Annotated in this window: 90 protein-coding genes (1 of these 90 running past the window's edge); 42 read left to right on the top strand and 48 right to left on the bottom strand. The window is 67.3% G+C overall.

The window, feature by feature from the left end; all coding sequences use genetic code 11:
- Positions 1 to 1,222, top strand: a 1,222-nt coding sequence (locus G5C50_RS09000) for a tetratricopeptide repeat protein (RefSeq protein WP_165067957.1), incomplete at its 5' end; no start/stop codon positions are given.
- 38 nt (positions 1,223 to 1,260) lie between these two features.
- On the opposite strand, the gene G5C50_RS08995 is transcribed toward G5C50_RS09000, so the two are convergent.
- On the bottom strand, positions 1,261 to 2,115 hold the full coding sequence (locus G5C50_RS08995) for a cyclase family protein (RefSeq protein WP_165067955.1): 855 nt from the start codon (positions 2,113 to 2,115) through the stop codon (positions 1,261 to 1,263).
- Positions 2,116 to 2,233: 118 nt separating this feature from the next.
- On the opposite strand from G5C50_RS08995, the gene G5C50_RS08990 reads away from it, so the two are divergent.
- On the top strand, positions 2,234 to 3,658 hold the full coding sequence (locus G5C50_RS08990) for a DUF2079 domain-containing protein (RefSeq protein ID WP_165067952.1): 1,425 nt from the start codon (positions 2,234 to 2,236) through the stop codon (positions 3,656 to 3,658).
- Between the two features lie 42 nt (positions 3,659 to 3,700).
- Here the strand turns inward: G5C50_RS08990 and G5C50_RS08985 are convergent, their stop codons facing one another.
- The 4 genes from G5C50_RS08985 to G5C50_RS08970 all read right to left on the bottom strand — a co-directional run bounded on the left by G5C50_RS08985 (position 3,701) and on the right by G5C50_RS08970 (position 8,172).
- On the bottom strand, positions 3,701 to 4,750 hold the full coding sequence (locus G5C50_RS08985) for an aldo/keto reductase (RefSeq protein WP_206107623.1): 1,050 nt from the start codon (positions 4,748 to 4,750) through the stop codon (positions 3,701 to 3,703).
- A 115-nt stretch (positions 4,751 to 4,865) separates the two neighbouring features.
- Positions 4,866 to 5,378 carry a Dps family protein gene (locus G5C50_RS08980; protein WP_165067947.1) on the bottom strand — a complete coding sequence of 171 codons (513 nt, stop codon included), beginning with the start codon at positions 5,376 to 5,378 and terminating at the stop codon, positions 4,866 to 4,868.
- 62 nt (positions 5,379 to 5,440) lie between these two features.
- A complete protein-coding gene (locus G5C50_RS08975) occupies positions 5,441 to 7,123 on the bottom strand; it encodes an alpha-keto acid decarboxylase family protein (protein ID WP_165067945.1) in 1,683 nt (560 codons plus the stop codon).
- A gap of 77 nt (positions 7,124 to 7,200) precedes the next feature.
- Positions 7,201 to 8,172, bottom strand: coding sequence for an alpha/beta hydrolase (locus tag G5C50_RS08970; protein ID WP_165067943.1), 972 nt, complete (start codon positions 8,170 to 8,172; stop codon positions 7,201 to 7,203).
- Between the two features lie 193 nt (positions 8,173 to 8,365).
- Here G5C50_RS08970 and G5C50_RS08965 point away from each other — a divergent pair, with 193 nt between their 5' ends.
- Positions 8,366 to 9,073 carry an SMI1/KNR4 family protein gene (locus G5C50_RS08965; protein ID WP_165067941.1) on the top strand — a complete coding sequence of 236 codons (708 nt, stop codon included), beginning with the start codon at positions 8,366 to 8,368 and terminating at the stop codon, positions 9,071 to 9,073.
- Positions 9,074 to 9,168: 95 nt separating this feature from the next.
- Positions 9,169 to 10,659: a sulfatase family protein gene (locus tag G5C50_RS08960; RefSeq protein ID WP_165067939.1), complete on the top strand. Its 1,491-nt coding sequence runs from the start codon at positions 9,169 to 9,171 to the stop codon at positions 10,657 to 10,659.
- Positions 10,660 to 10,704: 45 nt separating this feature from the next.
- Here the strand turns inward: G5C50_RS08960 and G5C50_RS08955 are convergent, their stop codons facing one another.
- Positions 10,705 to 13,362: a DUF6259 domain-containing protein gene (locus G5C50_RS08955; protein WP_165067937.1), complete on the bottom strand. Its 2,658-nt coding sequence runs from the start codon at positions 13,360 to 13,362 to the stop codon at positions 10,705 to 10,707.
- A gap of 133 nt (positions 13,363 to 13,495) precedes the next feature.
- Positions 13,496 to 14,428 (bottom strand): alpha/beta hydrolase, encoded by a 933-nt coding sequence (locus G5C50_RS08950; protein WP_165067935.1) that lies wholly within the window; start codon positions 14,426 to 14,428, stop codon positions 13,496 to 13,498.
- 182 nt (positions 14,429 to 14,610) lie between these two features.
- On the opposite strand from G5C50_RS08950, the gene G5C50_RS08945 reads away from it, so the two are divergent.
- Positions 14,611 to 14,808 (top strand): hypothetical protein, encoded by a 198-nt coding sequence (locus G5C50_RS08945; protein WP_165067933.1) that lies wholly within the window; start codon positions 14,611 to 14,613, stop codon positions 14,806 to 14,808.
- Between the two features lie 96 nt (positions 14,809 to 14,904).
- Here the strand turns inward: G5C50_RS08945 and G5C50_RS08940 are convergent, their stop codons facing one another.
- From G5C50_RS08940 to rplU, 3 genes are all read right to left on the bottom strand, one after another.
- Positions 14,905 to 17,886, bottom strand: a complete 2,982-nt coding sequence (locus G5C50_RS08940; protein WP_407673508.1) for a vitamin B12-dependent ribonucleotide reductase — start codon at positions 17,884 to 17,886, stop codon at positions 14,905 to 14,907.
- 676 nt (positions 17,887 to 18,562) lie between these two features.
- Entirely contained in the window at positions 18,563 to 19,159 is a 597-nt protein-coding gene (locus G5C50_RS08935) for an REP-associated tyrosine transposase (protein WP_165067928.1), read from the bottom strand.
- 274 nt (positions 19,160 to 19,433) lie between these two features.
- Complete coding sequence (rplU, locus tag G5C50_RS08930; protein ID WP_165067925.1) at positions 19,434 to 19,751, bottom strand: 50S ribosomal protein L21; 318 nt, start codon at positions 19,749 to 19,751, stop codon at positions 19,434 to 19,436.
- 352 nt (positions 19,752 to 20,103) lie between these two features.
- Between rplU and G5C50_RS08925 the strand changes: the two genes are divergently transcribed.
- The 3 genes from G5C50_RS08925 (at position 20,104) to G5C50_RS08915 (ending at position 25,156) form a co-directional block, all read left to right on the top strand.
- Entirely contained in the window at positions 20,104 to 21,729 is a 1,626-nt protein-coding gene (locus tag G5C50_RS08925) for an RNA polymerase sigma factor (protein WP_165067923.1), read from the top strand.
- A 124-nt stretch (positions 21,730 to 21,853) separates the two neighbouring features.
- Positions 21,854 to 23,476, top strand: coding sequence for an RNA polymerase sigma factor (locus G5C50_RS08920; protein WP_165067921.1), 1,623 nt, complete (start codon positions 21,854 to 21,856; stop codon positions 23,474 to 23,476).
- Between the two features lie 609 nt (positions 23,477 to 24,085).
- On the top strand, positions 24,086 to 25,156 hold the full coding sequence (locus G5C50_RS08915; protein WP_165067919.1) for a hypothetical protein: 1,071 nt from the start codon (positions 24,086 to 24,088) through the stop codon (positions 25,154 to 25,156).
- Positions 25,157 to 25,162: 6 nt separating this feature from the next.
- On the opposite strand, the gene G5C50_RS08910 is transcribed toward G5C50_RS08915, so the two are convergent.
- Positions 25,163 to 26,083, bottom strand: coding sequence for a lactate/malate family dehydrogenase (locus tag G5C50_RS08910; protein WP_165067916.1), 921 nt, complete (start codon positions 26,081 to 26,083; stop codon positions 25,163 to 25,165).
- Positions 26,083 to 27,495: a TlpA disulfide reductase family protein gene (locus G5C50_RS08905; protein ID WP_165067915.1), complete on the bottom strand. Its 1,413-nt coding sequence runs from the start codon at positions 27,493 to 27,495 to the stop codon at positions 26,083 to 26,085. Before G5C50_RS08905 ends, G5C50_RS08910 begins: the two co-directional genes overlap by 1 nt.
- Before the next feature lie 233 nt (positions 27,496 to 27,728).
- Between G5C50_RS08905 and G5C50_RS08900 the strand changes: the two genes are divergently transcribed.
- On the top strand, positions 27,729 to 29,063 hold the full coding sequence (locus G5C50_RS08900) for a Gfo/Idh/MocA family protein (RefSeq protein WP_165067913.1): 1,335 nt from the start codon (positions 27,729 to 27,731) through the stop codon (positions 29,061 to 29,063).
- 73 nt (positions 29,064 to 29,136) lie between these two features.
- Here G5C50_RS08900 and G5C50_RS08895 read toward each other — a convergent pair whose 3' ends face one another.
- A complete protein-coding gene (locus G5C50_RS08895) occupies positions 29,137 to 29,469 on the bottom strand; it encodes a hypothetical protein (RefSeq protein ID WP_165067910.1) in 333 nt (110 codons plus the stop codon).
- A 292-nt stretch (positions 29,470 to 29,761) separates the two neighbouring features.
- Here G5C50_RS08895 and G5C50_RS08890 point away from each other — a divergent pair, with 292 nt between their 5' ends.
- Positions 29,762 to 31,555, top strand: coding sequence for a rhamnogalacturonan lyase (locus G5C50_RS08890; RefSeq protein ID WP_165067907.1), 1,794 nt, complete (start codon positions 29,762 to 29,764; stop codon positions 31,553 to 31,555).
- A gap of 4 nt (positions 31,556 to 31,559) precedes the next feature.
- On the opposite strand, the gene G5C50_RS08885 is transcribed toward G5C50_RS08890, so the two are convergent.
- Positions 31,560 to 33,740: a heavy metal translocating P-type ATPase gene (locus G5C50_RS08885; protein ID WP_165067905.1), complete on the bottom strand. Its 2,181-nt coding sequence runs from the start codon at positions 33,738 to 33,740 to the stop codon at positions 31,560 to 31,562.
- A 135-nt stretch (positions 33,741 to 33,875) separates the two neighbouring features.
- On the opposite strand from G5C50_RS08885, the gene G5C50_RS08880 reads away from it, so the two are divergent.
- Entirely contained in the window at positions 33,876 to 34,565 is a 690-nt protein-coding gene (locus G5C50_RS08880) for a PSP1 C-terminal domain-containing protein (protein ID WP_165067902.1), read from the top strand.
- Positions 34,566 to 34,572: 7 nt separating this feature from the next.
- Here G5C50_RS08880 and G5C50_RS08875 read toward each other — a convergent pair whose 3' ends face one another.
- Together G5C50_RS08875 and G5C50_RS08870 are read right to left on the bottom strand one after the other, a co-directional pair.
- The gene (locus G5C50_RS08875; RefSeq protein ID WP_165067899.1) at positions 34,573 to 37,698 is read right to left on the bottom strand and encodes a protein kinase domain-containing protein; all 3,126 of its coding nucleotides are present in this window, start codon (positions 37,696 to 37,698) and stop codon (positions 34,573 to 34,575) included.
- Positions 37,689 to 38,369: an RNA polymerase sigma factor gene (locus tag G5C50_RS08870; protein WP_240907022.1), complete on the bottom strand. Its 681-nt coding sequence runs from the start codon at positions 38,367 to 38,369 to the stop codon at positions 37,689 to 37,691. Before G5C50_RS08870 ends, G5C50_RS08875 begins: the two co-directional genes overlap by 10 nt.
- A gap of 628 nt (positions 38,370 to 38,997) precedes the next feature.
- Here G5C50_RS08870 and G5C50_RS08865 point away from each other — a divergent pair.
- Complete coding sequence (locus G5C50_RS08865) at positions 38,998 to 39,885, top strand: sigma-70 family RNA polymerase sigma factor (RefSeq protein WP_165067896.1); 888 nt, start codon at positions 38,998 to 39,000, stop codon at positions 39,883 to 39,885.
- A gap of 209 nt (positions 39,886 to 40,094) precedes the next feature.
- Complete coding sequence (locus G5C50_RS08860) at positions 40,095 to 41,081, top strand: HAD family hydrolase (RefSeq protein WP_165067893.1); 987 nt, start codon at positions 40,095 to 40,097, stop codon at positions 41,079 to 41,081.
- A gap of 7 nt (positions 41,082 to 41,088) precedes the next feature.
- On the opposite strand, the gene G5C50_RS08855 is transcribed toward G5C50_RS08860, so the two are convergent.
- The gene (locus G5C50_RS08855; RefSeq protein WP_240907021.1) at positions 41,089 to 42,375 is read right to left on the bottom strand and encodes a hypothetical protein; all 1,287 of its coding nucleotides are present in this window, start codon (positions 42,373 to 42,375) and stop codon (positions 41,089 to 41,091) included.
- 198 nt (positions 42,376 to 42,573) lie between these two features.
- On the opposite strand from G5C50_RS08855, the gene G5C50_RS08850 reads away from it, so the two are divergent.
- The 6 genes from G5C50_RS08850 to G5C50_RS08825 all read left to right on the top strand — a co-directional run bounded on the left by G5C50_RS08850 (position 42,574) and on the right by G5C50_RS08825 (position 50,071).
- Positions 42,574 to 44,106: a glycosyltransferase family protein gene (locus G5C50_RS08850; RefSeq protein ID WP_165067891.1), complete on the top strand. Its 1,533-nt coding sequence runs from the start codon at positions 42,574 to 42,576 to the stop codon at positions 44,104 to 44,106.
- Positions 44,107 to 44,203: 97 nt separating this feature from the next.
- Positions 44,204 to 45,049, top strand: a complete 846-nt coding sequence (locus G5C50_RS08845; RefSeq protein ID WP_165067889.1) for a hypothetical protein — start codon at positions 44,204 to 44,206, stop codon at positions 45,047 to 45,049.
- Between the two features lie 918 nt (positions 45,050 to 45,967).
- On the top strand, positions 45,968 to 47,626 hold the full coding sequence (locus G5C50_RS08840) for an RNA polymerase sigma factor (protein WP_165067887.1): 1,659 nt from the start codon (positions 45,968 to 45,970) through the stop codon (positions 47,624 to 47,626).
- A 150-nt stretch (positions 47,627 to 47,776) separates the two neighbouring features.
- Entirely contained in the window at positions 47,777 to 48,049 is a 273-nt protein-coding gene (locus tag G5C50_RS08835; RefSeq protein WP_165067885.1) for a ribbon-helix-helix domain-containing protein, read from the top strand.
- 70 nt (positions 48,050 to 48,119) lie between these two features.
- Positions 48,120 to 49,325, top strand: coding sequence for a hypothetical protein (locus tag G5C50_RS08830; protein ID WP_165067883.1), 1,206 nt, complete (start codon positions 48,120 to 48,122; stop codon positions 49,323 to 49,325).
- A 176-nt stretch (positions 49,326 to 49,501) separates the two neighbouring features.
- Positions 49,502 to 50,071, top strand: coding sequence for a DUF302 domain-containing protein (locus G5C50_RS08825; RefSeq protein ID WP_165067881.1), 570 nt, complete (start codon positions 49,502 to 49,504; stop codon positions 50,069 to 50,071).
- 13 nt (positions 50,072 to 50,084) lie between these two features.
- On the opposite strand, the gene G5C50_RS08820 is transcribed toward G5C50_RS08825, so the two are convergent.
- Entirely contained in the window at positions 50,085 to 51,101 is a 1,017-nt protein-coding gene (locus G5C50_RS08820) for an Ldh family oxidoreductase (RefSeq protein ID WP_206107622.1), read from the bottom strand.
- Between the two features lie 137 nt (positions 51,102 to 51,238).
- Between G5C50_RS08820 and G5C50_RS08815 the strand changes: the two genes are divergently transcribed.
- From G5C50_RS08815 to ribA, 3 genes are all read left to right on the top strand, one after another.
- A complete protein-coding gene (locus tag G5C50_RS08815) occupies positions 51,239 to 52,534 on the top strand; it encodes an exo-alpha-sialidase (RefSeq protein WP_165067879.1) in 1,296 nt (431 codons plus the stop codon).
- 60 nt (positions 52,535 to 52,594) lie between these two features.
- A complete protein-coding gene (locus G5C50_RS08810; protein ID WP_165067877.1) occupies positions 52,595 to 53,200 on the top strand; it encodes a hypothetical protein in 606 nt (201 codons plus the stop codon).
- 180 nt (positions 53,201 to 53,380) lie between these two features.
- The gene (gene ribA / locus G5C50_RS08805; protein ID WP_165068006.1) at positions 53,381 to 54,673 is read left to right on the top strand and encodes a GTP cyclohydrolase II; all 1,293 of its coding nucleotides are present in this window, start codon (positions 53,381 to 53,383) and stop codon (positions 54,671 to 54,673) included.
- A gap of 24 nt (positions 54,674 to 54,697) precedes the next feature.
- Here the strand turns inward: ribA and G5C50_RS08800 are convergent, their stop codons facing one another.
- Genes G5C50_RS08800 through G5C50_RS08785 form a run of 4 tightly spaced genes read right to left on the bottom strand, consistent with a single transcriptional unit; the run spans position 54,698 to position 59,791 of the window.
- Positions 54,698 to 56,533, bottom strand: coding sequence for an FAD-dependent oxidoreductase (locus G5C50_RS08800; RefSeq protein ID WP_206107621.1), 1,836 nt, complete (start codon positions 56,531 to 56,533; stop codon positions 54,698 to 54,700).
- Positions 56,534 to 56,587: 54 nt separating this feature from the next.
- Positions 56,588 to 57,910 carry a DUF5009 domain-containing protein gene (locus tag G5C50_RS08795; RefSeq protein ID WP_165067875.1) on the bottom strand — a complete coding sequence of 441 codons (1,323 nt, stop codon included), beginning with the start codon at positions 57,908 to 57,910 and terminating at the stop codon, positions 56,588 to 56,590.
- A 7-nt stretch (positions 57,911 to 57,917) separates the two neighbouring features.
- On the bottom strand, positions 57,918 to 58,529 hold the full coding sequence (locus G5C50_RS08790) for a hypothetical protein (protein ID WP_165067872.1): 612 nt from the start codon (positions 58,527 to 58,529) through the stop codon (positions 57,918 to 57,920).
- Positions 58,526 to 59,791 carry an ADP-ribosylglycohydrolase family protein gene (locus G5C50_RS08785; protein WP_165067869.1) on the bottom strand — a complete coding sequence of 422 codons (1,266 nt, stop codon included), beginning with the start codon at positions 59,789 to 59,791 and terminating at the stop codon, positions 58,526 to 58,528. Before G5C50_RS08785 ends, G5C50_RS08790 begins: the two co-directional genes overlap by 4 nt.
- Positions 59,792 to 60,258: 467 nt before the next feature.
- Here G5C50_RS08785 and G5C50_RS08780 point away from each other — a divergent pair, with 467 nt between their 5' ends.
- Positions 60,259 to 60,450, top strand: coding sequence for a hypothetical protein (locus G5C50_RS08780; protein WP_165067867.1), 192 nt, complete (start codon positions 60,259 to 60,261; stop codon positions 60,448 to 60,450).
- 104 nt (positions 60,451 to 60,554) lie between these two features.
- On the opposite strand, the gene G5C50_RS08775 is transcribed toward G5C50_RS08780, so the two are convergent.
- The 4 genes from G5C50_RS08775 to G5C50_RS08760 all read right to left on the bottom strand — a co-directional run bounded on the left by G5C50_RS08775 (position 60,555) and on the right by G5C50_RS08760 (position 65,784).
- Entirely contained in the window at positions 60,555 to 62,960 is a 2,406-nt protein-coding gene (locus G5C50_RS08775) for a sialate O-acetylesterase (RefSeq protein ID WP_165067865.1), read from the bottom strand.
- A gap of 308 nt (positions 62,961 to 63,268) precedes the next feature.
- Positions 63,269 to 64,150, bottom strand: a complete 882-nt coding sequence (locus G5C50_RS08770) for an SGNH/GDSL hydrolase family protein (RefSeq protein WP_165067863.1) — start codon at positions 64,148 to 64,150, stop codon at positions 63,269 to 63,271.
- A 22-nt stretch (positions 64,151 to 64,172) separates the two neighbouring features.
- Positions 64,173 to 65,231: an AI-2E family transporter gene (locus tag G5C50_RS08765; RefSeq protein WP_165067861.1), complete on the bottom strand. Its 1,059-nt coding sequence runs from the start codon at positions 65,229 to 65,231 to the stop codon at positions 64,173 to 64,175.
- A 115-nt stretch (positions 65,232 to 65,346) separates the two neighbouring features.
- Complete coding sequence (locus G5C50_RS08760) at positions 65,347 to 65,784, bottom strand: type II toxin-antitoxin system RatA family toxin (RefSeq protein WP_165067859.1); 438 nt, start codon at positions 65,782 to 65,784, stop codon at positions 65,347 to 65,349.
- 137 nt (positions 65,785 to 65,921) lie between these two features.
- Between G5C50_RS08760 and G5C50_RS08755 the strand changes: the two genes are divergently transcribed.
- Positions 65,922 to 67,559, top strand: coding sequence for a sigma-70 family RNA polymerase sigma factor (locus tag G5C50_RS08755; protein ID WP_165067857.1), 1,638 nt, complete (start codon positions 65,922 to 65,924; stop codon positions 67,557 to 67,559).
- 58 nt (positions 67,560 to 67,617) lie between these two features.
- Here the strand turns inward: G5C50_RS08755 and G5C50_RS08750 are convergent, their stop codons facing one another.
- Complete coding sequence (locus tag G5C50_RS08750; protein ID WP_165067855.1) at positions 67,618 to 68,406, bottom strand: DUF4058 family protein; 789 nt, start codon at positions 68,404 to 68,406, stop codon at positions 67,618 to 67,620.
- 177 nt (positions 68,407 to 68,583) lie between these two features.
- Between G5C50_RS08750 and G5C50_RS08745 the strand changes: the two genes are divergently transcribed.
- The 4 genes from G5C50_RS08745 to G5C50_RS08730 all read left to right on the top strand — a co-directional run bounded on the left by G5C50_RS08745 (position 68,584) and on the right by G5C50_RS08730 (position 73,895).
- Positions 68,584 to 69,594, top strand: a complete 1,011-nt coding sequence (locus G5C50_RS08745; protein ID WP_165067853.1) for a DUF1559 domain-containing protein — start codon at positions 68,584 to 68,586, stop codon at positions 69,592 to 69,594.
- 23 nt (positions 69,595 to 69,617) lie between these two features.
- Positions 69,618 to 70,766 (top strand): phytase, encoded by a 1,149-nt coding sequence (locus G5C50_RS08740; protein WP_165067851.1) that lies wholly within the window; start codon positions 69,618 to 69,620, stop codon positions 70,764 to 70,766.
- A 199-nt stretch (positions 70,767 to 70,965) separates the two neighbouring features.
- On the top strand, positions 70,966 to 72,066 hold the full coding sequence (locus tag G5C50_RS08735) for a DMT family transporter (protein WP_165067848.1): 1,101 nt from the start codon (positions 70,966 to 70,968) through the stop codon (positions 72,064 to 72,066).
- Positions 72,067 to 72,191: 125 nt separating this feature from the next.
- Positions 72,192 to 73,895 (top strand): ArnT family glycosyltransferase, encoded by a 1,704-nt coding sequence (locus G5C50_RS08730; RefSeq protein WP_165067846.1) that lies wholly within the window; start codon positions 72,192 to 72,194, stop codon positions 73,893 to 73,895.
- Between the two features lie 21 nt (positions 73,896 to 73,916).
- On the opposite strand, the gene G5C50_RS08725 is transcribed toward G5C50_RS08730, so the two are convergent.
- Positions 73,917 to 75,491 carry a glycoside hydrolase family 5 protein gene (locus G5C50_RS08725; protein WP_165067843.1) on the bottom strand — a complete coding sequence of 525 codons (1,575 nt, stop codon included), beginning with the start codon at positions 75,489 to 75,491 and terminating at the stop codon, positions 73,917 to 73,919.
- A gap of 85 nt (positions 75,492 to 75,576) precedes the next feature.
- Positions 75,577 to 76,758, bottom strand: a complete 1,182-nt coding sequence (locus G5C50_RS08720; RefSeq protein WP_165067841.1) for a S41 family peptidase — start codon at positions 76,756 to 76,758, stop codon at positions 75,577 to 75,579.
- Positions 76,759 to 76,938: 180 nt separating this feature from the next.
- Here G5C50_RS08720 and G5C50_RS08715 point away from each other — a divergent pair, with 180 nt between their 5' ends.
- The 5 genes from G5C50_RS08715 (at position 76,939) to G5C50_RS08695 (ending at position 81,424) form a co-directional block, all read left to right on the top strand.
- Positions 76,939 to 77,532, top strand: a complete 594-nt coding sequence (locus G5C50_RS08715) for a protoglobin family protein (protein WP_165067838.1) — start codon at positions 76,939 to 76,941, stop codon at positions 77,530 to 77,532.
- A gap of 86 nt (positions 77,533 to 77,618) precedes the next feature.
- Positions 77,619 to 78,104: a hypothetical protein gene (locus G5C50_RS08710; protein ID WP_165067836.1), complete on the top strand. Its 486-nt coding sequence runs from the start codon at positions 77,619 to 77,621 to the stop codon at positions 78,102 to 78,104.
- A gap of 202 nt (positions 78,105 to 78,306) precedes the next feature.
- Positions 78,307 to 79,620, top strand: coding sequence for a putative sugar nucleotidyl transferase (locus tag G5C50_RS08705; protein WP_165067834.1), 1,314 nt, complete (start codon positions 78,307 to 78,309; stop codon positions 79,618 to 79,620).
- 95 nt (positions 79,621 to 79,715) lie between these two features.
- Complete coding sequence (locus tag G5C50_RS08700; RefSeq protein ID WP_165067831.1) at positions 79,716 to 80,858, top strand: glycosyltransferase family protein; 1,143 nt, start codon at positions 79,716 to 79,718, stop codon at positions 80,856 to 80,858.
- A gap of 74 nt (positions 80,859 to 80,932) precedes the next feature.
- Positions 80,933 to 81,424, top strand: coding sequence for a hypothetical protein (locus G5C50_RS08695; protein ID WP_165067829.1), 492 nt, complete (start codon positions 80,933 to 80,935; stop codon positions 81,422 to 81,424).
- Positions 81,425 to 81,430: 6 nt separating this feature from the next.
- Here the strand turns inward: G5C50_RS08695 and G5C50_RS08690 are convergent, their stop codons facing one another.
- Positions 81,431 to 84,643 carry an Ig-like domain-containing protein gene (locus G5C50_RS08690; RefSeq protein ID WP_165067827.1) on the bottom strand — a complete coding sequence of 1,071 codons (3,213 nt, stop codon included), beginning with the start codon at positions 84,641 to 84,643 and terminating at the stop codon, positions 81,431 to 81,433.
- Between the two features lie 191 nt (positions 84,644 to 84,834).
- Here G5C50_RS08690 and G5C50_RS08685 point away from each other — a divergent pair, with 191 nt between their 5' ends.
- Positions 84,835 to 86,304, top strand: coding sequence for an MFS transporter (locus G5C50_RS08685; protein WP_165067826.1), 1,470 nt, complete (start codon positions 84,835 to 84,837; stop codon positions 86,302 to 86,304).
- 111 nt (positions 86,305 to 86,415) lie between these two features.
- On the opposite strand, the gene G5C50_RS08680 is transcribed toward G5C50_RS08685, so the two are convergent.
- Positions 86,416 to 87,984 carry a phytoene desaturase family protein gene (locus tag G5C50_RS08680; RefSeq protein ID WP_165067824.1) on the bottom strand — a complete coding sequence of 523 codons (1,569 nt, stop codon included), beginning with the start codon at positions 87,982 to 87,984 and terminating at the stop codon, positions 86,416 to 86,418.
- A 158-nt stretch (positions 87,985 to 88,142) separates the two neighbouring features.
- Here G5C50_RS08680 and G5C50_RS08675 point away from each other — a divergent pair, with 158 nt between their 5' ends.
- The 3 genes from G5C50_RS08675 to G5C50_RS08665 all read left to right on the top strand — a co-directional run bounded on the left by G5C50_RS08675 (position 88,143) and on the right by G5C50_RS08665 (position 91,836).
- Positions 88,143 to 89,225 (top strand): NHL domain-containing protein, encoded by a 1,083-nt coding sequence (locus tag G5C50_RS08675; protein WP_240907020.1) that lies wholly within the window; start codon positions 88,143 to 88,145, stop codon positions 89,223 to 89,225.
- Positions 89,226 to 90,110: 885 nt separating this feature from the next.
- On the top strand, positions 90,111 to 91,166 hold the full coding sequence (locus G5C50_RS08670; protein ID WP_165067822.1) for a DUF1559 domain-containing protein: 1,056 nt from the start codon (positions 90,111 to 90,113) through the stop codon (positions 91,164 to 91,166).
- Between the two features lie 10 nt (positions 91,167 to 91,176).
- Positions 91,177 to 91,836 (top strand): peroxiredoxin family protein, encoded by a 660-nt coding sequence (locus G5C50_RS08665; protein WP_165067820.1) that lies wholly within the window; start codon positions 91,177 to 91,179, stop codon positions 91,834 to 91,836.
- 34 nt (positions 91,837 to 91,870) lie between these two features.
- Here G5C50_RS08665 and G5C50_RS08660 read toward each other — a convergent pair whose 3' ends face one another.
- The 7 genes from G5C50_RS08660 to G5C50_RS08630 all read right to left on the bottom strand — a co-directional run bounded on the left by G5C50_RS08660 (position 91,871) and on the right by G5C50_RS08630 (position 97,180).
- Positions 91,871 to 92,080 carry a hypothetical protein gene (locus tag G5C50_RS08660; RefSeq protein WP_165067818.1) on the bottom strand — a complete coding sequence of 70 codons (210 nt, stop codon included), beginning with the start codon at positions 92,078 to 92,080 and terminating at the stop codon, positions 91,871 to 91,873.
- Between the two features lie 62 nt (positions 92,081 to 92,142).
- The gene (locus G5C50_RS08655; protein WP_165067816.1) at positions 92,143 to 93,198 is read right to left on the bottom strand and encodes a DUF1559 family PulG-like putative transporter; all 1,056 of its coding nucleotides are present in this window, start codon (positions 93,196 to 93,198) and stop codon (positions 92,143 to 92,145) included.
- Positions 93,199 to 93,248: 50 nt separating this feature from the next.
- Positions 93,249 to 93,725: a hypothetical protein gene (locus tag G5C50_RS08650; RefSeq protein ID WP_165067814.1), complete on the bottom strand. Its 477-nt coding sequence runs from the start codon at positions 93,723 to 93,725 to the stop codon at positions 93,249 to 93,251.
- A complete protein-coding gene (locus G5C50_RS08645) occupies positions 93,722 to 94,285 on the bottom strand; it encodes a sigma-70 family RNA polymerase sigma factor (protein ID WP_165067813.1) in 564 nt (187 codons plus the stop codon). The genes G5C50_RS08650 and G5C50_RS08645 overlap by 4 nt, the downstream gene beginning before the upstream one ends.
- Positions 94,286 to 94,996: 711 nt before the next feature.
- Positions 94,997 to 95,476 (bottom strand): ferritin, encoded by a 480-nt coding sequence (locus G5C50_RS08640; RefSeq protein ID WP_165067810.1) that lies wholly within the window; start codon positions 95,474 to 95,476, stop codon positions 94,997 to 94,999.
- A gap of 177 nt (positions 95,477 to 95,653) precedes the next feature.
- Complete coding sequence (locus tag G5C50_RS08635) at positions 95,654 to 96,598, bottom strand: hypothetical protein (RefSeq protein ID WP_165067807.1); 945 nt, start codon at positions 96,596 to 96,598, stop codon at positions 95,654 to 95,656.
- Positions 96,599 to 96,775: 177 nt separating this feature from the next.
- Positions 96,776 to 97,180, bottom strand: a complete 405-nt coding sequence (locus G5C50_RS08630) for a BlaI/MecI/CopY family transcriptional regulator (protein WP_165067804.1) — start codon at positions 97,178 to 97,180, stop codon at positions 96,776 to 96,778.
- 343 nt (positions 97,181 to 97,523) lie between these two features.
- Between G5C50_RS08630 and G5C50_RS08625 the strand changes: the two genes are divergently transcribed.
- Positions 97,524 to 97,988 carry a hypothetical protein gene (locus G5C50_RS08625; protein ID WP_165067801.1) on the top strand — a complete coding sequence of 155 codons (465 nt, stop codon included), beginning with the start codon at positions 97,524 to 97,526 and terminating at the stop codon, positions 97,986 to 97,988.
- A 269-nt stretch (positions 97,989 to 98,257) separates the two neighbouring features.
- On the top strand, positions 98,258 to 99,409 hold the full coding sequence (locus G5C50_RS08620) for a M48 family metallopeptidase (RefSeq protein ID WP_240907019.1): 1,152 nt from the start codon (positions 98,258 to 98,260) through the stop codon (positions 99,407 to 99,409).
- Between the two features lie 9 nt (positions 99,410 to 99,418).
- Here G5C50_RS08620 and G5C50_RS08615 read toward each other — a convergent pair whose 3' ends face one another.
- The 3 genes from G5C50_RS08615 to G5C50_RS08605 all read right to left on the bottom strand — a co-directional run bounded on the left by G5C50_RS08615 (position 99,419) and on the right by G5C50_RS08605 (position 102,460).
- On the bottom strand, positions 99,419 to 100,309 hold the full coding sequence (locus G5C50_RS08615; protein WP_165067796.1) for a DUF1559 family PulG-like putative transporter: 891 nt from the start codon (positions 100,307 to 100,309) through the stop codon (positions 99,419 to 99,421).
- Between the two features lie 14 nt (positions 100,310 to 100,323).
- The gene (locus G5C50_RS08610) at positions 100,324 to 101,214 is read right to left on the bottom strand and encodes a DUF1559 family PulG-like putative transporter (RefSeq protein WP_165067998.1); all 891 of its coding nucleotides are present in this window, start codon (positions 101,212 to 101,214) and stop codon (positions 100,324 to 100,326) included.
- Between the two features lie 238 nt (positions 101,215 to 101,452).
- Entirely contained in the window at positions 101,453 to 102,460 is a 1,008-nt protein-coding gene (locus G5C50_RS08605; protein WP_165067793.1) for a D-2-hydroxyacid dehydrogenase, read from the bottom strand.
- 68 nt (positions 102,461 to 102,528) lie between these two features.
- On the opposite strand from G5C50_RS08605, the gene G5C50_RS08600 reads away from it, so the two are divergent.
- The gene (locus tag G5C50_RS08600; RefSeq protein WP_165067790.1) at positions 102,529 to 103,905 is read left to right on the top strand and encodes a DUF2254 domain-containing protein; all 1,377 of its coding nucleotides are present in this window, start codon (positions 102,529 to 102,531) and stop codon (positions 103,903 to 103,905) included.
- Here G5C50_RS08600 and mgtE read toward each other — a convergent pair.
- From mgtE to G5C50_RS08585, 3 genes are all read right to left on the bottom strand, one after another.
- On the bottom strand, positions 103,880 to 105,253 hold the full coding sequence (gene mgtE, locus G5C50_RS08595) for a magnesium transporter (RefSeq protein WP_165067787.1): 1,374 nt from the start codon (positions 105,251 to 105,253) through the stop codon (positions 103,880 to 103,882). The genes G5C50_RS08600 and mgtE overlap by 26 nt on opposite strands.
- Before the next feature lie 237 nt (positions 105,254 to 105,490).
- Positions 105,491 to 106,777 carry a serine--tRNA ligase gene (gene serS, locus G5C50_RS08590; RefSeq protein WP_165067784.1) on the bottom strand — a complete coding sequence of 429 codons (1,287 nt, stop codon included), beginning with the start codon at positions 106,775 to 106,777 and terminating at the stop codon, positions 105,491 to 105,493.
- A 123-nt stretch (positions 106,778 to 106,900) separates the two neighbouring features.
- A complete protein-coding gene (locus G5C50_RS08585; protein ID WP_165067782.1) occupies positions 106,901 to 108,274 on the bottom strand; it encodes a dipeptidase in 1,374 nt (457 codons plus the stop codon).
- Positions 108,275 to 109,066: 792 nt separating this feature from the next.
- On the opposite strand from G5C50_RS08585, the gene G5C50_RS08580 reads away from it, so the two are divergent.
- A complete protein-coding gene (locus G5C50_RS08580; RefSeq protein ID WP_165067779.1) occupies positions 109,067 to 109,762 on the top strand; it encodes a hypothetical protein in 696 nt (231 codons plus the stop codon).
- A gap of 82 nt (positions 109,763 to 109,844) precedes the next feature.
- On the opposite strand, the gene G5C50_RS08575 is transcribed toward G5C50_RS08580, so the two are convergent.
- Positions 109,845 to 110,705: a pirin family protein gene (locus G5C50_RS08575; protein ID WP_407673507.1), complete on the bottom strand. Its 861-nt coding sequence runs from the start codon at positions 110,703 to 110,705 to the stop codon at positions 109,845 to 109,847.
- A 127-nt stretch (positions 110,706 to 110,832) separates the two neighbouring features.
- Between G5C50_RS08575 and G5C50_RS08570 the strand changes: the two genes are divergently transcribed.
- Positions 110,833 to 111,162 (top strand): winged helix-turn-helix transcriptional regulator, encoded by a 330-nt coding sequence (locus tag G5C50_RS08570; protein ID WP_165067776.1) that lies wholly within the window; start codon positions 110,833 to 110,835, stop codon positions 111,160 to 111,162.
- A 52-nt stretch (positions 111,163 to 111,214) separates the two neighbouring features.
- On the opposite strand, the gene G5C50_RS08565 is transcribed toward G5C50_RS08570, so the two are convergent.
- From G5C50_RS08565 to G5C50_RS08555, 3 genes are all read right to left on the bottom strand, one after another.
- Entirely contained in the window at positions 111,215 to 111,760 is a 546-nt protein-coding gene (locus G5C50_RS08565) for a hypothetical protein (RefSeq protein WP_165067774.1), read from the bottom strand.
- Between the two features lie 95 nt (positions 111,761 to 111,855).
- Positions 111,856 to 113,859, bottom strand: a complete 2,004-nt coding sequence (locus tag G5C50_RS08560) for a M56 family metallopeptidase (protein WP_165067771.1) — start codon at positions 113,857 to 113,859, stop codon at positions 111,856 to 111,858.
- 23 nt (positions 113,860 to 113,882) lie between these two features.
- Positions 113,883 to 114,003: the 3' end of a BlaI/MecI/CopY family transcriptional regulator gene (locus G5C50_RS08555; protein ID WP_165067768.1), read on the bottom strand. 284 nt of this gene lie beyond the right edge of the window; the window shows 121 of its 405 coding nt (coding positions 285–405); its start codon lies off the right edge, out of view; it ends in the stop codon at positions 113,883 to 113,885.

Below are 114,003 nucleotides of genomic sequence, written 5' to 3'. Positions count from 1 at the left end.
GTATCGCGGCGGCTGGGGCGGCAACGGTTTCTGGGGCGGCTTCGGCCTTGGAACGCTGACGGGCTGGGGCCTTGGCGCCATGACCACCAACTGGTTCCAACCGGCCGTCGTCGGCGTGCCGATGGTCCAGACGATGGGAGTTTACGACTACTTCCCCACCTGGAGCGTCGGCGCGTACGACGGTTGGGGGTTGGGGTCGGTGGCCAGCACCTCGATCCTGAGCGGCTACAGCAATCCGTATTACGCCTCGGTGGCTGCGGCCCAACCGGCCGTGGTCCAGCAGACGTCCGCGGTCTACGACTATTCGCGGCCCATCAACGTCGCCGCTCCCGCGCCCGAACCTGATGTGGCCGAAACGAACGAGCAGGTCTTCTCGGCGGCTCGCAACGCGTTCAAGTCGGGCGACTACAACCAGGCCCTGACGCTTGTGGATCAGGTGCTGAAGAAGACGCCGGACGTCCCCGTCATCCATGAGTTCCGCGCCCTGGTTCTCTTCGCCATGGGCAAATACGACGAAGCCGCGACGGTTCTCTACGCGGTTCTGTCGGCCGGGCCGGGGTGGAACTGGGAGACCCTCGTCGGTCTGTACCCGGACATCGCCACCTATACGAACCAGATCCGGGCCCTGGAGGCGGTGGTCAAGGGGGCTCCAACCGACCCTGCCTCCTACTTCCTGCTGGCCTACCATTACATGGTGCAGGGCCACAACGACGCGGCCGCCGCACAGTTCGAGGAGGTCGTCAAGCGCGCCCCCGAGGACAAGCTGTCGGCGTCGTTCGTCAAGGCGTTGAAGAAGTCCGACGAACTGGCGAAGGTCGCCGCGGCCAAGCCGGCGCAGCCTCCGGCCGCGCAGCCCGGCCAGCCTCCGGCGGCCGCTGCGAACGCCGCCACGCCGCCTCAGGGCGAAGCCAAGGAGGAGCCTGATTTTCAGCCGCCTCCGCCGCCCCCAGCCAGTTTGCATGGGAAGTGGACGGCCAAGCCGAACCCCGACCTGACCATCACCCTGACCCTGGACGACGACGCCGTTTTCACCTGGGAGGTCGACTCCAAGGGGCAGAAGCAGTCCATCACCGGCATGGCCGGCTACAAGGACGACACCCTCGGACTCTTCCAGCAAGAGGGCCCGCCCCTCTCCGGCAAGGTCTCGGCGATCGGTCCCAACTCGTTCACCTTCAGCGCGGCCGAAGGAGACAAGGGGCCTGCCTTGACGTTCACTCGATGATCATCGCGACGGGGGCGGGATGTTTCCGCCCGCCTCCGTCACGGCGCCACGGCGAAGACCCGCGCCGGGAAGCCCGAGCCCCCGCGGGGCCTGGGGAACGTGGCGACGACGATCGCGCCGGCTTCGGGGACGGCGTCGAGACTCGCGAGGGCTTCGATCTGGTAGCGGTCGCGACCCAGGACGTATGCTTCCAGACCGTAATCGCCGCGACTGGTCGCCGAGCCCGGGTCGGTGTCGAGCGTCTCATGACCGACGGCCGTCGCCTTGCGGTCTTCCAGCAGGTATCGCAACACCTCACGGCTCCACCCCGGGGTATGGGAGACGCCCTGAGCGTCGACATTCCGCATCGCCGCCGGGTCGGGCCAGCGCTTGCTCCAGTCGGTCCGGAGGGCGATGAACGCCCCCTCGGGAATAGGGCCGTGCCGGCGCTCCCAGGCGCGGACGTCGTCAAGGGTCGTCGTGTAGTCGGCGTTGGCGGCGACGGCCTCGTGGACGTCCAGCACGACCAGTGGCAGGAGCATCTCGCGGACGTCGATCTGATCCACGGTTCGGAGCCCTTTGATGAAATGCGCGGGCGGATCGACGTGCGTCCCCCACTGGCCGGCCAGGCTGTAGCGGTGGATGAGCAGGCCCTTGCCCATGGTTCCGCCGCCCGGTTCGAAGTCGTACAGCGTCTCCACCGTGGAGTCCGGTACGCCCCCCCAGTGCGGAATCCCCGGCGCGAACGTGTGCGTCAGGTCGATGAACCGCCCGCCGCGGAGCGTCGCCAGCAACTCCCAGAACGGCGGCTGTTCCACCTTCTCCGAGCGTCCTCGAACCGATGCCGTTGCGACGGCCGCCAGAGCCAGGCCCAGTGCCGCCAGGACTGTCGCACGAACTCGTCGTCCTTGCATGGAACGCCCCCCCATCGATTTCGCCGTCGCTCGGCCGCCGACGCGCATCATACCTACCGGACTGGCCTTATAATATCGACACTGAGGCGGGGCGAGTCGGAGGCGTTGAGGCGACGTGATGCGGATCGACGAACGGACGGGCTCCTGGTTGATCGTGGCGGCGCTGACGGCCGCGCTGACGGCGCTCACGACCACGCAGGCCCTGCAACGCTACGACGACCTGCGCACCGGCTGGTCGTGGGATCTGGCGTACTACAACCAGTGGTACTGGGCGCTGACCCAGGGAGACGGCTTGATCTCGGTCCGGCCGATCTCGTCATACGCCACCGAGGGGCCGCAGGTCTGGAAGTCGAACTACCTGTCGCCGGCGCGGTACATGATCGCCCCGATCTACATGGCGTTCCCCAGCCCTCGGACGCTGCTGGTCATCTGCAACGTCGTCTTCTGGTGGGTCATCCCGGCGGCTTACACGCTGTCGCGGTCGGAGTCCGGTTCGAGCCGCGTCGCGTTGGGGGCGGCGACGCTCGTGCCGTTGACGCCGCTGGCCTGGCCGATCGTCTGGAACGACTTTCGAGAACTGACAATGGCCACGCCCTTCGTGCTCTGGGCGTTCCAGGGGGTGCGTGCGAGACGCGTCGGACTGACGGCGGCCGGCGTGGCGGGGATGCTGGCCTGCCGGCAGGAATTCGCGATCGTCGTCGCCTGGTTGGCATTCCTGCCGCCTCGCGAGGACGAGGACGTCGGCCGCAAGGCGCTCTGGCGGCTGGTGCTGTTCGACGTCGGACTGGGATGGCTGGTCCTGGCGTTCTTCGGCTACCTCTACTTCTTCGTCGGCCGCTATGCTCCACAGGCGTATTTCAATCAGTTCATGGGACCGAAGCCAACCCTGGCGCAGACCTGGGAAACGCTCAGCGAGTTCCTCCGCGACGGCTTCGGCGCGTGGTCGATCTTGATGCTGGCGGTCCCCGGCGCGGCGTTGCTGGCCGGGTTCTGGGTTTGGAACCTGGCGGCCGGCCAGTGGGCGATGCGGTTCCTCACCGGGACTTCGTGGCACCACGTCCGCTACGCGACGCCCGCCGTGGCGACGACGATCGCGGCCGGGGTGGTCGGCTTCTCGCGAATGGCGGCCTGGCTGCGTGGCGTGCGCGGGGGGGCGGCGGCGATGGTCGTCCTCTGGCTGGCGTCGGCGGTGTTCTCGGCGGCCGGGACGTGGTCGACCGTCTCGCGGATGTCGGCGATCCCGCCGCCCGTCGCGGCGGCCGACGTCAAGCCTTACTGGGCCTGGGTCAGTCAGGTCGCCCCGGACGACGCCGTGCTCGCCTCTTATGAGTTCACGGCCCCGCTCTCCTCGCGCAAGAGCCTGTATAGCCACGTGATGAACGTCAACGAGCCGAAGGGATATCCGAACCTGCGCCCGGAGTTCCGCTGGGTCTTCTGGAAGACCCCCGAGTACGGCGGGGTCGACCGGTTCGTGAACCAGGGCTTCGTCGTCGTCCACCGGGGGCCGTCGTTGACGATCCTGCGGCGCTCGGGTACGCAATAGAGAGGGCCCACCCGGATCGATCCGAGTTCGGCGCAGTCATCCTCACGGCGGCGTGATCACTCCGTTCGGGTCCCAGAGATCCTCCCAACTCTGGCCCTCTTTCCAGAGGAAGACCTGGCCCTTGATGAGCCGGCAGCCGCGGTCGATTCCTGCAATGTCTCGCATGTCCTGATCGGTCAGCGAGTCCTCGCAGACGACCTTGAGGGCGGACAGAAACTGGGGGCGTTTGACCGAGAACGGGATGGGGATTTGCCCGCGTCGGACGGCCCAGAGTAGGCAGACGGTTCCGGGATGGACTCCCAGCCGTTCGGCGATCCGGACGATCACCCGATCCTCGACGTCGACCGTGTCGTCCTCGGTCCGGTCGCGCTCCGGGCGGTTGGGCGAGCCGATCGGGGAGTAGCCGATCGGGACGATCCCGGCGTCGACGACGAACTGGAAAAGCTCCGGTTGCTGGAAGTGCGGGTGCAGTTCCATCTCGTTGCAGGCCGGCTTGATTCGGGCGTCGCGGAGCAGGAGTTCCAGCTTCGGGATCGTCATGTTCGACGTGCCGATGTGCCGGACCAGACCGGCGTCGACGAGGGCCTCCATGCGCCGCCAGGTCTTCATGAAGGCTTCGTGGATGTATGGTTTGGCGTCGTTGCTGCGGGCGGTGACGTCGCAGCCGGGGGGATGGTAATTGGGGAACGGCCAGTGGACGAGGTAGAGGTCCAGATCGTCGAGCCCCAGATCCTGCAGCGACTGGCGACACGAAGGCTCGACGTCGTCCTCGCCGTGCTTGTCGTTCCACAGTTTTGAAGTGATCCACAGGTCCCTACGGGCGACCCCGCCGTCGAGGATCGCGCGGAAGGCCCCGCCGATGAGGTGCTCATTGCCGTACACCGAGGCGCAGTCGAAGTGGCGATAGCCGACCTCCGCCGCCTCCAGCACGGCGGCGGCGACCTGCTCGCCCGAGAACCGGTCGGAACCGAAGGTCCCCAGCCCGATGACCGGGATCGTCGCCCCGCTGGAGAGGGTCCGGTGCGGGACACGGCTCGGATCGACCCCGTCGGACGCGACCGAGAACGGTCGCAGCTTCGTTCCTTCGGCCACGTCCAGCCTCCTCGCGTAACGACCCAGGAGTTTGGTCCCGACCTGCATGCCGGCCTATGACTCGACATCCTAACGCGCGGCCAAACTCGGGGCAGGGGGCGTCTGGCTCGATGCTTCAACGCCGGCCGACGATCTCCGAGAGGAACCAGGTCCTTCGCTCGGTCTCGTCGATCCAGTTCTCGATGAGGCTGGCCGTGGCCACGTCGTTGTGCTCGTCGCAGACGGCGTGGGCGGCGCGGAGGGAACGCGTGAGCTGCTGGTTGTCGGTGGACAGTTCGGCCAGCATGTCGCGGGGCTCGACGAACTCTTCGTTGTTGTCCCGCAGCCGCTGATGCCGCGCGATGTCGCCGATCGAGTGCAGCGTCGTCGCGCCGATCTTGCGGGCGCGTTCGGCCAGGTCGTCGGTCATGGCGAAGATCTGGTCCGAGTGCTCGTCCAGCAGAAGGTGGTAGTCGCGGAAGTGCGGGCCGCTCATGTGCCAGTGGAAGTTCTTGGTCTTCACGTAGAGCGCGAAGACGTCGGCGAGCAGGCCGCGAAGCTCGTCGCCGATCGCGGCGACGCCTTCCGGCGCGAGGTCGGTCGGCGTGGCGAGGGCGGGATTCACGCGGACGGTCTGGGAGGCTGGCATGACTGGGTCCTTTCGTCGGAAACAAGGTTTGGGTCGAAGCGAGGACGGTACGCCCTCGCGGATTACCGTTTGTAGAGGCTCTGGGTCGCCGCATGCATCTGCATCGCCAGCGGCGGCGCCACGTACTTGTCTGTCACGACTTCAATGTAGGCGGCCGTGTCATGCGCCTGGGCCCGAGCCAGGGCCGCATCGAGTTCGCCGCAGGTGGTCGCGCGGGCGGTGTACCAGCCTTCACAGCCGAGCGCCTGGGGCAACAGGTGGTAGTTCCACGGCGCGAGGTCGTTGTAATAGACGTCCGGTTCCTCGCAGAGAAGACGCTCGATGAGGTAGCCGCTGTTGTTGAGCACGAAGATGATCGGCTTCGCGCCGAACCGATGGAACTGGCCGACCTCCTGCGCCGTCATCTGGTGCGAGCCCTCGCCGGTGATGAGGACCGTCCGACGATCCGGCGCCGCCAGCGAGGTCCCGAGTGCGGCCGGCGTCGCCCAGCCGATGGCTCCCCACAGGGTCTGATTGTGGAACGTCGCCCCCTCCGGCAACCGGGCCGCCGCCAGCCCCAGGACGTTCGTCCCCGATTCGGACACCACGACGTCGTCCGGCCGCAGGAAGCGCTCCCAGCGCGGGTAGAGAGCCTCCGCCGTGATCCGGTCTTCGCCCTGGCCTTGAGGCTCGCCCAGGTTGGTCGGCTTCGGCCTCGCGAGCGGGGTGCGCCTCGGCAGCCGATCGACGAGCGCGGCGAGGACGTCCCCCATCTCCACGTCCTCATACCAGTCGCGGCCGACGCGCGTTCGATGGTGCATCACGTTGATCGTCCGCGACGGATCCAGCTTCGCCGTGAAGGCCGCCGTGTTGAAGTCGCTCGCCATCGCGCCGACGCCCAGGACGCGGTCGGCGCCTTCGACCAGGTCGCGCACTTCCGGGTTCGACCAGCCACCGTCGTACATCCCGACGTAGTTCGGGTTCGATTCGTCGAGCACGGCCTTGTCCATCATCATGGTCGCGAACGGCAGGCCCGAGGCGTTGACGACCGCCGTCAGCGCCCCGCGGAGCCCCAGCCGCGCGACCAGGACGCCCGGCAGGATGCAGGCGGAGTTCGCCCGGCTCACCGCCTCGACGATCGCCTCCACGGCTCGCTCCAGCGAGGTCGGATCGCTGGACGGCTCCTCGGTCGGTCCGGCCGCTCCGATCACGGGGATATTCGCGACGTCGGTCGGGAGGGCCATGTAGACGGGCCGTCGGTGGTAGAGGAGGGCCGCGATCAGCCGCTCGGTTTCGGCGATGCAGTTCTCCGGGGTGATCACGGCGTGGGCGCAGACGGCCGGCGACGCCATCTGGTGGAAGTGGTCGAACTCCCCGTCGCCCAGGGTGTGATGGACGATGGCGCGGGAGCGTTTCGTCGCCCGGTTGGGCTGGCCGACGATGTGGAAGATCGGCACGTGTTCCGCGTAGGTGCCGGCGATTCCCGGCAGCGCTCCAAGCTCGCCCGGCCCGAACGTCGTGCTGATCGCCGCCACGCCCCGGATGCGGGCGTAGCCGTCGGCCGCGTAGGCCGCGTTCAGTTCGTTGCAGGTGCCGATGAAGCGGAGATTCTCATCCGCGCAGATCGCGTCGGTGATTGGAAAGGCGAAGTCTCCGGGCACGCCGAAGACGTCTCTCACGCCGAGCCGTCGCAGGCGAGACAGCACGTACTGGGTCGTCGTCAGGGTCGCGGGCTCAGTCTGGCCCAAGATCGATGTCGCGGACATGATGATTCTCTTTCGCGAATGGGCGGCGTGGGGGTGGGATGGGCCAAAACGTTAGCATGTGAAGTTGTATAATCTCCTTAGCGGAGTCGTCGCTTGAGTTCCTCGGCGACCTGGATGAGGGAGGCTCGCGTCGCGGGGACCTGGCTGATCGGGTTGAGCAATCCCCAGTCGTGGATCAGGCCGCTGTATCGCACGGCGATCACGTCGACGCCGGCGACGTCGAGCTTCCTGGCGTATTCCTCGCCCTCGTCGCGGAGCACGTCGTTGCCGGCGGTCAGGACGAGGGCCGGCGGCAGGCCGCGGAGCTGTTCGGTGGAGGCTCGCAACGGCGAGGCGTAGATCTCGCCCCGTTCGGCGGGGCTAGTGGTGTAGTTGTCCCAGAACCACTTCATCATGTTGCGGGTGAGGAACCGGCCTTCGGCGTAGTCGTGATACGACTCGGTCTCGAAGTAGGCGTCCGTGACCGGCCAGAGCAGGCCCTGGAAGCGGATCTGCGGTCCGCCGCGGTCCTTCGCCATCAGCGAGACCACGGCCGCCATGTTGCCGCCGACGCTGTTGCCGACTACCGCCAGCCGCCGGCCGTCGACGTCGATCTCATGGCCGTGCTCCGACACCCACTTCGTCGCCGCGTAGGCCTGGTTGATCGCGACCGGATACTGGGCTTCGGGCGAGGGCGTGTAGTTCACGAAGACGGCCGCCGCCCCGGAGTACGCCACCAGGTCGCGGACGAGCCGCTCGTGCGTCGGGTAGTCGCCGAGAACCCAGCCGCCGCCGTGGAAGAACATGAAGGCCGGGACCGTCTTCTCGGCGCCCGCCGGATGGACGACCGTCAATTCGAGACTCTGTCCGTCGTGCTCGATCGTCACGGTCTTCACCCGCGCCGGCGGCAGCTCGACGTTCGCGGACGCCTGGAGGTCGACGAGGACCTGGCGAGCGTCCTTCGGCGAAAGCTCTTCCAGGGGCTTCCCGCCGCCGGAGTTCAGCTTCTTCAGGAAGGCTCGGATATGATGTTCGATCGCTTCATCAACGCTGGGATCAACGGCTTTCATGGCACGATCCTCTCGAATTGGAGTTGGAGTTTCTCGCCACCGCTTGCTCCGCTCGGTTGTCGCTTTCAGGGAGTTCCGCGTGGAGACCTGTCGAAACCCTTCATCAAGTCAGGCCGCTGCCAGTGGACCGACGCCGGGAAGTTCGGCCTGAGTGAATTGTATGAGGAGGCCCGGCCTTACAGGGGGAGGACGTATGCCTGAACTCCGAACGCCGAATTTCACCGTGGGCTGTGGCGATTGGGTCCGTGAGATGAGGGCTTTTACCGACCCGTTCGACCCGCATTACTGGGACGATTTTCATCCCCACACGACCGACGAAATCGACGAGTGCGAGCGGATGGTCAATCGGAGGCTGCCCGCCGATTTTCGTGCGTTCCTTCTGCGTGTCGGGTCGGGGAATTTCAGTCGCGGGGGCGGCATCTACACGCCTGAAGAAATCGTTCTGGCCTGCCCGGGTCCCTTCTACAGCTTGCTTGGCAGTTCGGAGTGGGCGACGCCTGAGGAGCATCACCGCCTTTATGCATCGCGTGGAACGGAGAACCCTCGCCCCGATCGATTCACCGAGGAAGCTGTCTCATTCGGCGGCCTGAACCTATTCGACCTCCTTCAGGTTGGGTATGACGGGAATGGGGGCTACATCGTCCTCCATTTGGCACCCCCTGCGCCGCCGACGTCCTGGATCTCAAACCTGCGACGATTCCGCATTCGCTCGCTGACCCAGGCCCGCCTGCCGCGATCGTTCGGCTACGGCTTGCTCGTGCCCGAGGATGTCGAGGAACGGCTGCCCTCCTTCTCGGACGGCCTCAAGGCGTTCCTGGCTCGGGGCTGGCGTAGTGCAAACGGTCTGGATGAACCCACCGGCCTACGGCTTGATCTATCCGACCTGAAGTTCGACGAATAACGGCCGCTTGCGGCCAGGCGGAAGGGCCGCCGATCGATGGCGCTCCTGAGCCCGGCCAGTAGGCGGGGCGGGGGGGCGTCATTACAATAGGCCCCATGAACGCCATCGTCGTCGCCTGCAACAGCGTGCATCTGGGATTCCTCGGGGCTTACGGGAACGCCTGGATCGAGACCCCCAACCTCGACCGTCTGGCGACGGAAGGGGTCGTCTTCGACCATCACTTCCCCGAGAACCTGACCACGCTCCCGACGCGCCGGAGCTGGTGGACGGGACGGTACGGCTTCACCGACCCGGACCTCGGCTGGACCCCGCTCCGGCCGGACGAGACGATCCTCCCGGACCTGCTCAGCCCCCACGGCGTCCGCACGGCACTCATCTCGGACTCGCCGTTCCTCCGCGAGAAGGGAATGGGGTACGGGCGAAGCTTCGACGACGTGATCTGGATCCGGGGCCAGGGCTACGACCCCTACATCCCCGTCGACGACCCCCGCGCCCGGGGCGTCCGCCTGGAAGACGAGCCCGGCCTGCGGCTCCCTCCCGACGAGGACGAGGACCCTGAGGTCGCCGAGCGCTGGCGGACTCGCTGGGAGCAGCTCCTCCGCAATCGCAAGGCCCTGAAGGCCGACCGCGAGGAGAACACGGGCGTCGCCCGGACGGTCAAGGCGGCGGTCGGCTGGCTCGAACGGCGCAAGGACGACCCCGAGCCGTTCATGCTCTGGCTCGACCTCTTCAGCCCCCACGGCCCCTGGGACCTTCCCGAAGAGTATCGCGACCAGTACGCCACCATCGAGCCCGACGAGTTCGAGTCCGACGAGGAAGGCGACCTCGTTGAAGAGGATGACGACGAGCCGATCATCGACGTCGAGGACGTCTCCGTCCTGATCGACGTCCCCGCCGGCGCCGTGGGTGACGTCCTCAGCGAGGCCGAGCTTTACCGCCTTCGCCGGACGTACGCCGGGGCCGTCACGCTCGTCGACCGCTGGGTGGGCGAGCTGTTCAAGGCCCTCGAACGCCTGGGCCGCGACAAGGACACGCTGCTGATCTTCACGGCCGACCAGGGGGAGCCCCTGGGCGAGCACGGCTTCGTCCGTCGGTTCCGCCCCTGGCTGTACGAGGAGCTGGTCCACACGCCGCTCATCATCCGCATGCCCGGGGCGAAGCACGGTGGGATGCGGCACCAGGCGATCGTCCAGACCGTCGACCTGCTGCCGACGCTCCTGGGATTCTTCGGCGTTCGCCCCCCGGATGAGGCTCCGCTCATTCACGGCAGCGATCTGCTCCCCCTGATCCGGGGCGAGCAGACCAAGATCCGCGACTACGCCTGCATGGGCATGGACGTGGAGGAGTACGCCATCCGCACCCACGTCTGGCACATGATCCTCCCCCTCGTCGACGACCCCGAGGAACCCCGCCACCCCGAGCTATACCGCAAGCCCGAGGACCGCTGGGACCAGAACAACGTCATCGAACAGCACGGCGAGGCCGCCGAACACCTCGAACTGGCCCTCCGCCGCTTCGTCGAAGCCCTCCCGCGCGAGGGACTCGACGACCTCCCGCCGCTCCGAGACGTGGCGCGGCGGGGATAAGCCAGAAGCTCACCGGATTCTCAGCGTGGTCGCGCCTGTCCTGCTTCACTGCGACGGCGCGGCCACGGCCACATCGCGAGGGGCGAGGACGAAGTCGCGGCCCTCGAACGAGAAGCGGGCGGTTCGATAGGATGCGTTGAACAGGGTGTGCACGGTCTTCGGCCCCTTCCCGAAGCGGTTGATGAAGACCGCGGGATGGGGAGAATCCACGAGCGGTTCGGCGGGGCCGGCGAAGGCCTCGGCGTGCTCGTGCAAGAGCGAACCGGCCTTCTGGATCCAGGCGAGCAGCTTCTCGCCGTACCAGGTCTGAGCGTGCCCCTTCAACCACAGCCCGTTGCCGTGCCAGAGCGACAGGCGGAAGTCCTCGGCGGCGAATGCGCGAGGGTCGATGCCGAGCGAGACCATGTCCCAGAGCCGGATGTCCGGGAACGCGAACCGCGAGAGGTTCAACTTGAGCGGCGACTGTCGGACGTCGGTGAGCGGCAGCGCGTAGCAGAGAGCGGCGTCGAAGTAGGGGGCGGCGGCGTCGGGGGGTGTCTCCTCGATGTAAAGGATCGTCTCGCCGACGCCCGACGCTTCCAGCTCGCGGCGGACGGCGGCCGCGGTCTCGATCTCGCCGCGAAGCGTATCGACTCCCGGGGGATGGCCGTGGGTCGTGGCGAAGCACCGCTTGCCGCCGAAGCCGAACTCATCCAGGTAGACCCCCGCCGCGCCCACGTCCGCCGCGACCTGGGCGACCCGTCGCGACAGATAGCTTCGCCATTCCGGCATGTAGGGGCAGGCGTAGAATTCGGTGGCCTCGCCGCCGGCCCACCAGAGGCCTTTTCCGTTCTGGTCGATCAACTGCCAGCGGCCCTCCTGGGCTTTCCCGACCGCCGATCGCTTGTCGATCAGATATCCCTCGAAGTAGAGCCCCGTGGGGACGCCGCGATCGCGGGCTTCGCGAATGTTCCGGGCGAGGTCCGCGACCCCTCCCAGTTCAATGGGATAGTCGCCGACCCGTCCTACGGATTCGGACATCGCCCAGCCGGAGACGTCGATGAAGTCGATCCCTCCGAAGGCCCGGCCGTCCTCGATCAAGGCGTCGAACGTGTAGCGGCCCGCCTTCACGTCGAACAGCTTGCCCGTGCCGCCGACAGGGTAGTCCCGGCGGGTCCAGAACGCGGAGCGGAGCCAGGCGGGGCGGGGGCCGACGGGCCTGTACCACGTCGCCAGCCAATCGCGATACGCCGAGAAGCCTTCGCGCCAATCGCCGCTATGGAACGCGATCCGGACCTCGGGGGCCCGCCATGATTCGCCGGGCTCCAGGTGGACGCGATGGTCGACCTCCGCAGCGACCTTCGCGTCCGTCTTTTTGAGGCGGAAGGTCTTGTCGCGTCCCTCGACGTCGCACACGACGACCGCCGCGCCGCGATTCGCCTCCGGGGCGAAGACGTCGAGGAACTGGAGCGGGAAGGCGGCGTTGTACGGAGCCTCCAGCGTCCGCTCCTCAGTGGAGATCACGGTCCCTCGGCGGGGAAACAGGTAGGCGACGTCCCTGGGATCGTCCGAGACCTGGACGGTCGCCTGGGGAAACGTCACCGTGAGGTCCAGCGCCTTCGTTCCGCCGTTCTTCAACGCCAGCGTCGCGCGCCGGCCGCCGGCCACGGTCGACTCGACCAGGTCGGCCGCGACGGCGCCCTCGGGCGCCCCGGCGATTCGGTAACTCAGCGACGCCTCGGCCGGCGCGGCGGCCTCGTTCCGCTTTTGGGGAGCTTTCAGAACGGGGAGCGATTCCAGGGAGGTCGGCGGCGGGGCGTCCGAGACTCCTCCGGCGGCGACGAACAACTGGACGTGCGGGCTGCGGTCGTACAGTTCGACGGCCGCTAGCGGGCGTCCGCGGTCCAACTCCAACGCGTAGAGGGCGGGGGATCGGTTCGTCAGGACATGCCGACGCTCAGCGATCGAGAGCGGGTACTGTTCCTCCCAGCCGCCGTCCTTGTAAATCAGGCGGACCGTCACGTCGGCCGTCTCTCGACTCTCCTTCACGCGGATCTTATCGGCGGGGACGCCGGCCGCGAACTCCCGGACGTTGGCGAAGTGCGGCGCGATCGTTAGGTAGAACGCGCCGCCCGCGCGTGGGGCGCCGACGATTCGGATTGTCTCCTCGCCTCGCATCGTCGTCCCTCGCCAGGCGTCAGCCGCGACGGGAGCCTCAACGCCCCACGCGACCACGTCCGAAGGGAGCTTGGGCGGATCCGTGGGGAGGAGTTCCGGCCCGCCGACGAAGGTCAGTTCCTCCAGGTCGAGCCTGGCGCCTTCTGGGAGGGTGTATCTCAACTCGTGGATCTGGGGAGTCCGCATCTTGCCGCGGAGGTCGACTTCAAGCGTATGGCTCTCGCCGTCGGTCTTCAGGTCGCTCGACCGAACCGCCACGACCGGCTGGCCGGCGACGAACGGGTTCTCCGGGTTCGTCGCTCCCGGCGTCACCGGCCCGACGCTCCCCGGGGCGAGCGTCAGAACGGCGGCGTCTCCGCCAAGCGTCCCCGACGCACGGTATCTCAGTTTGAGCCTTGGATAGGCGTAGACCCAGACGGGTTCGACGGCCTCGCGCCGATCGCAGGGGCCGGTCATGCTGGCCGGCCCCCGTCGATATCCAACCAGAGACTCCCCGTCCGGCTCCCAGGCGGTCATCGCCAGGAGCAACATCAACCGATACGCCATGTCGCGGCCCCGATCCTCGTTCCACTTCGTCCTTCGTCCCGCGGGCCGAAGATACGACCCGCCTTTCGGCTCCTCAAGGAGCGCCTGCGAAGCCGAGCCTTGCGGCCGCGAGCATAACGCAGGCGATGAGGGCTTAGGATTTCGGCGTCAGCAACTTCATGGCCGTCATCCACTCCTCGCAGCGCTTCGGCCAGGTGGAGCAGGCGTTGGGGCTGGGGCGGAGACCGAAGCCGTGGCCGCCGGTCGCGTAGACGTGCAGCTCAGCAGGGACGCCGGCCTGTTTGAGGGCGGTGTACATCGAGACGCTGTTGAGCGGGCTGACCTTGTCGTCGCCGGCGTGGGCCAGGAACATCGGCGGCGTCTTTGAGGTGACGCGGAGCAGGGGGTTGTCGGCTTCGTTGCGGTCTTCCATACCGCCGGGGTAGATCAGGACGGCGAAGTCCGGGCGGGCGCTCTGCTTCTTGTCGACGTCGTCGGTCTGGGGGTAGACGGGCTCGTCGAAACGGGTCGAGGCCGCGGCCGAGAGATGGCCTCCGGCGGAGAAGCCCAGGACGCCGATCCGGTTCGGGTCGATCTTCCATTCAGCGGCCTTGCTCCGCACGAGCTTGACCGCGCGCTGGACGTCCATCAGGGGCTGGATCGGCTTCTTCTCCGGGGGCGTGCCTTCGCGGCGAGGGACGCGGTACTTCAGCACGATGCCGGTGACGCCGATCGAGTTCAGCCAGGCGGCGACCTCGTCCCCTTCCAGGTCCATGGCCAGGATGTAGTAGCCGCCGCCAGGGCAGATCACCACGGCCGCGCCGGTGTCCTTCTCCGGTGCCGGTCGGTAGACCGTCAGCGTGGGGTGCGAGACGTTCCCCAGGCGTTTGACGGGGGACGTCGGCGGGTCCATGAACTTCTCTTCCTCGATCTTCCCCACCTCGCCGGGCGCTGGGCCGGGCCAGACGTCGAGCACGGCCGCCGCCTTGAGCGGGGGTTCCTCGAAGGCCCGCGCCGAGGTCCACGGAAGGGCCGACCCGACCAGGGCGAGTAGCCCGATCCCGAGCGTCGCGGGGTGTAAAGTCATGGCTGAAAAACCTTTCAGGAAGGTGTTTTAAGGCGGGAGAGCCGTCAGACCGCCTTGCGGCGATCGTGGGTTTCGGTTGTAATCCCGGCCCACATCTTGAGCAAGCGGGACGCGGCGAATCCAAACAGCGCGCGCTTCCGCCCGCCTCCCTCGATCATCTCGTCATTCAAGGAGGATGCGGTATGACGCCTCTGTTCGCGTATTTCGGCCCGGAAACCGTGCTGCCGGCGACGTCCATCATAGCCACGATTCTGGGCGTGGTGCTGATGATGGGCAAGAACTCGATACGATGGTGCGTCGGCCTGGTCAAGTCGACCTTCGGCGCAGTGCTGGGCCGCAAGGCCGAGCCGAAGGCCGCCGAGGAACCCTCGGCCGGCTGATCTGATCGACGGGACGCCCTTCGAACGACGAAGGGCCGCCGCCTGTTGGAAAGGCGACGGCCCCGCGGGATTCGTCTCATCGACGATCGTTCGAGATCAGGAGCAGCCCATGCTGTTGCCGCAGTTGAAGCAGCGGTAGCAGGTTCCGCAGCGGACGGTCAGGGCGCCGCAGTTGTCGCAGGCCGGGGCGTCGCTCTGGAACGAGGCGAACTGCTGGTCCTGCACGTTCAGGCTGGCGTCCGCGGCGATCACATGGGGCTGACTCGCCGGTTGCTTGGCTGGCGCGGTCCCCAGAACGGCCTCGGCGTGCTCCAGGTCCGCCATCGTGGCTGAGCGGTGTCCGTTCACCTTCAGCACGGGAGCGGCCGAAGCCTCGACGGCGGCCGGCTTGGCCGCGGGCTCCTCGTAGCCTCCCCGGTTGGGGGAGTTGGCTTCGCGGTAGCCGTCGATGAACTCCATGCCGAGCCATCGGAAGATGTAGTCGGCGATGCTCTTGGCGATCGGGATGTCCTGGTTCTTGGTGAACCCGGCCGGCTCGAATCGGCTGTGAGCGAACTTGTTGACGAACACCTCAAGCGGCACGCCGTACTGCAGGCCGATCGAGATCGACGTCCCAAGGACGTCCATCAGGCCGCCGATGGTCGAGCCTTCCTTCGCCATCGTGATGAACAGTTCGCCGGGGCGGCCGTCGGGATAGAAGCCGACGTTGATGTAGCCCTCGTGCCCCTGGATGTCGAACTTGTGCGTGATGCTCCGCCGCGTGTGCGGCAGCCGCTCGCGCCGGGGCTTGGCCACGATGGTCGTCGTCACCGGAGCCGCGGCGGGCTTCAGGGATTCAACCGCGACCACGACCGGCGTGGGAGCCGGGGCGGGGGCGGCTTCGGCGGCCTTGGACGCCTCGGCCGACTTCTCCTCGCTCTTGGTGGAGACCGGCTGGCTCCCCTTGGAGCCGTCGCGGTAGATGGCCAGGGCCTTGAGGCCGAGCTTCCAGCCTTCCAGGTACGTCTCGCGGATGTCCTCGATCGTGGCCTCGTTGGGGAGGTTGCACGTCTTGGAGATCGCACCCGAGAGGAACGGCTGGACGGCCGCCATCATCCGGAGGTGGCCCAGGTAGTGGATGCTCCGGCCCCCTTGCGGCGGGGCGAAGGCGCAGTCGAAGATCGAGAGGTGCTCGTCCTTCAGGCCCGGAGCGCCCTCGATCGTGTCGTGGGCGTCGATGTAGTCGAGCACGCCTCGGATCTCGGGCTCGTCGTAGCCGAGCTTCCGCAGGGCCGAGGGGACGGTCCGGTTGACGATCTTGAGCATGCCGCCGCCAGCCAGCAGCTTGTACTTCACCAGGGCGATGTCGGGCTCGATGCCGGTGGTGTCGCAGTCCATCATGAACGCGATGGTGCCCGTCGGCGCCAGCACGGTCACCTGGCTGTTGCGGAACCCGTTGGCCCGGCCGACCTCCAGGCACTCGTCCCAGATCCGGTGAGCGGCGGTCCGGATGGCCTCCGGAGCCTTCTCGTCGATCTTGTAGGCGGCGTCGCGGTGCATCCCCATCACGTTGAGCATCGGCTCGCGGTTGATGGCGAAGCCGTCGAACGCGCCGACGCGCCCGGCGTGCTCAGCGCTGGTGAGGTACGCCTGGCCGTGCATGACGGCGGTGATCGCCGCGGCGACCGCCCGGCCTTCCTCGGAGTCGTACGGCAGGCCGGCCGACATCAGCATGCTGCCCAGGTTGGCGTAGCCCAGGCCCAGCGGCCGGAACTTGTGGCTGTTGGCGGCGATCTTCTGCGTCGGATAGCTGGCGTGGTCGACCAGAATTTCCTGCGCCGTGATGAAGACCCGCACGGCGGCGCGGAACCGCTCGACGTCGAAGGCGCCGTCGGCGTCCACGAACCGGACGAGGTTCAGCGAGGCCAGGTTGCACGCGCTGTCGTCGACGAACATGTACTCGGAGCAGGGGTTCGACGAGTTGATCGGCGCGGTGTTGGGGCAGGTGTGCCAGCGCTGGATGGTGTCTTCATACTGGACGCCGGGGTCGCCGCAGAGCCAGGTCCCCTCGGAGATCCGGTCGAGGAGCATCTTGGCGCTGTAGGTGTCCATCGGCCGACCGGAGAGGACGGCCTTGGTGGTCCACTCGCCGTCCTTCTCGGCCGCGTCGAGGAACGCGTCGGAGCAGCGGACGGAGAGGTTGGCGTTCTGGAAGAGGACCGAGCTATACGCCTCGCCGTTGAAGTTGGCCTCATAGCCCTGCTTGATGAGGGCCTGGGCCTTGGCCTCTTCCTTGATCTTGCACTCGATGAATTCGAGGACGTCCGGGTGCCAGATCTTGAGGGTCTGCATCTTGGCGGCGCGACGGGTCTTGCCGCCCGACTTCACCACGCTGGCGACAGCGTCGTACACCCGCATGAAGCTGACCGGACCCGACGGCTTGCCGCCGCCGGCGAGCTTCTCGCGGCTGGACCGCAGGGTGGAGAGGTCCGTCCCCGTCCCCGAGCCGAACTTGAACAGCATGGCCTCGCTGTGCGCGAGCCGCATGATGCCGTCCATGTCGTCGGAGACGCTCTGGATGAAGCAGGCGGACGACTGGGGCGTCTCGTACGCGTTGGCGGCGGCGACGATCGTGCGGGTCTCCTCGTCCCACCGCCAGTTGTTCGCCGGGCCGGCGATGCCGTACGAGTGGAACAACCCCACGTTGAACCAGACGGGCGAGTTGAACGACCCATACTGATTCAGGCAGAGGGCGGAAAGCTCGTCGTAGAACTTCGCCGCGTCGTCGTCGGAGGCGAAGTAGCCGTCCTCGCGACCCCAGTCGGCGATCGTCCGCGTGACGCGGTCGACCAACTGCCGGACGGAGTACTCGCGCTTGCCGTCGGCCGGGGAGCCGTTGCCGCCGGATATGTCGCCGTAGAAGTACTTGCTCACCACGACGTTGGTGGCGAGCTGGCTCCACGACCTGGGGATCTCGCAGTCGACCTGCTCGAAGATCGCCCGCCCCTTCTCATCTTTGATGGCCGCCGACCGGAAGTCCCACTCGACCTCGTCGAACGGGCTGACCCCCTCCGTGCTGAACACGCGCGGGACCACCATCCCGGAGCGACCCTTGGCCAGATCCTTAGCCTTAGCCACTCCCTCGGGCTGATGCTGTTCCACGGAGGTTGCCCCCTCCCGTCTTCCTGCGTTCGCCATCTTACACTCCCCAGGGACGATCGGACTTCGATCGGCGAGAGGAACGAGCCGACCGTCGGCCAGCGCGCCCCCTATACTATCGACCGTACGTCCACCAGTCCAGATGTTCATGCCCCGCTGACCTAGAAGTCGGCGTGCGTTTCGCGGAACTTGAGAGTCGGCGCGCCCAATTCTAGGACGCACCCTCGGGACGGCATCCGCCGGGCCCGAGATGTTCGCGACGAAGCGGGAGTAGGCTCCCCCAGATGGGAGACGACCTCGGCAGTTCCCTGGCGTTGGTTCTTCGCTCCACGACTCGGCAGCGAAATCATTGCGCGCAGGGATGTGAAGGGCGCGTAAAAAAGGACCCAAATCAGGGATGGGATCCAGGCGCGGACGGCAGAGGCGTTAAAGACGGTTGGTGGCCGATTCCATCCCTCACACTCAGGAAAAAAACCCTGGGTGCCATGGCCACGCTTGCGTGGCCATGCGATCGGCGACGGTTTTGCGGAGTCCCATGCCGGTTCATGGCCACGCAAGCGTGGCCATGGCACCCAAGGTCGAACCCATTTCCACAAGTCGTTTATAGGAAAGTCATTTAGCGACGGGGATCCTCGGGGAGCGACGAGAGGTCCAGGCGTAGTCGTGGCGATTCACTGCCCATATAGCCGCTCGCACTGGACCATTCCCAATCCTCGGGGCGATCGCACAGGCCCCGCCGAACGGGGTTGGCGTGGATATAGTCGATCATCTCCCAGACAGACCGGGGTTCCCAGGCGTTACGGTCGTAACCGCCGCCACGTTGCCAGAACCTATGCGACTCTTTGCCGTTGGGCTGACGATCAAGCATCCGAGGCAGAAAATCCGGCGCGTTCTGGCGAACGAAGAGGAGCGCCCGCTTCGCGACGGGTTGTTTAAGGCTGGTGAGCACCGCCCCAATCGAATACTCAGTGGTAATCGGGTAGATCAGCAGGTGGACGTGCTCGGGCATGAGCACGTAAGCCCAGAGATGGAACCGGTGAGAGTCGCGGGCGGCTTCGATGGCCTCGATCATCCAAAGCCGAGAGCGATCCGCAGCCAGGAATGGCTGTCTTCCAAAGCAGGAAAAAGTCAGGGCATGGGCATGCCCCGGCTCGTCGCAGCGGCGACAGCGTTTGCGACGAGGCCAAGTTGAGCCCGACGATTGGTCGCCCATCTCATAGATGAGCGTAGGTGATGGATTGGGCGTGATCCATCAATTAGGGACAGACGGCATCACAAGCTGATCGCTGACCCCAGGGGGCAACTCGTCAGGAAATCCGCAAATGAGTGCCATGGCCACGCTTGTGGCCATGAACAGGCTAGGAAGGTTCGCGAGACCATCGCCGATCGCATGCCCACGCAAGCGTGGACATGGCACCCAGGATTAGATCCAAGCGCGCAAAAAAGCCCGCGCGGGGCGCGGGCTAGTGATCGAGAATCCGATCCGATCAGGAGGCCTTCGCCACGCTGGTGATCTGGACCGTCGTGTAGTGCTGACGGTGTCCGCGGCGGCGACGCATGTTCTTGCGGCGGCGGAATTTCTGGATGATGATCTTCTTGGTGCGGAAGTGGTCGACGATCTTGGCCGTGACCTTGGCGCCGTCGATGACGGGCTCGCCGACGGTGGGCTCGCCGTCGCCGGCGATGAGCAGCACCTTGCCGAAGATCAGCTCGTCGCCGACCTGGCCCTGGCGGCGATCGACCCGGACGAAGTCGCCTTCCTGAACGCGATACTGGTGGGAACCGTCTTCAAAAACAGCGTACATGGTCTTTTCCGAAGCTCCTGGGCGGGACGGCCCGCACGCGACACATGCGACGAGACCGGGATGCTCGGGCTCGCCCGCCCCCGCTCGACTTCTCTGGACGTTGGTTCGTCATCAACGCGCGGAATCCCCTCCGCGCGAGAAGAAAATGCGAATATAGCCGATCGTTGGGGCCTCGATCAAGAGGCTTGCGCGCTTGAGTTTCGATCCTCCGCGTCTTTCTTACGGCGGGGAAAGGGGTTGCGTCGCAAGGACTCTCTCTTCTACCGTGATCCTGGAAAAAACCCAGGGCCGAACGTTCCGTCCCTCGCATGGCAGCAGCGACTTCGGAGATGGTAGGGACAAGGAGGGCGGCATGACGACGCCATCGACGACCGGCTTGCGGGCCCTCTTTACAGGCGGTTCCGCGACGGGTCTCACCGACGGCCAGCTTCTGGAACGCTTCCAACATCGCCACGAATCGGCCGAGGCCGCATTCGAGGCGCTGGTGGACCGACACGCGGCGATGGTCTGGGGCGTCTGCCGACGTTCCCTCGACCGCGCCGACGCCGAGGACGCCTTCCAGGCGACGTTCCTGGTCCTCGTTCGGAAGGCCGGAGCGATCCGACCCGACGACCGAGGCTCCGTCGGCCGCTGGCTTTACGGCGTCGCCCGCCGCGTCGCCGGCCGACTCCGCCAGGAAGCCGCGAGACGTCCTCCCTCCCTCGATCCAGTCCTGGCCGAGGACCCCGCATCCCTGGCCGAACGTCGCGACATCCGCGAGGCCGTCGCCGCCGAACTGGATCGACTCCCTTCCAAGTACCGACGTCCCATCGAGTTGTGCGACTTCGAGGGCCTCACCTACGAGCAGGCCGGCGTCTTCCTGGGTTGGCCGACCGCCACCTTGAAGAATCGCCTTGCGCAAGGTCGCTCACGGCTGCGAGATCGGCTGACCCGTCGGGGATTGGCCCCGGCGGCGGCCGTCGCGACGGCCGCGATCGCGCGGGAATGCCAGGCCGGCGTCCCGAGGGCCCTCATTCAATCCACCTGCCGGGCCGGAGCCATCGCTTCGGGGACCATCCCCGCGGCTGTCGCCCGGCTGACCGAAGGAGCGATTCGGACCATGTTCCTGGACAGGATGAAGACCATCGCCTTGATCGTATCGACGGGCTTCGGAGCTGTGGCCGTCGCCGGCGTGGCTTCGCCGCGAGGCGAGGAGACCGCCCCGCCGTCGACGGTCGTCGTGGTGCCGGACGCCGGCAAGGTCCCGCGCACCCCAGACCCGCGTTTCTCCAAGCGGATGCAAAATGGCGCGCTGGTCGAGATCGTAGCCGTCTCCTCCGCCCCCGCCACCGGACTCTGGTGGCGACCCGACGGCACCCCTTTGGCCGAGCCTCCTTGCGACTCCATGGGGCCTGACGAAGATGCCGAGGATGGACGATATCGGATCCTCTATCAGGTTACGGACGCTCCCGAGAACGACGATGTGAAGCCAAACTCCGGACCTGCATCGGACGTCATGGGTTACAACCGTCACGTCCGACTCAATGGCAAGGTCGTCCCCGGCCTGCGACGGTTCGGCTTGGGCTATCGCACGAAGCGAGATACAGCCTCGGTGCGCATCGGGGGCGCTTACGGTCCGTGGGAGACGATCGACGAAATGAGTCCGTCTCAGGGGGCGGGGCATGCCGACAACTGGCCGCGCGGCCATCGCCGGATTTTCTCCATCACGCCAGTCGGGGAAGGGTGGACCGTTGCAACGGTGGTCCACGAGATCGACCTCCGGGATAAAGTCTTCCGGCTCATCGCCGTTGATGAACAGGGGAAGGAGACGCGGGGCACCGTGCAAGATCTGGATACCGAAGTCTTCGCCATGTATCAGGCGACCTTCAACCTTTCGAAGGACAAGATTCAGGGATTCCGCTTCCAGATGCGACCCCGAGGATATGTCACGATCGACGGCATCGCCCTGAAACCCAACCGTCCCGCCGCTCCGCGTTGAAGCCTCTGCGTCCCCCTTGTTCGAGACGTCGCCGCCCGATCAGAATCCGGGAAACCCGGGTCCGATCGGGCGGCTCTCTGCATGGTAAGGGTGACGTCGAGACTTTGAGGGAGCGGGACGACCCATGACGAGATCCACCGGCGCACCGAAAGAACTGCGAACGCTCGTCGAGGTCGGCTGCACGGGGGATCTGACCGACGGCCAACTCCTGGAGCGCTTCCAACGTCGGTCCGCTTCGTCCGAGACTGCGTTCGAAGCTTTGGTGGACCGACACGCGGCGATGGTCTGGGGCGTCTGCCGACGCTCTCTCGACCGCGCCGACGCCGAAGACGCATTCCAGGCAACGTTCCTTGTCCTGGTTCGTCGGGCCGGAGCAATCCGGACGGACGACCGCGACTCGGCTGGGCGTTGGCTTTACGGCGTCGCCCGACGCGTCGCGAGTCGCCTCCGCCAGGAAGCGGCTCGGCGTCCCCCGGCTGCTGTCGATTCCGCGCCGGCCGAGGACCCCGCGTCCCTGGCCGAGCGCCGTGACGCGCGCGAAACGGTGATCGCGGAATTGGACCGCCTTCCCACCAAGTACCGACGTCCCATCGAGTTGTGCGATTTCGAGGGCCTCACCTACGAGCAGGCCGGCGTCTTCCTGGGCTGGCCCACGGCCACCCTGAAGAACCGGCTGGCCCAGGGGCGATCACGGCTGCGGGATCGGCTGATCCGAAGGGGATTGGCCCCGGCGGCGTTGATTGCGCTGGCTCGAGAATCTCAGGCGGCCGTCCCGAAGGCCCTCGTCCATTCCACCTGCCGCGCTGGAGCCATCACTTCGGGGACGATTCCCGTGGCGGTCGCTCGGCTGACCGAAGGAGCGATTCGGACCATGTTCCTGGACAGGATGAAGACCCTCGCCTTGATCGCGTCGATGGGTTTTGGGGCCGCGGCGGTCGCCGGGATGGCGGTGCCGGGAGGCGAGGAAACTGGGCCCCCTCCGGCGGCGTCGGATGCCGGCAAGACTTCGCAAACGCCCGACCCCCGGTTCTCGAAACGGATGCCGAGCGGGGCGCTCATTGAGATCGTGGCTGTCTCCTCCGCCCCCTTGACCAGGGTCTGGTGGAAGCCTGACGGCACCCCTCTGGCCGAGCCTCCGTGCGACTTGATGGACCCCGTGAGCAACCCCGGATACGACGATGAGGATGGTCGATATCGAATCCTCTTCCGGGTCACCGACGTCCACGAGTACGACGACAATCTGCCGGCGATGGGTCTGTGTGGACTGGGCTACACGCGCGAGGTGCGTCGCGACGGTGAGATCGTCCCTGGACTCAGGATTTTCATTCTCGGTCAGACCGAACGGCGCGATCCCGCCTACGTTGGATTCCAGGGAGCGTTCGGTCCGTGGAAGACGGTCCAGCACTGGAGTCCTGCCAGTAGCGGTCGCAGTAGCAACGATCATCGTGGTGAGCGTCGCATTTCCACGACCATGCGAGGGGATCAGGGCCGGGCAATCGCCACGATGGTCCATGAGATCGATCCGCGAGATTCCACCTTTCGGATCATCGCCGTGGATGAGCAAGATCGAGAAATCGAGCGGACGGATCTGAAGAGCATCGACAACGAGACTTTCTCCATGGTCCAGGCGACCTTCAACCAACCGCCGGAGAAGATCCACGAGTTCCGTTTCCAATCCCGTCGCCTCGGAAGCACCGTGATTGACGGGATCTCCCTGCATCCCAACAAGCCCGTCCCCCCGCGTTGACGTTGACCGTTTCGCCCCCCTCAGATACCAACCCGGCATCGGATTTTCGTATCGGATTTGCCCGTCGAAATGGCGCGACGGGGACCATTCTCTACATAAGAGGAAGTGGGCAGAGCGCGGGGTTTGGGTGAGAGGGGGGTGAGGGACGTGGGATTTCGGATGTGTGTTGGGTTTGCGATCATCCCGATTCGGGACCGTAACGGCCTTACCCCCTCGCGGGGGAAGGTGGCCGTGAAGCGGCCGGATGAGGGGGGATCGGCTCCGCGTTCAGGCTGAACGCGGGAAGCGAGTCCGACACCGGTCATCCCCCTCATCTGATCGCTTCGCGATCTGTCTTCCCCCGCGAGGGGGGAAGACTGTTCTCCACTTCGACCCGCTCGCTCCGAAGCGCGACGACCCTCACCCGGCCCTCCGGGCCACCCTCTCCCGGTGGGAGAGGGGACGTGGAGAGGCGGACGGTTTGATGGAGAAAGGGATCGAACGAAGCCAGCGTTTCGGCTCTGGAATCGAGGCTCAACACCTTGGTTTGAAACGGCTTGCGTTCGATGGGTTGGCTCGGCGGTCTGGAAGATCGAAGCCAAATCGAAGCCACTTGCGGGGGGCGTGGGGATGATCGTCGCACAACTCGTCGTCGCGGCGGCGGTTCTGGGGCAGTCGGGGTCGGTGGAGGCCAAGGTCGAGGCCGATCGGCTGGAGGTCTTCGACGCGGCCGAGGCCGATGGGTATGTCGTGACCACACTCCGACGCGGAGATATCGTCCGGGTGAAACCGGGGGAGGCTCTACGCCACGGTTGGCTGGCGATCGAGCCGCCGTCGGCCGCCTTCTGCTGGGTGGAAGAGTCGGCCCTGAAACCGGCCGGCGCGAACGACCCGCCGAACACGGCCAAGGTCAAAACGACGACCACGATCCGGTCGGGCAACCTGAAGGCGAAACTGCCAGGGCCGCCCCGGGGGTCGCTCAAGCCGGGCGACCGCGTCCGGCTGGTCGACCGCCCCGCGCTGGAGGTCGGCGACAAGGCCCCGAAACGATGGCGGGCCGTCACGCCCCCCCCCGGCCGCTCGTTCTTCGTCCCGGCCGACGGCGTCTCCTGGACGCCTCCGGCACCCTCGGCCGTGGAAGTGCGCGCCGTCTATGCGACGTCGTCCGAGGGCGACCCCGACCTGCGGAAGGTGGACGCCATGCTGCTGGCCGAGACCACCGGGCAGCCCGTCGAGAAGTGGCGGCTCGGCCCCATCCGCGAGGCTTACGAGGCCCTTGAAAAGGCCGACCCCGCCCGCAGCCGGGCCGTCGGCGAACGGCTGAAGCGGCTGGAGGGCCTGGAACGCGCCGCCAAGGCTGCCCAGGAGTTCGTCGAGGCCGCCATGAAGGCCCGCGACCTCGACGACGAGTTCGACAAGATCGAGGGAAAGCTGGCCGACGTGGAACGTACGCGGAGCCGGGCGTTCGACGTCGTCGGCTTCATTCAGCCGTCGGCGAAGATGCTCGAAGGCCGCAAGCTGTTCGCCCTGATCGGTCGCGAAGGGTCGGTCGTCGCCTACCTGGACGTCCCCCCCGGCCTCGACCCCGACGGCCTGACCGCCCACCGCGTCGGCGTCCGGGGCCGGCCCGGCTACAACGCCGAACTCAAAGCCCGCCTCGTCGACGTCCGCGACCTGGTCGACCTGGAGACGAAGCGCTGACCGGGCTTACCCCGAACCTGCGGCCTCCACGCGGTCGATGACCTCGCGGATGGCGGCGGCGCTCTTGTGGAGGAGGTCGGTTTCCTCGGGGTCGAGGTGGATGTCGAGCACCCGCGCGACGCCCCGGCGGCCGACGACGCAGGGGAGGCTCAGGCAGACGTCCCCCAGTCCCTTGAATCCGGCGACATGGGTGCTGACCGGCAAGACCGTGCGGGCGTCGTGGGCGACGGCCTCGCAGATGGAGGTCGCCGCCAGGGCGACGGCGAAGTTGGTGTAACCCTTGGAGCGGGCGACGTGATGGCCCCCCTCGCGAGCTTCCTCGGCAAAGGCGCGGACAGTCGAGTCCCGGGGCTCGAACCGCACTCCCCCCGCGCTGGCGACCGAGAGCGCAGGAAACTGGGTCTCGCCGTGCTCCCCCAGGATGTAGGCGCGGACGTCCTCCGGGTTGATGCCCGTCTGACGGCTGAGCAGCACGCGAAACCGCATCGTGTCGATGAGGGTTCCCGTCCCCATCACGCGACCCGCGGGCAGGCCGGAGGCCTTCAGCGTGACGTAGGTGCAGACGTCGACGGGGTTGGTCATGACCACGAAGACGGCCGAAGGGGAAGCCTCGGCCAGGGGCGGGACGATCTCGCGGAGGAGTCTGGCGTTGGCGTCGGCCAGGGCGGCCCGGCCCTTCGAGACGTCGTCGGCCCCCGCGCTGACGGCGAGGATGACGATGTGGCTGCAGGCCGTATCCTGGATGTCGCCGGCGGTGACCTTCATCGGCCGGACCAGGGCGGAGGCGTGGAGCAGGTCGTGGGCGTCGCCCTCGGCCCGCTCCCTCGTCCGTCCGACCAGGACCAGCTCATGGGGGAGGCCGCGCGTCACCAGCGCGAACGCCGTGGCCGCGCCGACCTTCCCCATGCCGACGACGCTGATCTTCATTACGGCTTCGGCTCGGGTTTGGCGGCGGCCTCTTGCGGCTTCTCAGGCTTCGCCAGCGACTTCCCGGCGAGGAGCGAGTCGATCTCGGCGGTGAGCCTTTCGCGGAGGCCGGGTCGCATGTCCGGGTCGAAGCCGACGTGCGCCGCCTGTACCACGCCCTTGCCATCCAGGATGACCAGCGTGGGAAGCCCCTCAACCTCGAACAGCCCGCCGATCGTGCCGCTGGGATCGAGGCCGATCGCGACGTTCGCACCGGTCAGCTCGATCTTCTTCTCGGTCAGGGTCTTCTCGATCAGCTTGCGGACCTCGATCGGGTCGGCGGGCTGGCTGTCCTGGCTGAGCGCGACGACCAGCACGTCCTTCTTATCCTTGGCGAGGTCGGCGACGAGCTTCTGGATCTCGGGGAGTTCGACCAGGCAGGGGGGGCACCACGTCGCCCAGAAGTCGATGACGACGACCTTGCCGGCGAGGTCGGCCTTGGAGACGACCTTGGTCTTGTCGGGCCCGTCGAAGAGGGTCAGCGCGAAGTCGGGGGCCGGCTTGCCGACCTTCGACTCGACGGCCATCTTGGGCTGCTCGCCGCCGGGCGCGCCGGGCTGCTGGAACGAGTCGACCTTGGTGAAGCCCTCGGGGGCCTTGAAGGCGAAGAGGCCGGCGTCGGCAGGCTCGATGGAGACGGGCCCGGAGGACCAGCCGAGCTTCTCGACCTTTACCACGTTCCCCTGCGCCGCGTTCTTCTCCAGGAGCTTGGGGTCGACCATCAGGTCGATGTCCGAGAAGAGCCTGGTCTTGGGGTCGACGGTCAGCTTCAGGTCGGGGCCGTCGGCCTGGTCGATGATCAGCGCGTTCTCGCCGTCGAGCTGGAGCGAGCCGCCGAGCTGGTCGACGGCCTTGACCGGGTCGGGGGTGGTAAGCATGTTCGCCAGGACGTACATCGGCACGCCCGAAGGCCCGCCGAAGAGGATCGCGCCGACGGGGCCTTCGCGGAAGACCTCCAGGTTGATCGCCTTGGGGGCGGGGACCGAAATGTACTTCTTCATCGGTTCGACGACGGTGGTCATCGTGGCGCCGTCGCTGACGAGCTTGACCGGGCCGGCGTCGAGGCTCAGCTTGTTCGGCTTGGAGAGCGCCAGCTTCAGCGGGGCCTCCTGCTTCTCGGATTTGCCGTTGACCGTCATCGAGACGACGAAGCGTCCCTGGTCGCTATACGAGGCGAGTCCCTGGTACGCCTTGGCGACCTCGCCCAGCAGCGCGAGGGCCTTGGGATCGTCGGGCTTGTCCGCCGGGCGGGCGGCGAGGGGCTTGGGATCCTGGGCGGTCGCGGCGACGGCCGAGGCCAGTATCAGCCCGAGCGCCCCGGCGAGCCCTCGAACCCGGAGACGCGTCCGGATCGGGGGGGAAATGGAATTCATGGGTCGTCCTAGTCAGGTGTCGGCCGCGGTGGAGGTTGGATCGGAACGAGGAGTTGGAGTCCATCCTAGCCGCGGGGCGTGGGGGCCGTCGAGGCTCGGCGGACGGGGCGGTGGACGGAAATCGCCGCGAGCCGAGACGAACGGTGGCGGCGGGCGTCGCGTCGGTCTACAATCGGGCGCGTCAGGACCCCCATGGACTTATGATCGGTGCATCTCCCCTGCGGAGGCCCCCCATGCGCGAGCGGAACCGGCGGCACTTCCTTCACGACACGGCGGCCCTGGCTGCGGCGATCGCCGCGCTTCCCGCCACCCGCGCCCTGGCCGAGCCGGCCGGCGACCCCGATCCCGAGCCGACCAAATCGAGCGCCAATGAGACGGTCCGCGTCGCCGTCGTCGGCGTGAGGGGTCGCGGCATGGATCACGTCGGCGGCTTCAGCAAGCAGCCGAACTGCAAGGTCACGGCCATCTGCGACATCGACCCGAACGTCACCGGGCCGGCCAAGAAGGCCCTGGAAAAGGTCGACGCCAAGAACCCGCCCAAGTACTACCAGGACATCCGCAAGCTCCTGGAAGACAAGGATATCGACGTCGTTTCGATCGCCACGCCCAACCACTGGCACGCGCTGGCGGCCATCTGGGCGATGCAGGCCGGCAAGGACGTGTACGTCGAGAAGCCGGTCAGCCACAACGTCACCGAGGGCCGGCGGATCGTCGACGCCGCCCGGCACTACAAGAAGATCTGCCAGACGGGCACCCAGTGCCGAAGCCACAAGGCCGTCCGCGACGCCATGGACTTCATCGGCACCGGCAAGCTCGGCAAGGTCTACATGGCCAAGGGCCTCTGCTACAAGCCCCGCGGCTCGATCGGCCACAAGCCCGACGGCCCGATCCCGGCCGGCGTCGACTTCAACGTCTGGCTCGGCCCCGCGCCCGAGCGGCCCTTCAACGAGAACCGGTTCCACTACAACTGGCACTGGTTCTGGGACACCGGCAACGGCGACCTGGGCAACCAGGGGATCCACCAGATGGACCTCGCCCGCTGGGGTCTGGGCTGGAAAGAGTTCCCCAAGACCGTCATGTCCTCCGGCGGCCGGTTCGGCTACGAGGACGACGGCGAGACCCCCAACACCCTCTCCACGTTCTTCGAGAACGGCGACACCGAACTCCAGTTCGAGGTCCGGGGCCTCATCACCAACCCCGAACTCGAAGTGAAGATCGGCAACGTCTTCTACGGGACCGAGGGCATCCTGGCCATCGACGGCTACAACACCTGGCGAACCTACTGGGGACCGAAGCTCGAGCCCGGCGACGGCGGCTCGGGCGGCGGCGACCACTACGCCAACTTCCTCACGGCTCTGCGCGCCCGCGACCACAAGCTGCTCAACGCGGACATCGAGGAAGGCCACCAGTCCAGCGCCTACTGCCACCTGGGGAACATCGCCTACCGCCTGGGGCGCAAGCTCCACATCAACCCCGCCTCCGAGTCGTTCGTCAACGACCACGAGGCTGACGCGATGCTCACCCGCCACTACCGGGCTCCGTTCGTCGTCCCGGCCAAGATCGGCTGAGCCCGACCTTCAGCCGCCGCCTCCGGCCCCGGAGGCGGCGGCCATCGAATTCCGATAAAGAAAGCAACATGATTCAATCGGCCTCCTCGTCCTTCGCATTGACGGGGGGGAGGTCGAGGACGCCGCCCGCGTTGGGCCGCGTCTCAAGCTGCGCCCCGGGCAGAGGCGTGGTCTCCGGGCGGACCGTGATATCGCGCGGCGACTCGTCGCGCTCCCAGAGCCGGCTGATACGGAGCCGCTCACGCCAGGTGGGCCGGCCGGTCTTCATCGTGGCCTGCGGCCGAGGCGAGTTGAACGACGCGGCGCATTCGGGATTGCAAGGCCGGTGCAGGCAATGGACGCCGGCGCACCCGCTGAACGTCATGACCGACAGCCCGACCACCAGAGTCCGAATCGTGGCGCGCATGGGATTCCCTCCTGGCTCGAACGAGACGAGCCTTATCGAGTAACCGCCGAGGACAGGACGGCGGCGGATCGTTCACGTCGCACGAAGGTCGAGGTGCAGGGCTCGAAGCGACGGGGTATGGGATATCGCAAGGCCCGCGCCGAAACCGACCCCCGCAGCGATGGCCGAAGTGGGGTCGAGGTGGCCTGGCGACGACTGGGCTGACCTGGGAGGATCGACTCGACGGCTGAGAGAGACTTTGACGGCGCTGTCGCCGTCTGCACAATGCGATTCCCGCGTCGAGGGCCTTGCCATGAGGACCGCCTGGTTCGCTAGCCTGTTCCTCCTTGTGTACGCTTCGCTTCACGCCGAGACCCCACGCCTTCCCGAAAAGCTGGGACGCGGCGTGATAGCGGTCCCCGCGCAGGGCGGCATGCTCGTGACCTGGCGATTGCTCGGGGACGACCCCGAAGGCGCGGCATTCCACGTCGAGCGGTCGAGGGACGGCGGACCTGCCGAGCGGCTGACGCGCGAGGCCGTCGCCGGGGCGACGTGCTTCCTGGACGCGACGGCGGATGTCTCGAAGCCGCTGGCTTACACGGTGCGGCCCATCGGGGCGGGGGCGGTCGGGTCGTATACGGTCCGTGCCGAGGACGTGGGGAAGCCCTATCGGTCGATCCCGCTTCAGACGCTGCCGGGGAACACGCCGAACGACGCGGCGGTCGGAGACCTCGACGGCGACGGCGAATATGAGATCGTGCTCAAGCAAGAGATGCGGCCCCGCGACAACTCCCAGCGCGGGGCGACGGGGACGACCAAGCTGGAGGCGTACACGCTGGCCGGGTCGTTCCTCTGGCGGATCGACCTGGGACCGAACGTCCGCGAGGGTGCCCATTACACGCCGTTTCTGGTCTACGACTTCGACGGCGACGGCTGCGCCGAGGTCGCCTGCCGCACGGCCGACGGCACGGTCGACGGCCGAGGCATGACGATTGGCGACGCCAAGGCCGACCACCGCAACGCCGACGGCTACGTCCTCGAAGGCCCCGAGTTCCTGACCGTCTTCGAGGGGACCACCGGCCGGGAGCTGGCGACCGTCGACTACCTGCCGGAGCGTGGTCGCGTCGCCTCATGGGGCGACCGTTACGGCAACCGCGTCGACCGCTTCCTGGCGGCCGTCGCCTACCTCGACGGCGAGCGGCCCAGCCTGGTCTTCTGTCGGGGATATTACACCCGCACGGTCCTCGCCGCATGGGACTGGCGGGACGGCAAGCTCTCGTCGCGCTGGGTCTTCGACAGCGACGCCGGCCCCGATTCCAACCGGGCCTATCGCGGCCAGGGGAATCACAACCTCGTCGTGGCTGACGTCGACGGCGACGGCCGCGACGAGATCACCTACGGCGCCTGCGCCATCGACGACGACGGCCGCGGGCTCTACTCGACGGGCCTCGGCCACGGCGACGCCCTGCACGTCTCCGACCTCGACCCGGAGCGGCCCGGGATGGAGGTCTTCGACATTCACGAGCACGTCTCTCACGACCACGGCGCCGAGTTTCGCGACGCCCGGACGGGGGCGTTGATCTGGAGCAAGAAGTCACCGGACGTCGGTCGAGGCGTGGCCTTCGACATCGACCCTCGCCATCCCGGCGCCGAGTGCTGGGCTGCCGGCGCGGGCCTCTCGGGCCTGTGGAACGCCCGCGGCGAGCTCATCTCAGCAAAGCGCCCACGGTCCTGCAACTTCGGCATCTGGTGGGACGGCGACCCGCTCCGCGAGCTGCTCGACGGCGTCCGGGTCTCCAAGTGGGATTGGAACCGCGAGGCCGAGGACGTATTGCTCGTCGCCGAAGGCTGCGCCTCCAACAACGGCACCAAATCCACGCCTGCTCTCTCGGCCGACATCCTCGGCGACTGGCGTGAAGAAGTGCTGTTGCGTTCGCTCGACGGTCGCGAACTGCGGCTCTATTCCACCCCGATCCCGACCGCGATCCGCCTCCCCACTCTGATGCACGACCGCCAGTACCGCCTGGCCGTCGCTTGCCAGAACGTCGGCTACAACCAGCCGCCCCATCCGAGCTTCTTCCTGGCGGGACGGGTTTCGGGGCGGTGACGCCTCAGGCGGTCGCCTTCGTCGGGTCGGCCGTGCGGAGGAGGCGGAGGGCGTTGGCGACGACGATCAGGGTGGTCCCCACGTCGGCGAGGACCGCCATCCACATGTTGGCGATCCCGAAGAGGGCCAGGATCAGGACCACGAGCTTGATGCCGATCGCCAGAGCGATGTTCTGGTGGATCATCCGCAGCGTGGCTCGCGAGTGGCGGACGAGCCAGGGGAGGGGGCGGAGGTCGTCGGCCATCAGGACGACGTCGGCCGTTTCCAACGCGGCGCCGCTGGAGACTCCCCCCAGCGCGATGCTCACGCGGGCGGCGGCCAGGGCGGGGGCGTCGTTGACGCCGTCGCCGACCATGCCGGTCGGGCCGTGCGCGGCCGTGTACTCGTCGATCGCCCGGACCTTGTCGGCCGGCAGCAGTTCGGATCGCTGATCGCCCACGCCCAACTCGGCTGCGACGGCCGCCGCGGCGCGGGGGTTGTCGCCGGTCAGCATGACGGTCCGCAGGCCCAGGTCGTGCAACTCGGCGACCACCGCGGCGGCTTCGGGGCGCGGGCGATCCGCCAGGCGAATCCAGCCCAGCGGGCCGGCCTCGCCCGTCACGGCGACTTCCGACCCGGCGTGCTCCTCGGCCCCGTCCAACTGGGCGTGGAAGTCGGGCTGGCAGAGGCCGGCCTCGTCGATGTAGCGGTGGCTCCCCAGGTGGTACTGGACGGCGTCGATGCGGCCCTGGGCCCCCTTGCCGGGGATCGCCGTGTAATCGTCGGCGTGGGGGACGTCGATCCGAAGGTCGCGGGCATGGCGGGCGATCGCCTTGCCCAGCACGTGCCCCCCCTTGTCGCCCAGGGCGGCGGCCACGCGCAGGACGTCTTCCTCGCCGGCGGGACCTGAGGCGACGACTTCGACGACGTCCGGCCGACCGAGCGTCAGCGTCCCGGTCTTGTCGAACGCGATGGCCTGCAGCCGGCCGACGGCCTCCAGGAACTCACCCCCCTTGATGAGCACTCCCCGACGAGCCGCCGAGGCCAGCCCGCTGACGACCGCGACGGGGGTCGCGATCACCAACGCGCAGGGGCACGAGATCACCAGGACGACGAGCGCTTTGGCGACCCATGCCAGGAACGTCGTCCACACGGGGTCGCCCGTCGCCCAGACGTAAACCGTCGGGATCATGACGGTGAGCAGGGCGATCACCACGACCATCGGCGTGTACCAGCGGGCGAACTGCGAGATCCGCCTCTCCACCGGCGCCCGGCCCGCCTGCGCCGCGCGGACCTGATCGGCGATCTTGGAGATCAGGGCTTCGCCGATCGACCCGGAAGCTTCGAGTTCGATCGTCCCCTCGCCGTTGATGGTGCCGGCGTAGACGGGGTCGCCGGGGCCGCGGTCGACGGGCGTGGACTCGCCGGTGATCGCCTTCTGGTCGACGCCCGTGCGTCCCTTGACGATCGCGCCGTCGATCGGGATCTGATCGCCGGCCCGGACGAGGACCCGGTCCCCCTTCACCAGGGCGTCGACGGGAACGGTCTCCGATCGGCCGTCGACGATCCGCTCGGCGGTCGGCGGGGCGATCTCCAGCAGCCGGCGGACGGCCCGGCGGGCGCGGGCGACGCTGAGTGCCTCCAGCGATTCGGAGACGCCGAAGAGGAAGGCGACCGTCGCGGCTTCGTCCCACTCGCCCAGGGCGGCGGCGCCGAGGATCGCCAGCGTCATCAGGACGTCGATGTCGAGCCGGCCGCTCCGGAGCGTCCGCCAGGCGCGGGGGAACAGCCAAAGGCCGCCGGCGGCGATCGCCAGGGCGCAGAAGAACCGCGACGCCGTGGCGGCCGTCGACTCGGGGAGGCCGAGCCGCGTTCCGAGGTAGTGGAGCAGCATCGCGACGCCCAGCGCGACGCCCGCCGCGACGGTCGCGGCCATGAGCCCGTGAGCGCTCCACCACGACTCGCGGGCCTCCGACTCGGGCTCGCCGACGACGGATGTCGCCAGCCCGCTGCGCTCGGTGAGCCGGGCGGCCAGCCGCTTGGGCTCGATCACTTCGTCGTCGTATTCGACGGTCATCAGGCCGTTGATCAGGTCGAAGCCCAGGCCCTCAATCCCCGGCGTCCCCTTGAGAGCGGCGTGGATCTGCTCGACCTCATGCTCGCAATCCAGACCTCGGACGTGGAACGTGCACCGCGATCGACTCATCGACCATTCCCCGTCCAAAGCCCCGGGACCGTCGCGTCCTGCCTCGATCCGATTGGAAGCGGCGACACGGCCCATGTTTAAAGGTATAATCCGCGAGCGTCCAGGGGAACAGTCGGGGTTGGGGAAGGGATGGCGATGGCGGCGAGCGAAGGAGTCGAATGCCTGGTTCGCTACGGCCTCTCCGGCCGCGTGGCCTGGTTCGCGGGCGAGGACGGCCCGGACGCTCCCTCGCGGGGTGACGCGGTGGTTGTCCGCACCGTTCGCGGGCTGGAACTGGGCGAGATGCTCGTCGTCGAGGCCCCTCGCGGTCGAGCGGGTGAGGACTCAGTCGGCCCCTTTCGAGTCCTCCGCCGAGCCGGAGACGACGACCTCACCCGCGCCCGCGAGGCCGACGCCCTGCGCGAGTCTCGGTTTGATCTCTGCCGGGGGATCGTCGAGCACGAGGGCTGGCCGCTGGAACTGGTGGACGTCGAGCCGCTGCTGGACTTCTCCACGGTGCTGATCGTCCTGCCGCTGGATGAACTGGACCCGGCTCCGATCCGGGCTCGGTTCCGCGTCTCGTGCGACTTCGACGTCCACGTCGAGCCCGTGGGGGACGAACCGGTCGTCGCCGAGCCGACCGCTTCCGCCTCCTCCGGACGCTGCGGCGACTGCGATTGCGGCTCCGGCGGCTGTTCGAAGGCCGCGGCGAAGACCAGGGCCGACGGCCCTGCAACCGCCTCCGGCTCAGGCTCCTGCGCGACGAAACCCCACGGCGCGGGGTGCTCCTCGTGCGGAGTCGCCGCCTGGAAATCGGCGGCCCGACGTCAGGATCCGCCTGCTTGAGAGCGGGTCACAGGCTGACGAACGGCGAGAAAATACGGGCCCGCACACCGCGGGACCGGGCGTCCCGCAGCGCCTGGATTTGAATGCGGGTCGTGTCGAAGAGCTGGTCTTGCTGGAACCAGTCTTCGAAGAGCGGATTGGCCTGGACGGCCTGATCGAGATGCTCGGCGGCCCTGGGGAACCACTTGCGGTTGTAAAACGCGGCGCGGGCCTCGACCAGCGACAGGTAGTAGAAGGCGCGGCCTTGATGATGAGACTGAACCGCGATGCTCAACTCCACGGTTTTGGCGGCCAATCGCAACGCCGAGCGGATCTCCTTGGCGTTGGCGAGCAAGACGCTGGAGTATTGCAGCGACACCAGCCCATCGCGTGAGGTGCGGGCGAATTCGGGCAGTCGAGGATCGTGCATGATCCACTCGGCCTCGGCCACGGCTTCCGGATAGCGTCGACGGAAGACATCCAGGCAGAGGGAATCGATATGGGCCTGGAGATTGGTGGGATCGAGCTCCAGGATCTTCTCGACCTCCCGGGCCGCCAACTCGACGCGCTCGGAATCGTGTTCGACCTCTTTGATCCTGGAATCCCCGCCCTTCGGCTGGCCGTACTCGCGGATCCAGGCTGCGAGGACGGAGCGGGATTTGATCTCGCCGTTGGGGACGCCGTCTGCCTCTTCCTTATCGACCGCCCGCCGCCGGGGCTTCGGCGCGAGCGGAAGGTTGTCGCCGACGCCTGCTTCCTGATGGAGTCGGGAGGGGACCGCGCCCAGCAGCGTCTCGTAGCGTGCGAGGTCGCGCTTCAGGGCGTCAAGGTCTGAGCCCGCAGTGCGTGCGAAGGCGCGGACCTGGACGAACTCGGCGCGATCGGGCGCCGCTTCGATGGCCTGGTCGGCCTGAGCGACGGCCTCGTCGTCGCGGTCGAAATTCATGAGGCAGGTGGCGAGCAGGCAACGGAGGACGGCGTTGTCTGGACGGCGGCGGAGACAGGCCTCGACATGGTCGGCGGCGTCCGCCCATCGGTCGACCACCGAGGCGACCACCGCCGCGCGGTGGTGCCCCCAGAACGAGTTGGGGCGGGATCTTAAGAGTTCGGCGTAGAAGTCGGCAGCCCGGCGCGCCCCCGAGTCGGTGCCGGGGCCCTGGTCTCCGTCCCCGATTTCGGCGGCGATCCCGCGGAGATAAGCGTCGACCCACGCCGGAGGGAGTTCGGTCGGCCCTGGCAGGGCGGCCGCCGCTGATCCGGCGTCGCCGAGCTGGCGGGTAAGCTTGTCGCGCAGGGTCGTCAACTCACGAGGCCAGGTCGTGCCGCAGGCGTGGTCGAGGATTTCGCGGGCGCGACGCCAGTCCTTGGGGGAGTCTGGACGTTGAGCCAGGACGCGGCCGTAGCGTAGGGCGTGCTCCAGCAGCAGCAGCTCCAGGTCCTCGCGATCGTCTTCGGCGAGAAGCCGGAAGTCGTCGCGCGACCGCCAGTCGGGGTCGGTCGGGATGCTGTACTCGCGAAGGATGCGGAGGGCGTTGGTGACCGTCTCGTTCGGATTGCGGCGGCGGAGATAGGTCTCGTCAGGTCGTTGAGTCGGCAGGACCGGAGAGGCCGGATCGTCGACGAACTCCGTGTACTTCTCGTAGGCGTGTCCGCCGAGCCGGGCTTCTGCCGTTCGGTCGGCTCTGGCGGCGATCCCCAGCGCCAGCGCGGCGACTCCCAGAGCCGCGGCCGCGGCCGCGAGCGGCCGTCGTCGCCGGCGGGCCCATCGCAGCGACGCGTGCAGTCCGGAGGGCTCCGGCGCGAAGGCCAGGGGGCGGTCGGTCCGCCAGCGGTCCAGGTCTTCGGCCAACTCCAAACCGCGCGTGTGCCGTTCCCGGGGATCAGCCTCGAGGCAGTGGACCAGGATGGAGCGAAGGCCGGCCGGCAGCGGCCGTGCGGCCTGCGCCTCGGCCGCGCGGACGAGTCGGTCGGACCGGGAGCGAGCCTCGGCGGCGGCGGCGAAGGCGGAGCGTCCGAGACGCCGATCGGCGTCCATCTCGCGAGCCGGCGACCATCCCGTCAGGGCCTCCAGCAGGACCATCCCCAGCGAATAGACGTCGGCTCGATGCGCTTGTTCGTCGTCCACGCGCGAAGGCGACGGCTCGGCGATGCCCGCCAGGGCGCGAAGCCGTTCCGGGGCCATGTAGGCCGCGGTGCCGCCGGCGTCGAGGGCGTCGTCGCGCGACCAGTCCTGCGCCAGGTTGAAGTCCAGCAACATCGGCGTGCCGTCGGCCGCGATCAGGATGTTCGACGGCTTGACGTCGCCGTGGGCCACCCCCTGACGGTGAGCGTGGTCGAGCGCTTCGGCCAGTCGGGCGGCGGTCCAGGCGAACGCCTCGGCGTCGCTCATTCCCCGCAGCAAGGCCCGCGAGGGGGACGCTGAGCCGGCCCGGCGATGCTCGGGCGCCGAGACGGCGTCGAGATCCGTGAGGAACCGCCGCGACGATTCGCGCCGGCCTTCCGCCGGCTGCGACCGCCGATGCTCCAGCAGCGTCGACAACGCCGCCCCTCCCAGGAACGGCATGGCGATGAGCTGAAGCTCGCCGTCGTCGACCTCGGCGTGGGTGAGGATCTCCACGATGTGCGGGTGCCGGGCGCGGGCCAGCAGCCAGGGCTCGCGGGTCGGCCGGGTCGTGATCTTGACGACGACCGGGCGGTCTTCCAGGTCGGCTTGGCGGGCGAGGAAGACCCGGGCGAAGCCCCCTCGACCCAACTCACGCTCCAGCACGTAAGGGCCGATGGCGTCGCCGGCGCGGGGCAGGGGATCGTCGCTGAGGTCGGTCGCGTCGAACCGCTCCAGCAGCGAGTCCGGGCATGCGTCGTCGACGTCCAGCAGCCGTTGCAACTCGCGACGGTGCTCGGGGAAGCGAGCCAGGTATTCCGACTTCGACGGCGCCAGGCCGGCCGACTTGGCCAGGCGGTACTCGCGATAGATCAACTCGACGGCGCGGTCGGCCGACCATCCCGCGCCGTGGTGAAGGTAGCTTTCGGCGGCCGCCGGTTCGCCTCGTCGCCAACGGTCGGCCAGGTCGGCCAGCGCCGACGAGAACGCGCGTGAGTCGTCTCCGCCCGACAGGTCGATCGTCGATGACGAGGGGAACGAGGTCACGCCCATCCGTGCGCCTCCATTCGTTCCCGCGCCGCCTCGATGGTCCGTCGCACGGTTCGCTCGTTGACGCCGAGCCTGGCGGCGATCTCGTCGATGGTGAGCCCTTCGTGGCGGAGGGTGAGCATCTCCACCTCGCGGGCCGGTCGGCCGGCGGTCAGGAAGGCGAGCCGATCGCTGGCCTGGGCGGCGGCGCTGGGGGAGGGGTCGGCGGCGGGCAGCTCGCGTTCCAGCTCGCGGTCGCCGCGGCGGACGTAGAGAGGTTCCTCGCGGGCCAGTTCGTACTTCGCCGTTCGGGTCAGGCGTCGATCCTGTTCGAACACCTTGTTCCGCGCCACGCCGGCCAGGAACTTCCGCAAGTGTCGCGAGTTCTCGAACTCCTCCGGATCTTCCTTCTTATCGACGAGAAAGGCTTTCCAGACCGCCTGGACGAAGTCCATCGAGTCGAACTGGTTGCGAAGCCTGCGCGGGAGCCGGCCGCGAACCATTTTCCGCACCTCGGGCTCATAGCGACCGACGAACGTCCGGACCGCTTCCGGATCTCCCGCTCGGGCGCGCGCGACCAGTTCAGGAACGTCGCGCGAGAGATTCTCGAGAACGTCGCTCGAGAGTTGCTCGTCGCCGACCTCGCTGTTTTCGACCGATCCGGGATTTGCTCCCGTTTCCATCGGGTCATTCATCGGTCCGCCCCCTGCCGTGGAATGCTCGGGCCGGGCGTCTGCGCCGGGCCCCGTCCAGGAACCGCCGTCGAACGGGAACCGAAGGGAGTCGGGCGACCTCGTGCGCCTTCTCCACGCGAGGGTCTCATCAACCGATCCGGTTGATGAGCGCATGGAGGCTTATCCATTTCACAATGGTTAATTAAACAACCTGATGCCGCCTTTTTCCAGTCGCTGCTTCAAAATGTTGGGCGGTTATGGCGGTCGCGGAGGTTGTGGGGGTCGCCCGGTGGGCTCGCTCTGGGTTTCAAGGTTCCCTTTCAAACGGTTTGTACGTTGGTTTCGCCCGGTTGGGACAGCAAATCTCAATGATTCATGGATGAGGAGGGCCGGCTTATATCGCCGAGCCGGCGTTGCTTTAAAAAAATCCTTCGAATCCATGTCCGCTTCCATCGTCCCTGTGCAACTGGCAGTTCGTTGCTCCTTCCAGGGTTGGAAGCGATGGACGCATGACGCGGCTGAGGGCGGCTGCCGAAGCCCTCCCTCATCACCATCCTCCTCTCCTCGGAGCGTCCGCCGGCGGCTCGAACGGATCTGCAACCCGACGACATTCCCCAATCGAAACGGCGACCAGGGCCGGGAGAAAGCCATGTCTCGCATCGAGGCGAAGGACTGCGGCGTTTCGCACGACTTGCAGACCTATTTTCACGACATCAACGAAGTCTCCCTCCTCACGGCCGACGACGAGCGGCGGTTGGCCGGGGCGATCGCTCTGGGCGACGAGGCGGCTCGGGCTCGGATGATTTCGGCCAACCTGCGGCTGGTGGTCCGGATCGCCCGCGACTACCAGGGCCGGGGCATGTCGCTCGACGACCTGATCGGCGAGGGGAATCTGGGTCTGATCCGCGCCGCCAAGGAGTTCGATCCTCGGTTCGGCACGCGGTTCAGCACCTACGCCGGCTACTGGATCAAGCAGGCCATCCGTCACTCCTTGATCAACACGGCGACGACGATCCGCCTCCCCGCCCACATGGTCGGGCTGCTGACGAAGTGGCGCCGCGCCGAGCGGGCCTTGACCCGCGACCTCGGCCGAGCCCCCGGGTTTGAGGAGATCGCCGACCACCTGGAGCTGTCGTCGATGCAGCGGTCGCTGGTCGCCAAGGCCCGGCGGGCCAACCAGGTGAAGCTGGAGAGCGCGGCGGCCGAAGAGGACGACTACTGGACCCCCGACCATTCCGTCGACCCCACCGACGAGCCGGGCTCCGAGATGGAACTTCACGACGACCGCGCTGATCTGGCTCGCCGGATGGAGGTCCTCGACGACCGCGAGCGGTTCGTCCTCCGCCACCGCTACGGCCTCGGCGGCGCTCCGATCCTGACTCTCAAGGAGATCGGCGAACGCCTGGGCATCACCCGCGAGTGGGTCCGGAAGCTGGAGCTGCGGGCCGTCCGCAAGCTCGACGGTTCTCAGCCCGCGCCGGCTCCCACCCGTCGATCCCGCCGGACTGCGGCGGTGGCCGTCGCCGCCGCATGCTGAGGCGATCCCCGATTGCAGCAGCCCTCGACGACGCATCAGCCCCGGTTTCGCCGGGGCCTTTTCTTGCGCGGGGCGGGGATTTTCGACTTTCGTTGCGAGAGACTGGGGCTTGGGTCGCCGATTGGGCATAATCGGTCGCGTCGACTCCCCCTACTCGGCGTCGCCGGAACATCCAAGACCTCTCACCTGCTGAAACAGGTTGTTCTCCCATGCGCAACACCCTTCAGCTCTTCGTCGCAGTCGCGACGTTCGCCGTCGCTTCACCGGTTCTTAGCGCCGAGCCGCTTCCCTCGTGGAACGAAGGTTCGGCGAAGCGGGCGATCTTGGAGTTCGTTGAGCGAGCGACCAAACAGGGAGGACCGGAGTTCATTCCGCCGGCCGATCGGATCGCCGTCTTCGACAACGACGGCACGCTTTGGTCTGAGAAGCCCGTCTACGTCCAGGCCGCCTTCGCCGTCGACCGCATCAAGGCCCTGGCGGCGAATCATCCCGAATGGAAGGAGACCCAGCCGTTCAAGGGGATTCTCGAAGGCGACCTCAAGGCGGCGCTGGCGGGCGGGGAGAAGGCGCTCGTCGACGTGGTGAACAAGAGCCATTCGGGACTCACGACCGAGGAGTTCCAGACCGTGGTCAAGGACTGGATCGCGGCGGCCAGGCATCCGACCCTCGGCCGCCCGTACAACGAATTGACCTACCAGCCGATGCGGGAGTTGCTCGCCTACCTGCGGGCGAACGGCTTCAAGACGTACATCGTTTCCGGCGGCGGCGTCGAGTTCATGCGGGTTTGGGCGGAGGAGGCTTACGGCATCCCTCCGGAGCAGGTGATCGGCAGTTCCGGCAAGACCGAGTTCGAGATTCGCGACGGCAAGCCCGTGCTCGTGAAGCTCCCGGCGATCGACTTCGTGGACGACGGTCCGGGAAAGCCCGTGAACATCAACAAGATCATCGGCCGCCGGCCGGTCGCGGCGTTCGGCAACTCGGACGGCGACCTCCAGATGCTCCAGTGGACCACGGCCGGCTCTGGCCTTCGCTTCGGCCTGATCGTCCACCACACCGACGCCGACCGCGAATTCGCCTACGATCGCGAGTCGCCCATCGGCCGGCTCGACAAGGCCCTGGACCTTGCGCCCGCCGCCGGCTGGGTCGTCGTCGACATGAAGGCCGACTGGAAGGTCGTTTTCCCGCAGCCCAAGTGACGCCAGCTCAGCGGCCGACCGGCAGCGTGAGGAACGGCGCTCCGGGCGGCTGTCTTCCGAAATCAAGGCGGCTCAGGGCCAGGACCAGCGCGAAGGTCGTCTTGCTCTCCTGGTCGCGGTCGTCGATGTAGTACCAATGGTCGCGATACTTCACCGAGATGAACGCGTTCGGGGGAGGCTTATGGCCGCGAGCCGAGTGGACTGTGAAGAGTCCCTCGGTGACGGCGCGGGTGTCGAACGGACTGCCGTCGGGGTTGGTTGGGGCCTTCGCCAGGCCGGCTTCCAGGTGCTCGCAAGGGACCTCGACTCCGTTGGACAGGTAGTAGTTCACCTGTGCTGTTGAGCGCAGATTCACCTGAAGGGCGTCTGAAGGAGGGATGGGCGCCTTCGCCGGGTCTGGGGCCATGCCGGTCGCGACGACGATCTCGTAGCGTCGAAGTCCCGGCCGGAGATTCAGCAGTCCAGCAAGCTCGTCCAGCAGAGGATGATCCAGCGCGACGGGGTTCACCTCCAGCACCAGGCGCTTTTCCTTGCGGACGAGCGACCAGGCGGTCTCGTCGCCGTTGGGGCGGAACTCCATCCCGTTCTTGGCGGCTTCGACGGGGGAATCCGCGGTAATGGCCGATGCCGGCAGCGGACCGCCGATCGGGACCATCTGTTCCACGGGAACAACGACCGCGAGGCCCAGGTCCTGGACCTGCTGCAGCAATTCGGTCGCCCGACGGAACCGGACGAAGTCGGGAGGAAAGTCCCGCTGCGGGCCGCTGGCCGTGGCCGCGTTGGGGACGCCGTTGACTCGCTCGACCCAGAGCCGCAGGACGGTGGCCGCCGGCCAACTCGTCTGCTCGAGAAGAATCAGGGTCTCGGGCGCGATCGGCGTGAGGTACTGCTTGACCGCCTCGCTGTTGTCCGCCGGAATGAGTGTGAGCGTCGGCCGATTGGCGCCGCTGAGGCTCAGGTCGGGGAGGATCGAGGTGAAGGTCCGGAAGATGACGTTGCTGTTGCTCGGGTTCGGCGAGATGAAGAACGGCTTGGCCTCGGCCGTGCCGCTCAACTCGTACTGGGCCGCGATCGACGAGACGTTGAGGTTGAGCGGGGTTTCGTTGTAGCGGATGTGGACGAGGTTGCGGAGCAACTGCTCCTCGTCGACGCGCCGGATTGCCTCGTTATAACGCCCGTGCGAGCGTTCCAGGGTCTGGGGGCCGAACGAGCATGCCCCACCGGTCAGCGCGCAGCAGAGTCCAGCGACGACGGTCATCAGACGCGGGATGGGTTTCGATCTCGGGTCGCCCACCTTCCGATCCTTCCATGGCTCGGTATGATCACGCCCGCGGCCGAGGAAGGCGCCCCGACGCGGCGGCATTGTGATGGAACGAGCCGGATGGTCAAGGCGAATCGACGGGATTCGCGAGCCTTGGTGACCTCTCTCCCTTGTCCGTTCGGCGTCCATCCTGCTCCAATCGGTGGGGGATTTGCCGGGGAGGGTCGGTTGATGGAGGGGCGATTGACGCGAAGGGGGATTGATGGGCTGCTGATCGCCCTGGCTGCGGGGGCCGCTGCGCTCGCGCAGGCCGACCTCGACGGCCCCCCGCGATACGACGGTGCGGGATACGCCGTGCTGGCGGAATCGCTGCTGGAAGGGGCGGGATACCGGGCGATCGATCATCCCGACGAGCCCCGGCACGCCCACTTTCCGCCAGGCTATCCGGTCTTCCTGGCCCTCCTCTGCAAGGCCGCCGGGCCGGCCGACCGCGTCGTGCATCTGGCGTCGATCGCTTGTACCGTCGGTGCGACCCTCGCGGCCTGGCGGTGGTTCCGAACGATGTACGCCCGGCCCGCCTCGTTCGCCCTGGGGCTGGCGTTGGCCGCCAACTGGGCCTGGGCCCGCGCGGGGTCGGGCTTCCAGTCCGAACCGTTGTATGCGCTGCTCGGCTGGACGGGCGTCTGGCTGGCCGCAGCGAAACCCGGTGCGAGAGAAGCACGCCGTGGTGTCTTGATCGGTTCGGCGCTGGGTGCGGCGACGCTGACGCGCCAGGTCGGCCTGGTCCTGGCGGCGGCGGTGTTTCTGGAGATGTACGCGCGGGGCCGTTGGCGGACTCTGATGGCGGCGAGTCTTGCATTGGCGGTCCTGTTCGTTCCCTGGGTCGTCTGGTCGGCGATGGTTGGTCTTGAGGGAGCCGGAAGGACGCAGGCGGGTCTCCTGTTCCGTGCGGGGCATGGGATTGCGGCGACGGTGCCGGATCAACTCCTCTTCTACATCGGGCGGATCCCCGACGCCCTGACGGCGCCGGTCGTGGAGGTCGTCACGGTCTTCGGCGGTACGCCGAGGCTCCGAGGCGCGGCGGTCGTCTGGTCGTTCGCGGCGACGGCCGTGGTGCTGGTCGGGTTGTTCGCCACGTTGAAAGACCCACGGCGGCGGTTGGCAGGACTGATCGGGCTGGGGACGCTGGCCCTGCTGATCGCCTGGCCTTACACCGAGGCCGGGCGGTTCCTGATTCCGTTGATCCCCGCGCTTCTGGTTGGGGCCGTTGAGGGTCTGTCGCGGGCGGGGCGATTGCTGGGGTTGAGGTCGCGATTCGGCCGAAGGTGGTCGTCGAGGCTTTTGCTGCTGGCCGCGTTGCCGTACTCGGCCTATGCGGCGGCGACGGCCGACCGACGGATCGAGGCGAGCCGCACGCCGGCGTTCAACGCGGCCTGCGACTGGCTCCTCGACCGCGCCGACCGGATCGGTCCGGTCCTGACCCGCCACCCCGGCGAGGTTTACCTGCTGACGAGTCGGAAGGCCGTGGAGGTGGAGACGTCCGAGCGGCCGGGCTCGACCGACGCTGCGCCGGACGCCGTCGCCGAGGCGATCCGTCGCTATGGGATCGTCTACTTGCTGGTCGATTCCGATCGCTACGCCCGCGCAGTCGCCTCGCCGCTGGAGCGGTACGTCCACGAGCGGCCGCAACGGGTTCGCGAGGTCTTCCACGCCGAACTCGGGGGGAGTCTCGTCCGGGTCTTTGAGGTCGTCGAGCCCGATTGAGCGGGCGTCGACGGGGGCCTCGCGGGCTGGCATGATGGAGCAGGGCGGATCGCGGCGAGCGGCCGGCGAGCCCCCGCGGACCGAGGGCGGTCGACCGATGGAGAGACGATCCGAGGCGAGGGCGGTCTGGAGTGCGGCGGGGCTGGTGGTGGGGGCGTGGGTCGTCTGCCTGGCGGCGGCGTTCGTGGCCTTCCGGCTCTCGGCGGCGCTCGACGAGGAGGGCGTCCCCGTCAACTGGACCGAGCGGCTGGGGCAATTCGGCGACACCTTCGGTCTGGTCAACGCCCTCTTCACGGGAGTGGCCCTGGTCGGGGTCGCCTACACGGTGCACCTCCAGCGCGAGGAGGCCGAGGAGAACCGCGAGTGGATCCGTCGCGAGGGACGCGAGCAGTTCCTCTCGGCCCGGCTGAACGCGGTCGTGGCCATGCTGGACGCTCACGGCCGGAAGATGGCCGCGTCGCGCGATGAGTCGGTGGGCGAGGACTATTACCTCCACGCCCTGAAGTCCGAGGACGACAAACTCCGCCAGCAGATCGCCTTCCTCCGCAGCGAGGTCCGCCTGGGCTTCGACGGCGAATGGACCCCCGAGGTCGGCCGCCGGGCCGTGGCCTTGCACCTGCTCCAGTTCGTCGAGACCGAGCTGCGCTGCTTCACCGGGGCCTGCGGCTGCTACGCCGACGAGGAGGCCGGCGGTACGGACCACCTTTCCGTCGAGCGTCGATTCAAGGAATACCTCCGCGACATGCGCGGCCACGTCCGCCGCGAGTTCTCCCTCCTCGCCTCTCAGCCCGAGCCCGAATGCTTCGACGTGTATGAACTGGTCAAGCCCGAACTCGACCAGTGGTCGGCCGCCGTCGATCGCGCCCTCGCCGCCCCCGACATCCACCCCGCCGAGGTCGAAGCCCGCTTCCGCAGCCTGACGGCCCACCTGGCCCGCATGTGAGCCGTCGGCTTCGATTCGGCTTCGTTCGTGCGATGCGGTGTCGACGCAAGTCTTGTGAAGACTGGGTGTTTGATCCGATCAGGCGTTGGCTTCGATCGCGCGCCTTTACGACGCTCCGCACACAATACCACACCACCGAAGGAAGCGGATCTGGGTGCCATGGCCACGCTTGCGTGGCCATGAACCGGCGTGGGCAACTGTGCGACCGTCGCCCACCTCATGGTCACGCAAGCGTGGCAATGGCACCCGACTTCAACCCTCGATCCCGAAACGGCACCCGGCGAGTGATGGTGTTGTTGAGCGAGGACACGTCCGGCAAGCCCGTCGTTTCGATCCCACCGAATTGTCAATGAGCCGCACGCCACACCGTCGACTACCCACCGCGACTCGACGCCCTCGGGTCCGAAATGGGTTCGATCGCCGGGGCGAGCGACGTCGTGGCGGCCGTGTAAATCGTTGTTTTCGTGATGGTTGCGTTGAGTCGGGCCGTGGCTTCGTTCGGCGATTTTCGTCGAGACGCTCGTCGCGTCCGTCCCCAACGTGATCGCCTACGGGAGCCTCACAAGATCCAGGCCTGGCGTCGCCGCCGGCCGTTCTTTGATCGCGTCCTCTATCGCGACTAGGGTTCCAAAACCACGATGGTGATCGAGAATCTCGACCCTCAGTCGCGTCGAGGCAGCTGAATTCGACGAGTCTGGTGATTGAAATGAATGGAGGGCCAAGGGTGAATGCCCAGCTTCCCGCGTCTGCGGTCGGCCTCCCTCGGTTCAACTCGAACGAAACGCCGAGGGACTCACGCTGCGGGGAGATCTGCTTCTCCGGTTCCGTCTCGGAAAAAAACGTATGAGATGCATCCCCATCGGGTAATCCTGGGTTGTGGTCGGGAGATCGAGCCACGTTTCAGGGATGGGTGAATCGGTGAAAGGGACCGTAGACGGACTTCGCACGCTGATCCAGGCGGGGGCGATCGGGTCGCTCCCGGACGATGTTCTGCTCGATCGGTTCGTCGCGACCAGCGAGCCGGCCGCCTTCGAGGTGCTCGTCGGGCGTCACGGGCCGATGGTCTGGCGCGTCTGCCGTCGGATCCTGCGCGACCACCACGACGCGGACGACGCCTTCCAGGCGACGTTCCTGGTCCTCGCCCGCCGGGCCGATGTCGTCCGCCCCGGCGACCGGCTCGTCGCCTGGCTTTACGGCGTCGCCTGCCGGACCGCCTTGAAGGCGCGGGCGATCCGAGCCCGTCGCAGGCTGCGCGAAGTGCAGGGGGACGCCCACGAGCCCTGGACGACGCCCACCGACCCGCGCGGCATGCTCGTCGAGACGCTCGACCGCGAACTGATCCGCCTGCCGGAGAAGTACCGCATGCCGATCGTCCTGTGCGACCTCGAAGGTTGCTCGCACCGCGAGGCGGCGGACCGGCTGGGCTGTCCGATCGGCACCCTCTCCGGCCGCCACTCTCGGGCCCGCAGCCTGCTGGCGGATCGCTTGCGGCGACGGGGCGTCACGCTCTCGACGGCCGCCTGGCTCGCCCTGGCGGCCGAGGAGGCGTCCGCCGTCGCCCCGATCCCGAAGGCCTTCGCCTGTGCCGGAGGCGCGACGGCCGTCCCCGCGGCCGTCGCTTTGTTGACCCGTGAAGTCCAAGGAGGCCTGTTGATGACCAAGATCAAGACGAGCGCCGCGGTCCTGTTGATGGTCGCCGCGGCGGGGGTGGGCGTGGCCGGTTTCGCCCAGGGCCAGCCCGGGCAGCCGACCGCGAAGCCCACGGCCCCGACTCCGATCGCGCCCAGGACCGGCGACGGGGATTACCTGCTCAGGACCTACTACGTCGGGGACATCCTCGGCGCCGACGGCAGCATCCCGGACGGCCGCGCGATCACGGACGCCGATTTCATCGCACTGGCCGGACTGATCACGCGGACGATCGCGCCAGAGACCTGGGAACAGGGCGGTCAAGCAGGCCCGCAAATCAAGCCGCTTCCCCTGAACCTCAGCATGCTCATCCGCCAGGACCGGTCGACGCACGACCGCATCGGTAGGCTCTTAACGGGGTTGAGGCGGCTCCAGGCGGCTCGCCTCGACGCCCCGCCGGCGTTGCTTCCGCCCGCACCGCCGACGCCGACCATGCCGAGCCCACCCGGATTCGTCTCGTCAGTCGATGGGGCTCCCCCGTCCCGCTTGGCTGCGAACCCCCAGCCTCCTGTGAGCCCGATCGTCCCCGCGACGGAACTCGTCAACCGAAGCTATGAGATCGGCGAGTTGCTCGGGATCGCTCCCGGTCCGGTCGAAGATCAAGATGCGATCCCGGACCCGGCCTGGCCTCTCCTGGAATTGATCGCTGCGAAGGTCGAGTCGCAGAGCTGGGTCACGCAAGGCGGACGTGGCACATTGCGCCCCTACTTCGCGCACGTCGTCAAGTCATCGCCGGAAGGCGGCCACGAGGTCGACCCGAACCGACCTCTCATGGTCACTGTGCGGCAGACGGCCGAGGTCCAGCGTCAGGTCAAGGAATTCCTCGACGGCCTACGTCGCGTCAATGAGGCGAGAAAAGCCGTACCCTCCCCGAGCGACCCACGCTAGGCGACGCTCCGCCGCCCTTGAAATTGGCGATATGGACGAGGGGTGGGCCGAGGACGAACCCCGGAGCCGATCGCGTCAGTCGCCGCCGACTGCCTAGGATTTTAACCCTTGCTACAATGAGGCGGTCCTATCCGGGGGGAAGTCCGACCCATGACGACGATGAATCTCTCGCTTCCCGACGAGATGATGGCCTTCATCGAGGCGCAGGCGGCGCTCGGAGGCCACGCGTCGGCCGCGGAGTATGTCCAGGCCCTCATTCGTGAAGCCCAGAAGCGCACGGCGAAGCAGGAGCTGGAAGCCAAGCTGCGCGAGGGGATGGAGAGCGGACCCGCGACGGAGATGACCCCGCGGACTGGGATGGGTTGGAACGCCAGGTCTGGGAACGTCGCCGGGTCGGTGACGCAGAGTCTCCACCGGCGGTAAACCCCACTTGAATTGCCGAAATCGAAGCTCAAGCGACGGCCTACCTGAGATCTGGAAGAATTCCCCAGCCGTGAAACTCTCGAATCTCATCCGACGTTTCAGGGCCAAGGTCGCCAGGGCGGGCGTCCCGCTGGCTGAATTGACGCCACGCGACGGCCTGCGGTTGCTGCTCCGGTTTATGGAAGATGACCCGGCGAGCGAGGACCTTTTCTTGAGTGCGTGTTGGGAAGACGTGAGCCGTTACGGCCCGTCGATGGAAGGCTTCGTGTTCTCGGTTGTCGAACGCAACCCCGACCTGATTGGAGGCGACTTCTCTCTCCTCTTCCAGGTAGGAGCGAAGAACGAGATCGAAGAATTCCCCGACCCGTATGGGATCAACCACCTCGAGCGTTGCTTCCATTATGGCGATCTCGGCGTCGAGTCCCAGGTCGCTCACGACGAGAACGAAGTGGAAAGCCCCCCGGTATTGTTCACTGCGGACGTTGACCCCGTGGCCTTCCTCGCTCGCTGCGAGGATTGGCCCGCTTTCCGAGCTTTGGGAGACACCCGCGCGGCCGGCGTCGTGATCGAAGAGACAACCGATTCGCGCTGGGCTTACTACGATTGCTGGGGCTATCGCGATCACAGGCGGCCGATCGTCCACATGACCGAGGACGAATGGCTGCGATCCGACGACGTCGGCCTGATGCTTCGCTGGTATCGCCAGGATTGGAAGGGCTCGCAGGACAACCTGAATCGGCTCATCCGGCGTTATCTGCTCGCCTGCTGTCGCCGTATCGAGCTTCTGCTTCCTTATTGGGAGAGCCTGATGACCCTTGAGGTCGGAGCCTGGGAACTGGAAGGAAACGCGGACGACATAAATCTCGGGAATGCCCAGTACATCGCCGAGGGAGCGGCCTTTCACATCGACTTCGGTAAGGAAACTGAAGAGGTCGCGCGTTGGTGCGAGAAGGTCTCACGACTCTCGCCCCAGGAACTCGGCGCGATGATCGCTTCGCCTCGCCCCGGCGACGACCTATCTCCTTACGGCCTGTTGCAGAAAGCGGCGTATTTCGTCGAGCAGTCCCTGTTCTATCCGGGCTGCCCTCCCGAAGGCGTCGAGCGTTACCGCATCTTCATGCCGGTTCCGTTGCTGCGTGAGGTCGTCGGTAATCCGTTCTCGGTAAACGGGCCGACGCGTGAACGTCATGTAACCGCCAGGCACATGACCGCCGAGGATTGGCAGGAACTGGAACGCCTCGCCCGCCGCAAGGCTGAGCGTTGGATGTCAGGATGACGTAGGGCGACAAAAGGCCTTCCCCGAGAGGGAAGGGACAGGCCATCGGTCCACACTCGCTTCTCGACCGGCCCCCCTTGATTTTCATTGCGTCACCCCTAAGTTGTATATGCGACTTGTGGTGAGATAAGCCGGAGCCTGGAGGCTCCGTTGTTCATCAAAAGGGGAGGATACCGATGCGTGTTGCGAGGGCTTTGGGAGCGGCGGTTTTGCTGTCGGCTGCCTGCTTGGCGGCGGGAGCGGGAGCAATGGGCGAGAAGGGGCGTTCACGGTTCACGGTGGAGCACATCCGCGAGACGTCGGCCCGGCCGTTTGCGGAGGCGACGGCGGCGTTCGAGGCGCGTCTGGGTCGGCATGACCCGGTGCCGGCCGCGACGTTGGCCCAGGGCGCGGCCCCGGCGGAGGTCCGGGCGGCGATCGAGAAGATGGCCGGGCCGAGCGGATTCATGATCTTCGCGAAGCAGGACCACGGCACGCTGCTGGGGCTTGTTGGCCCGAGGCGCAAGGTCGTGCAGTACGTCGTCGGCAATCCGCTGTTCGCCGTCGAGATGACCCGCCACGACGTCGGCGCAGCGCTGTATGCGCCCCTTCGCGTGCTGGTCTACGAGCCCGAAGGGGGAGGGACCTGCGTGGAATACGACCTGCCGTCGAGCCTCTTCGGCCGCCTCGGCGATCCCCAGGTCGATGCTGTCGCCGCCGACCTGGATCGCAAGCTGGCGGACCTCGTCGCCACATCGTTGCGGTGACCTCCCGCGACGCTCAAACCAACATCGCCCGGACCTCGTCCAGCAGTTTGCGGGGGATCAGGACGCCCTCGGCTTCGCTCTTTCGTCGGGCCTCGTAGCGGCGGAGCGAGGGGAGGCGGGCGCCCTGGGAGACGACGCCTTCGAAGATCGCCTCGGCGCGGGCGAGATGCTTCGGGGCACCGTCGCCGAGCATCCGGGAGGGGTCGATCGCCAGGAGCAGTTCGCCGCCGAGCGGGGCGCCTTTCGCGCCGGCGTCGTAGGCGATCGAGTCGACGCTGGTCAGGTCGCCGATGAGCGGGCCAGCGATCAATTCGACCATCAGGGAGAGGGCCGAGCCCTTGTGGCCGCCGAAGGGGAGCATGGCGCCTTCGAGGATCTCGGCGGCGTCGGTGGTGGGCGTTCCCGATGCGTCGACGCCCCATCCCGGCGGCGTCGGGCGGTCCTCGCGGCGGTGCAGTTCAAGCTCGCCGCGAGCCGAGGCGCTGGTGGCGAAGTCGAAGACGAAGGGGTCGCCGGCGGGCCTCGGCCAGCCGAAGGCGATCGGGTTCGTCCCCAGCAACGGCCGCGAGCCCCCCGCCGGCGCGACCCACGCGTGGCTGGGCGTGAACGCGAACCCGACGAGACCCTCGCGGGCGATCGCTTCGACCTCCGGGAAGAGCGCCGCGAAGTGGCAGCAGTCGTTGACGGCCATCGCCGCCAGGCCGACCTCGCGGGCCTTCTGGACGAGCGCCGGCAGCCCGCGACGGAAGGCCAGCGGCGCGAACGCGCCGCCGGCGTCGACGCGGACGATCCCTTGCGCGGCGTCTTCCACCACGGGTTCCGCGTCCAGCGAGACCTTCCCCGCCCGGATCGAGTTCATGCACATCAACAGTCGGAAGATCCCGTGCGACCCGCCGCCGTCGCGCTCGCCGGCCGTCATCACGTCGGCGCACGCCTCCACGTGGGCCGGCGCCAGGCCGTGTCGCGTCAGGACCGACGCGACCAGTTCGTGAACCTCGTCCAGTGTGAGCCGCTCGCGATCGTCCATCATCACTCCGATGCCTCCGGGTCGTCGAACCCGGGACATCGAGCATAGGGAATGCCTGCCGGCGGCGTCGAGCCCCGGTATACTCGGGCCGGCGCCTGAGGGTTCGCGTCGAGCAAAACGGGCCGGTTCGAGAGGAAGCCATGCGAGCGAACGGCGAGAGGTTGTCGGTCGGCCGGCGTGAGGTGATTGCGGGCCTGGCCGCGGCGGGGGCGGCGGTCGCGGGTCAGGCGAACGCCCAGGCGCCGCCTCCTCCCAACCCCAATCGATGGGTCCACCCGGGCGTCAAGCAGGTCGAATTGTGGCCCGGGCCGGGCGGCTATCCCTGGGCGGCCAGCGGCATCAAGCAGTGGACTCGCGAGGCAATCCTCCGCCGCGTCGCGCCGGGGCGATTGATCTGCACCTGGACGACCGGCGGCTTCTCCGAGCCAGTCGACGGCAACTTCACGATGATCGCCCGCAGCGACGACTCCGGCGCGACGTGGTCGGCCCCGGAGGTCCTTTTCCGCCACGCCCATCGCGGGTTGTTCACGACCGAGCTGTTCGTCCCCCGCGACGGCGAGGTCCACGCGTTCCTCCAGACCTATTCGCTGGGGACCTGGCTGACCCAGATCCAGAGCTTCCGCGCTGTCAGCCGCGACGCCGGCCGGACGTGGCAGGGGCCGCACTCGATCCCCGGCGGCATCCACAACGTCTGGGTCAATCAGGGGATCGTCCTGGCGAGCGGCCGCTGGGTGATCCCCGTGAGCTGGGCCGAACAGATCGGCGACGAGTGGTGTGAGCCCTCCGCCGGCCGTCCTCCCGACGAGCCCCGCGTCGGCTCGCGGACGCCGCCGCAGGTGGTCCTGCCGCACGGTTCGGACAGCCAGTTGATCTACAAGGCGGCGAACGCCTGGGCGACGCGCCAGCATCGCTACTGCGTCGGCGCGATGCTCTCGGACGACGGCGGCCAGAGCTTCCGACTCCGCGGCTACCTCCACAACGACGACCCTCGCCACTTCTACGAGCCCAAGGTCGTCCCCCTGTCGGACGGGTCCGTCGCCATGCTCGTCCGCGAGGGGAAGGACGGCTGGCTCTGGCGGAGCGACTCGGCGGACGGCGGCGAGTCGTGGTCGCCGATCCGAAGATCCGACATCCCCAACCCGTCCTCCAAGTGCCGCCCCCTCCGCGCCCGCGATGGCCGCATCTTCCTGCTCAACAACCCCGTCGGCACGGATGGCAAGGGGGGAGGCCGTCGCAGCCCGCTCTCCCTCTGGATCAGCCGCGACGATATGAAGACCTGGGAGACCAAGGTCGACCTCGTCGCCGATCCGTCGTCCAACCTCAACTACCCGGACGGCTACATCGACGAGGAAGCCGGCGAGATCCACTTCGCCTGGGAGGACGCCGTCCGCGTCTACCTGATGCGCGTGCCGATGGACGTCAAACCGGCCCGCTGAGCCGCACTCGAGGCGACGAGACTCACCACCCGCCGCGTCATCCGTTGGAGCCACTCGTAGATGAGGCCTGCCGATCCCGTCGAATTTCGGGCGAAAATGTGGATATGTCGTGTGGAGGCAGTCGTTGGTGGTTTATTGACTTTGAACTTCGTCGTGCTGATCGCATTGATGATCACACATCGTCCTAACAAGGGCGTGGACGTGAAGGACGGTTTAATCACCCTGGGCATGGGGGGAGTATGCGCCGTCCTCTTCGCCCACGGTGTTTACAGCCTACGGGTGAGACGCCGCCCGTTGCTTCGGATCTGTCGTGAGGGAATCGAGGCGCTGGTGATCGGCGAGTCCTGGCTCGACAAGATTCCCCTCATACCGGGCTTTCTTCGAATCGTCTGGCTCCTTTTGTCTGGGCAAGGATTCCGATCTCGCGTCGTCCGTATCCCCTGGATGCGCCTCGGCGATTCAACCCTCCACGGAACCTCCTCCGGCCGTGTCCTGGAGATTTCCGGGACGACGGATTATGGCGAACCTGAAACCATCTACTTCACCGAATTAAGTTTCCGGCTTCCCGTCACCAGAATCGCTGAGGCGATCTCGTCCTATCGCAACGGTTCCAAGATCCCGACCACGCTTCGAAGCTGGGACGATCAGGGCCTTTTCATTCGATGAGGGGGGGGCGGAAGGACGATCGCCTCACGCCGAAAGCGAGGCGCGAAGGGACGGGCTCGACCGGGTCGCTTGGGAGTCATCCTGATTTCCCCTGGCCTTCCGGCGTAGAATGGAGCGAGGTTCGGCGCGCTCGGGAGGTTCCCGACGATGGGCGGGCCGGGAAATGGATGGATGGGGACGATGGGGTACGAGTATTCCAAGGTCGAGGACGCGATCGAGGCGCTCAAGGCGGGGCGGGTGATCATCGTCGTGGACGACGAGGACCGCGAGGACGAGGGGGACTTCGTCGTCGCCGCCGAGCGGGCCACTCCCGAGGTGATCGAGTTCATGATCACCCACGGTCGCGGCCAGGTCTGCATGCCGATCATGCCCGAGGTCGCCGACCGGCTCCGGCTCGATCCGATGGTCAAAAACAACACGTCGACCCACGAGACGCCCTACACGGTCCCCGTCGACCACGTCTCCTGCCGCACCGGCATCAGCGCCAGCGAGCGGGCGTTGACGGTCGCGGCGATCCTCGACCCGGCGACCAAGCCCGGCGATCTCCTTCGCCCCGGCCACCTGTTTCCGCTCATCGCCAAGGAGGGGGGCGTGCTCCGTCGCGCCGGCCACACCGAGGCGGCCGTCGATCTGATGAAGCTCGCCGGGCTGACCCCCGCCGGCGTCATCTGCGAAATCACCGACGGCGTCGGCATGGCCCGTGGCGCCCGGCTGCAGGCCGTCGCCCGCGAGCACGACCTGCCGATCATCTCGATCGAGGCCCTGATCCGCTACCGCCGGACCCGCGAGAAGCTGGTCAACCGCATCGCCGAGGCGGACCTGCCCTCGAAGTACGGCCACGGCCGGATCCTCGGGTATCGCGTCCAGCACGAGCCGGGCAACGAACCGGTCGCCTTCGTCATGGGGGACCTGCAATCGGTCGAGGCCCCGCTCGTCCGGCTCCACTCGTCCTGCTTCACCGGCGACCTGCTCGATTCGCTCCGCTGCGATTGCGGCGACCAACTTCACATGGCCCTGGAGATGATCGCCGCCGAGGGCGTCGGCGCGCTCATCTACCTGCCGCAGGAAGGGCGGGGCATCGGCCTGATCGAGAAGATCCGGGCGTACAACCTCCAGGACAAGGGGATGGACACCGTCCAGGCCAACCTGGCGTTGGGCCACCGCGCGGACATGCGCGACTACGGCCCGGGCCTCCAGATCCTCAAGGATCTGGGCCTGACCAAGATCCGCCTGTTGACCAACAACCCCAAGAAGACCGACGCCTTCATCTACTACGGCTACGACCTGAAGGTCGTGGCGCAGGTCCCCATCATCGCGCCTCCCCATGAAGAGCGTCAGAGTTACATGGACGCCAAGCGCGACAAGATGGGCCATCTGCTGCCGCCGCGTCCCTGCTGCGCCGGCGAGGGAGGCTCGTGCACGACCGCCGAGAGCCCGGCCGCCCAGACCAGCAACGGCGTCGTCGGCGCCTGATTCACACTCACACGAACCGGAAGCTCATCGAGAGGGTCGAGCGGCGGCTCGCAGCCAGTCGCCGCGGGTGGTGCGGCCGTCGGCCTCCGGGAGGCCGTCGACCCGCAGGCCGAGCCCCTCGGCGAGCTTCCGCCAGCGCGCGGCCAGAGGGGCGTCGAGCGGGGCGTCCAGGCTCGCGGCGTGGTTCGGGAAGGCCTCCAGATACGGGCTGTCCTTCCGCTTCTTGTGGGGCCCCGGCGGCGAAGTCGGGGCGAGGCCGTGCAAGCCCCCGGCCGTGCCGATCGTCTGGACGATCTCGAAGTCGGGGCTTCCGGGAGGAACGTCGGAGACGTAGATCGTGGCCGAGCCCGCTCGATGGAGACTCTCCTGAAGCCGGACGATGGGCACGCTCTGGACGGGGCGTGCCTCGACGCGAGCGAGGTGCGCGGCGTGCCCCGCCGCCTGGCCCAGCGACATCCAGATCGGCTCCAGCCGAAGGGCGCAGAAGCCGACGTGCGATGAACTCGCCGCCCCCGGCGCGAGCAGGTTGTCCACCTGTTTCGGCGTGAGGACCCCGTAAGGGATCTGGTAGGGCTTCGGGACTTTGTAAAACTCGCCCGTGTGACGACCGCCGAACCGAGGGCCCTCGTGGTTCGTGCCGTGGCAATTGTTGCCGTAGTCGCCGACGGCGATCGAATCGGCGTGGAGCACGGCGCGGTTCTCGTCGGGGAGCGACTCGGCGTCCTTCTGCGTGAACGTGAAGGCCCCTTCCATCCTCCTCGCCTCGCGGACGTAGAGCTGCGGGGGAAGGCCGCCGGTCTCCTCGAATTCGTCTCGACACAGCCCCCACGAGGCGGCTTCCTCGCGATACTGCGCGGGGACCTCCTCGTCGTTTTGCAGGAAGTAGAGCAGGCCGAGGGTGTCGTTCATATGGTCGGCGGCGATCCGCTCGCGCTCGGCGGGACCTCCTTCGGGCCAGCCAAGGTTCCGTCCCGGCAGCGACAGCCGGATCAGCCCCTTCGAGACGTCGTTGATGTCGTACTTGGCGTTCGGCAGGGGGGGGACGTGGGCCTTGAAGATGCAACCGTCGGGATAGCCGAAGATCGATCGGAAGCGGCCCGCCTTGAGCATCTCCAGGACCGGCTGGTAATCCTCGCGACGGTAGCCGGCCGGTCGCGGCGGGGCGACGCGGATTCGCGGGTCGCGCGTCATGATCAGGCGGAAGTTGTACGCTTGAAGCTCCCCGTCGGGTTGTTCCGGCGCGAGCGACTCGCCGAACTCCGCGCGGCCTTCGCGACCGACCCGGTACGGAACCCCGGCCGCGGCCAGGAGGTCGCCCTCGTAGGTGGCGTCGATGAAGACGTCGGCCGCGACGGTCCACGCCGTCCCATCCGGTTTCACGAACGTCGCCGAGGTTACGTGGGGGCGGCCTTGAGCGGACGTCGTGGCGACGCTCGTCAGGCGCGCGCCGGTTGCGACGGTCGCCGTCTTCCTTTCGGCGAGCATCTCCCGGAAAACGGCCAGCGCGACGCTCGGCTCGGCGAAGACGCCGTGAAGGGAATCGCGGACCTGCGGCGAGTCGGCGCCGTACTTCGCGGCGTAGTATGCCTGAACTCGTCGCGAGTAATCGAGGAACGCGCCGGAGAGACCCTCGAACGTACGGAGGTCCGTGTGCGAGAGCCCCGAGGCGGCCAAGCCACCGATCCGCGCCGAGGGCTCGATCAGGAGGACGTTCTCGCCGTCATCGGCGGCCGCGAGCGCGGCGGCGATTCCGGCCGGTGTCGCGCCGTAGACGAGGACTCCGGATCGCGTCGGCCCTTGCTGGGCCTGCGCCAGTCCCACGGACGTCATCGCCAGGATCAGCAGGACGAGCCCTCTCATGGCGTCCTCCGGAAGCAAGTCACCTTGGGTCGTATGAAAACAGGCTGCTGGTTTTCAGAGCCGAACCCGCAGGCCCAGGCGAGCGATCGCCCCGGTCAGGCCGCAGACGAACAAGGCCATCGCCAGCGATCCTCCGACGACGATCCAGGCGTTCGGCGAGTTCTTGTAAGCGAGCACGGTCCCCCACAGGCCGGCGGCCGAGACGCCCTCGACGACGATCGGGTGCAGGAAGTACGCAATGAGCGGGTTGGCCCCGGCGGGGCGGACGAGGATCGTCCAGCCTCGCCAGCCGTGGACGTCGACGACGAAGTAAAGCGCCAGCCACAGCAGCGCCGCGAGAGCCGCCGTCCAGAGGCACCACGTCGGCGTCGCGGCGTTCTTGTTGATCCCCTCGAACGTGTCCGTGACCAGCCCCGCGACGAATAGTCCAACTGCGAAGACGCCGACCCACGAGGCCCGATCGCGGGGCGTCGATACATCCGATTCCCGGCGCAGGATCGTCCCCAGCAGGCAGCCGGCCATTGTGATCGCCGCCAAGGAACCCGTCGCTTCGCCGAGATTCACGTAGGAGCCGATCACCTCAACGATTTGCTGCAGCCAGGCGATCATCGGTCGGACGGGCTCCAGCCACGCCTTGCTCTCAACCCTTCCGAACAGCCCGCCGCGCTCCATCGCCAGGTGGAGCAAGATCAGGACCCCCATCGCCCCCATGAGCCACTCGCGACGCCGCCCGAGCGCCAGCGTCAGGAGGGCGACCGTCAGGTAGGCCCAGCCGATCAGCCCCAGGATGCCCCACCAGCTCGTTCGGAGCCATCGCCAGCCTTCAATCGTCCCGTAAAAGGGGAGCGACGTGTTCACGGGATCGCGACGATAGACCGCCAGCAGGCCGATCAAGGCGACGACCCCCAGCGCCTTCAGGATGAGGAACGTCGTCCGCTTCGTCCCCGGCTTCGTCGGGGGGGCCGACCAGGCGAGGATCATGGCGATGAACGCCGCGAGTTCCCAGGTCGGCGAGCCGAGCGTCTTGTCCCGGCCGGCGTTGTTGGCGATCACGCCCATGATGAGCAGGCCGGCCGTCCGCGCCAGGACGTGGCCGACCTCGCCGGCGACCGTCGCCCCGCGCGCGAAGGCCCGCTCGAACGCCAGCGGGATCGACACGCCGACGATGAACAGGAACCAGGGGAAGACCAGGTCGGCGACCGTCATCCCGTCGGCCGACGACGGCTCGATGTGGTGCAGCCACGAGGGGGCGGCTTTCCCCAGATCGTTGACGAAGACCATCAGCAGGATCGTCAATCCGCGGAGGACGTCGACCGACTCCACCCGGCCGGGCTCGGCGACGAGCGTCGGCTCGGCCGTGGTTTGCAACTCCGTCAACGGCCCCTCATTTCTTGTCCTTGTCGACGATCTCCAGGAACGTCGGCCCCAGGAAGATCCAGTTGCCGGGCGTGACGGAGATGGGGCCGTTGATGCCGAAGACGGCCAACGAGTAGGTCTTGCCCGGCGCAGGGTCGGCCAGCTCGACGCGGTTCGGATAGTTGAATCCCGATGCGACGTTCCCCCCCGCCTGACCGACCTTGTACGGAAGTTGGCCGTCCACCCAGACCTCGCCGTAGTCGTCGACGACGGTCTGGAAGAAGACGGATTTCCCCTCGACCCCGGGGGGGAGAGTGACCTTGATCCGGTACCAGCAGAAGCAGATCTGGCCCGTGGATCGACGGTCCTTGAGGGTCTCGGGGGCGATGACCTCCCATTTCGAGTCGTCGTAGTCCGCGGCCATCGCGCGGGGTTCGTAGTTGTAGGTCTTGTTGGGGGAGCCGTCCGGGTTCTTGCCCGTGACGGGGACGAGCGTCACGTCATGCCAGCGCCATTCGCCCTTGACCGATTCGACGCCGGCCTTCGTCCGCAGGTCGATTTTCTTCGGCTCCTCGCCGCGGGTGGGGGCGGCGAGAGCGACCAGGGCGGCGAGGACGGTGAGGCATGATCGAACCGTCATTTGTTCTTCTCCGTGATGAGCGACCGCTCCTCGGCGGTGAGCCGTGAGTCGGCTTTCGGGCCGGGCTCCCAGCACGATTCGAGCGGCCGGGGGCGGGGCGTCTCGACGGGGATGACGAAGGTCTCGGCGCCGTCGGCCGAGCGTTCGATTCGGCCGCCGGCCTTCGTCACGGCCTGCGTTGCGAGGGCGTCGCAGACGGCCAGGATGTCGGGGAAGGCGTAGTCGGTGGAGTTGAATTTCGTCTTCTGGTCGAGGGCGCTTGTGTACTTGGCGGGGAGCTTCGCGGCGCCGATGCTGGCGAACAGGACGCCGGCGGCGTTCGAGGGGTTGCAGTCGGAGTCCTGCCCGCAGCGGGTGGAGATCACGATGGTTTGTTCGGGGTCGCCCTTGCCGTAGAGCAGGCCCATCGCGATGTACGCGCCGTTGATCTTGGCGTCGATGTTGAACTTGTACGGCTCCTTCTCGTTCTTGCTGCACGAAAAGCGGCGGTAGGCGAGGTTCTTCTGGTACTTGTCCTCGATCTTCCGCCAGGCGGCCTGCCAGTCGTCGGGGGTCTCGTGATACCACTTGAGGACGTCGGAGATGCACTCGTGGTACTGGCTCTTCTCCGGCATGGCGGCGAGGCCGGCGCGGACGATCTTTTCAGGGTCGCTCTCGAAGAACGCCTCGGAGTACATCGCGCCGACGAAGTCGCCGCCGTAGAGGCCGTCGCCGTAGTTCATGAGCCGGCCGAACGTGTCGCCCAGGCGGATGACCGTGTTGGGGAGGCCAGGGGCGATGAGGCCGGAGAAGTCGGCCTCGATCTGGTAGTCGATGTCGTCGGCGTGATCGTTGAACGCGGGGTGGCCGCTGTCGGGCGGGGCGATCCCTTCGCGGAGTCGGTCGCGGGCGGCCTTGTTGGCGTGCCAGAGCGGATACTTGCTGTTGGCGAAGTCGATCCCCGCCTGGCGGGTCGTGGCGTCGAGCCCGTACTTCTGGAGCGTCCGCAGGAAGGTCATCTCCACGTAGATGTCGTCCTGGTCGAACTGGTTGATCGTCTCGGGCTTCCAGGCCGGCACCTTGTTCGCCGGCACCATCGCCCCCTGCCAGCGGAACTCGGTCGGCCCGCCGATCCCCACGCCGGCCATCTGGCCGATCCAGCCGCCCTTCATCTTGTCGCGGTATTCCTCTCGCGACAGCCGCCGCTCCCTGGGCGGTTCGCCGGCCGAGGACTGGGGAACAATCGCGAGTAGAGCGACGACGAGCGCCGATGAGGTCTTCATGGATCTGATCCTTCGATGCACGCCGTTGCGTGACTCTGTCCGCCTCGGCCGTACGGGCTGTCTATACCTCCGGATAGATTGACCCAGGGGAAGGGGGAATGCAACGAGGTCGCGCTGCGGCGAGCCCCCTCGCGCTCTTTGGATGCCTGGATACAGCGGTTTACTCTGGGATGGCATACAAAGGAACCGGCGACGGCGTCCCTTCTCCCCTGGTGGGAGAAGGTGCCGCGCAGCGGCGGATGAGGGGGGGCGCGACCGACGCCGGCCGTTGGGATCCCCCTCATCCGGCCCTTCGGGCCACCTTCTCCCACCAGGGGAGAAGGGAGGTCTGACCAACAATCGTCCGCAGTTCCGGAGAAAGCCGCTGTAATCTCCACACCCCACGTCCGCCCCTTCGAGAAACCTTGATAACCCCCCATGCGGGACCGAAGGCCGGCCCCGGACGATCGGCGTGAGGGGGGTGGGCCATGTCTCGCATCAAGGCTTTGATCGGCGTCGTGTTGCTCGTCGGCGTCTGCCTGCTGCTGGTCCTGCTGACGAGGCGGACCACGTTCACGGACGTGGACGTCGCGGCGATGGTAGCGGCCGCGATCGTCGGCCATGTCGGGGTGATCTGGGACGAGTTGCGGAAGGCAGGCGTGATTCGGTCCCTGGGCTGACGAGTCGGCGAGATGCGATGGCGGGAGGAATGGAAACGGCCGACGTCCACCGTGGGGAGGGCGTCGGCCGTGGGCTTTTCGAAGTCGGTGCTAAACCGTCGCGCTCACTCCGCCTTGCCGGTGGCCGCCCAGATGGTGCCGCGGCGGATCCAGGCGGGGACGTTGGAGTCGGTCAGGGCGTTGACGTCGTGGCCGAGCACGCACGAGAAGACGCGGCCCTTGCCGTATTCATTGACCCAGATCACGGCCTCGTCCTTGCCGGTTCCCTTGGGCTTGGCCGGGTCGGAGAAGGCGGTGGCCAGCACAACGGCGCCCTCGGGGAGCTTGGAGTTCTGGTAGAGCTCGTCGATGGCGTGGTCGAACTCGGCGGGGAGGCCGTCGGAGATCGGGTGCTTGGCGTCGGTCTTCTTCACGGTGAAGGCGTGCGCCGGGCCGTGGAAGCCCTGTTTCCGCCAGCCGCCGAGGGCCTTCTCGTATTCCTCCCAGTTGGGGTTGGTGAAGGCGCTCGAGGCGAAGTGATACGAGACCAGCCCCTTGCCGTCGTCGTGCACGGCCTTGAGGAAGGCCGCCTTGTTGGCGTCGGACCACTGGCTCTCCGGCGAGCCCTGCGGGGTGTTGCGGTAGTTCAGGACCAGCACGTCGTACTTCTTGAGGTTCTCGTCGGTCAGGTCCTTGCTCGGCGTCGTGGTCACGTCGACGTCGAGCTTGCCGCCTTCGGACAGTATCTTCTGCAGGGCCTCATGGGTCTTCTTCCAGTCGTGCGCGCCCACCTCGTCGCCGGTGATGATCAGGGCGCGGGGCTTCTTCGGGGCGGCGGCCTTGGGCTCCTCGGCCTTCTTCTCCTCGGGCTTCGGCGCGGCGGCGGCGACGGCCGGGGCCGGCAGGATCGGGTCGAGCGGGACGGGGCCGAAGACGGGGACGGCCATGTCGGCGGAGTCGGTCAGGTTGCAGTAAGGGTCGTAGCCGTAGCCGTACCAGAGGAACGAGCCCGGCGGGATCGCGCCGAAGGTCTTGAGCACGACCGAGTCGCGGCTGACGCCGACGCGGGCCTCGTAGATCAGCGGGATCGCGGACCCGTCGGCTTTGCGGACCGAGAAGCCGGCGATGTGCGTGGCGGGCTTGAGGCCGCCGGCGTCGGGAATGGCAAGCGAGCCGGGCCTGAGGCCGCCGACGGTCATGACCCCCAGCGTCCCCGGTACGTTGAAGCTGTTCGGCCCGCCGGCGTCGAGGCGGTTCACGCCCCGGAACTTCACCTCCAGCGTGTTGTTCGGGCCGAGGGCGACGCGATCGAAGGTCGGCGTCGACGCGCCGATCAGGCCGAACTGCTGACGCTGGGCGATCTTCGCCAGCCTCGCGCCGGCGCGCTTCAGGCCCTGGGCGCCGACGTGGATCGGGTCGTCCAGTTCCAGGTCGATCACCGAGACCACGGCCGTGTTCGAGAGGCGGTCCGGCAGCACCCGCTGGGCCTCTTGCACGCGATTCCAGCCGGTGGAATCGCCGTGGATGGTGAACCGGCCGATCTGGACGAAGTAGAACGGCAGGTCGGCCTGGCCGAGATCGGCGCGGACGGCTCCGATGAAGTCGGCGAAGGTGCGTTCGAAGATCAGCGAGGCCTCGGGGGTCTGGTCGCTCTCGCCCTGGTACCAGAGCACGCCCTTCACGCGGCCGCCGGCAAGTTGGATCTGCCGCATCATCGAGCCGTAAAGGCTCTTGCTCCCTTCATCCTTCTTGGCGGGGTTCCACTGGGCCATGCTCGTGCCGCCGTGGGCCGCCGTCACCAGGCCGACGGGGACGCCCGTGGCCTTCACCATCTCAACGGCGAAGGGGAGACCCAAACCGGCCCCCTTGGTACGCGTCTTGTGGTCCTTGGCCGAGCGTTCGGCGCGGGTGGCGGGGTCGCCGGAGTGGACCGGGTCGGGCGAATCGACCAGCCAGTGGAGCGGTTCGACGGCCTGAACCCACTTGCCGTCCATCCCCAGAGCGGCCACCCGCGAATCGGGGGGCGTGACGTCAAGCAGGTCGCCGACGCCTTCCATGTTCGACTGGCCGGCCAGGACCCACAGATCGCCGACGTAGATCGGCCCGAGGGGGATCATCGCGGCGGCGGGAGAGCCAGGTGGATTGTAAGTCACGTTGAGCGTATACGGCCCGCCCGTCGGCACGCCGACGAGCTTACCGTCGACATACGGCGGCGACAGTATTCCTGCGGCTCCTGTGAGCGCCACCCGGACGTTCTTGGCGTCCTTGAGTGAGTCGTCCAGGACGAGCGGGACGTCGGCCGTACCGTTCGCGTTGCGCTGGAAGACCTGAAACGGGGCCGGAGACTTGATGAGCCCGTCGGCCCGAGCCGAGGAGACGAGACCTCCGGCCGGGACTTCGCGAGCGGCCTGGACCGGCATCCCGCCGAACTGGGCGTGACCGTTCGTCGCGAACCCGATCGCCGCGGCCAGGCTGAGCAGGCCCGAAGCGAGGCGGCGAGATCGGGCCATGATGGAAGGAGAGGTCGGCATGTTGGTGTTCCTCCGAGGACCGGACGGCCCGGCGCACTCTGCGCCAGGCCGCGGAAAACCGCGGACGGTCACCGATTCAGAGGAGGCAGCCCACGGAACGGTCAGATGCGGGGGAGGACCGCCGTCGGACTCGCATCCGACGATCGTTCTGAACCCAACGCCGATCCCCCCTCATCCGGCCCTTCGGGCCACCTTCCCCCGCGAGGGGGGAAGGCCGTTCGGATGGCTTCCCCAAAATCCGTGACGGTCGGGAAAGCCACATCGTAGCCCTCCCCAAGGGCCTCCGAAAGGGAGTACGCCGGCGCCGATCAGTCGCTCGTGAACGCCGGACCTAGCATTCGCCAGACGGCGTCCGCCATGGCATTCGCGCCGGCTTCGGTCAGGTGGACCGAGTCGGACGTCGTCCCCTGGCGAAGCAGGACGCCAAGCAGGACCCGCTTTGGGATCAGATGGACCCCGTAACGCCGAGCCAGCCGGCGCTGCGATCGGCCGAAGGCGTTGAACGTCGGCGGCAGGGGGAGTTCCATCATGACGACCACTCTCCCCGGGCGGACGACTTCTGCAAGCAGTCTATCGAGGCCCTCTTCGAAACGCGCGACAGGCGTTCCGCCGAGCATGTCGTTGCCACCGATCTCAAGCAGGACGAGGTTTTCCGCCGGGGTAATCTCCCTCGCCAATCCGATCGCCTCGGCGACCCCCGCGCCCGCTCTGGCGTGGGTACGCACGTCGATGCCGTGCTCGCGGCCCAGGATTGTGGGCCAGCCGACGACGTGGGCGTCGCCCGTACCAGCCGTGAGCGAATCCCCCACAACGCCGAGCATCGGCCGATCGAGCCGGGGCAGGGCGGGGATAACGTGATACGTCGCTTCCAGCATCACCGCCGCGAGCCAAACCGCAGCGACCCCGAGCCTCAGCGCCCCCACGGTTCGCGCCGAGAGCTTGCCGACGTGCCACTCACCGACCGCCCAGGACGCCGTCCAAACGAAGAGGATGACGTATGTCCAGACCGGCAGAGGCGTCGCTGACGCGACAACCAGGATCGTTCCGGATCCTACCAGCGCGTTTCTCGTCGCTCGCAGCGGCGTTCTCTTCGCGCGCGTCGAAAGCCACGCCGCGGCGATCAGGCACGCCGCGCCTGTGAAGAACGCCTGGCCGCTGGCGACGTGATGAATGAGCCAGGCCGACGGCATCGCCCGGAACTCCAGACAGGGTTCAGGTCGTCTCGCCTTCTCGGTCGCCGAGGGCGTCCTTGATGTACAGCTCCTCGACGAGCGTCTTGATCGCAACCGCCAGCGGCGCGGCGACGATCAGGCCGACGACGCCGAAGAGGACGCCGGCCAGGGCGATCGCGAGGAGGGTCAGGACGGGCGGGAGTTCGGCGAGCTTTTGCTGGATCAGCGGCGTGACCACGTAGCCTTCCAGCGATTCGGCCACGGTGAAGACCAGGATCGCCCAGAGGGCGGTTGACGTCCCCTGCGTCAATGCGGCCAGCACGCCGACGACCGCTCCGACGATCGGCCCGATGTAAGGGATGGCCGTCAGCAGACCGGCCACAAGACCCAGGACCAGGAACTGCGGCACGCCGATCAACTTCAGGCCGATCCCTGAGATGACCCCGACCGTCGCCATCGCCACCATCTGGCCGAGCATCCAGCCTTTCAGCCGCTCGCCGACGGCGGTCAGGACTTCGCGGGCGCGGGGGCGTCCGGCGGGCGGGACGAGTTGCATCAGGCCGTCGACGTACGTCCGCGGCGAGCCGGCCAGATAGAGCGTCACGAAGATCAGAACCACCGCGTCGCCGGCCGCGCCGAACGAGGTGGCGAAGAACCGCGCGACCTGCGAGGCCGCCCCGCTCGGCTCGCCGGTCATTGCGTCCTGGGCGGCGGGCAGCCACCGGAGGATCTCGCGTCCCCAGGTCGACTGACGAAGAAACTCACGGACGCGGTCGATCGACTTCGGCAGTTCCTCGCTCAGCTTCGAAAGCTGGTCGGCGGCCGTGGAACCGACGAAGTAGACAGCCCCGGCGACTGCCAACGCCAGGACGACCAGCAGGATGGCGAACGCCCATTTCGGCCCCAGCCCGGTGCGACGCCCCAGCGCATCGGCGGCCGTCCGAAGCAGGATCGCGAGCAGGACCGCGGCGAAGGCCAGCAGGAAGACCGACGCCGCCTGCACGAAGACCATCGCGGCCGCCGCAACCCCGGCGACGACCACAGTCGCGATCAAAACCCGCTGCACGTACTCGGCGCGGGAGAGAGGATGCCCTTCCATGCGATGCCGTTCGTCGTGAGTTGGGAACGCGCAATCCTCGCGACGGCGAACGCCACCGTCCTGGGACGCGGCGCTCCCCTGACGAGGTCATCCTATGGGGAGCCGCTCGAACTGGTCAAGCAGCCCCGATTCGCTCAGCCGCCCGTTTGAGGGCCCGCAGCCGACGGCGCGACTCCACCCCAAAGACCGCCCGAAGCAGGCCGGACAGCAGCCGAGGCCGGCCGATCAGGCTGTAGGAAAAGTCGACGCGGGTCTTTCCCGGACCGAGGCTCGCGAATCGCCACGACCCGGCGAACGACTGGAAGAACCAGGGGCCTCGGGTCATCTCCACCGCGCAGGTCGACGGCGGATTGAACGAGACGTAGCGCGTCTCCATCCCCAGCCCGTTCCGCGCCACGCACCAGGCTCGCACGCCGACGGCGGGGCTCTCCGCGTCGCCCACCAATCGCGCTTCCCTGAGGAACGGATCCCACGAGAGCCGCCGCGTGTAATCCTGCGTCAGCGCGAAGAGAAGCTCGGGTTCGGCGGTGATTTCAATGGAATCGCGGAACATGCCTGGCGCTCCGTGCAGTGGACCGGACTTCCAAAGTTTATCGCAAATTCCTCGAACTCATGGATAGCTCGCGGTCCCTCGCGGCACTATGTGGAGAGTTCAAGGGCTTGTCTGGGCCAGGGAACCGGAGGGCGCGCATGGCGGAAGCGGCGAGGGAACTGTCGACGCTTTTCCAGTCGGGGACGGCGATCGGGTTGACGGACGGCGAGGTGCTCCGGCGCGTTGCGCGAGCGGCGGACGACGAGGCCGAGACGTTCTTCCGGATCATCGTGGAGCGGCATGGGCCGATGGTCCTGCGGGTTTGTCGGGGGGAGTTGGGGAACATCCACGACGCCGACGACGCCTTTCAGGCCACGTTCCTGGTCCTGGCCCATCGGCTCCGCGAGGCAACTCGCTTCGAATCGATCGGCGGCTGGCTGTACGGCGTGGCGCGACGCGTCTCGGCGCGGGCCCGCGCCGATGCAGCCCGACGCCGCAGTCGCGAGCGTTCCGCGGTTCGCCTCGCGGTGGTGGGCGAGGAGCTATCCGAGGTCGGCCACACCCTGGCGGTGCAAGAGGAGGTCGGGCGCCTGCCGGCTCGCTACCGCGAGATCATCGTCCTCTGCTTCTGGGAGGGGCTGACGCAGGAGCAAGCCGCGGCTCGCCTGGGATGCCCGATCGGCACGGTGCGGAGCCGGTCGGCCCGGGCCCGGGATCTCTTACGGCGAAGGCTCGCCCGCCGAGGACTTGCGCCTGAGGGGGTTGAGACCCCGTCGCCGTCTGTTCCCGCCTCGCTGGCTCTCGCCGCCGCCAGGGGAGCGGCCGAGACCGTCGCGGGAAGGTCGGCGGAGGGGGTCGTCGGAGCCTATGCAATGGAACTGGCCCATCGATTGATGAGGAGCATGCTGATGTCGAAGTTGGTTTCCACGAGCCTCGTCGCGATCCTGGCGATCGTCGCCTCGATCGGCCTGGTCAGGGCGGCCGCCACCCAGGAAGACCGCTCGTCCGTGAAGGCGAAGGCCAAGGACCTCGACGATCCGAAGCGGCCTCCCGCGTCGGTCCGAACGGATTACATCGTTGATCCGCCCGACCTGCTGCTCGTCGAGGTCCTCGACGCCCTGGAAGGCCGGCCGATTTCGGGGGAGCGACTGGTCCGTCCCGACGGTCGAATCAGCCTGGGGTTCTATGGAGAAGTCGAGGTCGCCGACCTGACCATCCCACAGGTGAAGGAGAAGATCGTCCTCCATCTGAAGAAATACCTAAACGACGAGATCCTGGGACTCGTCGCGATGAATCCCGAGACCGGCAAGCTCGACCCCATCGATCCGAAAGACAGCGACCGAGTTTTCGTCGACGTCACGGCCTACAACAGCAAGCCCTACTACGTCCTGGGCGAAGTCGCCCAGCCGGGCAAGTTTCCGTGGACGGGAGGGGACAAAATCCTCGACGCCGTCCTCTATGCCGGAGGTTTGAACTCCGAGGCCGACGGGCGTCGCGTACTTGTCGTTCACGACAAACCTCGGCCCGGCCAGGCTCAAACGGAGGTTGTGGACGTCGAGGGCCTGCTCAAGGGGGAAGAGAACGCCGTCAACGTCCCGATCCGCCACGGTGATCGCGTGATCGTCAACAAATTGAAGCCGGCGAATCCGAGTCGACCGGCCGGAGTCGTCGCGGCTCCATCCCCTCCTCAGCCGAAGCGGGAACAACCTCGTCGCGAGCCGACGGCCTTTGAAATCCAGGACCAACTCAACCGCATCGAGGAACGCCTGGACGCTCTGATGAAGAAGCTTGAATGACGCCCGCGCGTGGCGATCCCACGGAATCGACCGTGACCTGCCATGCCGCGTGACGATTTCACGGCTCCTCGGGCAGCAACGCCTCCGCCCAGGCGTGGAGTTCGGGAGCCAGCGGTGGGACGGGAGAGGCGTCCCGGTAACGAATTCGGCGGCGGTACGGGCCGACGTCGTAGGCGCGGTCGAAGATCGCTTGAAGGTCGATCGGCACGTCGGGATCGCCGGCGAGGAGGGGGAAGGCGACCTCCGGCAGAGAGTCACGGAGTTGGATGGGGTAGATGAAGAAGTCCTCGAATCGGTCCGATCGATGGACCGAGACGTGATAATCGCAACGGCCGACCGCCTGGTGAAGGCGCTTCGCATCGACGGCCGTCGTGTGCAGGCCGCCGTGGAGCAGGTCGATCTCGACGAGGTGGACGCGGCTGGCGAGCACCTCTTGCTGCTTGCGGAGGTAAAGGTCCCGCCCTCGCTCTCCCGCCGTCTTGTTGCTGGGGCTCAGGATCTCCACCGCAGTGATCAGCTGTTCGCCCGAGTCGCCCGTCGTTCGGATTTCCAGGAAGGGCTCCCGGCGTTCGTCATGAGGGACGGTGACGACGACCGGAACGCTCCGGGTCGGCAACGCGGCGACTCCGCCGCGTTCCTGCGACGGAGATTGGAGGATGCTCGCGTCCGGCTCGATGAACCGGCCCGAGACCTCGACCCAGACCCGCTCGCCGATCTCGGCGAAATACGGAGGCGGGAGCGCGGCCTGGAGAGCCTCGCCCAGCAGGGCGATCAGGCGGTTGTGCAGCCCCGGGAAAACCGAGGGATGCTCCAGGTAGGGGTCCATTCCCGGAAACGGCGACGGCATGGCTTGGCCCTCGTGTCGGCGATCGGTCCATTCTAGCGGATCGTTTCTCCAGGAGTCAGAGCGGCTTCCAATCCTGTCTCCTTGCGAACTTCATGAAGGCTTTGCCCGTGGTTCACGGCGGGGTCGTAGGATGTCGCTCCTTGTGCGTCGATCATCCTTCTACCCGAGCCTCCACCCATGGCGTCCTCCCGGTCCCGCGGATTTACGCTGATTGAACTGTTGGTGGTGATTGCGATCATCGCCGTGCTGATCGCCCTGCTGCTGCCGGCGGTGCAGGCCGCTCGTGAGGCCGCCCGGCGGATCCACTGCGTCAACAACCTGAAGCAGCTCGGCCTGGCGGTGATGAACTATGAGAGCGCCAACGGGGCGCTGCCTCCGCAGCAGACGATGGTCATCGTCGGCAACAACCAGCCGACGTCTTACACCTCATGGGGCGTCAGCGCCCGCCTGGCTCCGTTCATGGAAGCCGGTCCGATGTACGCCGCGATGAACTTCACCTTGAAGTACAGCGACGGGGCGAATACGACCGTGAGCTACTCGCAGGTCAAGTTCCTGCTCTGCCCCAGCGAGACGAACACGAATCCGCCCGATGCGACCAAGCCGTTCGGCGTCTCGAACTACGGCTGGTCGGTCGGCGATTGGTACGTTTTCGGCGGCGGCGGGGCGGTCGACAACCGGAGCGCCTTCAGCGTCAATCGGAGCCGGAACCTGTCCGCCTTCTCCGACGGCCTGAGCAACACCCTGCTGTCGGCCGAGGTGAAGGCGAATCAGCCGCTGTACAAGTCTTGCACCACGCCCTCGGGGATCAGCGCGACCAGCTATCCCTCGGTGGCCAACTCGCCCGCGTTCGTCGCCGCCAACTACACGAACGGCTGCAAGACGGACGTCGGCCATGTGAAATGGTCGATCGGCTCGGCCTGCTACGACGGCTTCACCACGGCGATGGCGCCCAACACTCGCGTGCTGGTCGGTACGCCGAGCGTCGACATCGACTACGACACGAACGACGAGAACAACGGCGGCCCGACCTACGCCGCGATCACGTCTCGCAGCTATCACTCAGGCGGCGTCAACGCCCTGTTCGGCGATGGTTCCGTCCGGTTCGCCAAGAGCACCATCAACGGCGACGTCTGGCGGGCTCTCGGGTCGATCGCCGGCGGCGAGGTGATCTCCTCGGACGCTTTCTGACGCCTTTCCCGAGGACTTCAACCATGACCGCCCGCCACCGCTCGGCCTCGACTCGGCGCTACGCGCTCGATCCGAGCCTGGCGATCATCCTGGCCATGGGGGCCGCCGCCTCGACTGCTGGCGACGGCTCCCAACCCGTTCTGACTCCCTCGGCCGCCGTCCAGTCCGAACCCGTCCCCCACGACGGCGACGCGGCCGACGATCCGGCGATCTGGATCCACCCCGATGACCCGGCGCGAAGCCTGGTGCTGGGGACCGACAAAAAAGGAGGGCTGAACGTCTTCGACCTGGATGGTCGACGGCTTCAGATCGTTTCCGACGGCTCCGAGCCGAACAATGTGGACGTCCTCTACGGCGTCCCGACACCGGACGGCCCGATCGACCTGGCCGTCGCGGGAACCCGGGCCGAGGGGCGTCGCGGCCTCTCGTTCTGGAGGATCAATCCCCAAACGCGCTCGCTGACCGAGTTCGGCGGCGTCCCCGCCTTCTCGGTCATCGACGGCGGCGAGCCCTACGGTTCGTGCGTTTACCGAAGCCCCCGAGACGGAGCGGCCTACGCCTTCGTCACCAGCAAGACGGGACGGGTGGAGCAGTATCGACTGGAAATCCACGGCGGTTCGGTCCATGGCTCTCTCGTCCGCTCCATCGAAGTCGGCTCGCAGGTGGAAGGGTGCGTCGCCGATTCCGACCTCGGCCGGCTGTACGTCGGCGAGGAGGACGTCGGAATCTGGCGGTACGGCGCCGAGCCCGACGCCGGCTCCGACCGCGTCTCCGTCGCCAGGGTCGGCGAGCACGGCCTGAAGGACGACGTTGAGGGGCTGACGATCTATTTTGCTTCCGGCTCGAAGGGATATCTGATCGCATCGAGCCAGGGGAGCGACACGTTCCCGGTCTTCGAGCGCGATGGCGACAACGCCTTCGTCGCGACGATCGACCCGGCCGCCGGAGGACTTCCCGACGTGGGGGAGACCGACGGCCTGGATGTGACTCACGCGCCGACCTCCTCGCGATTCCCCGCCGGCCTTCTGGTGATCCAGGACGGCAAACCGGCCGACGGCCGCACCAATTTCAAGTTCTACGACTGGCGCGAAGTCGCCGGCGACGTTCTTCGCGTCGACGCCAGTCGTCCCGCCCGCCCATCTCCCACTCCGCCCGTCCTGCCCGCCAGGTAAGCCGACGATCGGCCGACCCGATTCCGGCACTCCGTCGAACCTCGGACGGTCGCCCTGCGTCTGATCGGCATGGCGCGGTGAATGGTCTCGATGGGGCTTGCCGGAACGTCTACGATAGGGGAATACCGGTGAGGCCGTCGCGCTCGCGGCGGGCTCCGGTCGATGCACGGGTCGGGCGAATTCGAGAAGTCGAGGAGTGATGAGCACGCCAGCCTCGCGGGTGGAGCAGGGGATCAGCGGGACGGAGTCCCAGGTGGAACAACCCCCCACGGAGGACGACGAACGCCGCGAGGCTCCCGAAGCGACGATCCCACACGTCGCCAGAACGCCCGACCCTCGGGCCTATCTCCTGCTGGCGACCATGGTTGTGCTGGGCTCGACGACCTCGCCGCTCGCGCAGGTGGCGGTGCGGCAGCTTCCGATCGGGCTGGTGCCGCTCCTGCGGTTCGGATCGGCGACGCTCTGCCTGCTGCCGTTCGTCGGCGCCGGCTCGATCCGTCGGCTGATCCGCGAGGACTGGCGGCGGCTGGCGGTCGTCGCCGCCTGCTGCGTGCCGCTGAACCAGTTCTTCTTCCTCACCGCCGCCAAGCTGGGGACCAACGCGCACGTCGGCCTGTTTTACGCCACGGTGCCGCTGATCGTCTGGACGCTCGCCTGGATCCTGGGGCATGAGCCGCTCGACCTCAGCCGGCTGGGGGCGATCCTCATCAGCATCGCCGGCGTGCTGGTGATCGGCCTGGGGAACATCCTGGGCGCCGACGCCGCCACATCCCCAGCGCAGACGCGCAACGTGATGATCGCCGACATCCTGCTGGTCGGCGCGGTCCTCTCGTGGGGGGCCTACGTCGCCCTCAGCCGGCCGCTGGTCATGCGCCACGGGGCCCTGCCGACGCTCGCCGGGGCGTTTCTGGTCGGCTGCCTGTTGCAACTCCCGGTCGCCGCGCTGACGGCTCCGAGTTGGGCTCCGCAAGTTCGCGATGCGTCGATGTCCGCCTGGATCTGCCTGGCTGTCCTGGCTTTCGGAATCACACCCGTCAATCTGGCCCTCCAGAACCTCGCCCTGCGCCGGCTGGACGCCAGCCAGGTCGCCGCGTTCAGCAACGTCGCCCCCGTCCTGACGGTCGTCTGGGGCGTCTGGCTCTTCCATGAGGTGCTCTCGCCGGCACTCCTCGTCGGCGGGGCCCTGACGCTCGCGGGCGTCTTCTGGACCAGCCGTCCCGCCCCCCGCCGCACGCCGAAGCCCGCCCCGCAACCGGCCTGGACCCCCGATGCGCCCGCGACGGAAGTCGTGGGCGGTTAAGGATTTTTCATTGACATTTGTTCCCCTCTGGCGTTGCCGGAATTGGGGGATTCGGCTGTGATGTCAGCCGGACACGCCGGGCCGAGGGAACGGCCGCGGCGACGGCAGCTCATGGAGGATCGCCCGTGTCGTCCGTATCGCCCGCCATCGACGGCCCTCGCCGATCGGTCGTCCGGGAGGCTTTGCTGATCGGCCTGCTGGCGCTGACGCTCAACCTCGTCGGCAACGGCCGGACGAGCTTGTGGGACCGCGACGAGCCCCGATACGCCGGCGCGACTCGTGAGATGCGCGAGAGCGGCGACTGGATCCATCCCACGTTCAACGCTGAGCCTCGCTACCACAAGCCGATCCTGATCTACTGGCTCATGCTCGCAGGCACGGCGTTGGGGGGCGACGGCCCGTTCGGCGTGCGGCTGGTCTCGGCCGTGATGGGCGTGGGGACCGTCTTGCTGACGTGGGGATGGTCTCGTCGCGTGTTGGGGGAGCGGACGGGGAGGCTCGCCGGTCTCGTTCTGGCGACGATGCCGCTGATGATGGCCGAATCGAAGCTCAGCACCACCGACGCCACGCTCGCCTTCTTCTACATCGGCTGCCAGATCGCCCTCTGGGAGCTTTGGGCTCGACCCTCGCGCGGGGCGGCGGCGACGTTCTGGACCATGATGGGACTGGCGGTGCTGACCAAGTCGCCGGCCGCGCCGGTGTTGCTGGTTGCGTCGGTCGGCTTTGGCTGGCTCTGCGGCGGGCCGAGCCCGTTCCTGTACCATCGCCGGCTGCAATGGCGATGGGGGCTGCCGTTGTTCCTGGCGATCGTCGTCCCGTGGAACGTGGCGATCCTGATCCGGTCGGCGGGCGAATACTTCAACGTGGCCGTCGGCTACCACATCGTCCAGCGGGCCACGCAGGGGATCGAGGAGCACGGCGGGTTCCCGGGGTATTACGTCGTGGTCGGAATGGCCACGCTCCTCCCCTGGGCGGCCCTGATCCCGGCGGCGGTCGCCTCGGCCTGGTCGCGACGCCGGGAAACGGCGGCGGCCGGGTTCCTGATCGGCTGGGCGATCGGCCCCCTGATCCTGCTGGAGTGCGTCCGGACGAAGCTGATCCACTACTATCTGCCGGCCGTCCCGGCGCTGGCCGTGCTGGTCGCCTGGCTGCTCGTCCGGGTGCTCGAATCACCGACCGAGTTGCCGTTCGTCAAACTCTTCCGATTCGCCCGCCGGACGATCGCCGTCAGCGCGGCGGTGATCGCGATGGGCCTGGCGATCGGAGCCGTCATGGTGCTTCCCGGCCCGATGCGGGCGCCGGCACTGACCGCGGGCGTGTTGGCGGCGGCGGGGGGCTGGTTCGTGCTTCACGAGTCGGCCGCGGGTCGGCTTTCTCGTGCGATTCTGGGCACGGTCGCATTCACCGCCGCGATGGAGCTGGTGCTGGCCGGCTGGTGCCTGCCGGCGGCCGAACCGTTCCGGTCGTCGTCGGTGGTGGGGCGTCGCCTCGCCGCCCTGGAAGACGTCACCGGCGCGAAGCCGGCTCTGTGTACATTCCGACCTCCGGGCACCGTCTATGCGCTGGGCCACCCCGCGCCGATCATCCGGAGCCGAGGCGAGTTCCTCGACCACACCGGCCGTGCCGGCGCGTTGCTGATGCCTCTCACGGCCGGCGAGTTGGAGATGCTCCGCAAGGACTCAACCTTCGAGGTCGAGATCCACGAGACGGTCGAGGGGCTCAACATCGAGAAGCTCCGCAACGAGACGCTTCACCTCTCCACCGTCCGGTTGCTCGGCGAGCCGACTCCCGCGATCGCACGGCCCGAGTCGGGGGCCTTGATCCGCTGAGGTCCGATTCCGACTCGCGATTCATCGTGGCTTCCCCGTTGGGAACCGTTCACCGGCCAGAGCCCGCTTGACCAGGGCGCCCCAGAAGGGGGTTGGCGTGTAATTCCAGTCGAGGATCACGCGCGGGGTGGCGCCGGGGTGGAACGCCCAGGCGGTCCAGTGGAGGCGATGCCCCTGGATCGCGGCGAGCATGTCCGGGGCCCACGTCGCCGGGTCTTCCTGGGCGGCGACGGGAATGAACTCCATCTTCTTGACGTCGGCGCCGACCTCGCCGAGGAAGATGGGATGCTTCTCGGCCGCGTCGAGGAACTTCCGCTTCCAATCGCGCTTCCATGGGTAGACGTGGCTGGAGTACATGACGCCGTCGCCGGATGAGTCCTTCAGCGCGTAATTCTCCAGAACGCCGGAGAGGTCGTAACCCCAGTCCAGGCCGCCGGCGATCACGACGTTCCTCGCACCGGTTTCGCGGACGGCGTCGAGGAGACCCTGCATGCCGATCGACTGGAACGAGACCAGCTTGTCGGCGTTCTCGGCGGCGACGCCGTCCCCCTCTTTCTTGCGGTCGGTCACGGTCCCGCCATTCCGCCAGACGTCCCATGAGACGTCGTGGGGCTCGTTGAACAGGTCGAAGAGGACGGCGGGGTGGTTCTTGTACTTCGCGGCGACCTCGCGCCAGAAGGCGGCGTGCTTCGCTTCGGGCGCTCGGTAGTCGTGGAGGTCGATGACGATGTACGCACCGGCGCCCGCGCAGGAGTTGACGGCGTCGTCGATGAGCTGGCGATAGGCCTCGGGTCCGCCGGCCTGGCGGAAGTCGTTGCCGGCCCAGAAGGTCTCGCGGACGGGGAGCCGGATGCAGTTCGCCTTCCAGTCGCGGGTGGCAACGGCGATCGACTCCAGGATGTGCTCGCCGCCGGCCGACCACTCCAGGCTGGGGATCGCGACCCCCTGGAGCCATGCCTCGCGACCGTTGGCGTCGACCAGCCGCTTGCCCTCGACATGCAGAGCAGGGGGGAGCCTGTCCGGGGCCGGCGCGGCGATCCTCGCGGCGGGAGTCGGGGGAGGCGGCGTGTGCAGGTCTGAGGCGGGTACGGCGTCCAGCGTCACGTCGTCGAAATCGAGCCGGCCGGCCTTGGCCTGGAAGAGCGTGAACATAAGTTCGAGCGATTTCGCTCCTTTCGGAACCCGGAAGACCTGCGTGCGTTCGTCCCAGTGCTTGGAGGTTCCGACGAAGTTCGGGGGCGACGGCGAGGGCTCCAGCTTGCGGCCTGACGCGTCCTTGAAGTTCATCATGATCCGGCCGTCGAACCAGGCCTGCTTGCCACGCTCGATCTTCTCGAAGCGGACCTTGTAGCGGAGGCGAAGCGCCTCGACGTCCTCGGGGAGCGTCACGGTTCGATGGACGAGCACGGTATCGCCCGACTTGGGGACGTGCAGCCGGAGGAAGTGGTTGTGTCCTTCGGCCTCATAGGTCGCGCCTTTGGGGCGACCCCAGGATTCACGGCCTTCGAAATCGCCGCCAGGGAGCAGCGGCCGAGCCTCCTCGGCACGCGCGGCGAGTGCGACGATCAGGAATGCGGCAAGTGCGGTTCGTCGCATGGATCGTTCCTCCGGTCGATCGGCGCGGGAATCCTTCTTCAAGCTTGCTCCGTGCCGATCGCGGAAACCAGGGGGAGGTCCCGCCTCAACGCGTGGCGGTCGCCGCCTCGTCGAGGGCGGCGTCGAGTTGCGGGTCGGCGCCCTCGGCGTAGCGGAGGCGGTCGGCGACCTCGACGTCCACCGGCACCCCGACGCCTTCCAGTCGCTCGCCATCGACGAGGACGTCGCAGCCGGCGAGATAGAGGAGTCCGTCGCCCACGGGGAGGGCCTGGCCGGCCAGGACCGCGCCGGCCGTCCGCTCGCCGACGAGCGTCCCCAGGCGGTGTTTGCGGACGGCGAAAGCGACGATCTCCTTGCCGCTCCGCGAGCCGCCGTTGATGAGCAGAACCAGCGGTTTGCGCCAGTGGGGAGCGTACCGTGAGCGGACGCCGTTGCTCGCGACGGTCTCGAGTACCGGCGGCGATCGGTCGAAGAGCGAGACGAAGCCCGGGTCCGCACCGCCCCAGCCGCCGCGGAAATCCAGCACAAGGGCGTCGGCCTCGGCGAACTTCCCGAGAATCGCATCGCGGACCGCCGATTGCGGTTCCTCGCCGGCGGCGGAGAACATCGGCATGTAGGCGATCTTGCGGCCTTTCCGTTCGATCACCTTGGCCCCGTGCCGCTGGTCGGCGAGCCACTCGCGTTGCGGTTCGGTTCGGCCCGGAGTGACGACGACCCGCCTCGGCGGCTCGCCCTCGCGGCTGCGAACTTCCAGAACAACGCCGCGGCCCGCCTTGCCGCGGAATGAGACGACCGGCCTGAAAGGCTCGCCGTCGGCGGAGACGATCTCGTCCCCGCGTCGGAGTCCCGCGAATTCCGCGGGGCTCGCCGCGAAGACCTTGCGGACGAAGCCGCCCGGCGCGACGTCCACGCCGATCGAATCGATCATCGGCGGTTCGCCTTCTGGTTTGATCTGGAAGATGCACGCGAGGCCGTAATACTCCGGGTCGTCCTTCGTGAAGTAAGCCGTGTGCGAGGCCTGTAGATCCTTCAGGACGCGGCGGGTCGCCTCGGTGAAGGCGTCACGGTCGTGCAGTTGGTCGGCGTAATGTTCGTGGCGTGCGACCCAGGCGCGGGCCCGGTTCGCATCGTAGAAGTCGCGGCCGACCGCCGCCACGATTTGGCGACCGTGTTCGGACCAGTCGTCGGCGAGAACCGCGGCCGGCAACAGGGCTTCGGCAATCACGATCAGAGCAAGGTTTCGAACCGCCTTCCATCCGCGCGCCATGGGAAGTCGCCTTTCAAGATCTGGTGTCGATCGAGTCGGGCCTTGGGTTCGAGTTTGCTCGTGCGGCGACCGTCGGGCAAGTTCGGCGTGGACTTCTCGAATGCGCCGAAATCGACGGGCCTCGTCGGGGTCGAGTAAACTGGGGCGTTCCCTGGCTTCGATGTCGAGAGGTGGAAGGTCGTGCAGCACATCGACGAGCGACGTCTCGAAGAGGACGTCGAATACCGGTTCCGTTACGTCGCCGAGTACATCGGCTTCGGCGAGGAGGACGAACGCGCGATCCACGAGGCGTCGTCGCTAACGCTTCCGCTGGTCCCGAAGATCGTCGATGCGCTCTATGACGCTTTCCACCGCCATGACGCCACCTGGCGGCACTTCCTGCCGCGGCAGCAGGGGAAGGCGGATTTCGGGGCCTCGCTGGATCGTCGGCTCAATGAATTGACGCCCAATCACGCGATGGTCAAGACTCGCAAGCACTCGCTCGGCCGCTACTTCGTTCGGCTCATGACCCAGCCCTACGACGCTGCCATGATCCAGTACATGGACGCCATGGGCCGCATCCACAAGGCTGAAACCCACCGCGCCCGGCTCGACATCCCGCTCGTCCAGATGAACGCCTTCATGGGCCAACTGGCCGACGTGATGTTCACGCTGATCCACGGCCTGGAACTCGACCCCGCTCGCGAGCACGCCCTCATTCGGGCTTACTCCAGGGTGTTTTGGCTCCAGAACGACCTTGTTTCCCGGCATTACCTGAAGTTGGAACAGCGATGACGGACGACGCGTCCCTCCTGCCGGCTCCGAAGGTTCGCTCCCAGGGAGAGAAGACTGGGTCCACCGGCAGGAGGGCCCGTGGCAAGATGCGTTTCGCGGTCCGATCGGTGTTGTTGGCGTTCGCGGTCGTTGTGGGCGTGGCTTGCTATATCACGCTGACCGAACACGAGACTGGCGAGCATGTCGCGAGTGTGTCCTGGCTGCCTGAAGAGGCGACCGACGTCACGTATTCCAGGAGCTACGGACTCACCGAGGCCGAGTTCCGCATTCCGGAGCCGGCCTTCCTCGCCTGGGCCAGAAAGCGCGGCTGGGACCTCAAACCGATCGAGCACGCGATCACTGTCCCAACGGCGTTCGGGTTAACGTCGCACAACCCGGCCGTCGCTCTCGCGCGGGCTCCGGCCAATGTCCAGGATCAGCTCCAGGAGGCCTACCAGGACTGGCTAAGCAAGGCTGAGGTTCGTGTTCACGACGGCTGGCAGGCCGAGTACAGGCAGGACAACGGCGGGGGCTATCGTGTGGTCTATGCGCGGAAAACCGGTCGGGCCCACTACCGGACGAGTCCGCGATAGAAAGCGGCGAGGCTGGATTCTCGACGAGCGCCCCTAAAATACCGCAAGGAACAGCGCCGTATTCGACTCGGAACCTCGTCTGGCCCGATTTGGGACATCGAGCTAGAATCCGGCGCGAATCTCCGGGACCCGCCCTGCGCGTCTCGGAATCGCGATGGATCGAGCGAGCGCACGGAGACCGCAACGGATTGGGGGAGCCACGATGCGTCTTTGCCTGGTCGAGGATCTCGCGGCGGCTGGACTGGAGCCCCTTACGCTCACCCGGCCGGTTTACGACCTGTTGCTCGGGGCCTCGACGCTGGGCGAGAAGATCGCCCGGGCGTTCGGCGTCGGGAACGGCCCCCAGAGGCGTGGGGCCCTGATTCGCAACCACCTGGCGGAAGTCCAGCGGCGACGCGATCCGCACGTCGTGGTCAACGATCGCGACTGGCTGGCGCGCGGGCCGGTGGTGGTCGCCCGCGGCCGATGGGTTCCGCCCGAGGGCTTTGAGCCTCCCTCTGGCGGTCCGTGGGTCGGCCTTTGCGACGGCCGCCCGGCCTGCGCCTGGGTTGGGCCCGACGACGTCCTGGGCCTGGAATGGAACAACGTCGACGACTGGTTCGACGGCCTCCTGGCCCGGCACTCGGGCGACGAGATCGGCGGCGAGTGGATCGACCGGCCTTGGGACCTCGTCACGGCCAACGGCCGGCACCTCGAGCGCGATTTCGCCCGCGAGGGGAAGCCGGCCGTCAGCAACCGTCAACTGGCGACCCTGGCCCTGGTCGGCCCTTCGGACCGGCTTCGGCTGCATGAAACGGCCCGCATCGACCCTTACGTCGTCTTCGACGTCACCAACGGCCCGATCACCGTCGGAGCGGGGGCCTGGATCCAGCCGTTCACGAGGGTCGAAGGCCCCTGCGTCATCGGCGCGGAGAGCCAGCTTTTCCGAGCCAACGTCCGGGGGGCGGTGACGATCGGCCCCAACTGCCGGATCGGCGGCGAGGTCGAGGCGTCGATCGTTCACGGCTATTCGAACAAGTACCACGAGGGGTTCCTCGGCCACGCCTACGTCGGCGAGTGGGTCAACCTGGGGGCGATCACCTCCAACAGCGACCTCCGCAACGACTATGGCGAGGTCTTCGTCCCGCTTCAGGGCGACCCGATCGCCACCGGCCAGGCGAAGGTCGGCTGCTTCGTCGGCGACCATACCCGCACCGGCATGGGCTCCATGCTCAACACGGGCACTTCGGTCGGCGTGATGTGCAACGTCCTGCCGGCAGGGCTGTTGCTGCCCAAGCACGTCCCGTCGTTCACGGCCGTGTTGTACGGCCGCGTTGAGCCGGGCTTTGCTCTCGACCAGCTTTTCGCCACCGCGAGGATCGTCGCCGGCCGTCGCGGCAAGGTCTTCGACGAGGTCGACGAGCGGCTCTATCGGACCCTCTTTGAACAAACCCGCCTCGAGCGCGAACGCGCCTTTCAACGCTCCTCGCAGCCTCGCCGCGACGCCTGGCCGGTCCTTCAAGCCGCCCGGCGGTGATCGACGAGCCGACGCACCTCGGGGCGGTCCGCTTGCCCGGCCGTCGCGAGGTGCGGTAACGTAGCCCCTCCACGAGGACGAGGAGGAGGCCGACGATGGCGAAGCGGGCGGGAACGAGTGCGAAACCGGGCGTGCTGGTAGTCCACGTGACGAGCCACGGCTTCGGCCACATGAACCGAACCGTGGCCGTGCTCAACAAGGTGCCGGCCGAGATCCCCATCATCATCCGGTGCTCGCCCGACCTGTTCCCAAACTGGCGAGAGCGTCTGCTTCGCCCAGCCGATCTGGACGCCCACGTCTCCGACTCCGGCGCGGTCAACCCGATGGGCGGCAGCGGCTCGACCGACGCGGCGGCGACCCTCGAACGGGCGATCGCCGTTTATCGCGAGTCGCTTCCTCGGGTCGACGACGACGCCGAATACCTCCGTCGCGTCGACGCCGCCGCCGTGCTCTCCGACGCTCCGCCGCTGCCGCTGGTCTCGGCCCGTCGCGCGGGAGTTCCGGGCTGGCTGCTGGCCAATTTCACCTGGTACGACATCTACAAGCCTTACGCCCAGGACGCCAGCCCGGAGGCGAAACGCCTCGTCGCCGATCTGAAGGCGGCCTATCGCCAGGCCGCAGGGGTCTTCCGCGCGGAGCCCGCCCTCAAGATGGGGTGGCTCCCCAACCAGACGGACGTCGGCCTGGTCGCCAACCCGGGCCGCGATCGCACCAAGGAGCTGCGCGGCCTGCTGGGGCTTGGGAAAACGGAGAAACTTGTTTATTTCTACGTCGGTCGATACGGCCAGGACGACCTGGACTGGGGCCGACTGGCGTCGTTCGCGAGTCGCGGCGTCCACTTCGTCGGCTATCACGCCGCGCCGGCGGGAGCCCTGCCGAACCTGCACCTGGTCTCGGCCTCGGAGTGGTCGGGAGGCGACCTGATCGCCTCGACGGACGCGGTGGTCGCCAAGGCCGGTTATGGGACGATGAGCGAGGCCATGGCCCACGGTCGGCCGATCCTGTATCCGCCGCGCGTCGGCTTTGCCGAATACCGGGCCCTCGACCGCGCCGCGAGATCCTGGGGAGGCGGCGTCCCTGTCGCCTCGCGCGACTTCGCCGCCATGCGGATCGGCCCGGCCCTCGACTGCGCCTTCGCCCTGGGCCGCCTCAAGCCGCCGTACGCGCCGGATGGAGCTGCGCAAGTCGCCGCGCATCTGGCGAAGCTCTGCCGCCCAGCGAAGGGACGAGCGGGATGACGGAGGACGATTCCTCATCAACGGCAACACCGAACGCACCCAGTAGCCGTGGGGGCTTTCGGCTGAGTTCGTTGATGCTGGCCGTTGCAGCGGTCGCGGGCGTCCTGGCGATCACGCCGCCGCAGCATGTGTCGGTTGTGGCGTTCTTCTTCGGCGTGACGACGCCCATCGCGTTCGTCGTTCGGCGTGCGAAGGGCGCGGGTTGGCTGGCGTCTTACGGGTGGGTCGTCGTTCTCTATCCCCTCATCGCCCTCACGCTGGTGTATTTCTTGTGGTTCGTGATCTGGATCAGAGGGGGGATGCCGCCCGGCGTTCATCCCAGAAACGTCGGGGGGCCGATCGGGGCGGCCTACGCCGCCGCGCGCTTCGGGCTGCAAGGGTTGGGCGTCGCCGTATGCGCCGGTCCGTCAATGACGGTCATGTGCATCGGCGACTGGGTCATGAAACAGGACCAGGCGACGGGACGCGCCGCCGTCTTGATCCTCAGCGGGATCGCCGCCTGGATCCTCCTCGTGGGGATCTATATGAACGACGCGACGCGAACGTTCCAGTGGTTCCTCTCCTGACTCGGCTCACGCCTTTCGGATCGTCGACAGCCTGCTGCCGGCGAAGGTGAGGCGGGCGCGGAAGTCGGCGCCGGTGTTCGAGCCGCCGGAGGGGAACGTACCGGAGAACGAGCCGTCGAGCGGGTTGCCGGCGATGTCTTGGATGCCGAAGGTCCGTCCGGCCGACGAGAGGACCGTCAGCAGGTACGCGCCGTCGACGATCCGCGAGCCGAAGGTCAGGCTCACCGTTTGCACGCCGTTCGTCGAACCAGGGGAGACGATGATCGAGGCGATCGGCCGGGCGGCCCCGTTCGAGGTGGCGAAGGTGTAGGAGGCCGCGTCGCGGGCGCGGGCCAGATCCACGCCCGTGCCGGCGTCGGCCTGGCCGCCGAAGTCGCGGACGCCGATCGAGATCCGTGAGGAGAGCGGCGCGGCGGTGAGGGACCAGATCCGGGGGCCGACGGTGTCGATGACCAGCGGAGTGGTGAAGGTGTAAGACCCGTTGGCCCAGGTCGACGTGCTCGTGGAGACCGCCTGGATCGTGTACGTGCCGTCGGCCAGGGGGACCGTCGAGGTGATGGTCCATGCGCCGGCGGCGTCGGACGCGACCGAGCCCAGCCGGACGATCGTCCCGCCCGCGCCGGCGGTGATCGCGTAAACGTCGATCCAGGCGCCGGCGATGCCGCTGACGCCCTGGAAGGTCGGCAGGACGACGTTGGTAATCCCGTCGGAATCAGACACGCCCGAGTCGCTGGAAGCCGCCAGCCGGCCGTAGAGAGCCGGGGCCGTCGCGGTGGTTCCGGACGAGCCGTCGACCTGGAATGTGATCGGCACGCCGGCGATGGTGGTCTCAGTGGTGCCAGCCCCGCTCACGTAGATCTTCGGCGTGTAGACGCCCGCGTTGGTGTAGGTGTGCGTCCCCACGATCTCGTAGGCCGAGGGATTGCCCGAGATGGCCTGGATGGTCCCGTCGGAGTAAGTCCCGTCGCCCCAGACGATCGTCGCCGCCAGGCCCTCGGGCGAGAAGCCGTCGATCGTGGTGGTCAGGATCCCGGCGACGACGTTCACCAGGGGGGACCGGGCCGTGGTCGTGATCGTCTTCGGCTGGAGCGTGAAGGTCAGGGCCGAGGAGTTATAGACCTGCACGTCCTCGTAGTTCCGCACCGCGATGGTCGTCGAGAGTCCCGGGAGTGCGGGGATCTGGAAAGACCCGGTCCCCAGCGGAACGAAGTTCGACGCCGAGAGGTCCAGGCCGCCGGCGGCGATAAACAGCTTGTCCTCGTACGGCTCGCCGTCGTTGGGGTTTGAGCCGGAGCCTCCGTCGAGGCCGACCGAGATCGCATCGGCCGTTCCCGCGAGGTAGAGGACCATCGAGTCGGACGCGTCGTTCTGAACTCCGAAGACCGAGATGTCGATGGGCGTCGACTGGATCCGGATGACGTCGGCCGTCGGCAGCGAGGCCGGGGACGCGTCCTCGATCGACAGCTTCTGGAGGCCGTCCACCGGCAGCTTGTCCTGCGTCACCTTGTCGACGTTCGAGACGTAATTGAGGACCGTCGTCACCGAGCCCAGCGACCATCCCCGCAAGATCCGGACGGACGACTTCGCGGATACCAGGTAGCTCGCCAGATAAGCCGCGGCGTTTGCTTCGGACAGAGCCAACGCCTGGCCTTCTGTGATCGAGACGCCGGCGCTGATCGTCAGGGTGGAATCAACCTTCGCCGAGACGACCGTGCCGTCGGGGAGCGTCCGCTGACCGTCCACGGCTCCGGCCATGATGTCGTAGAACCAGCGGTACGAGGTCGCCGTCGTCGCGTCGTCGATCAGCGGAGCGGTGGCGGTCAACTGGTAGGCGATGTTCCGAAGGCCTCCCGACGCCTCGGTCAGCGCGATGGTCCCCCGGTACAACGGCAACGCCGTGACCGCCTCAGTCGAGAAGGCTCCCGAGGGGGGCGAGCCGACGAAGGCCAGCGCGTACTTCGAGCCTGGGTGGATGCCCGTCGCGCCGACGTAGGTCAGGCCGACGTTCGGCTCGCCGGCGGTTCCGGTCGCGGGCCCGTAGGGGAGCGGGTCGCCGGTGCTGTAATCGACCATCAGCGACGCGCCCTGATTTCCGGACGCGTTGATCCCCAGGCTGTGGACCGACCCCGGCTGGAAGAACAGCCCGCCGACGGCCGGGTTGTCCTGATCGCGCAGGGCCGCATATCCAGCGCCTGAGGCCCTCGTGAGGAACCAGTTCGGCGTCCCGCTGAGCGAGCTCGTGTGGTTCCAGAAGTTGGCGACCTTGATGTTGGCCGCCCCGGACGAACCCAACACCACGAAGTCGGAGTCGATGCCGTAGTTCGTCCCCCGGACGCTCTCCAGGTAGATCGTCGACGAGGCGCCCCCCTGATACGTCACGGGGGCGTCGATCGAGGCGACCGAGACGCTCGCGTCGCCGGCCGATTTGATCGCCAGCTTGCTCCCCGTCGCGGAGGCGGTGCCGATGATCGAGAAGTCCCGGTGCGCCGGGCCGACCGATCCGTCGATCGTCGTGACGACGCCTCCCGCCGTTCCCTTGATGAGGTAGAGGGGGCTCGGAGAGGTCGTGTCGGACGTCCCCTTGACGGTCAGGGTCGAGACGCCCGAATACGTGATTCCCTTGAAGTCGGCCGCGACCGTCGCGTTGGTCGACGTGATCGTCGTCGCCGACACGGCGTAGGTCGGTTTGACGCCCGCGGCATAGACGGCCGGCCCGTCGTCGACCAGCAGGCTGTTCAGCTCGGAGCCCGTCGCGGCCGAGACCGTGATCGGCCCCTGCAGCGCCCGGACCCCACCCGTGGCGGCCGACACGTCGTCGCCCAGGATCACCTTTTCCGAATCACCCGTGAGAACGATCTGGGTGGCGACCCCCGTGCTCTGCACACGGATCGTCTGGCTGTCGGATACGGCGTCGAATTGCAGACGCGCCGGGCCGGTCACCGTCACGGTGGTCGTGCCCGAGCCGGTCGTCGGCAGACTCGCGGCGTTGCTCGTCACGTCGATCGGGTTCTCGGCCGTCCCCACCGCGAAGGTGTAGACGTTCCCCGTGCGGGAGACCACCAGCGTCTGAGCGGCCGCCGGGTCGGTCTTGTAGACCAGCGAGCCGTCGGCCGCGATGTCGATCGACGCGTTCAGCAGCCTTCGAGCCTCCAGGTGCTCGAACGCCAGGCGCATCCCCGCCGATCTTCCACGCCGCCGTCCGCCGAATCCCCGCGCCATGCTGCCGCCTCCCCGATGCCTGCCTCGCGACGTCACTCTCGGATTGCCTTCCATTCTTTCCTATCCACCCTATTTTCGCAAGTCGGCCGGTCTCAGCCTGTCGCGGCAGGACCACATCGGCATGAGGCGTGCGAAGGCAGGGGGGGAACGGAAGGGCTTCCTTCTTCTAAGTACGTAAGAGGTTCGGCCGTATGACGACTGTCTCGCCGACCACGTCGGAATCATTTCGGACTCAGGTCCCCGCCCGGATGGACCGTCTCCCCTGGAGCCGTTGGCACTGGTTGGTGATCGCGGCGCTGGGGGTGACGTGGATCATCGACGGACTTGAGGTGACGTTGATCGGCTCCTTCGGCGCTGTGCTGGAGGATCCGGGGACGCTCCACTTCACGGGCTCGCAGATCGGCCTATTGGGGACGGCTTACCTGACGGGGGCGGTTTCCGGGGCTCTGGTCTTCGGCTGGCTGACCGATCGTCTGGGGCGGAAGAAACTGTTCACCGTGACGCTGGGCCTGTACCTGGCAGCGGCCTGTGCAACGGCCTTCTCATGGGATTTCTGGAGCTTCGCGATATTCCGGTTCCTGACCGGCGCGGCGATCGGCGGCGAGTATTCGGCGATCAACTCGGCCATCGACGAGTTGATCCCGGCGCGGGTGCGGGGATGGACGGACCTGGCGGTAAACGGAACGTTCTGGTTGGGCGCGGCAGCCGGCTCGCTGGCCAGCATCGTCCTGCTGGACCGTCGGCTTTTGGACGTCAACGTGGGCTGGCGGTTGGGTTTCGGCCTGGGGGCGGCACTCGGGTTGGTCGTGATCTTCCTCCGTCAGCATGTTCCGGAGAGCCCCCGGTGGTTGCTCACGCACGGCGAGCCCGAGGAAGCCGAACGCGTCGTCGACGAGTTGGAGAAGGAGATCGAGGCCGACCCGAAAGTCGGTCAGTTGCCAGAGGTCGACGAGGAGATGGCGATCAAGCCCCGGGGGCCGATCGGCTTCGGCGAGCTGGCGGGGGTGATGCTGAGGACCTACCCCGGTCGGACGGCGCTGGGCCTGGCGCTGATCGTCTCGCAGGCGTTCCTGTACAACGGCGTCTTCTTCACGATGCCGTTGGTGCTCGCCAATTTCTTCGGCGTGGAGCGTGACCGCGTGGGGCTTTACTTGCTCCCGTTCGCGTTCAGCAACTTCCTCGGGCCGGTGACCCTGGGCCGGTTCTTCGACACCGTGGGTCGCAAGCCCATGATCGCTGGGACGTATACGATCGCCGCCGTGCTGCTGGCTCTCACTGGATGGCTGTTCTGGATCGACGTTCTGACGCCGGGCACACAGACGGCGCTCTGGGCGCTGGTCTTCTTCTTCGCGTCTTCGGCCGCCAGTTCGGCCTATCTGACGGTAAGCGAGATCTTCCCCATCGAGCTGCGCGGCATGGTGATCGCCTTGTTCTTCGCCACCGGCACGCTCGTCGGGGGGACGCTGGCCCCCTGGCTGTTCGGCTCGCTGATCGACAGCCGGTCGCGGACGAACCTCTTCTACGGCGACCTTTTCGCGGCCGTCCTCCTGATCGCGACGGTGGGCGTCGTTCTCGTTTTCGGCGTGAAGGCCGAGGGGGCTTCGCTGGAATCGGTCGCCCGGCCGTTGTCGGCCGAGGAAGCCTCGACGAACAGCGCGTAGAAGTCCTACGACACGCCCGCCGTTCGGATCCGCGTCTCGCCTTCCGCCGCCGCGCCGTAGGCGTCCGTCCTCGTCGCCGTCGCCATGAAAACCGCCCTCGGTGCCGGTGGATCAGCCTCCGGTCGTCGTTCCCGCCATTGTGCCACCGAGCCTTCCCCGTTCCTGGCGTTCGTTCTGCAATCCTCGACGCATCGCGCGGCGGGAGTCCCAGCCTTTGCTTTGGAGCAATTGCTCCGCGACGATTTTCGCCCCGAGGCAGCATGCGACGGTCCCCAGGCCCGGCCAGACGCCGTCGCCGACGAGCCGGATTCCGGGAACGCCGACGTCGTGGGGGATCGCGTTCTGGTTGGCGATCGAGGGGGTCAGCTTTGATCCGCCCACGGCCCCTCGGGGACGACCCGTGAACCGTGCGTAGGTCCGGGGTGTGCCCACCTCGTAAACCACCGCTGACTGGCCCAGGTTCGGGAAGACCCGTCGGGCGAGGGTCAACAGTCGGTCGCCGGCCTCGCGCTTGCGGGCGGCGTAGTCCTCGGGTGAGAGCCCCTCCCACGGCGACAACTCGCAGTGCGTGGAGATCATCACGGCCCGGAAGCCGGCCGGGGCGCTCTCGACGTCGCCGGGACTTGATACCGACATGAACATGTTGTTACCATTCCCGAGCGGCTGGTCGTAGTCCTGCATGAGCTGGTGGTGGGTGAAGGTCTGGCCGTCGACCTCGCGCTCGGGCACGCCCAGGAAGACGACCATGGCGCCGCCCATCGCATCGGCGTTGCGGCGCAGGTGAGGCTTGAGCGCCTCGTTCAACTCGGGAGGTCCGATCTTCGCGGCGATCGGCGGCGGGACGGCCATCACCACGCGGGCCGCCGTCAGGTGGTCGCGACGCGTCTGGATGTGGAACGATCCCTCGCGGCCGTCGACCCGCTCCACCGCTCGGCCGACGCGAATCTCGCCCCCCAACTCGCGGTAGCGCGCCGTCAGCCGCCGCCAGAATCCCCGCATCCCACCCCGAGCTCGGCCAATGCCGGCCCCTCGCATCGTCACCCCGAGCGCCGCGTTGATCAGCGGGGCGTCCTCGAGCGTGCTGTGGACGGTGTCTTCGACGAGCATTCCGAGCATCCCCGCGAGTGGCTTGTCCTTCCGTAGACCGGCCGATCGGAGGGCGTCGGCCATCGTCCGGTTCAGATGGCGAGCCAGAAACAGATCCCTCAGGCCGATGGTTCGGACGGCCCGGAACACGTCGGCCGGGTTCTGGAACGGCAGTTTGACGCCGTTGCGGCTCGCCCGCCAGAAGACCTCGGCCAGCCGGTCGATCAGCCCCCAGAAGGCTCGATGCGCCGGGGTGTCGCCGAAGGCCCGCATCCGCTCCACGGCCCACGCCGAGGCGTCCCGATGCAACGTCACCCGACGATCCGGCAACCACGCGACATACCCCGGGAGCATCTCGATCTCGGGATCGACCCCCAAATCGGCCAGCAGTTCGCCGCCCAGGCCCCCCGGGCCGAAATCCACCAGAGTCGTCGCCCCGACGTCGAACGAGAACCCCGCACGCCGGTAGAACCCCGCACAGCCGCCCGGCTGGCCGTGGCCCTCCAGAACCACCGTCGAGAGCCCCCGCGCCTGGAGCCTCGCCGCCGTCGCCATTCCCGCCAGGCCCCCTCCAACCACGGCTACGTCGTACATGGCCGAGCCTCCGTCGATCGACCTGATTATCTGGTTTCGACGGACTGTATCATAATTTCAGAAATCGCGGAAATCATTTCTTGTGCGAAACGGATGGAATCCGCGATGAGGGCCGACGGTCGTGCTACCATGACCGGCAATTAGGAGGGATGCGACTCATGAGCTTCTTCGCGATGCTGGCGGCGGCCGTGGTGTTGGCGGGGCCGGGGGATGAAACGAAGTCCCGGATCGATGCGATCGTCGGCACGGGCGAGGCGGGGTTCTCGGGCGACGGCGGGCCGGCGGCGAAGGCCCGGCTGAACCAGCCGTTCGACGTGGTTTACGACCGGGACGGAAACCTCTATCTGTCGGACACGGGAAACCAGCGCATCCGGCGGGTGGACGCGAAGAGCGGCGTCATCACGACGGTTGTCGGCGACGGCTCGAAAGGATTCGCGGGAGACGGCGGGCCGGCGACGGCGGCGAAGCTGGACGAGCCCTACGGGATGGCGATCGACGGCGACGGGACCCTGTATTTCGCCGATCGGCTAAACCGTCGCGTGCGACGGGTCGACGGGCGAACGGGGGTCATCACGACGGTCGCGGGCAACGGCGACAAGACGACCTCGGGCGACGGCGGGCCGGCGACGGCGGCGGGGATCGTCGAGCCGAACGACGTGTCGCTCGACGGTCGCGGCCGGCTGTTCATCGCCGACGTTTCGGGCCATCGCGTGCGGGTGGTCGACCTGGCGACGGGGAAGATCGCGACGTTCGCCGGCGACGGCAAGGGGCGTCATGCAGGGGACGGCGGGCCGGTCGCTTCGGCCTCGTTCTTTGGGCCCCGCGCGATCGAGGCGCTCGACGACGGCGCGGTCCTGATTCTGGAACGCAACGGCCACTCCCTGCGCAAGGTCGCCCCGGACGGGACCGTCTCAACGCTCGCCGGCGGGACGAAGGGTTACAAGGGGGACGGCGGCCCAGCGCGTGACGCGGTCTTCGACGGTCCCAAGGAACTCGACGCCGGTCCCAACGGCGACCTCCTGATCGTCGACACCGAGAACCACACGATCCGACGCATCGACGGAAAGACCCACACGGTGACGACTGTCGCCGGCCACGGCAAGAAGGGTCCTGAAGGCGACGGCGGCCCGGCCGTCGCCGCCGGTCTGGCGCGCCCTCACGGCGTTGCTTTCACCCCCGACGGCCGCTCCTTCGTCATCGGCGATACGGAGAATCATCGCATCCGCCGCGTCGTTCCGTGAGACATTGTCCGCGCCGGTTGGCTGCAAGAGCCTTCTTGACATCCCCCGAGTCGGTGGCTGAGGATATGGCGTCCACCTGACCCCACGCCCTCCTCCCTCAGGTCCCATGACCAGGCGAGCGCTGCCAACCTGCCCGACCTTGCTCCGTCGGATCGTCGCGATCCTGGCGCTGGTCGCGGTCGGCCCTGCGGTCTCGTGGGGATCGGCTCCGGCCGTCAGCCTGAGCGGGGAAGCCGCCGACGAACATGCTCTGAACTGCCGTTGCGGCAATCATTGCCGAGGTGCATCCTGCTGCTGCGGTCCGAAGAAGGCGAAGCCGCCACTCTCTTCCGACGCCTCCACGCCAGTTCCGAAGGCCGCGGAGGAGGAGAGTTCCGGGCCCTGCATGGGCGACGTCCCCTGCGGCGATCCCGTCGCTCCAACGGCCATTCCGACGGGCCCGACGGCCAAGTCGGCGGCGCTCGTCGAGCGGATGGATCTGCGACGGCCTCACAGCGGCCGCCGACTCCTTCCTCCACCGGCTTCAACGCTCCCTTCACCTCTCGCCTCTCGCCTCGAAAGACCCCCGCGCGGGGATGCCTCGGCCTGAGCTCGGCTCGGGCCTCCATCGCGACGCTTCACCAGCCGTCGCTCCAGTCGGCCGTTCCGTCCGGCATGAGTTTGCCGCGATTCGACCCGGTAGGGCGAGCTCCTCTCCCTTCTCCGATCCGTGGAGAAACGAGGATCTCGGTTCTCGCCGAAGTCTTGTGCAACTTACGTTGAACGGGATCAGCCTGCGCGGAGCGATGGATCGAGCTACATCCGTGATATGAACGCGTAACGGTCGACGCCGACTCGGGCCGGCCTGCGCCTCAGGCATCCTCGAATTCGGAACATCTTATTCTCATGCGACGTCAACGAGCCTTCACGCTGATCGAGCTGCTGGTGGTCATTGCGATCATCGCGGTACTCATCGCCCTCTTGCTCCCCGCCGTCCAGGCCGCTCGCGAGGCGGCTCGGCGGATGCAGTGCACCAACAACCTGAAGCAAATCGGGATCTCGCTGCACAACTACCATTCGGCGGTCAACTGCTTCCCGGTGGGGTTCCTCTATCCGCAAAACAACCAGGTCTACCCCGGGGTGCCCGCCTTGCATTACCGCTGGTCGGTTCTCGCCCAGCTTTCGCCGTACCTGGAGCAGACGAGCGTCTACAACGCGCTCAACATGAACTGGCCTATCGCGGCCGGCCCGTCGACCGTCCTCGGCACCGCCCCCTGGACGCCGTTCCCGACGAATCTCACGGTCATGTCGGCGAAGGTGAGCTTCTTCCTCTGCCCGAGCGATCCCGCCACGCCCCCCTCGCCGCTGGCCGGCGGGCTGACCTCGGGGCCGAGCAATTACCACTTCTGCACGGGGGACGGATCGCCCGGCAGCGCGAATCCGGGCGACGCGGGATTAACCGTCGTTCCCAACGGCGCCTTCGTGCTGGGGCCGGCGCAGTCGGTGGCCTCGGTCGCCGACGGGTCGAGCAACACGGCCGCCGCGTCGGAGCAGTTGATCGGCCCGGCGGCCGGAGGCGCCTCGACCCAGACTGGGGCGACGCCCATGCCGTCGGACGTGCGCCGGGCCGCCGCGATCGGATCGACCCCGCTTTCGGACGCCGGTTGCTCCACCCCGAGCGGCTGGCGGCTCGACAAGGGCTTCGGCTGGTGGGACGGCGACTACCGGACCAGCCTTTACAACCACTACCTTACGCCGAACTCCAAGCTCTACGACTGCTGGCAGTCGAGCCCGCCGCACAACCCGGCGTGGAAGGCCGCCCGCAGCAACCACTCGGGCGGCGTAAACGTTCTGTTTTGCGACGGCCACTGCCAGTTCGCCAAGGACTCGATCAGCCTTCCGACGTGGCGCGGAATCGCGACCCGCAACGGCGGCGAGGTCGTCTCCTCCGACGCGTTCTGAGGAGGCCGAAATGAGTCGTCTTGCGACTGCGGCGCTCTGCGCCGCCGTCCTCTTCGTCGGCGGACTCTACGCCTGGGCGCGAATCCATCGCGACCCGGGCGGGCCGACGCCCGGCGAACTGGTCATCCTGGAAAGCACGCCCAAGCACCTGGTCACAAAGGAGATGGCCGACGCCAGCCGGGCGATGGTGAGTCGACCGGCTCCGCCGTTCGTCGCATCCGCGCTGAACGGCGATCGAGTCGAACTCGCCGAACGGCTCCGTCGCGGGCCCGTCGTCCTGACTTTCATCAAGGCCGGCTGCCCCTGCAGCGAGGCCGCCCAGCCGTTCTTCAACCAACTGGACAAGGCCTATCCCGGCGTCGAGTTCCTGGGCGTCGTGGACGTCGAAGGAGGGCCGGCGCAGAGGTGGGCGGAGCGTCTTCGCATCGCCTACCCCATGTTGACCGACCCCGATCTCAAGATCGTCCGCGACTACGGAGTTGAGAACTCAGCATACGTGGTCGTGATCGATCGGCAGGGGCGGATCGTCAAGCACTGGCCCGGCTACTCCACGGGCATGCTTCGCGAACTGGGCGCGACTCTCGCCGCACTCTCGGGGACGGCCGAGCAGCCGCTAGACGTCTCCCAGGCGCCCGACGAAGAGTATTCGGGCTGTCCGTTCGACCTCTGATCCGATCCGGTCCGCCGCAGCGACGCCGGCCTTCTCATTGCGGCCGAGCGCCGCCGCGAGGCTGGGCTCCGCGGCGGCTGTTCCTCGCCATGCTCTTACGATGCTCGGACATGGGGCCGGTCAGGTCTTCGGGCGGCCCTGGGGCCGGGGGCGCGTCGACCGGCATCCCCTCCACCAGGCCGTTGCCGCAGCCGGCCGCCGATGCGCAGAGCAGGACGATCAGAAAGCCGGTTCTCATGTTCATGTGTTCGATCTCGTTCCTTCCTGGGTGGTCTCGGCCGGCCCCGGCCCGTCGGCCGGGTGTCATCAATAGGCGTCGGACGAGATGACTTCGCCGCCGTCTCGCGAGCCGAGAGCCCACCAAGCCTGGAGGTTGACCGTATCCTTGACGAACCGCGCCGAGCCGTCGGCCATGGCCATGACGACCCCCCCCGGGTGGTTGCTGGTGGCCGAGGCCGCGCTGATCGGGCCGACGAGGACGAACGACGGCTCCAACGAGGCCGGGTTCTTGCACGACGGGCTGTTCGGCGGAGCGTAGTGGACGTAGCTGGAGAGGCCCAGGTGCGCCGGGTAGCCGGGGAAAGCCATCCGGCCCAGGAGTTGGCCGTTGGGCGCGACGGCCGTCCCGGTCATCGCCCGGCACTCAGCAACGAACGCCCGCGCGCCGGCCTCGCCGGTGTTCGCCAGGGCCCCGGTCGTAAGCTGGAAGATCCCGCGCCTGGCGTCGGCAGTCCCGGCCTGAAGCGTCGTCCCGTCCGGGGGCCCGAGCAGCCGCTCGCTGAACAGGCCGGTGTTGGACATCCCGTCGGTGAACGAGGCCGTGCGGACCGTCGGCACGCTCGCCAGGTAGCCCAGGCCGGTCTCGGTGATCAGGTTGACCGTCGGCAGGATCACCCCGGAATAGGCGCGGACGGCTGCCGGACCGCCGTAATTTCCCACATAGTTGGCGACCGAGTAGGCACCGTAGCGGCGGCTCGGATTGGATTCCGAGGGGCAGATCCAGGCCGACAGTTGGGTGTAGCCGGACGTGGTGTTGGCGGCGTCCCACGGGCTGATGGAGAAATTCACCGAGCTGAAAAGCGCCTGCTGCTCAAGTTGCGGCAGGAGGGCCGTGTACCAGTTGAAGCCCCAGTCGTCCAGGGCCGTCGTTCGGTAGGGCATGCACTGGGACGGGGTCGCCTCGTTAGCGGATATGTAGTTGTGGACCGCTAAGCCGAGCTGCTTAAGGTTGTTGACGCACTGGGCTCTGCGGGCGGCCTCGCGGGCGGCCTGGACGGCGGGGAGCAAGAGGGCGATGAGTACCGCGATGATCGCGATGACCACCAGCAGCTCGATCAAGGTGAAACCCCGACGCTTCGTCATGGGATGGCTCCGAGTGGGACTGGATGGGATGCGGTTGGATCGAAGGACGGTTATTCGTAGCGGGGGTTGTCGGGAGACGGCAGGGCGGCGTCGCCCCACTCCTCGGCCATGGCCCGGCGATGTTGGACGATCGCGCCATTCATCTCGGCAGGGGGACCAGGCGGCGGCGGCGGCGCGGCGGGCATTCCCACCTCCATGGACGCGGTCCGGCGATGGTCGCCGAAGCCGTCGATCGACAGGCTGACGCCGCAGGCGACCGCGGTGCAGGTCGCCGCCAGGAGCCAGCGGGATCGCACGGGACGCGGCGAGGGAGCCGGCGCCGCGAGAGGGTCGGCATCCGTGACGGCGATCCCGGCGAACTCTTGCATCAGCCTTGCCTGGATCGCCATGTATTGGATGTAGAACCCCTCGGCCTCCGGGTCGTCCCGAAGAAGGCCCTCTAGTCGGGCCATGCCGGCGGGGTCGATCGCGCCCTCGCAGAGCGCGTCGATCAGCGGAATCAACTCGTCTAGGGTCTCGCGGCTCATCGTCGTCCCTCCGCGGCCAGGGTTCGCCCCACGCACTCGTGAAGCGCCCTTCGGATCCGGGCCATCGCCTTGTACACGGCGTCGACCGAGCGGCCGACTTGCTCGGCGGTCGAAGCGGTCGTTGCGCGGTCTCGAAACCGCTCGGCGAGCAGCTCCCGATCGCGCCGGGGGAGCTTGTCGATGCACTGCGAGAGGGCCTCGCCCTGCTCGTTCGCCAGGAGGGCTGCCCGCTCGTCCGTCATGGTCCTGACCAGCCGCTCAAGCACATCGTCGCTGAAGGCGACGCCCCGGCGCTGGCCGGCCCGGCGATGCTCCTTGATCCTGTAGTAGGCCACCCGGCACCCCCAGGCGGCGAAGTCGTCCGGTGGGTCGGCCTCGTCGAAGTTGTTCCACAGAAAGAGGCTCGCCTCCTGCATCACGTCCTCGGCATCCGCCCGGTGGGGCAACAGCGTCAGGACGTAGGCGAAGATCCGGGGCTGCGCTTTCACGAAGAGGCTCAGAAACGCCTCCCCCTTCGACGCGACCTCCTCCGCGAACAACGTGGCGACGCGGTTCGTCATCTCACCTCCTCGACGAATGGCGCCGGGCGACGTCGGTCGGCGCGAACCCCGGGCGCGATCCGCGCGGAAGGGAGGGAGGCGCGGGGCCCAGTTTTGTCAGGTCGGCAGGGGCGTCGGAAGTCGCCCCATCGCCTAGAAGGGACCGGACCGCCGGAAATTGGAAGGTGAATCCCGGATTTCCCCACGAAGCCGCCGGATTGGTCAGCCGAACGACCACCAGCCGGCATCCGGCCTCTCCCGGACGATTGTCGACACGGACCGGCGACGACTCATTAGTCCTCGCTGGTCGGCCCTCGTCTGGGGACTGTTCGCGACCCGGGGGGGGAGAACTCGACCTACGATGGAAGAACCGCCATGAAGGGACTCGCCGGCGTCCCCGACGGGAACCCATGCCACTTCACCGAGCACAGAGTGAGGGTGACGGACTTCGTTCCCTGTCTCCGCCCCGGCTGTGACTTCGGAGCATGAGAAAAAGTGGAAAACCTGTTCGATGAAATCCCAGCGAGGACATCTTTCTAGATGAAGGGCGTCGCTTTAGGCGAGAGAGGCTTAGGGTTGAAGGAGCGGGCGATGGGGATGAGCAAGAACGACGCTTCTCGCCGATCGAAGCCTGCTGCGGAAGGCTATGAAAGCCAGTCGCCGGAACAACTTCGGTCGATTTCGCGGTTGGCTTCGATCGCGTGGACGAAGCCAACCGCGGGAGCGATGACATCAGGTGTGGGCGAGGTACGCTTCGACCATCAGAACGTTCGGGCCGGCGCGGCGGATGACGTTCAGGCGGGTGTCGGCGCTGGAGACTTCCTCAAGCTGTTCGGAGACGAACCACTGGAGGAAGTTGTGGGCGATGTGGTTCCGCTCGGACAGGGCGAGTTCCACCAGCGCGTAGATCTGGTCGGTGGTTCGGACCTCGGAGTCGTAGGCGAGCTGGGCGGCGTCGATGGCCGAGCTGAAGCTGTTGCGGGGCTCGGGGATGGCCGGGTATCGCGGGGTGCCGCCGGCGTCGAGGATGAACTTCACGAACTTCATCGCGTGTTCGCGCTCCTCGTCGGCCTGCTTGGCGTAGATCTTGGCCAGGCCGAAGAGCCCTTCCTTCTCGAAGTAAGCGGCGATGGCGAGATACTGATGCGAGTTGCCCAGCTCGTTCCCGATCTGGTTGTTGAACTCGGCTTCGATCTTCTGGCTGATGAGCATGGGGACGGCCCCTCCATCGGGCGTCGTCGGGGATCCTGGGCGATGGCCTGGGCGCGCAGGAGCCCGGCGCCGTCGCCGATCGGTCGTCTCACGAAAAAGCGTTACGGACCGCGCATTCTATCCGATCCACGCAATCCGGGCGAGGCGAGTCGGACCGCGGCGACGCGGACGCAAGTCTCAGGAGTTGGCGTAGATCCGCCCGGCGCGGGTGCCGGTGGCCCACTTTGGACGACGACGGAACCAGAAGAGGTCCATCGCATAGGCGTGGTACGTCAGTCCGAGCATGCGGAAGACGACCATCCCCCCGTAGAGCGAGAGGAACCAGAACGACCACAGGGCGACGGCCTCGATCCACATCCGGGGGACGTGATAGATCAGCACGTAAACCCCCAGGGCCATGCCCGCCATGACGATGCTGGCGACGACCGTCGGCAGCAGGTAGCCCCAGCCGATCCTTCGGATCGCGACGGTCACCGTCACCGGGTTCGCGGCCAGGATCGTGTCGTGCATCAGCGCGGCCGCCAGGGCCATCTGGGTGAAGCCGATCCCGAGGAGGATCAGAACTCCCACGACGACTCCGGTCCGCCAGTTGACGGCGGCGTCCAGATCCAGGCCCCGGCAGTAAGCGTAGGCGGGCGGCCCGGCGACCGCGGCCCCCAGCAAGAGAGCCCAGATCCAGCGGCCGATCCCCTCAGCGATGTCCTCGGGGGCCCATTCGGGCCATCGCGGGTGGTCGTTCTCGCCCATGGCGCTGGCGACAAGGACGTGTCCCAGGAACAACATCATGTAGCCGACGACCGCCGTGAAGCTGACGAGCATCGGGATGAAGACGGGGACCACCATCAACCCCAGCGCCCAATCTTTCTTCGTGAGCGGTTGGAGCACGGCGATGAAGTCGTAGACCGGCAGCGAGAGGAACCAGAGGACCGGCGGGAAGAGGAAGAGCAGTCCCAGTCCCGGACCGTCGGACAGGGGGTAGGCCAGGCATTCGAGGAGCGTCGGCGCTTCCCGCGAGTGCCGCCAGCGTTGAAGGGAGTAGGCCTCGTCCAGACTGGACCGTCGAACCACCTGGATGGCGTCGGCGGCGTCGGCGTCATACCAACTTTGTTTATGTCGCGGCATCCCGGTTCGACTCCGAGGGCGCGGCGGGATCGGCCGCGGCGGGACGACGGGTTTTCGGGTGCGAAGGGAGCCCCGCGGCGCGCATCCCGACGCGCTTCGCGAGGCCGACGCCCCGAAATTATTCGGGATTCCGGCCGCGAAAACCAGTCGAAAACGACCGGGAATCGGGCGGAAAGCTCAGCCCTTCTTCTTGGCCGTCTTGGCGCCGGTCATCTGGTCGAGCACCTCGCGGACTTCCGACGCCTGGCCGGGGTCGAGCGGGTGGGACTTGAGGAGGTGCAGGACGAGGAGCCCGGGCTCCCCTTCATAGAGCTTGTCGACCAGGCTGCTGACGCGGCGCTGGCGGACCTCTTGAGAGCTGATCGTCGGGCGGTAGACGAAGGCCAGCTCCTTGCGGTCGCTCTCAACCAGGCCCTTGGTTTCGAGCCGGTCGAGGAGGGTCGCGACGGTCGCGTAAGACCATTCGCGGCCGGCCGCCTTGAGGGCCTCCAGGGCTTCGCGGACGGTGGCCTGACCGCGTTCCCAGAGAACTTTGAGGACGTCGAGTTCGGAGTCGGGGATGGTGGGGGGGCGTTTGGCCATCGGAGGTCGTCTCGGGACAGGGGCGGTGAACTTCGGGCCCGGCCCGGCCGCGCGGGGGGACGGCCCGACGGTCGAGACGTCGGGACCGGGCTGACTTCGACCGCAGACGTTCACGAGGTCAATCCTAAGACAACTGTCTCAGTGCGTCAATCCCCTTCGCCGAATTGGGGGACGGAACTTATCGTCTGGAACGAGGGGTGCGTATCATAATCTTGTCGCGGTCGGGACGAATCCCTTCCGTGAGGACCACCGTCCGGGTCGATCGACGGCTCCCGACGCGGGACTTCGACGCCCGGCGAGGATCGCCAACGCCGAGATCGGCCGGCGAGCAAGGAGAATTGCGATGAAACGGTACATTGGGATGGCTTCCGCGGTCGGTTTGTCGCTGGCGATGATCTGCGGCTGCAGCGGCGAGACGGCCGAAAAAGTGACCGAGAAGACCGGCGAGGGCATCTCCAACGCCGGTGCCGCCATCGAGCGCGGCGGCGAGAAACTGGAGAAGGCCGCCGAGGGAGGCAAGCTGGAAAAGGTCGGCGAGGCCGTCGCCCATGGGATGGAGAAGACCGGTCAGGCCGTCGACAAGCTCGGCGACAAGGTCAGCAACTCGGCCGAGAAGGTGGGTGAAAAGGTCGGCGCGATCAACGAGAAGGCCAAGGAGGTCAAAGACGCCACTGTCGACAAGCTCAAGGAGCTGACCGGCAAGGGCAAGGACGCGGCCCACGACGCCGCCGCCAAGGTCGACTCCGCCGTGAAGGAAGGCGCCGAGGCCGTTGAGAAGAAGGCCGACGAACTCGCTCCCAAGCCCTGACGCCGACAAAACGATGGACGCGGCTCGGACGGGGGCCGCGTCCACATTGTTTCGGGCCGCCGTTTTCGCTTGCACTCCGAAATTGCTCGGGGATACTGGAGACGACGCGCCTGGATGTCTCGATCCGTGCGGGCGCCTGTCTCGGGTCGGGGGTGGGACGGATGGAGGATGCTCGGACCACGGTCGCGCCGGCGCCGCAGTGCCCGGATTGCTCGGAAGCTCTGGAGCCTATCTCCGGACGGTCCGTTCCAGGGCGCTTCGTGTGCCCGGTGTGCCGTGGCGTCTTCCGCGTTGAGCGGGTTGAGGCGCCGCCGCTTCCGTCTTGCGAGGAAGGAGAACCCGAGGCCGTTTCCCCTGGATTCGTCCCCGCCGGGACGGTCAAGCTCTGGTGGCGGGAGGCGATTCTCTGGCTTCTGGAGTGGGTCTACTGGATCGGAACCGTCGGGATGACCTTGGCGATGCTCGCGGGGGGCGGCTCGCTGAAGGTCGTCAATGGCTGGCTCCGTGACGAGGTCGGTTCGTGGGCCGACGTGGTGGAATCCCTGGGCGGCGCGTGGTTTCGGGTCGAGACCAGCAACCCCGACGCCGACCTGGGACCGGTCCTCTCGCGGGTCGACGCCCCGCTGCTCTTCGAGGCCATCGACGTGGTCGCGCGGCGGCTGGGGGTGAAGCCGCCGGGGCAGGTGCGGTTGGCCTATCTGCCGTGCTGCGGTGTGGTGGCCTGGCGGCGGTCTCGGGCCCTGCTGGTCGGCCTGCCGTTGCTTCGGATCATGAATCGGGCCGAGATGCGGGCGATCCTCGCCCACGAGTTGGCCCACCTCGCCCGGGGCGACGCCACCCGCGCGGCGCGTCGGGCGCGATTCGTCGAGGGGTTGGAGCGATCGGTTGAACGTCGCGAGGCCGCGGGCAAGCTGCAGGGGCCGCTGGGAGCCTGGGCGCGCTACTGCCTGCGCGAGGCCTCCTGGCTGATCGAGCCCGTCGCCTGGGGCCAGGAGGCGCGGGCCGACCGCTTCGCGGCGCTGGTGGCCGGCGGCGATGCGGCGTGCTCGGCCTTGGTGAAGACGGCCGTCGTCCAGCCGCTCTTCCGCGAGGTCCTGGCGTACTACGATCCCGAGACGGCCGACGCCAACCTCTACGCCTTCTTCCGGGCCTTCTGGTTCCGGCTCCCGGAGGAGGTCCGCTCGGCGATGCGGATGCGGATCCTCGCCGACGGCGGTTCCCACGACCCGGCCCACCCGCCGCTCGCCGACCGCCTGATGCTCCTTCAGTCCTACCCGGAACACGTCCGCAGCCCCGGCGACAACCAACCGGCCAACACGTTCCTCGGCGACATGGAGATCTTCGAGCAGATGCTCCACAACCGCCTCTTCGCCTCTTCCTCCGCCGTGGAGCCCTCGGTCTTCCACCGGGCCTACTCGTAGGGCGGTCGGTCAGTAGTCGTCCCGCGAGACCGCCTCGCCGCCGTCGCGAGTCAGCAGGGCGTACTCGACCTTGCGGTCGATCGAGCCGCTGATGTAGCGGACTGAGCCATCCGCGAAGGCGAAGTTCACCCCGCCAGGGTGGAACGAGCCAGCGATTACGGTGCGGATGTCGGGCCGGTCGGGCATCAATGGCGACGGGGCGGCGTCGAACTCGCTCCCCGCGTAGCCGCCCACGGCCCAGCCCTGGCTGTCGCGCTTCTCGCCGATCAGGATCGTGGTAGCTAGGCCGTCGACGACGTCCTTCGGCCGGATCTGGCTCGTGACGCCGCGAGGCGTGGGGACACCCGGAGGTATCATGACTCCCCGGTAGTTCCCCCGGGTCGCAGCGAAGTCGTCGCCGAATCCCGGCAGCCGCCCTCCTCCCCAGTTGGCCGCATAAGAGCCCGGGGCGAACGATGAGCCCGCGGGGTAGGCAGAGCCGTCGGATCTCAGAATCGGCAACGCAGCGGAAGGAGGATCCAGGTAATAAGAATCCGGACAAATCATGGAAGGCAGTCTCGCCCCAAATACCGTGCTATTCGCCGGATCGTAGTTGGGGACGTCGAAATTGTAGGCATTGTAGAGATCCGCACGGTCCAGGTCCTGGAAGATCGCAGCCGTCCACGAGTGGTTCGATTCCCTCCCCGGCCAGGCCGTGGTGCTCGCGGGGAAAACACCGTGGACGGTCGAGTAATCTGCAGCCGCGAGAGCAAGATTCCTGATGTTGTTCGCACATTGAGCCCATCGCATGCCGGGGCCGCAATGGGAGGTAGAGAGCGCAGGGATCACCAAGCCGAACGTCAGCGCGACGATGAAGACGACCACCATCAGTTCGATCAACGTCATCGCCCGCCGTCGCATGGCGTCCTCCCGGCTCAATAGGCGTCGGCGGCGACGGCCTCTTTGCCGTCGCGGGTGAGGAGGCCGTACCAGACCTTGGTGTCGATCGAGCCGCGCAGAGGGCGGACGGAGCCGTCGCAGAGGACGGCGTTGATCTGGTCGCCGTGGTAGGAGCCGGAGACGACGGTGCGGATGTTGGGGAGGTCGGCGGGCAGGGGGGACTTGGCGGCGTCGAACTCGCTGCCGGCGTATCCGCCCACGGCCCAACCCTGGCTGTCGCGTTTCTCGGCGGCGAGGACCGTGTTGGAGAGGCCGTCGCGGATGTCCTGGCTGCGGACGCAGTAGGTCGGCCCGCGCGGGCCGACGGCGCGGACGGTCATCATGACGCCGCGGTAGTTCTGCTTGGTCGCGGCGAAGTCGTCGCCGAATCCCGCCAGTCGGCCGCCTCCCCAGTTGGCCCCGTAATGGCCCCGGGCGAACGCCGAGCCCGCCGGATAGGCCGTGCCGTCGGCTTGTTTCACATTCGCCGAGGCGACCAGGTCGTCCGGCAGCGGGTTCGCCGGGCAGACGAGCGTGGCCAGCTTCGTCCCGACGGCCGTTCCGTTCGCCGTCGCGTAGTTCTCCCACTTGAAGTTGTAGGAGTTGAAGAGCTGCCTCTGCTCAAGCTCCGCCAGGATCATGGTGAAGCACGAGTGGTTGACGCCCCTCCCCACGCCCACCGTGGCGCTCATGGGGAGGACGTTCTTCTCGGTCATGTACGTGTTGAGCGCCAGGCCGATCTGCCGCAGGTTGTTCTGGCACTGCACCCGCCGGGCCGCCGCCCGTGCCGACTGCACGGCCGGCATCAGGAGCCCGATCAGGACCGCGATGATCGCGATCACCACCAGAAGCTCGATCAGCGTGAACGCCCATCGCCGTCGTCGCATGGCGTCCTTCCCTCCGTCCCAAAGAGGCGAGTCAGAGGGCCAATCGTGCCTTCCCCCCTTGAGGGGGAAGGTGGCCGGTACGGCCGGATGAGGGGTCGACCGGCGGCGGGTGAGGACCCGTCTTCGCGTCCCAGGCTCGCGGTGCGTCCACCCCTCATCCGCCCCTTCGGGGCGCCTTCTCCCTCAAGGGGAGAAGACGAGGAGGTCGACACCGCTTCATCCTACGCCGCCGCTCGAACTAGAACCAGAGCCTCTTGTCGACCACGTTCCGCAACGCCTCGCCGCGGGCGAACCGCCCGAGGTTGTCCACCAGGAGCGCCCGGTGGCGCTCGGCGATGATCGGCGAATAGCCGGCGGTGTGGGGCGTCAGGATGACGTTGGGGAAGTCCCAGAGCGGATGGTCGGGCGGCAGGGGCTCGACCTCGTAAACGTCGAGCGCAGCGCCGGCGATCCGGCCGTCGCGAAGGGCCGCGACGAGGTCGTCGAGCGCGACGATCGCCCCCCGGCCGATGTTGATGAGATAGCTCGTCGGCTTCATCTTCGCGAACCGAGAGGCGTCGAACAGCCGGACGGTCTCAGGCGTATGCGGCGCGGCGATCACGACGAAGTCAGACCAACCGAGCAGGTCGTCGAGGGCGTCGAGCCCGTCGATCCGATCGATGAAGTTGGACTTCTCGATACGGTCAGGATGTCGATCCACGCCTCGGACCTTCATACCGAAGGCGCAGGCCCTTCGCGCGACTTCCAGGCCGATGCCGCCCATGCCGACGATTCCCATCGTGGCCCTCGGCAGGTAGATCGTGGCGCGGTCCATCGCGTTGACGAGGCCAGGCCCCGACGCGAAATCGACCCGCGCCGCCGCTCCTCCCTCGGGCTCGTAGCGACGCTCGAGTTGCCGACGGGCGTATAGGTGCAGGTTGCGGGCGAAGCAGAGGACGTAGCCCATCACCTGATCGGCGATGACGTCGCCGAAGAGGCCGCGGGTGTTGGTCAACTCGCAGGGGTGGTCGGCCAGGGCCGGGAAGATGTAGTGCTCCAGGCTGGCCGTGAAGGCCTGGACCCATCGCAGGCGATCGGCCTTCGCCAGCATCGCCGGCGTGATCTTGCCCAGGAAGGCGGCGGCCAACGGCATGGCGGCCTCAGCCTCCTCGGGCGACGCGGCGTTGACGAAATCGGCGCCCGGCACGGCGGATCGGAAAGCGTGCAACCGGTCGGCGTCGACCGCTGGATGGATGACGATCTTCAAGCTAGGATCTCCGTCAGGGGCAGTCGTCTCTGGATGTTCGGTCCATCAATTGCGGGGTCGAGCCGTTCATGAAAATCTGGCTCGGTAGTCGCTGGGACGAGCTGCGCGCGAATTTCTGGTTCGTGCCCACCGTCATGGCCATCGGCGCGACCTTCCTGTCGCTGGCGACGCTCCACCTTGATCGAGCGACGCCCTATCATAATCGACTCGCCACGCTGGGGTGGACGTTCACGCGAGGACCGGAGGGCTCGCGCGCGGTCCTTTCGACGGTCGCCGGGACGATGATGACGATCACAAGCGTCACGTTCTCGATCACGATCGTGGCTCTGCAACTCGCCTCGTCGCAGTTCGGTCCTCGGTTGCTGCGGAACTTCATGCGCGACCGGGGGAATCAGGTGGCCCTGGGAACGTTCATCGGGACCTTCACCTATTGCCTGCTGATTCTGAGGACCATCAACGGGACGGAGGGGGAACAATTCGTCCCTCACATCTCGGTGACGGTCGGCCTGTTCCTGGCGATGGCCAGCCTGGGTGTGTTCATCTACTTCATCCACCACGCGGCCGAGTCCATCCAGACCGAGAACGTCCTGGCGGCGGTCAGTCGCGACCTGGAGGAAGCCATCGATCGCCTCTACCCGGAAGCGATCGGCGAGGAAGCCGACGACCCGAGAGCCGGCGATCGCGACGTCCCCGCTGACTTTGATCGCGAGGCCGAGCCGATCGCCTCGACGAGAAGCGACTACATTCAGGCCATCGATCTCGATCGATTGTTCTCCCTCGCCGTTGAGCGGGATCTCATCCTCTCGCTCCCGTTGCGACCGGGGAAGTTCGTGTTCGAGGGGAACGACCTGGTCCTGGCCTGGCCTTCGGAACGGCTGCAAGAGACCGACGCCGACGTGATCCGAGGGGCGTTCTATCTCGGGCGAAGACGAACGCCGGCTCAGGACGTCGAATTCGCGATCGACCAGCTCGTGGAGGTCGCGGTGCGAGCGCTGTCGCCGGGCGTCAACGACCCCTTCACGGCGATCAACTGCGTCGACCGCCTGGGCGCTGCGCTCTGTCGGCTGGCCGCCCGCAAGATCCCCTCGCCGTATCGCTACGACGAGGAAGGCCGCCTGCGGCTGATCGCCGATCGATCGACGATCTCGGGAGTCGTCGACGCGGCGTTCAACCAGATCCGCCAGTCGGCGCGCGACGACGCCGCCGTGACGCTCCGGCTGCTGGAGTGCATCAGCTCGGTCGGCCGACGCACCCGAAACCGCGAATTCCTCGAAGCGCTCAGGCGTCAGGCCGATCTGGTCCGACGGGGGACCGACGAAGGACTCCCCGAAGCGGCCGATCGCGTCGACGCCGACGAACGCTACGGCGAGGTCGTGGAGACGCTTGAGGAGGCCGCGGCCGAGCCCGGACCCGACCCCGCTACTTCCTCAGGCCCAGCAGCGTGATGGCGATGGTGAAGTAGATGACCATGCCGGTGGCGTCGACGAGGGTGCTGATGAACGGCGCGGAGACGACGGCCGGGTCGATCCCCACGCGGCGGGCCGCCAACGGCACGAGCGAGCCGATAACGTTCGCCCACATGCAGACGCAGAACATCGCCAGGGCGACGACCATCGAAACGTTCCAGGGCAGATGTCGCCACCAGTGGATATAGAGGAGGGCGGTCAGACCCAGGATTAGACCCAGGCAGAGGCCCGTCATCCATTCACGGGCGACGACCCAGAGGGCCTGCGCGAGCTTGATCTCCCCCAGCGCCATGCCTCGAATCACAGTGCCGACAGTTTGGCTGCCGGCGTTGCCGCCGGTGCCGGTCAGCAGCGGGATGAACAGGGCCAACGCCGGAATGTTGGCGTCGCCGTAGGTCCACTGGAAATGCTGCTGGACGGGCGTGGTGAGGTTCTCGGCCATGAACAGCAGCATCAGCCACTTGATCCGGCGGCGGACGACCGTCACGACGTGGCTCTGCCAGTAGGGGAGCGTGTCGGATTCGGGGTCGGGGGCGACGCCGCCGAACTTGAGCATGTCCTCGGTCTGCTCGCGGCGGAGGATGTCCATCGCGTCGTCGTGGGTGACGATTCCCACCAGCTTGTTGTCGGCGTCGACGATGGGGAGCGCCAGCAGGTCGTACTTGTCGATCGTCCGGGCGACGGGCTCCTGATCGTCGTCGACCTTGGCGTGGATCACGTCTTCCTGCATGATCTCCTCGATCACCGCCGAGCGGCGGGCGAGGATCAGTCGCTTGAGCGAGACGAAGCCGATGAGCCGGCGGTTGTGGTCGACGACGTAGCAGTAGTAAATCGTCTCACGGTCGGGCGCCTCGTGGCGGAGCCGCTCCAGAGCCTCGCGGACGGTGATGTGGGGGGGCAGGGTGACGTAGTCGGTCGTCATCACCGCGCCGGCCGTGCCGGGCTCGTAGCTGGTGAGGCGGCGGATGTCCTCGCGCTCGGCCTGGGCGAGGTTCGGGAGGACCTCGTCGACGTAGTCCTCGTCGAGCCGGTTGACGAGCGCAGCGCGTTCGTCGTGCGACATCACGCGGAGCAATTCGGCGGCCTCCTTGGGAGGCATCGCCTCGACGAGCCGGTTCTGCTCGTCGTTGTCAAAGTAGCTGAGGACCTCGGCGCGTTCGCGGGGTTCGAGGATGCGGAAGACGGCGTCACCCTCGCCGTCGGGCAGGTCCTCGATGAACTCGGCCACGCGCCCGGGATGCTGGTCTTCCAGGAAGTCGCGGAGGACGTCGTCTTCGCCCGCCTGGATCAACTCGCGGAGGTCGGGCACCAGCAGCGGGTTTCGCATTTTTCGCCCTCCTTCGCGGGTCAACCGTCCGGGACCATAACGGCCTTCCCCCCTCGCGGGGGAAGGTGCCCCGTAGGGGCGGATGAGGGGGGATCGGCGCGGCATTGAGGGCGAGCCGTCGGACATGACCTCGACGGCTCGCCCCCTCATCCGGCCGTACCGGCCTCTTGGCGTCGACGATCCCCTACGTTTTCTGACGTTCGACGTACCTTGTACGGTCGCTCTCGATCGACGGTTCTACCCGATCACGTCCTTGCCGACGTACGGCTTCAGGACCTCGGGGACGTCGATCTTGCCGTCGGCTCGCTGGTAGTTCTCGATCACGGCGATGAGCGCCCGGCTGACGGCGACGGCGGTGCCGTTGAGGGTGTGGACGAACCGCGTCCCCTTCTGGCCGGTCGGGCGATATCGGATGTTGAGCCGGCGCGACTGGTAGTCGGTGCAATCGGACGTGCTGGTGACTTCGCCGTACTCGCCATGCTCGCCGCGGCCGGGCATCCAGGCTTCCAGGTCGAACTTGCGATAAGCCGGGCCGCCGAGGTCGCCGGTGGCGATGTCCAGGACGAGGTAGGGGATCCCCAACTCGCCGAAGATCTCCTCCTCGATCGCCAGCATCTCCGCGTGGATCGCGCCCGACTGCTCGGGCGTCGTGAACGCGAACATCTCGACCTTCGTGAACTGGTGGACTCGGTAAAGCCCCCGGCTCGCCCGGCCGGCGGCGCCGGCCTCGGTCCGGAAGCAGTGCGAGAGGCCGACGAACCGGATCGGCAGTTGGGCTTCGTCGAGCAGTTCGTCGGCCAGCATGCCGCCCAGGGTGATCTCGGCCGTGCCGACGAGGCTCAGGTCGGTGTCTTCCACCGAGTAAACCTGCGTCTCCTCGCCGCGAGGGGTGAAGCCGATTCCCTCCAGGATGCTGTTGCGGGCGAGGTCGGGCGTGGTGATCGGGGTGAAGCCGCGGGCGATCAACTTCCGGAGCGCGAACTGCTGCAGGGCCAGGTCGAGCAGCACCGCGTCGTTTTTGAGGAAGTAAAAGCCCGAGCCCGCCACCTTCGCGCCGGTCTCGAAGTCGATCAGGTCCAGGTCCTTGCCGAGCGCGACGTGATCCTTGACGGGGAAGTCGAACGCTCGGGGCGTCCCGACCTTCCGCAGCTCCTTGCTGTCGTCCTCGGTCTGGCCGACGGGGGCGTCGGGGTGGGTGAGGTTGGGGATGCGCCGCAGGCGCTGCTTGATCTCGTCGTCGAGCCGGCGGAGCTGCTCCTCGTGGTCGGCGACGTCCGACTTCAGCCGCTTGCCGGCCTCGATCAGCTCGGTGCGCCGAGTCGGGTCCTTTTCCTTGCCGGTCGACTGGGCGATCTCGTTCTGGCGGCGGCGGACGTCCTCGACGGTGGCCAGGACCTGCTTGCGGTCCCCTTCCAGGTCGGCGATCCGGTCCAGATCTTCCAGCACGTCGGCGGGGACGGCGCGGTTCCGGCAGTTCTCCCGGACGGCGTCCAGGTTGGCGATGACGTATTTCAGGTCGAGCATGACGGGATTCCTTGGTCGCGCCCCGGCCGGCGACGTCCGCCCGGGGGACGTCCCGATCGCCATAGGGGGCGTCGGGGCCGTCCGGTGTTCTCGGTCGATCGATTCGATTGGATTCGGCGGGCCTCAGGACGTCCGCGACAACTCTTCGAGCAGGTGGGCGCTCGCCTTGATCCCGCGATGGAAGTCGGCCAGCGAGAACTTCTCGTTGGGCCCGTGCAGGTTGTCGTCGTTCTGGCCCCAGCCCAGGAGCAGGGTGTCTACCTTCAAATGCTTCTTCAAGAGGCCGACGACGGGGATCGAGCCCCCTTCGCGGATGAACAGCGGCGCGACGCCGAAGCTGGCCTCGATGGCCTTCACCGCCGCGTGGAAGCCGGGGCTGTCCACGTCCACCAGCACGGCCGGAGATCCCTGGTGGCTGATGAATTCGACGGTCACGCCCGGCGGCGTGTGGGTCTCGATGTGCTTGCGGACCAGCCGCTCGATCTCGACAGGATCCTGGTCGGGGACCAGCCGGAAGCTGAACTTCGCCCCCGCCTTGCAAGGGAGGACCGTCTTGGGGCCGGGGCCGGAATAGCCTCCCCAGACCCCGTGGACGTCGCACGTCGGCCGGGCGCCCTTGCGCTCCAGGGTTGAATAACCCTCCTCGCCGAAGACCTCGTTCACGCCCAGCTCGGTGCGGAACTCCTCCTCGGAGAAGGGGAGGTCACGAAAGGCCTGACGCTCCCAGTCTTCCAGCGGCTTGACCTTGTCGTAGAAGCCCTCGACCTTGATGCGGCCGTCCGGGCCCTTGAGGCCGTCGAGGATGTTCGCCAGGGCGTTCAGCGGGTTGGCCACCGCGCCGCCGTAGGTGCCCGAGTGCAGGTCGCGGTTCGCCCCCTGGACGTGGATCTCGAAGTAGGCCAGTCCCTTCAGGCCGTAAGTGATGGCCGGCTTGCCGGGGGCGAACTGGCTGGTGTCGGAGATGACGGCGTAGTCGCAGGCGAGCTTGTCGGGGTTCTCGGCGACGTAGGTCTCCAGGTTCGACCCGCCGATCTCCTCCTCGCCTTCAATGATGATCTTCACGTTCACCGGCAGGCCGCCGGTCGTCTTGAGCCAGGCTTCGACGGCCTTCAGATGCGTGAACATCTGGCCTTTGTCGTCGGTCGCGCCTCGGGCGTAGAGGTTGCCGTTGCGGACCGTGGGCTCAAACGGCGGCGAAAGCCAGGGTTCGAGTGGTTCTGGGGGCTGGACGTCGTAATGTCCATAGATGAGGACCGTCGGCTTGCCGGGAGCCCCAAGGCTCTCGGCATAGACGATCGGGTGCCGCTTGGTGGGGATGATCTCCGCGGTCATCCCCATCCGGGCGAGGTCGTCGCGGATGAACTCAGCGGCGCGGCGGGTGTCGGAGTCGTGATCGGGTTGGGCGCTGACGCTGGGGATCCGGATCAACTCCTTGAGTTGTTCCTCGAAGTCTCCGGCGTGTTCCTTAAGATATTCGTCGATGCGATCCAGGCTCATACTCCGCCCCCTTCCCGAACCTCGCCCGCGACCTGCCTCCGGCGCGCGGCCTTCCCCCTCTGGGCCGTCTCAGTGTACCACGGCCCGGTCCTCGATGTACCACCGGCGCGTCAGGCGTGATCGCCAAATCCCTCATCTCTTACATCACGTTGCGACCTTGCCATGCACCGTCACCCTCTCAGGGAGGGGGCGTTGGTGTCTTGCGAGCGTGGAGCAATGGGGCTGATTGGGTGTGTTTCCCAAACGCCACGATTGGCGGTTTCTCGGATTAATCCTTGTCGGACCCCGGGCAAGGATTACAAAATGGTCGCGGTTTACACGAGTAGTTGACTTGCCCGCACCAGGGGCCATATTTTCCCGAAGTCGGCTCAAGTTTTGGTGAGAACGAGCCGGATGGGCCGGCGGCGAGGCGGAAAATCAACACTGGCATCGAAAATGCAACGAGTGTCATCCGCCGACTGAACGACTTCGGTTTCGGTTCCTCATGGAGGGGTTTTGGCGCATCGTCGGCGTGGTTGGATCGCAACCCTGGAAGCACTTCAGTAAGATCGGCAACATGGGCGGTGCGGGCGACACGCATGGTATAGTGAAAACGAACGGCCAGTGAAGCGTTGCCAATGGAAAGGCGACCGTCCCCGGGGTGGGTTTCGACTCCCTTTGGGCGCGGTGTCAAGCGGATTCCTGGGATGGTTGGGCTCGGGCGTCGTTCCCGAGACTGCTTGACGCGGCAGCCGAGGACTTTCGCGAAACAATCCCTTTGTCTGATGCAGTTTGAGGAGGGGGGCCTTTCCTATGAGTTTCCTTCAGCGTTTCCTGGAACGCGTGCTTCGCAACAATCCCAGTCGCATGCCGCGCACGAGCTTCGACGACCTGAGCCAGGAACAGTTGGACGCTCATCTCCGGGTCGAACGCTACGGGAGCTTCACGTTGACCGACGCCGTCCGGCCGTCCATCGGCCTGGACGTCATCCCTCGCGAGGGCTACCGCCGCGACGTCTACTGCGATCCTGAGTCCGGCAACACGATGCCGGTGCTCGCGGCCTCGGTCTCGGCCGATCGCCTGTTCGACGTCTTCATGGACCTGCTCGACCCGCTTGGCGAAGTGGTTGACGTGGTGATGGAGTCCAGCCATGACTCCGAGCCGGGCTCCCACGCCGACCTCTACCGCGAGCACATGGACACCGTCATCCTCAAGAGCACGCTCTACGACTATGAGTCGCTCCTGATGAACGACGGCTGCACCGGCCTGGCCGCCCTGAATCCCGGCGGGCCGATGGAGGTCCAGTTCGACGAGCACAAGCTCCTCTTCGTCTACGCCCATGACCTGGAGCCCTTTGAGGAAGTCCTCAAGAGCTACGGTCTCCGTCGCGACGACACGCTCAAGTTCATCTCCGAGGCCGAGCACCTCCACTCGACCGACGACGAGCATCGCGACCAGTTCGACGAGCTGCTCTACCGCCTGGGCATCGACGACAACATGATGGAGTGATCGCGGCGGCGATCGATGAAACACCCGAGGGGCGACCGGAGAAACCGGTCGCCTCTCGGCGTTTCGAACGGCAAGGATCGCCTCAAATCACGCCCATCCGGCCTGCCTGAAAGTCGAGGATGGCCTGGCGGATCTCGGCCTCCGTGTTCATGACGAACGGCCCCCGGCCGACGACCGGCTCATCGATCGGCTCTCCCGAGAGCGCCAGGATCGAGGCGTCCTGGTCGCAGGCGATCTCCAGGCCGTCGCCCGCCGGGTCGAACCGCACCAGCGCGACGCCCTGGGCGCTCGTCGAGCCGTTGAGCTTTACGACCCCTGTCCGCACCAGGAGGAGGGTTGTGAACCCGTCGGGCACGTCCAGCCGCACCGAACTTCCGGCGGCGAGCTGGAGGTCCCAGACGTTGATCGGCGTGACCGTCCGCGCGGGACCTCGAACGCCCCCCAACTCGCCGGCGATGACGCGGGCCGTGCCTGCGCCGTCGGGGAGTTCGACGGTCGGAATCGAAGCGGCCAGGATTTCCTGATATCGCGGCGGGGCCGTTTTCTCGGCGGCCGGAAGGTTGACCCAGAGCTGGACCATTTCCAGCACGCCGCCGCGACGGGTGAACGCCTCGCCGTGATACTCCTCGTGCACGACGCCCGAGGCGGCCGTCATCCACTGGACGTCGCCCGGCCCGACGATTCCGTGATTGCCGCCCGAGTCGCGGTGCTCGACCTCGCCGTGGTAGACGATCGTCACCGTTTCGAAGCCGCGGTGCGGATGAACGTCGACCCCGCGACGATGCGGCGACGGCGGGAACTCCATCGGACCGGCATAGTCGAGCAGTAGGAACGGGCTTATCGCCGCGGCCCCCTCGTGGTACGAGAACAGGCTCCGCACGGGGAAGCCGTCGCCCACCCAGTGCTGCGGAACTTCGCCACGAACCTCGACCGTCTTCTTCAGAGCCATGAGTCCCTCCGATTCTTCGTTCATGAGAAGCGGGCCTCTTGACTTGTACGGTCGTATGGACGGAACATCAAGTATGGGCCTTTTGGGTACTTGGTATCCTGGAGGATACCGGAGAGGCGTGATGCATAAGACCGGCGGCGACAACCCGAAGAAGTTGGTTAGCTGTCCGGTGGAGGCGACCATCCAGGTCGTCGGTGGTCGTTGGAAGGTGCTGATTTTGCACCGCCTGCTCGAGCATGACATGCGATTCGGCGAGCTGTTGCGGGCGCTCAAGGGGGTGACGGCGCGCACCCTGACCAAGCAGCTTCGCGAGTTGGAAGCGGATGGGATCGTCTCGCGGACGGTCCATCAGCAGGTGCCGCCCATGGTCGAATATGCGATCACGCCCAAGGGACGCGAGCTAGAGCCCACGCTGCTGGCGATGCACGCCTGGGGCGAGAAATACGGCTGATCCGAACTGAGCGCATGAAGACGCCCGGGCGGATTCTCCCGGGCGTCTTGGATCAGCGTGGCGTGCGGCCGGAATCCAGGATCTTTTGCACGATCGTATCCGGCTCCTCCGGGTCTCCCGGTCCGATCACCACGGGTCTGGAACGGACCTGGGCCAGGAATTCCGTCGGGTCGCGTCTGCGCTGCAGGATCTGGATGAATTCCCGGGCGCGCCAGGTGTCCTCGTAGGGTCGTCGGACGTAAGTGATATCGTCCACGAAGCCGTTCTTCATCTTCCATCGCAGCAGGATGGCGTATCGCAGGTCTGTGCACCCCCGGGCTTCCATCAGGGCCCGAACGTCTTCCCATCTTGGAGCGTTGGGAATCGCGGCGACCGCCTGGGCCAGGCCGGTGAAACCTTCCGACGCCCAGAAGTCCGCCATCTCGACCTCGACGACGCTCCGATCGCCGTCATTCTCCTTCCCGGTCGCCCCCATTTCGTCATCCTTGGCGACGAGGAACAGTCCCAGGATAACTGCGGCGGCGAGCCCCAGCAGGGCGAACGTCCCGAGGCTTCGTCCGACGGCAAGAAGGAGCCGCCCCAGATCCAGTCGGTGCATGGCTTTCCCCTACTGGTCGTCAGCGGTTCGTTGGGCTGTCCCCCTCCGCCTGGTGGTGGAGGGGGACGACACACCAGGTTATTCGGCGGTTCGCCTCACTTCTTGTCGTCGCTCTCAGGCTTTTTCAGGCTGTCGAGCTGCTTGAGCACCTGGTCGAGCTTCTTCTCCAGGGCCTCGATGCGGGCCTTGTCCTTGGCGTCGGAGCCCGGCACCAAGAGGGCGCGGCCCTCGGCGATGCGGGGGGCGGTCAACGCGCGGACCTCCTTCAACTGAAGGTTGACGTCCGGCCGAACGGCCACGAACTCATGAGAGATCTTCGCCAACTCGGCCTGGGCCTTGGCGAGCTTGGTCGCGGCCTCGGACATCTCCTTCTGCTTCTCGGCGAGGACCTTCCGCAGTTCGTCGACCTGCTTGCGGGCTTCCTGGGCCTTCGGGTCGTCCACCTTCAGCTCGCGGCGAAACACCTTGACATCCCCAGGGGCGGAAGGCTGACCCGCGACGGCGATCCGGCCGAGGGGGGTGTTGGACATCTTCTCGACCTGCTCCAGGGCCGCCTTGAGGGCCTTGATCTGGATCTCGGCTTCGGGGCCGTCGCTCTTCTTGTCCTCCAGCTCCTTGATGCGGGCCTTGAGTTCCTCGACGGCCTTCTTCATGCCCTCGCGGGCTTCGGCCGGGACGCCGCGGAACTCGTACCGGAACTGACGTTGGACCTTCGTCTCGTCCTTCTTGTCGCCGTCCTTCTCAACCTTGTCCTTCTTGTCCTTCTCATCGTCGATCTTGACGGTGATGGGAGCGCCGGCGAAGGCGATGTTCGGGCCTTTGACGTCGATGGTCTTCACATCGGCGACGTCAGCGACGGCGCGGACGGTGATGGTGTTGGCTGCGAGCGAGTCGTCCTTGCCGGCGACCTCAACCGTGGCCGGGACGCCGTCCCGGGCGATGGCGCGGAGGGTCAGGACGTCGGGCGAGCCGTCCTGAGTCTCACTGACGATGACCGTGGTGGTTTCGCCGACGCCGTCGGCGGAAGCGGAGACGGTCGCCGTGGCTGTGGCGGTGTCGGTGGATTCGGCGGCCTTCTGGGCCCAGGTGGGGCTCATCGGCAGCAGGACGCCGGAGAGGGCCAGGGCGGTCAGCGAGCCTTTCCATCCCAGGGCGCGGGGCGTCGTTCCCTTCATGACCATCGTCAACCTCTTTCGCAGGTGGTGCACCTTGCCGAATCCACTGGCCAGCAGCGGTTCGGGCTCGGCGCCGGGGTTCAAGAAATCGACCGTATCCAACAGGGTCTCGGCATAGGCGCGGGCGTCGTCCGGGAACATCCAGACGACCCACGCGTCGCAGCATTGCTCCTCGACGTCGCGGAGGGCCCGGCGGGCCAGCCAGACGACGGGGAGCCACCAGTACAGAACCGTCACGGCCAGCTCCAGGAACCGCAGCAGGTGGTCGCCGCGCTTCAGGTGGGCCAGCTCATGAGTCAACAGGAGCGTCCGGCTGCGGCCGTCCAGCTCCTTCCAGAGCATCCGGGGGAGTATCAGCCGGGGACGGACGCCCAGGCCCCAGAGCATCGGCGTGGTGCGGGCGTCGACGATGTCGACGAGCGGGACCTGTCGAAGTCCCATCTCGGCCGCGAGGATCTCGACCTCCTCCTCGACCGCCCAGCCCGCCGGCGAGGCGTCGCGCAGCCGGCGCTGAAACCGCACGATGCGGGTTCCCGCCAGCACCGCCGTCGCCAGCGAGCCCGCCAGCCACACGATGCCCAGGCCCTTCCAGATCAGCGTCGGATCGATCTCCCAGGCGGGCTGGACTGCGGCTTCCTCGACGACCTCGACCGGCTCGCAAGCCTCGAACGCCTCCCAGTCGATCCCTTCCAGGTCTTCCACGGCGATCGTGACGAGTTCAGGGGTCGGCTCGGGCTCCGGGAGGAAGCGAGCCACTGAGAACTCGAACATCGGCGGCGTGACCAGCTTCAGCAGGACGACGACCCAGATGCAATGGACGATCGCGGGCCGTCGCGACAGGATCAGGGCCAGCCCAGCGGCGACCGCGGCGAGGGCGGATGCGGCCAGGGCGTTGGTCAAGGCGGATCGCATCAACTCTTCCATGGCGAAGCTCCTCTCGACGTGTTTCAGGCGCCCGGGCGTCGCTTCTTGCCGCGGTCGAGCCGGTCGATGAGCGACCGCAACTCGTCGCGCTCGGCCGGGGAGAGACCGTCCCCCTCGACCAGATGGGTCAACAGCGGCGTGAAC

Origin of the sequence: Paludisphaera rhizosphaerae (assembly GCF_011065895.1) — a bacterium.
Lineage (GTDB): Bacteria > Planctomycetota > Planctomycetia > Isosphaerales > Isosphaeraceae > Paludisphaera > Paludisphaera rhizosphaerae.
Note: the sequence above shows the minus strand (reverse complement) of the source record. Positions and strands in the feature narration are given on the sequence as shown.

What these genes read in the sequence shown, in the direction of transcription:
- G5C50_RS08740 (WP_165067851.1), top strand. Translation starts at nt 69,618, where the DNA reads ATGACCGCCCGCCACCGCTCGGCCTCGACTCGGCGCTACGCGCTCGAT.
- G5C50_RS08845 (WP_165067889.1), top strand. Translation starts at nt 44,204, where the DNA reads ATGGAGAGACGATCCGAGGCGAGGGCGGTCTGGAGTGCGGCGGGGCTG.
- G5C50_RS08965 (WP_165067941.1), top strand. Translation starts at nt 8,366, where the DNA reads ATGCCTGAACTCCGAACGCCGAATTTCACCGTGGGCTGTGGCGATTGG.
- G5C50_RS08640 (WP_165067810.1), bottom strand. Translation starts at nt 95,476, where the DNA reads ATGCTCATCAGCCAGAAGATCGAAGCCGAGTTCAACAACCAGATCGGG.
- G5C50_RS08690 (WP_165067827.1), bottom strand. Translation starts at nt 84,643, where the DNA reads ATGGCGCGGGGATTCGGCGGACGGCGGCGTGGAAGATCGGCGGGGATG.
- G5C50_RS08850 (WP_165067891.1), top strand. Translation starts at nt 42,574, where the DNA reads ATGGAGGGGCGATTGACGCGAAGGGGGATTGATGGGCTGCTGATCGCC.
- G5C50_RS08910 (WP_165067916.1), bottom strand. Translation starts at nt 26,083, where the DNA reads ATGAAGATCAGCGTCGTCGGCATGGGGAAGGTCGGCGCGGCCACGGCG.
- G5C50_RS08785 (WP_165067869.1), bottom strand. Translation starts at nt 59,791, where the DNA reads ATGAAGACCTCATCGGCGCTCGTCGTCGCTCTACTCGCGATTGTTCCC.
- G5C50_RS08890 (WP_165067907.1), top strand. Translation starts at nt 29,762, where the DNA reads ATGAGGACCGCCTGGTTCGCTAGCCTGTTCCTCCTTGTGTACGCTTCG.
- G5C50_RS08635 (WP_165067807.1), bottom strand. Translation starts at nt 96,598, where the DNA reads ATGCCGCGACATAAACAAAGTTGGTATGACGCCGACGCCGCCGACGCC.
- G5C50_RS08970 (WP_165067943.1), bottom strand. Translation starts at nt 8,172, where the DNA reads ATGAAAGCCGTTGATCCCAGCGTTGATGAAGCGATCGAACATCATATC.
- ribA (WP_165068006.1), top strand. Translation starts at nt 53,381, where the DNA reads ATGGGGTACGAGTATTCCAAGGTCGAGGACGCGATCGAGGCGCTCAAG.
- G5C50_RS08980 (WP_165067947.1), bottom strand. Translation starts at nt 5,378, where the DNA reads ATGCCAGCCTCCCAGACCGTCCGCGTGAATCCCGCCCTCGCCACGCCG.
- G5C50_RS08585 (WP_165067782.1), bottom strand. Translation starts at nt 108,274, where the DNA reads ATGAGCCTGGATCGCATCGACGAATATCTTAAGGAACACGCCGGAGAC.
- G5C50_RS08825 (WP_165067881.1), top strand. Translation starts at nt 49,502, where the DNA reads ATGCGTGTTGCGAGGGCTTTGGGAGCGGCGGTTTTGCTGTCGGCTGCC.
- G5C50_RS08885 (WP_165067905.1), bottom strand. Translation starts at nt 33,740, where the DNA reads ATGAGTCGATCGCGGTGCACGTTCCACGTCCGAGGTCTGGATTGCGAG.
- G5C50_RS08790 (WP_165067872.1), bottom strand. Translation starts at nt 58,529, where the DNA reads ATGACGGTTCGATCATGCCTCACCGTCCTCGCCGCCCTGGTCGCTCTC.
- G5C50_RS08870 (WP_240907022.1), bottom strand. Translation starts at nt 38,369, where the DNA reads ATGAATGACCCGATGGAAACGGGAGCAAATCCCGGATCGGTCGAAAAC.
- G5C50_RS08600 (WP_165067790.1), top strand. Translation starts at nt 102,529, where the DNA reads ATGAAAATCTGGCTCGGTAGTCGCTGGGACGAGCTGCGCGCGAATTTC.
- G5C50_RS08580 (WP_165067779.1), top strand. Translation starts at nt 109,067, where the DNA reads ATGAGTTTCCTTCAGCGTTTCCTGGAACGCGTGCTTCGCAACAATCCC.
- G5C50_RS08990 (WP_165067952.1), top strand. Translation starts at nt 2,234, where the DNA reads ATGCGGATCGACGAACGGACGGGCTCCTGGTTGATCGTGGCGGCGCTG.
- G5C50_RS08995 (WP_165067955.1), bottom strand. Translation starts at nt 2,115, where the DNA reads ATGCAAGGACGACGAGTTCGTGCGACAGTCCTGGCGGCACTGGGCCTG.
- G5C50_RS08950 (WP_165067935.1), bottom strand. Translation starts at nt 14,428, where the DNA reads ATGACTTTACACCCCGCGACGCTCGGGATCGGGCTACTCGCCCTGGTC.
- G5C50_RS08655 (WP_165067816.1), bottom strand. Translation starts at nt 93,198, where the DNA reads ATGACGAAGCGTCGGGGTTTCACCTTGATCGAGCTGCTGGTGGTCATC.
- G5C50_RS08920 (WP_165067921.1), top strand. Translation starts at nt 21,854, where the DNA reads ATGACGAGATCCACCGGCGCACCGAAAGAACTGCGAACGCTCGTCGAG.
- G5C50_RS08695 (WP_165067829.1), top strand. Translation starts at nt 80,933, where the DNA reads ATGCTGGCCGTTGCAGCGGTCGCGGGCGTCCTGGCGATCACGCCGCCG.
- G5C50_RS08750 (WP_165067855.1), bottom strand. Translation starts at nt 68,406, where the DNA reads ATGCCGTCGCCGTTTCCGGGAATGGACCCCTACCTGGAGCATCCCTCG.
- G5C50_RS08770 (WP_165067863.1), bottom strand. Translation starts at nt 64,150, where the DNA reads ATGCCGTCGGCCTGGCTCATTCATCACGTCGCCAGCGGCCAGGCGTTC.
- G5C50_RS08800 (WP_206107621.1), bottom strand. Translation starts at nt 56,533, where the DNA reads ATGAGAGGGCTCGTCCTGCTGATCCTGGCGATGACGTCCGTGGGACTG.
- G5C50_RS08810 (WP_165067877.1), top strand. Translation starts at nt 52,595, where the DNA reads ATGAGGCCTGCCGATCCCGTCGAATTTCGGGCGAAAATGTGGATATGT.
- G5C50_RS08625 (WP_165067801.1), top strand. Translation starts at nt 97,524, where the DNA reads ATGAAACGGTACATTGGGATGGCTTCCGCGGTCGGTTTGTCGCTGGCG.
- G5C50_RS08675 (WP_240907020.1), top strand. Translation starts at nt 88,143, where the DNA reads ATGAGCTTCTTCGCGATGCTGGCGGCGGCCGTGGTGTTGGCGGGGCCG.
- G5C50_RS08700 (WP_165067831.1), top strand. Translation starts at nt 79,716, where the DNA reads ATGGCGAAGCGGGCGGGAACGAGTGCGAAACCGGGCGTGCTGGTAGTC.
- G5C50_RS08955 (WP_165067937.1), bottom strand. Translation starts at nt 13,362, where the DNA reads ATGGCGTATCGGTTGATGTTGCTCCTGGCGATGACCGCCTGGGAGCCG.
- G5C50_RS08735 (WP_165067848.1), top strand. Translation starts at nt 70,966, where the DNA reads ATGAGCACGCCAGCCTCGCGGGTGGAGCAGGGGATCAGCGGGACGGAG.
- G5C50_RS08860 (WP_165067893.1), top strand. Translation starts at nt 40,095, where the DNA reads ATGCGCAACACCCTTCAGCTCTTCGTCGCAGTCGCGACGTTCGCCGTC.
- G5C50_RS08745 (WP_165067853.1), top strand. Translation starts at nt 68,584, where the DNA reads ATGGCGTCCTCCCGGTCCCGCGGATTTACGCTGATTGAACTGTTGGTG.
- G5C50_RS08720 (WP_165067841.1), bottom strand. Translation starts at nt 76,758, where the DNA reads ATGGCGCGCGGATGGAAGGCGGTTCGAAACCTTGCTCTGATCGTGATT.
- G5C50_RS08650 (WP_165067814.1), bottom strand. Translation starts at nt 93,725, where the DNA reads ATGAGCCGCGAGACCCTAGACGAGTTGATTCCGCTGATCGACGCGCTC.
- G5C50_RS08570 (WP_165067776.1), top strand. Translation starts at nt 110,833, where the DNA reads ATGCATAAGACCGGCGGCGACAACCCGAAGAAGTTGGTTAGCTGTCCG.
- mgtE (WP_165067787.1), bottom strand. Translation starts at nt 105,253, where the DNA reads ATGCGAAACCCGCTGCTGGTGCCCGACCTCCGCGAGTTGATCCAGGCG.
- G5C50_RS08755 (WP_165067857.1), top strand. Translation starts at nt 65,922, where the DNA reads ATGGCGGAAGCGGCGAGGGAACTGTCGACGCTTTTCCAGTCGGGGACG.
- G5C50_RS08665 (WP_165067820.1), top strand. Translation starts at nt 91,177, where the DNA reads ATGAGTCGTCTTGCGACTGCGGCGCTCTGCGCCGCCGTCCTCTTCGTC.
- G5C50_RS08565 (WP_165067774.1), bottom strand. Translation starts at nt 111,760, where the DNA reads ATGCACCGACTGGATCTGGGGCGGCTCCTTCTTGCCGTCGGACGAAGC.
- G5C50_RS08725 (WP_165067843.1), bottom strand. Translation starts at nt 75,491, where the DNA reads ATGCGACGAACCGCACTTGCCGCATTCCTGATCGTCGCACTCGCCGCG.
- G5C50_RS08945 (WP_165067933.1), top strand. Translation starts at nt 14,611, where the DNA reads ATGACGCCTCTGTTCGCGTATTTCGGCCCGGAAACCGTGCTGCCGGCG.
- G5C50_RS08780 (WP_165067867.1), top strand. Translation starts at nt 60,259, where the DNA reads ATGTCTCGCATCAAGGCTTTGATCGGCGTCGTGTTGCTCGTCGGCGTC.
- G5C50_RS08880 (WP_165067902.1), top strand. Translation starts at nt 33,876, where the DNA reads ATGGCGGCGAGCGAAGGAGTCGAATGCCTGGTTCGCTACGGCCTCTCC.
- G5C50_RS08615 (WP_165067796.1), bottom strand. Translation starts at nt 100,309, where the DNA reads ATGCGACGGCGGGCGATGACGTTGATCGAACTGATGGTGGTCGTCTTC.
- G5C50_RS08915 (WP_165067919.1), top strand. Translation starts at nt 24,086, where the DNA reads ATGATCGTCGCACAACTCGTCGTCGCGGCGGCGGTTCTGGGGCAGTCG.
- G5C50_RS08765 (WP_165067861.1), bottom strand. Translation starts at nt 65,231, where the DNA reads ATGGAAGGGCATCCTCTCTCCCGCGCCGAGTACGTGCAGCGGGTTTTG.
- G5C50_RS08775 (WP_165067865.1), bottom strand. Translation starts at nt 62,960, where the DNA reads ATGCCGACCTCTCCTTCCATCATGGCCCGATCTCGCCGCCTCGCTTCG.
- G5C50_RS08610 (WP_165067998.1), bottom strand. Translation starts at nt 101,214, where the DNA reads ATGCGACGACGGCGATGGGCGTTCACGCTGATCGAGCTTCTGGTGGTG.
- G5C50_RS08895 (WP_165067910.1), bottom strand. Translation starts at nt 29,469, where the DNA reads ATGCGCGCCACGATTCGGACTCTGGTGGTCGGGCTGTCGGTCATGACG.
- G5C50_RS08630 (WP_165067804.1), bottom strand. Translation starts at nt 97,180, where the DNA reads ATGGCCAAACGCCCCCCCACCATCCCCGACTCCGAACTCGACGTCCTC.
- G5C50_RS08680 (WP_165067824.1), bottom strand. Translation starts at nt 87,984, where the DNA reads ATGTACGACGTAGCCGTGGTTGGAGGGGGCCTGGCGGGAATGGCGACG.
- G5C50_RS08940 (WP_407673508.1), bottom strand. Translation starts at nt 17,886, where the DNA reads ATGGTGGTCCCGCGCGTGTTCAGCACGGAGGGGGTCAGCCCGTTCGAC.
- serS (WP_165067784.1), bottom strand. Translation starts at nt 106,777, where the DNA reads ATGCTCGACCTGAAATACGTCATCGCCAACCTGGACGCCGTCCGGGAG.
- G5C50_RS08710 (WP_165067836.1), top strand. Translation starts at nt 77,619, where the DNA reads ATGCGTTTCGCGGTCCGATCGGTGTTGTTGGCGTTCGCGGTCGTTGTG.
- G5C50_RS08925 (WP_165067923.1), top strand. Translation starts at nt 20,104, where the DNA reads ATGACGACGCCATCGACGACCGGCTTGCGGGCCCTCTTTACAGGCGGT.
- G5C50_RS08560 (WP_165067771.1), bottom strand. Translation starts at nt 113,859, where the DNA reads ATGGAAGAGTTGATGCGATCCGCCTTGACCAACGCCCTGGCCGCATCC.
- G5C50_RS08875 (WP_165067899.1), bottom strand. Translation starts at nt 37,698, where the DNA reads ATGGGCGTGACCTCGTTCCCCTCGTCATCGACGATCGACCTGTCGGGC.
- G5C50_RS08900 (WP_165067913.1), top strand. Translation starts at nt 27,729, where the DNA reads ATGCGCGAGCGGAACCGGCGGCACTTCCTTCACGACACGGCGGCCCTG.
- G5C50_RS08835 (WP_165067885.1), top strand. Translation starts at nt 47,777, where the DNA reads ATGACGACGATGAATCTCTCGCTTCCCGACGAGATGATGGCCTTCATC.
- G5C50_RS08820 (WP_206107622.1), bottom strand. Translation starts at nt 51,101, where the DNA reads ATGATGGACGATCGCGAGCGGCTCACACTGGACGAGGTTCACGAACTG.
- G5C50_RS08670 (WP_165067822.1), top strand. Translation starts at nt 90,111, where the DNA reads ATGCGACGTCAACGAGCCTTCACGCTGATCGAGCTGCTGGTGGTCATT.
- G5C50_RS08685 (WP_165067826.1), top strand. Translation starts at nt 84,835, where the DNA reads ATGACGACTGTCTCGCCGACCACGTCGGAATCATTTCGGACTCAGGTC.
- G5C50_RS08960 (WP_165067939.1), top strand. Translation starts at nt 9,169, where the DNA reads ATGAACGCCATCGTCGTCGCCTGCAACAGCGTGCATCTGGGATTCCTC.
- G5C50_RS08935 (WP_165067928.1), bottom strand. Translation starts at nt 19,159, where the DNA reads ATGGGCGACCAATCGTCGGGCTCAACTTGGCCTCGTCGCAAACGCTGT.
- G5C50_RS08865 (WP_165067896.1), top strand. Translation starts at nt 38,998, where the DNA reads ATGTCTCGCATCGAGGCGAAGGACTGCGGCGTTTCGCACGACTTGCAG.
- G5C50_RS08660 (WP_165067818.1), bottom strand. Translation starts at nt 92,080, where the DNA reads ATGAACATGAGAACCGGCTTTCTGATCGTCCTGCTCTGCGCATCGGCG.
- rplU (WP_165067925.1), bottom strand. Translation starts at nt 19,751, where the DNA reads ATGTACGCTGTTTTTGAAGACGGTTCCCACCAGTATCGCGTTCAGGAA.
- G5C50_RS08815 (WP_165067879.1), top strand. Translation starts at nt 51,239, where the DNA reads ATGCGAGCGAACGGCGAGAGGTTGTCGGTCGGCCGGCGTGAGGTGATT.
- G5C50_RS08975 (WP_165067945.1), bottom strand. Translation starts at nt 7,123, where the DNA reads ATGTCCGCGACATCGATCTTGGGCCAGACTGAGCCCGCGACCCTGACG.
- G5C50_RS08705 (WP_165067834.1), top strand. Translation starts at nt 78,307, where the DNA reads ATGCGTCTTTGCCTGGTCGAGGATCTCGCGGCGGCTGGACTGGAGCCC.
- G5C50_RS08905 (WP_165067915.1), bottom strand. Translation starts at nt 27,495, where the DNA reads ATGAATTCCATTTCCCCCCCGATCCGGACGCGTCTCCGGGTTCGAGGG.
- G5C50_RS08645 (WP_165067813.1), bottom strand. Translation starts at nt 94,285, where the DNA reads ATGACGAACCGCGTCGCCACGTTGTTCGCGGAGGAGGTCGCGTCGAAG.
- G5C50_RS08760 (WP_165067859.1), bottom strand. Translation starts at nt 65,784, where the DNA reads ATGTTCCGCGATTCCATTGAAATCACCGCCGAACCCGAGCTTCTCTTC.